The following is a 115,343-nucleotide window of genomic DNA, read 5'->3' on the forward strand; positions in this document are numbered from 1 at the left end:
GCTCATGACAATCAGGAGGTACATTAAATAATATCCAGTGTACCCATAAACCCATTGGCGCGTCTGGATCATCCATGATTAAAACAAAAGATTGAGTATTTTTGGGTATATCGCTCCACACCAAGGGTGGCGAATGATCAGTACCATCACAAGTATATTCTCTGGGAATAAACTCATTATGAACAAATGCAGGGCTTTCAAGTATCATTACACACTCCTTGTAATGGAACATTTAATTGCAATTTAGACTATTTTTGAGCAAAAATACAGGAGTGTGATAGGGAATCATTAAACTAGATCGTTAATTTTCCTCTTAAAATCTGCCAAAACATGACGAAATCACCCATCAGGCTATATAAGGGATAATGAAATGTCGCGGGTTTATTTTTTTCATAAACAAAATGCCCAATCCAGGCAAATCCATAGCCAGCTATAAGCATCAAAATGAGCCAATAACCATGGCCAGTATAAAGAAAAAAAATAAAACTTAAACAAGCTAGAAGAGTGCCTAAAGCATGCAAGCGCCGACACATGCGTGTTTGATGCTCATTGAGATAAAATAAATAGAACTCATCAAAGTTTTTAAATTTCTTATACTTTTTCATACAAATTAAGAAAGTCCTGTTAATTTTTTAAATTATAGTTTAAAAGCGCATTTCAATGTTATTATTAAAATAAGGATGGTTTTTTATTAATCAACGTGGTGACTTATCTAGAATGAATGAGATCAATGTAGAACAATTAAAAAATCTACTGGATGAAGCAACAAAAAGTATTAAATCCTCAGAACGTCTTCTTGATGAATTAAAGAATGCACCTATAGAAGAAGATTCTTCTATGGAAGATACAATTTGTTCCATCCAATTAGTTCTACAATATCGTTTAAGTAATCAAGATACTCTGGCTTTACTTTTAAGCATTGATCAAAACTTGCTTTATCTCTTGGATATTCAGCCGCGAAATTCATCTAAAATGAATATGGATCGTCTTGCCTATGCTTTGGGAAATGAAGATTTAAAACAAGTCATTCATGTGCTTACGTCACTCGTTAATTCTCTACTAAGAATTACCCACCGTTATCAAAAAGATCACTTAAATTTTGAATTAAAAGCACATCAAGGTAGACACATCAAGCAAAACACATTTATTAAAGGAATGCAAAAACTGATTTTCCAACACGATCATTTTTTAAACTTGATGCGTAAACTAGCAGAAAATGTGACCCTCCTTTTAGAGTATCAATCCGTAGGACCACTTTTTGATCATATAGCCGCGCTCAGAGGTCCCATATCCCAATTTTATCAAGCCACATTACATGGTCTTGGGGTAGCGAAAGAGCTTTATGAAAAAATTAATAAGAACGAGTTGTTGAATCAAAAAGTGGAGATTCTCTTAAAACAAGCTGAAGAAGTGCTCAATATTATGCCTTCAATTTATAAACCGCACCCTCATTATACTTTGACCCCTCCAAGTAATACCTTGACTCAACCAAGCAGCACACTAACGCTACCAAGAGCACCATCGCCTGAGCAATTAGAACAGCGTGCCGCAGCCAAACGATTAAGACCTTTTTTCAATTAGAGATGAGGTCTCGTAGCCGACAACGCAACGCTTACCTGAGAGCCCAGGTTTGCTGCGCTTCACCCAGGCTACAAGTTTACGTTGACATCGTCGCGTGAATGGTTACAAATAACAACCAATGCCATCATAACCAATTACATGACATGACTTATAAGCGCTTTGCTCAAGTCGATAACGTACAGAACCATAATTGGCAATAATGGTTCCATTTTTAGTTTGCTCTACCTGAGGTTTTCGATAGTCCTCTGAACGCTCACAGGCAGCATGATCTTGTATCCAAATTCCCCCTTTTGAAACAATACGCGCATTACTTGGGCTCAGTCGGTTATTTCCACAATTTTTAATGACCAAATGCTCTATTTTGGGGGCTGAAAAAATTAGATCATAACCAGCTGCCGCCGCTTTTACTGCGTTTTCAGCATCCAAAATACCATGCCCACAAGGTTTTTTACCCACACAAGATTTATTCGCATCATTACTGACTCCAAAATCATGTGTTGTTGAATACAATAATTGTTCTACTTGTTCTGGACTAAGTACTTTCTCACTTGCAGCAAAAACTAATCCGGCAACTCCGGCAACATGAGGGGTTGCCATACTGGTACCTTGATAAAAATCGAAGCCCGAGCCATTATATCCACCTCCAGGGTTCACTGTGGATAAAATTCCTCCCCAAATGCCATAACGCTTGTCTCCTCCTGGAGCAGCTAAAGTAACACTTGGACCATAGTTTGAAAAATAGGATCTAAGGCCTTCGGGTCCTGTAGAAGCTACTTTAATGGTTCCATTACAAATCGCGGGTGCATTAAAATGCTCCCAAACGTTGTCATTTCCCGCTGCGACAGCCAATACCGCACCTTTTTTGCGTGCAAAAAAGACTGCTTCTTGTAATGCTTGATCACAATAGTCTATTTCATCTTTAGGACCTCTATCGACTCCAAAACTCATGTTCAATATCTTTGCTGGATGAATGTTTGGTGGTATTCCAGGGACGTCGCCACCTACAGCCCAATATATGGCATTAATGACGTAGCTTTCATAAAACATTCCATTAGCTGCAGGAATTTTTAAAGGAAGGATTTTTAAATCCTCACCCATCCCACTCATCACACTGCCATAACCAGCAATCGTCCCAGCAACATGAGTGCCATGGTACGAGCGGGTTTCATCAACCAAATTATTATTATTTCCCGCAAAATTCCAACCCCATAAATTACCTGAACTATCTTTTACTAGGTTATTTATTAAACTGTCATTTAAAGCAATTCCCGTATCTAAGACTGCAACTACTATGGGCTTTTTGGAAAGACCCGTGGTGTAGGCCCAAGCACCATCTCTAAATCCAGGCTTTGACTCCAACATAATTCCTGCGGGTCGAGAAAATTCATCCCACTGACTTTCATGAGATAATATATCACCGGCACCTAAAATCTCAGGATCCGGAACCGGTTTAAAATAACTTACTCTATCTTTAACTGCATATAAAACTTGAGGATTGTTGCGCAAACGTTCTAAAACCAAGGACGTAGGATCTTCATTATCGTTTTGAACCAAAGTACTGTTTGTTGAGTCTAAAATTAGTAAAAAGGCCCCATTGGCCATAGGATTTAATTCTTTAACCGGTAATTGGGTTATCTGTTTTATTTGTGTTTTTAAAGATGAAACACTTGTCATTTGTTCTTTATATTTGATTATTACTCGCACTGTATCTTCACCCGAAGCGGCAAAAATACCTTGTGTAATAATTAAAAGACCTAAACCTAAAATCCCTGATTTAAACATGCCACAATCTCCTTATAAAAATACATCGAAATTCAGTATGCTATAAGAAAAAAAGCAAAACAAGATGAACCATATCCCAAAATTTTACGCTAATGTTCTTAATGTATTATGCTTAAAATAGATTTTGAAATTCTTAATGCACTTTATATACTGCATTCATCCTTCGTTTATTTTAAAAAATGTTTATGAACTTACGAAATCTATTTTATAACATGGCCATTCAATGCATACGAAAAGTGCAATCCTTATTTGGAATCATAACTATGGGGCCACGCGCTATTATTCTAAATCAGGAAAATCAAGTTCTGTTGGTAAAACACACTTATGAACCCTATTGGTTTCTTCCAGGTGGCGGGGTAAAAAAAGGTGAAACGGTAAAAGAAGCCTTAATACGTGAATTAAACGAAGAGGTTGGAATAATCCCAACTGAAGAACCGAAATTATTTGGGATTTATTTTCATATCTACATGGGAGTCCATGACTATCCGATTGTTTTTATCATTAAACATTTTAATTCCATAAAAACTCATTCTTACGAAATTGAACAAATGGCTTGGTTCGATTACCATAATTTGCCTGAATTGGTGAGTCCGGGAACAAAGCGTAGACTGGATGAATATTTTTCTCAAAACGCTCAATCAGACAGATGGTGAATTGTTGCACATCCTGTCTCATTGAGAAAAATTAGACTCGCAGTCTGGGTAAAGGCGCAAGGCGTAGCCCCGGGAAGAAATTAAGAAAAACCCGGGGTCACTCTGCTACGCAGTACAAATCAATAGCGATATTGCTCTGGCTTATAAGGACCATTGATTTCCACGCCTAAATAATCTGCTTGTTCTTTCGTGAGTGGGGTTAATTTTGCTCCAATTCTCTCCAAATGCAAGCGAGCTACTTTTTCATCCAATAACTTGGGAAGAACATAAACTTGTCGATCATATTGAGCAGCATTTTTAAATAATTCGATTTGCGCCAAAATTTGGTTGGAAAAAGATGCTGACATCACGAAACTTGGATGCCCTGTAGCACATCCTAGATTGACCAATCGTCCCTCAGCTAAAAGGATTAATCGCTTACCATCTGGGAATATAATGTGGTCCACTTGGGGCTTTATATTCTCCCATTGATATTTCTTTAAGCTGTGCACATCGATTTCAGAATCAAAATGACCAATATTGCATAAAATAGCCTGATTTCGCATACGTTTCATGTGATCGTGAGTCACTACATGGTAATTACCCGTGGCGGTCACAACGATATCTACCTGTTCAGCAACATCATCCAGAGTTACTACCCGATATCCTTCCATTGCAGCTTGCAGCGCGCAAATGGGATCAATTTCTGCAATTAGAACATTTGCACCTTGACCTCGTAATGCTTGCGCACATCCCTTCCCTACATCTCCATAACCTAAAATTAAAGCGACCTTTCCAGCTATCATTACATCGGTCGCACGTTTTATTCCATCAAGCAAGGACTCACGACAACCGTACATATTATCAAATTTGGATTTAGTTACTGAATCATTCACATTAATCGCTGGGATTTTTAAATCACCCTTTCTAGCCATTTCATATAACCGCGCAACGCCTGTAGTTGTTTCTTCAGAAACCCCTTTAATTCCTGTTAATAGTTCTGGGAATTTTTGGTGAACCATTTGTGTCAAATCGCCACCATCATCAAGCAACAAATTAGGAGACCAATCATTGGGTCCAATGAGAGTTTGCTCCACGCACCACCAATATTCTTCTTCAGTTTCACCTTTCCAGGCAAATACTGGAATACCCTTTGCGGCAATAGCTGCAGCAGCATGGTCTTGGGTAGAAAATATATTACATGAAGACCAACGAACTTCGGCGCCTAACGCAGTCAGCGTTTCAATCAGCACTGCAGTTTGTATTGTCATATGCAAACAACCTGCAACCCGAGCACCCTTTAATGGCTTGGTTGCAGCAAACTCTTCACGCAAAGCCATTAATCCTGGCATTTCAGTCTCGGCAATCGCAATTTCTTTGCGTCCCCACGAAGCCAGTGACATATCAGCTACTTTATAATCTTTCGTCATATTGCTCCCTGCCTCTACCTTATTGACTAGTTCCATTAGCTCTCCTTATAAAGCTTTGCTTAACTCCGTCACCTTGTCCAAACGTTCCCAAGGAAAATTCTCACGTCCATAATGGCCATAAGTTGCGGTTTGCTTGTAGATCGGACGAAGCAAATCATGATATTCGATAATACCTTGTGGTGTTAAATCAAAATGAGAGTGAATTAATTCAATAATTTCATTATCTGATAAACGACCGGTACCGAATGTTTCAACAAAAATTGACGTGGGTTCTGCAACCCCAATCGCGTAAGAAATTTGTAGCTCACATTTATCAGCCAATCCAGCCGCTACAATATTTTTTGCCACATGCCGTGCTGCATAAGCGGCAGAACGATCCACTTTAGAGGGATCCTTACCTGAAAAACATCCTCCGCCATGTCGCGCCATACCACCATAAGTATCAACGATAATTTTACGACCAGTTAATCCACAGTCCCCTAACGGGCCACCAATAACAAAACGACCTGTTGGATTAATGAAATAACGTGTTTTATGAGTCAACCATTCGCTGGGTAATGTAGTTTTAATAATTTCTTCACGCACCGCTTCAACTAAATCATTATATCCAATTTCAGTTGCGTGCTGTGTTGAAAAAACAACGGTATCCACTTCAACGGGTATACCACTTTCATATTTTAGGGTTATTTGACATTTAGCATCGGGTCGCAACCAGGGTAATGCTCCTGATTTACGCAAATGAGCCTGTTTTTCCATCAAACGATGTGCATAAGCGATTGGAGCAGGCATATACACATCGGTTTCACGGCTGGCATAACCAAACATTAAACCTTGATCTCCGGCACCCAGCATTTTAGTTTCTTTATTGTCTACGCCCTGTGCAATATCAGGGGATTGCTTACCTATGGCAGAAAGTACTGCACAAGACTCCCAATCAAAACCCATTTGTGAGCTGTTATAACCTATATCTTTAACGACTTGTCGCGTTACGGCTTCCACATCAACCCATGCTTTAGTAGTAATTTCACCACCAACTAACACCATACCTGTTTTAACGAAGACCTCGCAAGCAACACGGGCAGCAGGATCTTGCGTTAAAATAGCATCTAAAATTGCATCTGAAATCTGATCTGCTATTTTGTCAGGATGTCCTTCAGAAACTGATTCAGAAGTAAAAACGTGACTTTCATTCATTAGTTAATCCTCTAATTATATGTGTATATCCTATTTCATCAATTGTATAAATTCATTAAATATTATTTCTATATCGTGAGGTCCAGGGCTTGCTTCTGGGTGTCCCTGAAAGCCCAATGCTGGCTTTTCCTTATGTCTAATGCCTTGAAGAGTATTATCAAATAATGAACGGTGCGTGACGGAAAGACAGTCAGGTAAGCTCTCTTCATCCACTGCAAAACCATGGTTTTGACTGGTTATAAAAACACGTTTTTTCCCTTCCGTTTCAATGACAGGATGATTGGCGCCGTGGTGGCCAAATTTCATTTTTTTGGTTACTCCACCACAAGCTAAAGCCAAAATTTGAAAACCCAGGCAAATCCCGAATAGAGGAATATTATGCTTTAAAAACTCTTGGGTGGCGCGGATTGCATAATCACATGCCTGTGGATCCCCAGGACCATTTGATAAAAATACACCATCAGGATTCATAGCCAAAACTTCTGCAGCAGAAGTTTTTGCTGGGACTAAAGTTAGATGACACCCTTTATCATGTAAAATACGCAAGATATTGTGCTTTACTCCAAAATCATAAGCAACTACATGAAATTTTTGGGGCTGAGAGTCTGTCCCCCACTCACCTTGACCTTCATGCCACCGTTCTATAGTTTTTCTTGAAACCTCTAGCGCCAAATCCACACCCTGCAATCCAGAGAAGGATTTTGCTTTCGCTAAAACCGCTTCAGGATTCTCTACATCGGTACTGATGCAAGCTCCCACGGCACCGTGTTCTCGTAAACGCAAGGTCAAATCTCGAGTATCAATTCCAGCAATTGCAACCACACCATTTTTTTTGAGCCAATCTGTGAGCGATTGTTCCGCGCGATAATTACTATGGATTATTGAAGAATTCCGGAGAACTAAGCCTGCAGCCCAAACTTTATTTGACTCCATGTCTTCATGCGTACATCCAGTATTCCCCACATGTGCGGTAGTCAAAGTAATGATTTGCCGTGTATAAGAAGGGTCAGTGAGCATTTCCTGATAACCCGTCATAGAAGTATTAAAAACCAACTCTCCGACACAATCGCCTGTTGCCCCTACCGAAATACCTTCATAAACAGTTCCATCGGCTAATACTAAAATTGCTGGTTGGTTCATCATGGTTCTACTCTATTAGTCTGGTTGTCAATGTGCCTCCAGTAGCCTGAGTGAAGCGAACCGTAACCCGGAAGTTTTCTACACCTAACCCGGGTTACAATGTCTCCTTTTGATATGGAGTCATAACGATTACAAATCCCTTAGTCATCAAGCTCAAAAAATGCACATTTAGATAAATGTGAGCATTGTAACTTACTTAGCTTAAAATTTCATGTCTTCAAAGAATTTTTTCACACCTGCAAACCAGGAATTTGAGCGTGGAGAGTGTTTTCCCTTGGCATTTTCCAGTGATTCTTGGAATTTAGTCAATAATTCTTTTTGTTCTCGTGATAAATTCACAGGAGTTTCTACAACTACTTTACATAATAAATCACCCTGCCCATGACCACGAACCGATTTCATTCCCTTACCTCTCAAACGAAACACTTTTCCGGTTTGCGTTTCCTCAGGGATCTTTAAAGTAACCCGACCTTCAAGGGTTGGTACTTCTATGGAACCACCCATTGCAGCGATTATAAAACTTATAGGTACCTCACAATGTAAATCATTTTCATGACGTTCAAATATAGTATGTTTTTTTACGTTGATTTGTACATATAGATCACCTGGGCCACCACCATGCGTTCCGGCTTCCCCTTCTCCACTTAATCGAACCCGATCACCATTATCTACACCAGCGGGAATTTTAACGGTTAGTTTTTTACTTTCACGGACCCGGCCTTGGCCATGACAATCTTGGCAAGGATCTGAAATAATTTTTCCTTCACCATGACAACTAGGGCAAGTTTGTTGAATAGAGAAAAAACCTTGTTGAATTCTAACTTGTCCTATTCCATTACAGGTTTCACACGTTTTAGGTTGGGTTCCTTTTTTAGCACCACTACCGCTACAGGTAGAACACGCCCCATGTCTAGGAACGGTAATTTGCACTTCTTTACCCTGGGCAGCTTCTTCGAGTGTTAACTGCACATTAAATTGCAAATCAGCACCTCGTTGCCCACGAGATTGTCGTCCGGTACCTCGTCCGCCCGAAAAGATATTTTCAAAAATATCTTCAAAGACATCACCAAAACCTCCAAAACCCCCAAAACCTTGACCACCTCGCATGGAAGGATCAACGCCTGCATGTCCAAATTGATCATAGGCGGCCCGTTTTTGCGGATCTGAGAGAATACTGTAAGCGTATTGAATTTCTTTAAATTTTTCTTCTGCAGCAGAATCACCAGCATTGCGATCTGGGTGATACTTCATTGCCAACTTGCGATATGCTTTTTTAATTTCGGCATCACTTGCAGTTCGACTTACTTCTAAAAGTTCATAATAATCCCGCTGTTCCATAACTACTCACAATATTTAAAAATTAACAATAGGCAATTTGGCCTGAGTGCAGCAAAGCGAAACCTGGGATTAATAGATTCTTTTATATCCAGAAATCCCGGGTTTCGCCTTGCTGCACCCAGGCTAATTGCACCTAGGCTATTAAGTCAACGATACTATCAATTATTTCTTATCGTCTTTAACCTCTTCGAACTCAGCATCCACAACTCCTTCATCAGTTTTAGCTGACTCTTGAGTTTGCGCTTGCTCTTGCTGAGGAGCCTCAGCTTGTCCTGGTTGTCCTTCGGATGCCTTTTTAGCATAAACTCGTTCCGCCATTTTAGAAGAAGCATCGTTTAACACTTTTAATTTCTCTTCGATTTGTGCTTTGTCAGTGCCCTGAATCGCTTCTTTTAATTCAGCAATTGCTGTTTCTATACCTTTCTTCTCATCTTCAGCAAGTTCAGCAGCCAAATCTTTCATTGATTTTTCACAGCTATGAATCAAGCTGTCCGCCTGATTACGTAACTCTGCCATTTCCTTAAACTTCTTATCTTCTTCTGCGTGCGATTTGGCATCTTTTATCATTGCCTCGACTTCTTCGTCACTCAATCCACTAGATGCTTTAATAACGATGGATTGTGCCTTACCCGTAGCTTTATCTTTAGCGGAAACATTCAAAATACCGTTCGCATCGATATCAAAAGTGACTTCAATTTGTGGTACACCACGTGGAGCAGGAGGAATATCACCTAAATCGAATCGACCTAAAGATTTATTCGCTGAGGCTTGCTCTCTTTCACCTTGGAGTACATGCACAGTAACTGCTGTTTGATTATCATCCGCTGTAGAGAACACTTGATTGGCTTTAGTTGGAATTGTGGTATTTTTCTCAATGAGTTTTGTCATCACGCCACCCATAGTTTCAATACCTAAAGACAATGGAGTTACGTCAAGCAACAGAATATCTTTTACCTCACCAGATAAAACAGCGGCTTGAATAGCAGCACCTACAGCAACGGCTTCATCGGGGTTAACGTCTTTACGTGGTTCTTTACCAAAAAACTCTTCTACTGTTTTTTGTACTAAAGGCATACGTGTTTGACCACCAACTAAAATGACTTCGTTAATTTGTGATACAGTCAATCCAGCATCTTTCAATGCGATTTTGCAGGGCTCTACTGTTCGCTCGACCAGTTTTTCAACCAAAGACTCCAGTTTAGCCCGAGTTAATTTAATATTTAGATGTTTTGGTCCAGAAGCATCCGCTGTAATATAAGGCAGGTTAACATCTGTTTGTTGTGCTGAAGAAAGTTCAATTTTTGCTTTTTCAGCAGCATCTTTCAATCGTTGTAAGGCCAATGGATCACTGTGTAAATCAATACCTGTATCTTTTTTGAATTCAGAAGCCAGGTACTCAATCAATGCCAAGTCAAAGTCTTCACCACCCAAGAACGTATCACCATTTGTTGCCAGCACTTCGAACTGATGTTCTCCATCCACTTCTGCAATTTCAATGATCGAGATATCAAACGTACCGCCACCCAAGTCATATACAGCAATGATTGAATCACCTCGTTTTTTATCCATACCATAAGCAAGAGCTGCAGCGGTAGGCTCGTTTATAATACGTTTTACTTCAAGACCCGCAATACGGCCTGCATCTTTAGTTGCCTGACGTTGAGAATCATTGAAATAAGCAGGTACTGTAATCACTGCTTCTTTCACTTCTTCACCAAGGTAATCTTCTGCAGTCTTTTTCATTTTACGTAATACTTCAGCAGAAACTTGTGGTGGGGCTTTGTCCTGAGTTTTAACACGGACCCAAGCATCTCCATTGTCTGCTTTAATAATCTTGTAAGGAACCATTTTGATATCTTTTTGAACAACTGCATCATCAAAACGACGACCGATCAATCGTTTAATCGCAAATAAAGTATTATCAGGATTAGTTACTGCCTGACGTTTTGCAGCTTGTCCAACCAATACCTCACCATCATCAGTAAAAGCGACAATCGAAGGCGTTGTGCGGTGACCCTCACTGTTTTCAATTACTTTAGGTTTATCACCTTCCATTACGGCAACACATGAGTTGGTGGTACCTAAGTCTATTCCAATAATTTTAGCCATTCTATTCTTGCTCCAAAGTAGTAGTTTTCTAATGCAATGATTCTTATATGGGGCATAACCTGCCTATTTCAACCCACAGAACTCACATTTTTATTTTTTTGACACGACCACACGAGCTGGTCTAATCACTCGTTCACTTAGTTTGTATCCTTTTTGGAATACTGCTAACACGGTATTGGGTTCAGCATCAGGTACCGCTTGCATCGACATCGCTTCATGAATCTGTGGGTCAAAAGGCATACCCATGGGATCAATTTGCTGAATTTCAAATTTTTTCAATACATCCAAAAACAGTTTCAGAGTTAATTCTAAGCCTTCGCGCATTGCTGTATCTTCTGCTTTATCAGCGAGTAGCAAAGCTTGTTCTAGACTATCAATTACCGGTAATAAATCAGTAATTATCTTCTCAACACCATAGCGATGAGCATTACTTATTTCACGTTCCGCACGACGACGAACATTTTCCAATTCAGCTTGAGCACGAACTGCTTTTTCCCAATTTTCATGAGATTGCTGTTCTGCAAGAGTCAGCTTTTCACTCAACTCTATGTAACTTGGATGAGCTAAAGAGGGTTCTGAGTGTTCTATTTCTTCAGGTAAGTCGACAGCCTCTTCCGCATTTTCAACGTGTTTTGATTCATGTTCTTCTTTAAATTGATGCCAATTTTTATCTTGTTTCTTACTCATGCAATTGCTCCTCTCCACGGCTTAGCTATTGTGAAAACCAGAGATGGGGGCACCTAATAAGATTTCAAGGGTTATTAAATTTTTATTCCAGCAAATTCATGCAAATCACTGTAATAAAAATTAAAAAAAGTATTTTCAACAACACCACTAATTTTACCAATAAATAACTAGGTACTAATAAAGGTGTACTGCTGATTAAGCCCTAATTCCGCCATCAAAAGCTTTTCAATAATGCATTTGATTTTATTACTTTACCCCAAAGTGTAATTTAATAATTCATTAAGGTTAAATATTGTACAATTATAGTATCAAGTATTGAATTTAATTTGGACTGAGTTCCAGCTGTATCAAGGAAACCAAAATGCCAAAAAATCATAAAAATTCCAAAAAAAAACCTGAGTATATTGCACAGGATCAAACGATTGTTTCATTAAAGTCTAAAGATGAACTCTTAACAAAACAAGAAAAAGAAGCACTTAATCAAATTTATAATGAATCCGTAATGAGGCTGGAAAGAACTCTATACTTATTAACTCAACTCCAAGATTATTTAAATAACTGTGATCAAGGGATTAAACATCAGAAAAATATAAATATTAAACAGATGTTCATTGATGATAATGCCCCTCCTAAAGTTTTACATGCTTTAAGAATGTTAAAAAGACATTTTTATGTTCCCATTACTGGGGGGCATTCTATAAATAATATTCTTGATAACATCGAATCAATTAAAAACAACCTACTCAAAACTTATAAAGGATTAAACAGGCAATTAAACATCTCTCTTGAAATCATGGATCACAAGCCCTTGCAGCATGAAATCGCGGCACTCGAAGAAAAGACTTATGTGCTGGTAAGAGCAAATAATCAATGGTATTTATTTTATTTTGAAAATACGAAAGATAACCCGGTAGAACACAATATTGATGAGCTAATTCCTCAAATTAACACGCAATCAACGGTTGAAGGCGCAAAACTGAATTATCATTTATTACTTAGAGACTTAATGCTTTATCATGCCAAAAATGTGGAGTCTAAGCCTAATAAGGTGTATATCAGTAATATCAGAAAGTCTTTATTAAATAATCCTAAGAATACAGTCGTTGGATATGTTTTTGGTCATGAGGTAAAGAGTGATTTGGGAGAGGTATTGTTCGTAAGAGACTATTTTGGTCCAATCCATATTGATTATCGAATGCTTACAAATCATCCTGCCAAGGCTTTAGCAACATTGCTGCATGAGTCTTCACATCGATATGGTTTTGTCAATGATAGAGGATACTACCATGGAAGAAAACCAGTAAAAAACAGTACTGAAGAACGCCCTTATCCGGACGATTTTCGATTGTTACCCAGAACGACTCAAGCAGAATGTTCTAGAGTTACAGCAAGGGCAATTAATAATGCAGATACCTATTCTTTTTTTGTATTAGATAATACTGACTCTCATGAGCTATATGACAGAGATAATTTACCAGATTGGTATGATACCAAAAAAGAAATTACTTTACCTGAAGAGAAAAAACCCTTTTTTTCTAAGAGCTCTTTGATAAAATTCTCCATCTTTGCCGTAGGTACTCTCTTTTTGGGCGGCGTCGCGTATGCGAAACGAGATACAATAGGGTCTATGGTGAAGGATACAATGGAAAGTCTTAGTGATTTTACCCCGAACAAAAGTTAGTAATGACTTCAAGCACCTCATAGCAACAGAGGTTGTCAGGTGCTTTGCTCATTATAAGCAAGCATACCCCTTCTTCTATTTGCCCCCTCAAAGCCCCTAAAGTTTTTATGCGTATAGAGAAGATGGATAAAAGCTTTATCATTTAAGGCCCGGTTCGCTTGCAGTATGTGTTCATTTATTCCATACTTAGACTCAAAAAAGTTACATAGGTTTTTTTATGCAAAAATGGTCGCCTACGTCTTGGCTCCAGTATTCGTATTTACAAGCTGCTACTTATTCTGACGAAGAACAGTTAAATAAAATTGTAAAACAACTGAGCCTTTTACCTCCGCTGGTTACCAGTAGTGAAGTAAAGAATCTAAAAAAAGAAATTGCACGTGCTGGACGTGGTGAAGCCTTTATCCTTCAAGGTGGCGACTGCGCTGAGTCATTTAATGATTGTCGTTCAGAAATTATTAGCAATAAATTAAAAATCATCCTACAAATGAGTTTGATTTTATTACATGGCTTACGAAAACCCATTATTCGTGTGGGTCGGATTGCTGGGCAGTATGCAAAACCTCGATCTTCCGATTATGAAACACTACAGGGTGTTACTTTACCAAGCTATCGAGGGGATCTGGTTAACTCCCCTGAATTTACACAGGAAGCACGCGAACCCAAGCCTAAATTATTATTACAAGCCTACAACTGCTCCGCAATCACTTTAAATTTCATTCGTAGTTTGCTCGACAGTGGTTTTGCGAGTCTTAATCATCCTCAGCAGTGGGATTTGGGTTTTGTTGAACATTCCAAACAAAAAGATGAGTATCAAACTCTGGTTAAATCAATTTCCGATACCTTGGATTTTTTAGAAACTATAGGTGGAATACAATCCAGTAATTTAGCTAAAGTAGATTTTTACACCTCTCATGAAGCCTTGCATTTGCATTATGAACAAGCCTTGACTCGTCAAATGGAAGATGGCTTATGGTATAACCTCTCTACTCACCTACCATGGATTGGTATGCGCACTGCACAAGCTGACAGTGCACATTTGGAGTTTTTACGAGGTGTCGAAAATCCCATCGGCATCAAAATTGGCCCCGGTGCTACTCCCGAATGGTTAGAAGAAGTATTGAATCGTGCAAATCCTCAGCGTGAAGAAGGACGACTTTTATTGTTCACTCGATTGGGAGCGCGGCACATAGATAAACTGCTTCCTCCGCTTATTGAAGCGGTGCGGAAAACAAAAATTCCAGTGACCTGGTCTTGTGATCCTATGCATGGAAATACAGAAACCACAGTGGATGGCATTAAGACTCGTCACTTCGATAACATTCTTTTAGAACTCAAACAAGCTTTGGAAATTCACCGCAATATGGGTAGTTATTTGGGTGGTGTTCATTTTGAACTTACTGGTGATAACGTTACAGAATGTATTGGTGGTGCTCGCGGATTATCCGCAGATGATCTGAAAAAAGCCTATCATAGTCTGGTTGATCCTCGACTCAACTATGAACAGTCAATAGAAATGGCCATTCAATTGAGTAGACAGTTTAGAAATGAATGACGTTAAACTCCCTCAAGTAATACATCAAGATCTAGAGATGAACGTTTGCCAAGGTCCTTCGCATGTTCTGAGAGAAAGGCGTCAGCAGCTTGGCGTCCTTCATCACGTAGCATAAGCAAAAAATCCCATTCAGCATTGAGTTTGGAGGAATAACCCAGCTCAAGCATAATATCGCTGCTTACTCGATGTATCCGCATACCTGCCCATTTTGCTCCTTCAGAATCGCCTGAATGGGCAAGCTGCCGCAGTAAAGCAATCATGCGAAGCTCCTTAAGTAATACCGCATTAAAAGAAACTTCATTCAAACGGTTAAGAATGCTTCTCGCCGACTGGGGAATATCTGGCCGGCTGACAGGATTAATTTGCACTAAAATTGTATCCTTTGATTTACATTCACGAACCAGCGGTGTAATTGTGGGGTTCCCTGAGTATCCTCCATCCCAGTAGTGCTCTCCATTGATCTCCACCGCTTTAAAAAGAGTGGGCAGGCATGCGGATGCAAGAAGAACATTGGGAGTGATTTCTTCATTGCGAAATACTCTTCCCCTGCCCGTACTCACATTGGTTGCAGTAATAAACAATTTGATTGGACTACTTGACAATTTTTTAAAATCAATAGTTTTCACTAAAATAGTGTGGAGTGGATTCACTCCGAACGGATCGAGATCATAGGGTGAAAACAATCGTGACAAGATATCCATGCTGATAAAAAAAGGGGAATAATCCAGCGACCACTGGCCCAATATAATATCAAGAGGACTGCGTTGTAAAGGACTAAACCGTGCCGCTTCCGAGACATTCCTCCAGAACAACTCGAGCATATCGCGTGCTCCCTCAGAGCCACCTTTGGTGTAGCCATCAGCCAGGACTGCTGCATTCATAGCTCCAGCAGATGTTCCTGATATACCATCGATTCGCAGTTTTCTTTCTTCTAATAAACGGTCCAACACGCCCCAGGTAAAAGCTCCATGAGCACCCCCACCTTGTAGCGCTAAGTCAATAAGAACATCATGAGTAATTTTATGAGAGTGCGCCATGGTGTGTAACATCCGTTTTATTGATTCGATAGAGAAGCATCCATACTGTTAACATAGCGGGTAAGTTACTAAAATTCAAATCCAGAGAATTATAGGAACTAAATTTTGCTCATGAGCTCAGACACTTAGCTTGCTTTTTTCAAGTATCGTGCAAAAATCGGCGCCTAATTAATTCAGTATGAAAAATAAGAGGCCCTAATTGATAACGAGCAACCAAAACTTAAATTCGCAAGTTCAATCCCCACTTCTTCAGGAAGAAAGCATATTAAAAATCGATAGTTTATTACAAAAAAATCTAACAATTGGCAAAGAAAGTCATACTGTCCAAGAATGGCTAAACATGCCTAATATTTCTTTGCGTGCCGGTTTTCAAGCCGCAGCCATTGCGTCGTTCATAGAAGATCAATTGTTTTTTTTAGAGCGTTTCAATCAATATCTTATCTATCTAAAAAAATACATTGAATTGAGCAAAGCCAAAGAACAACTACTGGATGCAGATGATGAGCTTCAGAAATTTCTGCACGAAAAATATCAACCCCAAGCAGAACAAACACTTCAACAAGCATTTTCTCTTCTTAATGAGATTTGGACAGAATGCATTAATGAACAAGGCAGTTTTCATTTAAATATATCCTTATCTAGTGTTTGGAACGCAAACTCAGGATTTAAAAGTGCTGCTAAAGAAGGTAAGAAAATGATTGAACAAATTTCTTTAGAACTGCAATTATTAAACAATCTCAAGGTAAGAAAGCGATTAATGGACATCCCTAAAATCTACCTGGAATCGTTGAAACATTCAGAGACCACCCCAGAAAGATTAATGCTGGATACAATAAACAAGGCAAATCTCATTTTAACTAGAATTCTCCCTGGTCTCCTCGGAGATGAGGGGATTCAGCAAGCCAGGACTGGAGAGAAGGCGTTCAATAACGCTGTACTGAAATGGGAGAAGGTAAACTCGCTAACCCCTCCTGAGCCCTGGGGGCCAAGGCAAGCACTTTTAGCAAAGAAAATGGAGAATGTAGGTAAGATTATTTATGAATGGGCCGAAGTACATTCCTCTTCAGGAAAACAAAAGAAATTACAGATCACGAGTTCTATTGATCCATTATTATCGCCTCGTTATCAAAGGGTAGAGCAGCCACAGGGTAACTCTTTATTAACATCATCTTTTAGTATTAATGCCAATGAATCCTTCTCAACCCGGTCAAATAGAAAATCATTAAATCTTACTTCTTTAGTTTCATCTAGCACCCAGGAATCGTGTAAAAAATTAAAAGAGCATCAGACTAGTTCTTCCTCGGAGGATCCTGAACAAAAGTCTGGTGCACTTCAGCCTCGGTCTTCTTTTTCTCTTTTTTCACTGTTTTCTCAAAAGTCGGAAAAATACACTTTCCCATCTCAGGAAGATTTAGAACACGCGGACCGATTAAGAAAATTAACACTTCCTCCAACTCCATCCGATATAGCTTCGTATCATCAACTCATAGAAAAAGTGCATATCCTTAAAGACAAGCGATATCAGAAACTCAAACAAGCAGTAGAAGAAGAATACTCCATTACCTTCCACAAAGAGTCCAATGTGATGATGGAATTGTCAGAAGATTGTGTTCCATCGAGTGTAAGCCAATGTTTGACACAATAAATTTTATCCATATTTAATATTTTTGCTAATTATAGCCTGGGTACCGGGAAACTCAGGCTATATTGGATACTATTGTTGATGATAATTAGGGCTATACTCATGAACAGCCTCAATCATAGCCGCAACATGCTCAGGCGGCACGTCAGGAGTAACTCCATGACCGAGGTTGAAAACATGTCCAGAACCTATACCAAATGAGGCCAACACCTTCTTCACTTCTTCGCGAATACACTGTTCTGAGGTCAACAACACCGATGGATCAAGGTTTCCCTGTAAGGCAACTTGATTGCCAACTCGTCGACGCGCTTCACCTAAATCACAGGTCCAATCAATCCCCAAAGCATCACAACCCGTAATCAGCATTTTTTCCAACCATTGACCACCGCCTTTGGTAAACAAAATAATGGGTATGTTAGGGTAATTCGTTTTAATTTTCTGGACGATGTAATGCATGTACTTCAAGGAATATATCTGATAATTCTCGGGTGTTAAAATTCCTCCCCAGGTATCAAAAAGCATGATTGAATTTACACCAGCCTTGATTTGTTCTATAAGATAATCTGCTACGGATACTGCTAACTTATGCAGCAATATCTGAGCCGCCTCCTTTTCTGTATAAATTAGATGCAGAATACGTTTAAAGTCTCTAGTACTTCTACCTTCAACCATATAACATGCCAACGTCCATGGGCTACCTGCAAAACCAATTAAAGGAAGTTCTTTTGGCATTTCTTGACGGATCAGCCGTACTGCATCCATTACATAAGCTAAAGTACCTGATTCTGGAATTTGCAAATTAGTAATTGCCTGTTTATCGTGCAATGGACGCTGAAAACAAGGCCCTTCACCCTCAGAAAAATACAACCCTAATCCCATTGCATCTGGAATGGTCAAAATATCAGAAAATAAAATAGCAGCATCTAAAGCATATCGACGTAAGGGTTGTAATGTAACCTCACACGCTAGCTCTGGATTTTTACACAGACTTAAAAAATCACCCGCAAGTTCTCTGGTCTTTCGATATTCAGGTAAATAACGCCCCGCTTGACGCATCATCCATACGGGAGTTCGTTCTACAGGTTGTCGTCTTAAAGCACGAAGAAACAAAGATTGATCCAGATCATACATCATATTATCCCAGCATCATCAAATACATTAATGCTAACATATTTATGCAATATCCACTCTCAGTAATACAAGAATTGTTGCTAATTGACTATGAAACAAGATTAGAAACATAATCTGCCTCTATTTTACGATTACAGGGTTTATTATGGGATCAATAAAAAGTTCTTCACAGTCGATAGGAGTAGGATATCCTAAAAACACAGGTAGATTAAAACTTGTGCAGGGAAACTCTACAAAATGTCCCCATAAAATAGCTTTAATGGGCGACTCCACTTTAGATAATGGATATTGGGTCAATAAAAGAAAACCTTATGATCAAAAAAACCAAACCGTAACGCATCAAACTGCAGTCGCTCTCGCCCAAAACGATTCGACAAACTCTTATGAAATAGGTAATTTTGCCGTTGATGGCGCGACCACACAAGATCTACTGACTTATTGTCCCTTAGATAAAGTATTACCCAAAGATAAAGATCATAATGGCTCTTATGTACATCAGCTAAATGCAGTTAAAGAATGGAAGGCTGAGGTTGCAGTCCTAAGCGTTGGGGGTAATAACTATCGAGAAGCTCTGGCAAATACCTTGTTGAAAGAAATGAATTATCCTCAACTCCTCTTAAGAGTTACGCCTGATCATGCAAAACCTGCGATTACCTTAGCATTTAATGAAGTAAAAGCTAAGATACTGAGTGATTATAAAAAAATTATTGATGAGTTAATTGAGAATAATCCTCAACTCAGTCGTATTGTTCTTTTATCCCAATATTATCCCTCGATTACCCAATTAACTCCTTATTTTATTTATACTGGATTTTCTCATTTAGCACGAGCAGAAGGAAAAGGCCGTCCTCCTTTTACTGTGGTTGAAGAAACCATGAATGAACTCTATCGAGAAATCCTTGCCTATGTAGCTACTAAAGAAAAAGAAATTGTTTTTGTGGATACGACTTCTTCGTTAAATCCTTTGGGTGGAAAGCATACGTTACAAATTGAACCTAATGAGCAAGGATCAGTGATTATGGGGCGATTGATTGCTAGTGCAGTGGAATATAATTTTCCTGCCGAACAAGAGCACAACTCCATTACCAGAATTTACCTGGACGCTGATGAAAAGCAAATTCATTCACAAATTTTAAAGAAAGAGGATATAGAGCATTTCAGTGTCAAAAAAATTGGCCAATTTATTAGCGAAAGCCGTTATCGTCATTTAGGTCTATTATTTTCCCCCTCATCCAGCTTGGCTGAGCGTTTTGAAAGCGCTTATCATGCGATTACAGGCAAACAATTTGATGATGAATATACCGGTTTTCCTGCTTTAGGCTTATTAGACCTGACCTTATTGCCCGCCATCGCTACTTACTTATGGCGTGTTGCATTGAATGAAAACGTTCACACTTCGTTTCGCGTATTGGCAGGTAGTGTCGCTGGGCCTATTTTATTAAGTAAAACGATTCTTGGCTTATCTTTGACCTTAGGACTTGCGCTACCCATACTAGGATACGATACAGCAGCAAGTCTTCTTTCGAATACATGCACTCCGACTCCAAATGAGGAAGATGAGCATTCTGAAACTGAGTTAAAGGTATAGAAATAAGGGTAGAATTACCCTGAAAAAGAGTTCCCGGGTTACTTCATACAGCGAAACCCGGGATGAGACAATTTCAAGATCCAGGTTCATTAACTTAAATAACACCCCTCTATACATACGGTTAACTATTTAGATAAAATCACGATAAAATTACTCTTGATAGGCAGAAAAAACGTTGGATACCTTAAATATCAAAGCTCTTAATGTAAGTACTAAAATTGGCGTTTACGCATGGGAACAACGTATTAATCAACAACTAAAGATTGATATCAGTATTGATATGGATTTCAGTGCATGCAAGGAAGATTTGACCAAGACTATAGATTATCAAGCAGTTTGTGAGTGTGTAACCGACTATGTTGAGTCAAAATCTTTTCAACTGATTGAAACCGTTGCTAATGAAGTTGCAGATTTAATCAAAAAGGAATTTCTCGTCACTCAAATTACTGTCGGAATTAGTAAACCTCATGCAATCAAGAATGCTGAAAACATTCAGGTAATAGTTCGTCGTTGAGTAATCCTAAAATGAACAATTAAACCTGAGTTAAATGCTAATGGAGCGCTTATCCACCACTGGTAACCATACCATTCAGACGTTCATTTTTTGCCAAAATCATTTGAGCATTTTGCGCAAGTGCACGATTTGAATAGGGACCAACTACCACTCGGAACCAATTACCTTTTGTAGCATGACTCACAGGAATAATATATACACTAAAACCTTTAAGTATCAATGTTCCTTTCATTTGTTCTGCATCTCGGCGCGCTTTAAAAGAAGCTACTTGCACTAAATATTTCCCTTTATCTGAAGTAGCCGGTTTCGCTACAGGTATCGTGTTAGCAGCCACTTGTACTTTCGCAACATTTGGTTTTATTGTTGCGGCTCCACTGGGGACATTGACCGTTGTCTTAACCGCTGAAGTAGCAGCAATTGGCGTGGTTGTGGCAGCAACGGTTGCTGCAGTAGCATTTGCAGCGGATTGGACGGAAGCAGTAGAGTTAGCATTGGGTTGTGAATTTGGAACTTTTTCATTGGCCAATAACGTATAAAACTCAAATTTTGGTTTAGGAGGAATCGCGGCATGTTGTGCCGCAGGTTGCTTAGTAGATTCCCTTTTTATTTCATTATGGGCTAAAACTTGGGAATTAACCCACTTGGTTACGGTTTCTATATCCAAAAAAGAAGCGGTTAAATACCCAAATAAAAAAGTCAACGTTATCACTAAAAACTGATGCGGTGCAGCGCCACGCGACCGTGAAGAACGCCTATTTCCATATTCTTTTGCCATCACATACTCTCTGGAGCGGTTACGCCCAATAATTCCAAACCATTTTTTAATATTTGACGTACTGCCTCTAACAGACAAAGGCGAGCACATCGTAATTGCTCTTGCTCACACAACAGCGGAACAGCATTATAGTAGCTATGCAAGCCGTTGGCTACTTCGCGTAAATAATAGGCCACTTGGTGAGGTTCACAATGAGCAGCTGCTAATTCCACAATTTCTGGATACCGACTGATTAAAGAAATCAAATGAGTTTCGTGAGATTGCTCCAATAAGTCAATATGTTTTAGACCAATTGCCTTGTCCCACAACAAACCTCGTTCCTTTAATTGTCTCAATACAGAACATATCCTTGCGTGAGCATACTGAATATAATAAATGGGATTATCACTTGATTCTGATTTTGCCAAGTCCAAATCAAAATCCATATGTTGTTCTGACTTACGTGCTACATAAAAGAAACGTGCAGCGTCGTTTCCTACCTCATTACGAAGTTCTCTTAAAGTGACAAAAGAACCACTTCGCGTAGACATTTGTACTCGCTCAGAACCACGATATAAAATGGCAAATTGCACGAGCAATACATCCAGTGCGCTTTCATCATGTCCCAATGCTTTAACCACAGCGCGCAATCGAGTGATATAGCCATGATGATCCGCACCAAAAATATCAATTACCCGATCATAACCCCTATCATATTTATTCCAATGATAGGCAACATCCGAAGCAAAATAAGTAGTATGGCCATTGGCACGTACCAGTACTCGATCTTTTTCGTCACCAAAATCAGTCGCTCTAAACCAAAGGGCCCCTTCTTTTTCAAAGGTATGACCACTATTCTTAAGAGCCTGAATCCCTTTTTGGATCGAACCATCTTCAAACAAGGACTGTTCTGAGAACCAGCTATCGTATTTCACACCAAAATCAGCTAGATCATCTTTGATATCATCAAGCACTGTATTTAATGCATGTTGATGAAATAGGGTAAAAACCTCGATGCTCAAAAGTTGTTTTGCACGCATGACTAAAGCATCGATATAAATTTCTTTGTCTCCGCCATGAGGTTCATCAAGAGGTAACCCTTCAACTACACTAGTCCATGGATGTACATATTCTTTACCATGTTTTGCCCAAAATTCCTGAGCTATTTCAGAAACATACTGACCTTTATAAGCATTAGCAGGAATAACTACTGGTTCCCCAGCGAGTTCGAGATAACGTAACCATACACTGGCAGCAAGAATATTCATTTGCCTGCCAGCGTCATTAACATAATATTCTAAAGTTACATCATAGCCTGCAGCCTTTAGAACATTACCTAAAGTAGCTCCAAAGGCAGCACCACGTCCATGCCCTACATGTAAAGGGCCTGTTGGATTAGCAGAAACAAACTCGATCAAAACTTTTTGATTTTGACCAATAGTACTCCGCCCAAAAAGCTCGCCTTGTTCCAGTATTTCAGCAATAACTTGAGAGCGAGAACTACTGCGGATGAAGAAATTAATAAAGCCTGCCCCAGCGATTTCCACTTTGTCCAAGGAAGGATCAGCCGGTATCGCTTGAACTAAAAGTTCGGCTATTTTACGCGGTGCCTGACGACACGGTTTAGCTAAAACCAAGGCCAAATTACTGGCATAATCACCATGAGCAGAATCTTTTGAGCGATCTACCTTAATATCAACATCCAAATCAGTAGGAACCTCGCCTGACTTTTGTAATGATATTAAAGCGTGTTTTAAAAGCTGCTCTACAGTATGTTTCATGCGACTTAGTTTTCCATCAAAAAATGATACTATTATGCGCTTTTTTGTACCATATGAAAAGGTTTTATATACCTTATGCAACACAATTTGCTCTCTTATTAAAAAACAGCAAATTGTTCCTATATGAACTATGAGTTACACTTAAATACTCACTCTTTTCAACATCATTAATACTGTGTTATCAAACTCGTGTGAATCATTAAGCGGTATCGGACCAACACTTGCAGCAAAACTTGCAAAATGTGGTATCCATTCTGTGTGTGATTTACTGTTCCACTTACCTTATCGTTACCAAGATAGAACCCGAATAACACCCATCCAGGATTTACGCGCTAATGAGTGGAGCGTGATTGCAGGGCGAGTATGTAAAACGGAAATTAAAACCGGCAAACGTGCCATGCTGCATTGTTATGTGGAAGACAAAACCGGAATAATAAAACTGCAGTTTTTTCATTTTAATAAAACTCAAATCAATAATCTAAAGAACAGCACAATGATACATGCCTTTGGAGAAGTTCGTGAGTTCAGCAATATCCTAACCATGACTCATCCGGAGTATCAGTTGCTCGATGATGAAAACGAATGTCAAGTGAATGAAACACTTACTCCAATTTATCCAAGTACCCAAGGCTTAAGCCAATCAAGACTTAGACAGTTGGTCAATGTCGCCATAAATAGTTGCAAAAACGAGCTTCAACAATTGGAATGGATGAGTGAGACACAATTACAGGAAAATGGCTTTTTTCCTTTAGGAGAGGCAATTCAGCTTTTACACAATCCACCCCCAGATATCTCGGTGCAATCTCTAGAAGAAGGCCAGCATCCAGCGTTAAAACGATTAATTTTTGATGAATTGTTAGCGCAGCGCCTAAGTCTGCAATTCGCCCGAGAAGCACGGAACATCTTACATGCTGTTGCCCTGCCTATAGACCAAAATTTGAATCAACGTTTTCTAGATTCTCTCCCCTTTACACTCACGAACGCGCAGCATAGAGTTGCCCAAGAGATTAGCCAGGATCTAACCCAAAATAAACCCATGTTACGCTTAGTACAAGGCGATGTGGGTGCAGGAAAAACCATCATTGCTGCCCTTGCAGCATTACAAGCTATTGCTAATGGACAACAAGTGGCTTTTATGGCTCCAACAGATCTTCTTAGCGAGCAACACGCGAATAATTTGATCCGTTGGCTAGAGCCTTTGGGAATAAAAATTTTAAGACTTAGTGGAAAAATGAAACTCAGTGAACGTCGTACAGCCTTTGCTGCGTTAGCTGATCATAGTTGTCAGCTAATTATTGGCACGCATGCGTTATTTCAAGAAGCAGTCCACTTTGCCCGTTTAGGTCTAGTAATTATTGATGAACAACATCGATTTGGAGTGGAACAAAGATTGCTTTTGCAGCAAAAAGGGCAACAGGAACATCTCATTCCTCATCAATTATTAATGACAGCCACTCCTATTCCAAGAACACTTTCGATGACCCACTTTGCCCATTTGGATATTTCAATTATCGATGAATTACCCCCAGGACGTATGCCGATTTCTACCGCTGTATTAAGTCAGAACAAAAGAGAAGCAGTCATTGAACGATTAGAAGTAGCGATAGCCAGTGGTCGACAAATTTATTGGGTATGTACCCTTATTGAAGAATCTGAAAAATTACAATGTATGGCGGCTACTCAAACCGCCCACGCCTTACAAGAACAACTCCCTGGAGCACGGGTGGGCCTTGTACATGGGCGAATGAAAGCTTTAGAAAAAGAAGCAACCATGGCCGCATTTAAAGAGGGTGAAATTAATTTACTGGTTGCTACCACAGTAATTGAAGTTGGAGTAGATGTCCCAAATGCCAGTCTTATGATTATTGAAAATGCAGAACGTTTGGGTTTATCGCAACTGCATCAATTACGTGGCCGAGTAGGTAGAGGAAGTACCCAATCTCATTGTATTTTGCTTTACCAAGCACCCCTATCACAACAAGGTGCTGAGCGATTAAAAATAATGCGAGCAACTAATGATGGATTTATTATTGCGGAAAAAGATATGGAGCTAAGAGGAGCAGGCGAAGTCCTTGGAACTCGGCAAACTGGTTATCGACAATTTAAAATTGCGGATATCCAACGGGATCGCAATGTACTTCCACTTTTGCCCACTATAGCAAAAACACTTTTAGAGGAGTCACCACAAACTGCCCGCAACATTACCCAACGCTGGTTAGGAAATTTTGAGCAATTTTTGCAGGGGTAAAATATTTTTAGAAAAATATAAGTCAAGACTGTTTTTTATTTTTTTCTTTGTTAAGATAGCGGAGCTAATCCTCTTATTTTTCCAAAACACATATTTGTGGATAACTCTCTCACAATATGGTTTGCTAAAAATCCAAGTTCCTCGTATTTCCTCAAAAAATCCTTATCCCCTAAGACTTATGGCTTATTTGATTTTTCTAATGCCTGAAATCTTTTATCCACAAAATCTGTGGATAATGCTGTGAACATCATGTAAAACCCCATATAAAATCAGCTTGGTTTGCACTTGCTTCAGAACTTTCCAAAGTGCTCCTCAGTGCTTAGGTAAAAATCATCCTCATTACTTTATCAAGTTTGAATAATGAATAAATTTTAACCAAATTCACACATTTCTTAAAGTTAGAAATTTTTTAAAAAAAATACTCAAGTCAAGACTGTTTTTTATTTATTTCTTTGTTAAGATATCCAGGAAAATTCTTCCACCCCACAAAACACAACCTGTGGATAACTTACCTCTTCATTTCATTCGGTAAAAAGCTCTGACCTCTCCATATTTTTTGAAAACCCTTATTGGATAAGGCTTATTGCTTATTTAGCTATTTTATTTTCTAAATTCATTTATCCACAAAATCTGTGGATAATCCTGTGTACATGATGTAAAACACCATATGAAATCAGCTTCATTTGCAGTTGCTTCAGAACTCTCCAAAGTGCTCTCCGAAAAAATTTAGGTTTAAAACTCGATTTTTTTATTTTTTTCATTACCAAGTACAGAGGGATTTTAACCAATCTAAGGGCATTCCTTAAGGTCAAGATTTTTTTAAAAAAAATACTCAAGTCAAGACTGTTTTTTATTTTTTTCTTTGATAAGATATCCAAGAAAAAATTCTTACCCCTAAAAACACATCTGTGGATAACATCTTTCTTCATAGCGCCAAATAAAAAACCAGACTTATTTCCCTCTTCAAGAAATTATTATTCTATAAGGCTTATTCAACATTGGTTCATTATTCAACTAAAAACCATTTATCCACAAAATCTGTGGATAATCCTGTGAATAGTATGCATAACATCATGTGAAATCAATTTATTTAGGTGCACCTCCCCTTACCCAGACTACTCCGGCTCACATCATTGAGTATAAGTTTTAATATAAAAAAATTCATAACCATGTTTAAATAGACCCAATAACAAATAAACAAAATTGAATCTTGAATTTGAATAAAAATCCCATTTCATTTTTAATTAGGTAACATTAACTTCAAAATACATATGGCTCATAACGATAGATATTTACAGGCAAAAAAAGTAACGCTTTTGGGAGCTATTTCAAATGCTCTACTTGGCCTCATTAAACTTATTGGGGGATATTTTTTTCACTCTCATGCACTGGTAGCAGATGGAGTTCATTCTTTGTCTGATCTCATAACAGACGCAATGGTTTTGTTTGCTTCCAAATATGGCAGTCTTGATGCGGATGCCAGTCATCCTTATGGCCATCAACGTATTGAAACAGCTGCGACTTTGTTGTTATCTCTCTTACTTATTTTCGCAGGTATTGGCATTGCATGGGATTCAATATATGACTTACTCCACTCCCATTTCATCACCCCCACCTGGTTTACCCTGCCAATAATTAGCATTTCAATCCTAAGCAATGAAATTTTGTTCCACTATACCCTGTATATAGGAAGATGCATTAATTCCAAATTAATTACAGCAAATGCCTGGCATCATCGCTCAGATGCAGCATCCTCGCTGGTTGTCTTAGTAGGCTTGGTTGGAAGTATTGCCGGTTTTAGTTATCTTGATGCCGTAGCAGCAATTATAGTCGGTCTTATGATTGTAAAAATGGGTTGGGATTATGCTTGGAATAGTGTAAAGGAACTAGTAGATACCGCAGTCAGTCCCGAGTTATTGGCACGCATTGAAGAAGTAATTCAAAATGTGGATGGAGTTGAAAAAATCCATCAATTACGAACTCGATCTATGGGAGAAGATGTATTAATTGATGTACATATTTTAGTTTCACCTAAAATTTCCGTTTCTGAAGGACATTACATAGCCCAACACGTCCACCATGCACTTGCAGACCAAATAGAAAGCGTTAAAGATGTAATTGTGCATGTTGATCCCGAAGATGATGAGCAATGCTGTCCCTCTTTGCATTTACCGAGCAGAAAAGTATTGCACGAATTATTACTTAAGGAAGTGCATATTGATTTCCCTCAAATTCAATTTTGGAATTTACATTATCTGGATGGCAAAATTGGGATAGATATAGTGTGCGATGATACTTTCAGTCAGTGGCAAGAATTACATAAGCGAATAATTCGGGCATTAAAACTGCAATCCGATATTGTAGAAGTTCGTTTATTTAGCTTGCATGAGGCCATGCATCCCCACTAAACTACGGGATTTAATTAAGTCTAGTTGTTTCTAGGTAAACTATGACCTGGGTGAAGCAGCGAAATCCGGGGTTTAAAAAACTTATTTAAGTCCATAAAATTCCCGAGTCTCACTTCAATTCACCTAAGCTGTAGTGCGACTGGATCACTATTTAAACTATAAAATTCTAGAATAAAGAATAGGATAAACAATGGTATCACCTACCAGCTTAAAGATTTTTTTTGCATGTTCCATTTTTATAGTCATTTTAATTGCTGGCTGGTATCCGTTTAGAAAACGAATTAAAGACGATCAGCATATTGATTTTCCTGTGGGAGAAACTTTAGCTACCGGAGTTTTTTTAGGGGCTGGATTGTTGCATATGCTTCCCGATGCGAATTCATTATTTCAAAAAATGGGATATAACTACCCTTTTGCTTACATCATTACCGGTGCCGTATTTCTAATTTTTCTCTGGTTTGAACATTTGGGTAAAGAACTTTATCATCATCATAATACAAAACATCCTGCCTTTGCCCTCTTAGCCTGGGGGATGCTATCTGTTCATTCAATTATGTTGGGCGCAGCATTAGGGTTATCACATTATAACTCCATGATCATTATGATCTTTCTTGCAATAATTACCCATAAATGGGCAGAAAGTTTTGCTGTTGCAGTGCAATTGAATAAAAGTTCTATGAGCATGAATACTAGCCTTGTCTTTTTCATCTTATTCAGCTTGATGACTCCGCTGGGTATTTATTTAGGTTGGTACTTTGGTCATGGAGTAGAAACCGATTCTTTATTTGACCCAATTTTACTTGCTGCTTCAGCCGGGACATTTCTCTATCTAGGAACCTTACATGGCTTAGAACGCTGTGTTATGGTAGAGCGTTGTTGTAATCTTAAAGATTTCAGTTTCGTGATTATAGGCTTCTCACTTATGGCGTTGGTGGCGATTTATGTCTAAATTATTACAACAGAAACCAATTATCCTCGCCTCCAGCTCTCCAATAAGATTAAAATTGATGCAATCTCTTGGTATTGAATTTTCTGTGATTCCTTCTCACTGTGATGAAGATGCAATCAAAGCTTCCTGTCACTCAGAAAGCGCACTGGGTTTAGGGTATGCGCTTGCAGCAAGTAAAGCATTGGCTGTAAGCCAGCAATTCCCGGAACATTATGTTATTGGCGCAGACCAACTTTGTTTGATTGGTAAAACTCTGCTGAACAAACCGTTGGATCATCCTACTGCTATAGACCATTTGCGTTTATTAAGCGGCAAGGAACATCTGCAAATTTCCTGTCTTTGCATTGCAAAAAATAATGAACTCCTATGGCAACATCATGAAACAGCGCATTTAACAATGCATCATTTAAGTGAAAAAACAATTGAAGCTTATTTGCAAAGTGAAAAGCCTTATCATAGTTGTGGGGGCTATCAGTATGAAAGCCAAGGTAAATGGTTATTTAAAGAAGTCCAGGGCACTGAAGATACCATTTTAGGTTTACCTTTACTCCCTTTATCCAACGCACTACTGAAAGTGGGTGCAGTTAGTTTCTGATTCAAAGCTCAGTTATGAATTAACTGGAAAGCAAATGCGCAACCAATGATTCCCAAAAAGATGGTATTTTTCCTCGGTCGGTATACATCAACTCAGACATAAAAAATAAAAAAATCATAAGCTTACGAATTATTGTATTTATTAAGATCATTTTGTTATGATTCTTTATCACTACCTTATGGCATTGAGAGTAATGGAAGGAAAACTTGAAAATCATGTTAGGCAATCACCGGCATTAAGTTTGTTTGAATTTAAAACTAAATTCACCAACTATATGAAAACATGTGCCATTTTTAAAATAACTGCTGAAAAGAGAATTGCCGAGTTAGAGTTAAGAAATGACCATGATGCTCTTATCGAACTGTATGAACAGATGATGGAAACTGTTCAAGAGCAAGCCACAGTTTATGAAGAGCACTTAAAAGCCGCTGAAATCTATACCAACAACACGTGGGAGTTGAATCCACGGATTGCTCGAGAAATTGACCGACAAAAAGAATATAGAGAGAAGTTACAGTTAAAATTGGTTCAAATAAAATCTTTAAAATTTTTATTTTCTTTGGATCCAAGTGGACTTATTGAGGAAGCATTAAAAAATAAATCATCAGCTTTACTCATTATTCAAACTCCGAAACTGATTGCACAAATCCCTAACCATCAATTACCGGATATGACGCGCCAAGACCCGGAGCTCATTAAGTCCCTAGCCCAGGTTTTAGGGGGCCGTGAGTATACGTTTGAGCTATCTAATCTTTTTACACGACTCAAACAGCAGGCACAAAATGAGGTTGATAACGTTTTCATTGTCGAAAAAGAAAATTCTGCGATCCGCGATTTATTACTTAAAATTAATAAATATCTTGATAAAAAAATAGATCAAGCCCTAAACCAAAATTCGCCTCCATGGGCGCTCGGATATTTTGGCTCACGTCATAAAATAAATAGAAACGATAAAAAGGTACCTGTTCCACAAGGGATCTATGAATTAAAAACTCATTTAGAGCAACTCAACCAATTCTCTCCCAGTGAAATCTTGGCAAAGATGCAAAATACACTGCAGATCAAAAACCAAGACAAGCAAGATGAATCCTTGCTTCAACAATTTAAAAGACTTATTAGCTATCTTTTGGGATACTGCCAATCACCAGAAACCTCAGCCGAATATGAATACTTGGATCAAGTAACAGCAGGAAAACTATCTATCTCTTGACAAATTAAGTACAGATCAAAACAATACTTCAATTGAAAAAGCAGACTCAACTGCATTCAGATTGAAAAAAATTTTAATCGTAATCAGGACTCAACATGCAAATTTCTAAAATACAAGCCCGTGAAATTCTAGATTCTCGGGGTAACCCTACTGTTGAAGCAGATGTTATTTTAAAAAATGGAACCCAAGGAAGAGCTAGTGTTCCATCCGGAGCATCCACAGGAAGTCGCGAAGCCTGTGAACTCCGGGATCAGGACCCCAAACGCTATAATGGTAAGGGCGTGCAACACGCTGTAGCTTATGTTAATCATGAAATCAACCAAGCCTTACATCTTTTTTCCATTGAAGATCAAAATGCTTTGGATCATAAACTATGTCAGTTAGACGGTACAGAGAATAAATCACGTCTTGGAGCCAATGCCATTCTCGCAGTTTCTCTTGCAGCTGCAAGAGCGCGAGCAAATGAGCATAAGTTGCCTTTGTATGCTGCTTTAAACCAAGGTGAAAAAATGTGCATGCCCGTGCCTATGATGAATATCTTAAATGGGGGTGCGCATGCGGATAATAATGTTGATATTCAAGAATTCATGATTATGCCTGTGGGTGCTGCAGATTTCCCTACTGCCTTAAGAATGGGTACGGAAATTTTTCATGAATTAAAATCTGTTTTAAAAAAACAAGGTTTAAATACCGCTGTGGGAGATGAAGGAGGTTTCGCACCCAATATAAAATCGAACCGTCAAGCACTAGATCTACTTTGTGAAGCAATTGAAAAAGCAGGATTTAAATTAGGTGATGAGATCGTACTTGCTTTGGATGTCGCTGCGTCCGAACTATATGACCAGGGCATGTATCATATTACTTCGGAAAATCAAAAATTTACCTCCATGCAACTTATTGATTATTATGCTAATCTCGTTGCTAATTATCCTATAGTAAGTATTGAAGATGGCCTGGATGAAAAGGATTGGAGCGGATGGAGTCATTTAACCGCCCAATTGGGTGGAACAATTCAATTGGTAGGTGATGATGTATTTGTGACTAATCCAAAAATTTTACAAGAAGGTATCACTCAAAAAGTGGCCAACGCCATCCTCATTAAAGTAAACCAAATCGGAACCTTGAGTGAAACGCGACAAACCATTCAGTTAGCCCACCAAAATGGCTATCGTTGTGTAATGTCACATCGTTCAGGTGAAACCGAAGATACCTTTATTGCAGATCTTGCCGTTGCTACAGGATGTGGTCAAATTAAAACAGGATCCCTATGCCGCACCGATCGGGTTGCAAAATACAATCAACTGTTACGCATTAATGAAATTGCCGCATTACCTTATGCAGGAAAATCCATATTAAAAAGATAGATTTTTCCATTTTAACTTGTAGCCTGGGCGAAAGCCGTAACCCGGGCTAGCATTTCTTCTGGACCTCAGGTCCACTCCCGCGGCTTCAAAACACTAATCTTCCGAAAAATGAATATTTGTGTTGTATTTGGTGCGATTAAGACAAAAACTGCTTCGAAATACTTTAATATTTGCTTCATTAGCAAATACTTTGCGTGCAAACTCGTTATAGTGAGTCATATCCGCAACATGAATTATTAATAAATAATCAGTCTCTCCTGAAACAAAATAGCATTGTTTAACCTCTTCTTGTTCCGCCATCTTACGTTCAAAATGTGCCAACAAATCCTCTCTTTGCTTTTCTAAGGTAATATTTGCAAAGACTATAAGCCCACGTCCTGCTTTAAAAGGATCGACCAAAGAAACGTCCTTTACAATGATGCCCTCATCACGTAATCGTTTCACACGACGAAAACATGGAGGAGCAGAAATTCCTACCTTTTCAGCAAGGGCCAGATTGGTAATTTGGTTATCTTTTTGCAGTAAATTTAAAATCTTGCGATCAATTTTATCCAAATGGACTTTTTCAACCTTATTTTCTGACATTTTTTCCGCATTTTTTTTCATATATTACCCATAATCTAAAATTTCACATTATAAATTGAAATAAAATGTCATGAAATAAAAAATTTATTTATTTTTATTTCATGTTACATTTTAATTCCGACAAAAGCTCTAAAAGGAAACAATTATGATAAGAAATGCGCGGATTGATGAAATTGATAACTTAAATAAACTCATTGAGCATTCTGCACGTCGGTTGAGCCAAGAAGACTATTCAGAAAAGGAAATTGAAGGAGCAATTCATTTTATTTTTGGAATAGATAAAGAGCTTATCCAAGATCAAACCTATTACGTCATAGAAGATGAAAGAACTGTAGTTGCCTGTGGTGGATGGAGTAAACGCAGCACCTTATTCGGTGGTGATCAATGTAACGCACGAGTAGAAGGTTTTTTAAACCCACAAACAGATTATGCCAAGATCAGGGCTTTCTTTGTGCATCCAAACTACGCTCGGAAAGGTTTGGGAACAATGCTTTTGGAATATTGTGAACGGCAAGCATTGCTTCATGGATTCTCAAAAACGGAAATGATGGCAACCTTACCTGGCGTAAAACTATATCAGGTTTGTGGCTATCAAATTATTGAATCAGAATATTTTTCCCTCCCCGATGGAAACAAGTTTAAAATGGTAAAAATGATAAAACACTTATAATTAAACCTTTTAAAAGGAGAGGTTGAGTGCGGTGAACTATACGAAGTATAGTGGTTTCGCTTCACTGTACTTATCCTCACTCTAATGCTAGTTATTTTTTTTAGAATGATAATCTGGGATTTCTTTAGGATATCGGCCTTTTATTGTTTTAAAAAAATCAAGAATCATAGGGAAGTCTTTATCAATATTACCCGAGGGTTGGAACTTTTTATGAATTCGAAGTTCTTTTGTTGAATAATCTGGACCTACCATAACTATCGGCAACCCTGCTTGGCATGCGATATGGTAAAACCCCTCTTTCCAGCGGGTTACTGCACTACGCGTACCCTCAGGAGTAATCGCAAGCTTAAACTCATCACGGGAACGAAATATTTCTACTACTTCATCTACAGTCTTATTTTTTTTAGAACGGTCTACAGGGGCTCCACCCAAGAACTTCAACAACACACCTAAAGGAAAAAAGAACAATTGATCTTTTGCCAAAAAGTTAATTTTAACACCCAAGGAAAAACGGGCAAACAACCCCACGGCAAAATCCCAATTACTGGTGTGAGGAGCAACGACGACCAAATACTTTTTATCTTCTGGTAATTCGCCGACAACTTTCCATCCAAATAGTTTTAAAATAAAACGACCGAATTTTTTCATAATCAAAATCAATAATTATTTCTTTTTAGTATATACAAATTATCATGTTGATACACCTCTATCTCACCTAGGAATCTAGCCCATTAATCCAACAATGATAAAAAACCAATAATCCACACCACGATGTAATTATTTATACTAAAATGATACATATATATAGGTGGAGCTATGGAGTGCCAAATGAAAAAACAAGATCCTGCACTTGAATTTTCCAACCCGCGTTTACTGGCAAGTGTTTATTATGGATTACTCTCTGTTGTCGGAACGATTCTCATTAATGCTTTTCTCACAACAATTGGTTATGTCGAGCTTGTACCTCTATTTAAAGCCGTTATTCTGGGAATGATTGTAGCTTCTATCACTGGAGCTATATTTGGAGAACGAATCATCCATTGCCCTGAACCTTATAAACTCAAAACATTTATGTTAGGTTTTATCATGGTTCTACTTTCACTACCTTTCTTTGATCTCGGTATATTGCTTTTTATGGACACAACAGAAAACCAGGCATTGAGAGTGAATAGTTTTAGCGATTTTCTATATGCGTATTGTGTGATCCTTGCTTACAGCTATATTCTTTTTGGATTCTTACTCGCCATTGCATCGGGATTAGCCTCAATCTATTTACGCGGCCGATTTGTCCAGCATGTTTTGTATACGGATAAGAGGGAAAGTCATCGCTTACCTCGATATGTAAAGGCAAGAAAAAAAACCAAATCTAAATCAGCACCGAAAACTCGTACTTTGCAGCGCAAAAAAACTTAAGTAAAATCTTCTTTTACTTTGCTTGTCATCGCATTCTTGCCTGAGGGAAAGTTCAAACCTAACCAGGGATCCTATCTGAGATTCCTGGGGTTCCACTTTCGTGCCACCTAGGCTTTAAAGCACCCTGAATATAATTGATTTTGGACTTTTATGCCTACATGTACTTTCACTGATAAAGAGGATCTTTTTCTTCGATTAGCTCAAAACAACACTGTTCTCACCCCAAATAATCGCCTCAGTGAAGCGATACTTCAACAGTATTTCGCGCAATCTAAAAAACAAACTGTTAAAAAACCGCGATGCATGCCTTATAGGGTTGCGCTCGTTAAGGTCTATGAACAGCTCAACTGTATCAATCCCAATAGTTCTCATCCCACTTTGTTGAACAACACTCAATGCCAGTATTTATGGCGAAAAATAATTCAGTCTGAATCTGATATAACCTATAGCGAGGGTCTGCTCGAGTCCATAATGAGTGCTTGGGAACGTTGCCAACTCTGGCAAATTAGCATGGAAGATCCGACTTTTTACTACACTACGCAAACCCAACAATTTCAAAAGTGGTGGCAATTATTTGATAATCAATTAAAAGAACTCCATTTAATTACTGAATATCACTTAATCCCTTATTTACTCAATGCTAATAGTTCTTTTTTTTCCCAAGATATGGTTTGGGTATGTTTTGATGATTTTACTCCTCAGCAAATACTTCTGCAGGAACATCTTGATAAAAAGGGATTTAGGCAATACCAATATGATTTGGAAGAAAAATTATCCACTACTTCAGTATTTGCGGCGAAAGACAGCAAAGAAGAATATCAACAGCTTATGTCCTGGCTTCATTTAAAAATACAAGAAGGAAACCAACGCATCGGAGTCGTGGTACCCAATCTAGAGCGAGAATCTCCTTCACTACAAAGAATGTTGACGCAGCATTTTGAACCTACATCCTTTAACATCTCTTTAGGACAATCTCTAAGCGATTTCCCTTTAGTCGCCCATGCTTTATGCTGGCTTAGATTGGATGCCCATCTCAGTTCACATCAAGCAAACTTGCTTCTTCAATCACCTTATTTAGGTGGCTCTAAAGAAGAATTCATCGCACGCTCTGAGTACTTACAAGAGGGTGGATTATTAGCAAATCATTCGCTCCCTTTAAGTAGTTTGATAAAGGACCTGCATCGAGGCTCCCCACATCTTGCTGATTTATTAGACAATCTTACTCCTTATCCTCCTGAAGCTCCGGTTGAGGAATGGATAAACCTATTTCAAAAACGTCTAAATACTTTGGGATTTCCAGGTGAATATACCCTTAGCTCGGAAAATTATCAGTGTCTAAATCGTTTTATTGCTGTTTTTGATGAACTGAGACAATTTGCTTTACTCAAATCAAGTTTCACACAATCAGAGGCGTTAGAGGCAGTACGGCATCTCACGGACAACACCATTTTTCAGGCACAAAAAACCAATGCCCCCATTCAAATTTCAGGTCTTCTGGAGGCTTCAGGATGTGAGTTTGATAGTTTATGGATCACGGGATTAACCGATCAATGTTTGCCTCAAAAAGTTCAATTATCCGCATTTATTCCACCGCCGTTACAACGTCAATTATGCATGCCTCATAGCTTGCCTGCTCGTGAATTACAGTTTGCTCATCAGATCGTGCAACGATTACAAAGAAGTGCCGACTCTATAGTATTTAGCTATGCTCAGTTAGAGGCGGATACCCCCAATTTACCTTGTTCATTAATTACTCATTTCCCTAAATTTGAACCTCTATCAAAATCTTCTGAGATAAAATTATCTGAATTAATAACTCTAGAAGAACACTTTAACATCCCTGTATTACCCGAAGAGAAAATTCATGGAGGGACAGCAATTCTATCAAATCAAGCCAAATGTCCTTTTAAAGCATTTGCTGAACACCGCCTGCGTGCTAAAACCTTTTTACAAACAAGAGATGGTTTAGACCATAAAGAACGCGGCCAAATCATTCATAAGGTAATGGAGCTGTTATGGCAAAAATTGGAGAGCCACTATAAATTGAGTCATTTAAGCGAAGAGCTGTTGGAACTGCATATTGATGAAGCTATTCATGGGGCTTTAGCCTTATTAAATAACCAGTATGGTGACTCCACGAATCAAATCAGGGAGATAGAATATACCCGTTTAAAACGTTTGGTCCACGCCTGCCTTGAATGGGAAAAAAAGCGTGCTCCTTTTACAGTCGCAGCTCTTGAGCAATCTTATGAAATTAATTTAGCTGGCATTGATTTTCAAGTGCGTGTTGATCGCTTAGATCAAATTGAAGACAAGAAATGGGTTATTGATTATAAAAGCACTCTACCAACCAGTAAACCCTGGAATGAAGAACGACCTAAAGAATCACAATTATTGGTGTATGCATTGCTTGATGAGCAAATAAATACGCTGTTACTCTTACAATTGAAAACCGGGAAAATTAGCTGCTATGGTTTTAGCGAAGAAAAACAAAGTATAAGCGGAATAACCTCTTTAAAGAAAGATGAAACATGGACGGAATATAGGAATATCTGGCAAAAACAACTCACTGATTTAGCACAAGAATTCCAAGAAGGTTACTGCGCGCCGCAACCCTCTCATTTAACTATTTGTCAACAATGTGATTTTCAGAGTTTATGTCGTTTTCAAGTAGAAGAGTAAATATTCAATTTTGACTTTGACATAAAAATAATCTTATTTTGATGTCGCACTTTTGTTAATTATGTTATAAGACTTTTAACCCATTCAAACACAATTGAAGTGGTTTTAATCCCCATGGTTTCCCTATTATTAATAATAACAACGAGATGAATCATGCCTTTTAATCATACGAAATTAGAACGACGTTTAAAAGCTTGTAACAAAAAATTACGCGCTCTGTTTGCTGATGTTGAAGATGTAAAATTACAACACCAAGTAAATGCAGTAAACGATTATTATAACCTTTCTTATACCAAAGCAACTTCTGCGCAAAGGGTTGAACAAATTGCTGCCAGCTATGAATCATTCGTAGATCGCTTAACCAATGTAAAGAATGGAGAACTGAATCCCAAAGAAGCAGCAGAACAAGTTGGAAGTGCTTGTGAGTCCAGAAAAATTGGTGTTTTATTCCATAATCTTGCTAAAGCATGCGAATTTATGTTCTATGCAGCAACAGCATTTTCGCTGTACGCAGGTATCTTTGGTATCGCTCTACCCGTACTCATTGTCCAACCAGTTTTAGGTGTTGCCGTCGGAATAACCATTGTAGGAGCAATGTTGGGAGCAATATACAAAGCCGGTAATTGCCTCACAGAATTAAGATCATTAAGTCGTCATGATACTGAATACACGAATGAGATAAGTTTGGTTTCATTCTTTAAACCAAAGCATCAAGAAAAAGCACTTTACCAAACTGAAAAGGAGGAGTTAGATACTTCTTGTTGTTTTAGTGCAGTATCCAACTAAATTCCGTCGTCTATATTCTATAGAGTAGCCTGGGGGGTAATGCAAAATGAAGTTTCGCTTTTTGCTGACCCAGGCTAAATTTTTTATAACACTTGCTACAATTGCGAAATTTAACCAGATGTTTAATAATGATAAAATCACGGGACAAGGGAGTGAACATGTCACTCAAATTAGCTAAGGTACGAATTCTATATAGTAGTTTACTTGCATGTTTACTGACTAGTTGTTTTCATCCTCCGTATAATAATTTCAAGCCAGTGCACCCCATGCCGAGGAGAGTTGCTACTGGAGCTGTTGTAGGGACTGCGGTGGGCGCAGCAACAACAGGAACTGTAGCCGGAGCCTTAGTAGGTACTGTAGCCGGAGGCACGTTGGGCGCTGCCGTAGGACTTTACAAAGCCAGTAGAGGCAGCATTATTAAAGAATTAAATAAAGAAAATATCGAGTATGTACAATATGGGGATACGATTACCTTAATTGTCCCTGTTGATAAATATTTTATGTTTGAAAGCCCTCGCCTCAATGAGATTTGTTATCCAGGTTTGGAAAATATCATTAGATTATTAAAATTTTATCCCAACAGTCCTGTTTATGTTGCAGGATTTACGGACAATGTAGGTACACGTCACCATAAAAAACTACTATCCCAAGCTCAAGCTGAAACCATGCTTACCTTTTTATGGGCTAATAACATTCCTGCCCAACTTCTTAAAGCAGAGGGTTATGGGGATAAAAATGATGTAGGTGACAATAAATTAATACATGGTAGTGCATTTAATCGTCGCATTGAAATTCAGTGGTTCAATAATTACGGTACTAAGACTTGTGCAACATGTCCAATTCCAGTACCATCGCCCGTAGTATATTCAATGAAGTAAAGGCGAATAATGCAGTCAAGATTTATTGGTGGAATTCTTTTAATTGTTGGTACCTCTATAGGCGGAGGAATGCTCGCCCTACCCGTTGCCAATGCAGCAACGGGTTTTTGGCAGTCTTCGATTGTTCTGTTCCTTTGCTGGGTATTTATGACCTTAGGAGCATTTTTCATTCTTGAAGCAAACCTTTATTTACCTCGCGGAAAACATATGGTTTCCATGGCACAAGCCACTTTGGGTAATTATGGCTTGCTTGCTGCCTGGATAAGCTACCTTTTCCTACTCTATACCCTGCTCTCAGCATACATTTCAGGGGGATCTGATGTATTAAACAGTCTTCTTTTTAAAATAGGATTGCACCTTGCTGATTGGCAAGCAAGTTTGTTGTTCACCCTTCTTTTTGGACTAGTTGTTTACGGTGGAATTCGTTATGTGGACTATGTCAACCGCGGCTTGATGTTTGGTAAATTGGCTGTTTATTTCTTGCTAGTATTATTTATTGCACCACATATTGAATTAGAACATTTACGTCATGGGAACATCCAATATATTGGAGGTGCCATTATGATTTTAATTACCTCTTTCGGATTTGCCATCATTGTTCCCAATCTAAGAGATTATTTTGATGATGATGTAAAACAATTGAAAAAAGTTATTTTTATTGGTTCGTTAATTCCTCTCTTTTGTTATTTGGCTTGGGATGCTGTAATTATAGGCGCACTTCCCTCTGAAGGAAGTCAAAATCTTGAGAGTTTAATGCATAATCCACACACTACCAGTGCTCTAGCAAGCCTACTCTCGAATAAAGTACAAAATACCATGATCAGTGCTTTATTTAATTTCTTCACTTCTATTTGTATGCTAACTGCATTCCTAGGCGTATCCCTTTGCTTGTACAGTTTTCTTGCAGATGGATTAAAGTTACGTGAGCGAGGAAATCATGGCATCGGGTTATTTTTACTCACATTTGCCCCCCCATTACTTATCGTTGTTTATTATCCTGGCGCGTACATTCATGCATTAAGTTACGCCGGTATCTTTTGTATCATTCTCCTACTACTTTTACCTGCATTAATGTGTTATTTTGGCAGAAAAAGTCATCGTTCTGTTTTTATCGTTCCAGGGGGTAAATGGACCCAGGGTGCTGTAATTGTTGTTTCTATCGGATTATTGATACACGAACTTTTGAATTTACTGTAAATAATCAGAATAGATCCTCATCACTCAGGATTTTAGCATGACAGGGATTATGTGATACATTGACTAAAATTGAATAACAAAGTATCATATTGAATTATTTTTAAACAATTTTGGATTATATCTCATGATCAATTCAAAACTAGTAGGTGGAATATTACTTATAGTAGGAACTTCTATAGGTGGTGGGATGCTTGCCCTACCTGTTTCTACAGCAGAAGTGGGATTTAGCAATTCAATTTTTTTCCTATTTTTTTGCTGGTTGATCATGACAGCAGGCGCATTATTAATCTTGGAAGTCAATCTAAGACTTCCAGCAGGAAGCAATATGATTTCCATGGCTAAATCTACATTGGGTTTACCCGGTCAAATCATCGCATGGATCACTTATCTATTTTTGCTTTACACTCTACTCTCAGCTTATATTTCAGGGGGTAGTGATGTATTCAATAGTTTATTACATAAGCTGAATATCGACTTACCTAATAGTGTCACTGCAATTCTGTTTACACTTTTATTTAGTTTAATCGTTTATAAAGGTATTCGCTCAGTAGACTATGTCAATCGCGGTTTAATGTTTGGTAAGCTGGGTATTTATGTTTTATTAATCGCGATAATTAGCCCCCATGCATCAACTTTAGGTTTAACGGATGGTTCGGCACGTGCCTTCACTGGCACTTTAATGATCTTAATTACTTCCTTTGGTTACGCCTCAATAATACCCAGTTTACGCGACTATTTTGGGGACGATATACGAAGCCTAAAACGTGTCATCTTATTAGGTTCACTTATTCCTCTTGCCTGTTATATTGTTTGGGATGCAGTCATTATGGGGGTTGTTTCTCGTGAAGGAGAAAATGGCTTACTGGCGCTAATGAATTCAGAACATGCGACAAGCGGGTTAACCGAAGCTTTAAGCCAATCGGTGCAAAATCAATGGATAAGTGGATTCTTTGGCTTTTTTACTTCCATCTGTATGCTTACTGCATTTTTAGGAGTTTCATTGGGGTTATTTGACTTTTTGGCAGATGGATTAAAACTGAAAAAATCCGGTAACCAAGGAAAATATACTTTAGCTTTAACATTCCTTCCTCCTCTGGCAGTAGTCTTATTAAATCCAGGTATCTATCTACACGCTCTAAGTTATGCGGGTATTTGTTGCGTTATTTTATTATTGTTATTGCCTGCAATCATGGCATGGCGCGGACGCAAATCTTGCTTAGTTACCACAGAAACTCATTTAGTACCCGGGGGTAATTCCAGTTTAGCTTTAATTGGTTTCATTGCAATGGGTTTACTTATCATTGCGATTATGAGCTAAATGACATATGCGTAAATTGTTTTCCTTACTTGATCAAGGCAATAAATTATAGGAAAAAAATACAACCTAAATTCTAGAGCCTCCTTATTTCCCAAGTCAACGCGTTAAATAAGGCAATAAAAAGGAATTAATCTATGAAATTCGGATATACCATTATTTATGTTAATGATGTAAAAGCTTCTCTGGCCTTTTTTTCTGAGGCGTTTAATATTAAAACACGTTTCTTTCATGAGGCCGGCTATGGTGAACTCGAAACTGGGCAAACAACTCTAGCTTTTGCATCGCATAATTTAGGAGCCTACAATCTTCCAAATGGCTATATAGCAGCTGATTCATCCAGCCAACCTTTGGGCATGGAAATTGTTTTAGTTACTGACTCAGTTCCGCTCGCACATGAGCATGCTGTCGCAGCGGGCGCTAAAACAATTCAAGAACCCATGCAAAAACCCTGGGGACAACTTGTGTCTTATCTTCGTTGTCCAGATGGAACTTTAGTTGAGTTATGCTCACCATTGTCTTAAAGTCATCGTTGAATGAATTTCATACAGTCGCATCGAGGAAACTTCCTTGCACAGTCCTGTTTCGCAGTACTACACTTGGCATGCTTTTCTATTCTTTTTACTAAGTTAACGTTAAGGGTCTATAATTGAAATGAATATCTCATTCATGAAAAATGCAAGGAGGTTATCATGTTAGGTTGGGCCCTCACATTTTTTATTATCGCAATCATTGCAGGACTCTTTGGATTCGGAGGCATTGCAGTTGCAGCAGCAGGAATTGCGAAAATATTATTCTTTTTGTTTCTGGTTATCTTTGTCGTATTCCTGGTGATGGGGTTACTTGCTCGTCGACCTCCTCCATAATAACTCATAGTAAACCCGGGTAACGCGAACCGAAGCCCGGGGATTGCCCAACCTGGTCATAAGTTGCTTTCAATTAATTAAAAAGTTTAATTTGAATTTCTTGCGTGGAACTTTTCCAAGCTCTTTTCATGATTTCCGTATTAAAAGAAATCCCAAAATCCCCATTTCTATTAAGAGCTATGATTCCCATTTCTCCATTTAACTTTTTATTTCGTTCATGAATTACGTAATCACATGCCTCTTGTAATGACATATTAAACTCCATCATCATGGATATGGTATGCCCCACCATCTTTCTAATTAAATATTCACCTTCGCCAGTTCCTGAGACTGCGCAGGTGCTATTGTTGGCATAACATCCTGCGCCAATTACACAACTATCACCAATTCGCCCAGGAAGACAATTGCTAACTCCACCGGTTGATGTTCCAGCTGCAAGATTGGCTTGCCGATCTAAAGCCACAGCACCTACAGTTCCTTTCATTTTCTTTTTTTGAATTTCTTCCCTTGTTTCTGTTTGTTTAAGCTTCTGGTAAATCTCATACTGATGTGGGGTGATAAAAAAAGACTCCTCTTCAAGTTCCATACCATATTTATTAGCTAATTCTAAAGCACCATACCCAGAAAGAAAGACATGCCGGGTTTTCTCCATCACTATTCGAGCAAGGCGAATCGGATTTTTTACCGTACGAACCATTGACACTGCACCAGCGTCAAGATCATAACCACTCATAATGGAAGCATCCATCTCTACTTCGCCTAGACAGTTTAATGCGGATCCTCTTCCTGCATTAAACAGGGGGTTATCTTCAAGAAAAGCAACCGCCTCTTCAACTGCATCTAAAGCAGAGCCATTTTTTTCAAGCACTGCATAACCCGTTTCCGTTGCTTTAGCTAAACCCTCTGCAAATTCCTTTTGATGTTCTTGCAAAAAAGCATAATTTTCACTAGCACCACCATGTACTGCGATTGCAATTTTGTTCATAAGGCTCATTCCGTCACTTTGATTGTTTACTTACAGGGATTGCAGGATTTGCCAGCGTGCGATCAGCAATTGAAAATTGGCATCCTTTAACCAGAAGATGGACTATCAGATTTTCAACAAATACGGGCTCTCCTTCTTCAACCTCTGTAATATTCGTTTGATCAATATTTCTCCCATCAATGATAACCACCATGCCTGAACCATAACATTCAGCATTGGATCCATTTCGAATTACCAGGGCAGTATCTTCGCCTAGACCAATACCTAATTGTTCTGGGTTCATAATAATGGCATGCGCAAGACGACTAAATCGTCCTCTTTTGATAAAATGTGTATCAATAACACAAGACTGTAAAATTCCTAAACCTGAAGAAGTGAGTAAATTTCGATATCTTAAAGCCTCTGATAATCCCCCACCAGTAATCATAACGGTTCCCATCACCATTGCCCCGGCACTGGTACCAGCAATTATAAACTCACTGTCCTTCAGATATCTTTCTTTAAGAATATCGACAATAGGGGTTCCACCTAATATCGTGGACAAACGAAATTGGTCCCCTCCCGTAAAAAAAATAGCGCCAGCATCTTTTGCTCTTTTTAAATATTCATCTTGGCGTGCTTCACTTCTTTTTTTTATAGGAAGAAATCCTATATTGTTATAACCCATGTTCTGAAAAACTTTTTGATAGATTTTTTTTACCTCATCCTGAATTTCAGAACCAGTGGTAATAATTTCAATTTTCTTATTCGAGGGCGGCAATAATTCATTGAGGATTTCATACCGAGTAAATTCTTTTTTTTGCTCTAATATATCTAAAGGCTCCTCATCACCCTTGTCCTCCGCTCCTCCAATGATCAATAACTTAGCTTTGGGTGTCATTATAAACCTCGTTCACCAGCATCGCCTGTTTTTCCTTTTTCTTGAGGAAATTAGTTGTTTCAAATACATCCTCAACGGCGCAAAAAATAAACGTATTTGGCTCAGCTATGGCCATCATATGCTCAATTGCCTCAATCTCATCTGAAATAATATTTAATGAGGGTTTGAAATCAGAACGAAGTATGCCTGCAACAAGAAGACGATTCATTTCATGATGTGTTCTTCCTCTTCCGTCCTTATCATGACGAATGACAATCTCATCAAACATAGAAGCGATTTGGTAACCTAATTGTTCAATATCTTCATCGCGCCGATCGCCCACCACTCCGATGATTCCTATTTTTTTAGCACAGTGCAGTGAATGAAGATAATTTTTTAATTCGCAAAATGCTCCTTCGTTATGAGCGTAATCGACCATCACTTGGCAATGAGGAAATTTAAACAGATTCATTCTACCTGGAAGATTTTCAACAGTAGGATAGAAAATTTGGAGCGCTTCTTTTATTTTTTCTATCGAAAAATGACTTACCACTCCAGCTAATGTGGCTGCTAATATATTCATGATCATAGCGGTAGCATTGCCTTGAAAACTAAGAGGTATTGATTTTATATCTGCTAAAACTGTCCGCTCCGATCCCCTTTGTATTACGATACTTCCTTGAGCCATGTACGCGGCCAACCCACCTAAACTACAATGTTTCCTAATTCTTGGATTTTCAAACATACTAAATAAGGCAATGTTGCATGTTAAATCATTCCTTATATCATAGGTTAAATCGTCATCCGCATTTAAAATTGCATAACCTGTATCTTTTGTACTCCGTGCAACAACGGCTTTCACCTCCGCCAATTCTTCAAGAGTATGGATGTCATTTAATCCCAAATGATCCCCGGTGATATTAGTAATCACACTAATATCTGACTCATCAAATCCCAAGCCGGAACGTAAAATCCCGCCTCGCGCACATTCTAAGACTGCGTAATCTACTTCTGGATCATACAAAACTACTTGTGCGCTTGTAGGTCCACTACAATCCCCGCTAAAGATGAGCTTATTATTAATATAAATCCCATCCGTAGTAGTATGTCCTGTGTAATGATTCGCACAACGAGCAAGATGAGCAATGATTCGCACAACAGATGTTTTTCCGTTAGTTCCTGTAACTGCAACTATTGGGATTCGTGAAGTCAAATTAGACGGATAAAGCATATTTATAATAGGTTCTGCAACATTGCGTGGCGTACCCTCATTAGGAGATAAATGCATTCTCAAACCTGGTCCCGCATTTACTTCAATAATCGCTCCATTATTTTCATTGATAGGAGAACAGATGTCCTTTGCGATTACATCGATTCCACAAATATCCAAATTCATAAGTCTCGCAACACGCTCTGCAAGAAAAATATTAAAAGGATGAACGATATCCGTAACATCTTTAGCTGTGCCGCCTGAACTTAAATTGGCAGTTTCTTTTAGATCTAAAATATGATCCTTAGGTAAAATGCTTTCTAAAGTTAGATTATTTTGTTTTAAAATAGAAAAAGTAGCTTCATCAATCTTAATTGTGGTCAGTACATTTTCATGAGATTCACCCCGATTAGGATCTTCATTCGCTTGTTGAATTAATTGGCGAATTGTAAGTCTTCCGTCCCCTTTAACTTGAGCGGGGGTACGTTTTGCAACCGCAACTACTTTATAGTTGACTACTAAAAATCGATAATCCTCTCCAACAGTAAATCGCTCAATTATCAATTCATTAGAGATTTTTTTCGCGAGCTCATAACCGAAAATTGCTTTATTGAGATCAGTAATATTCGTAGTTACACCTTTTCCATGATTTCCGTTGTGGGGCTTTATTACTAATGGGAATCCTAAATATTCTATTGCATCGTGTAGTTCGTCTTCAGAACTAATAATTAATCCTTTTGGCGTAGGGATTAGATTTGAATTAAGAATTTGCTTTGTAAGTTCTTTATCAGAAGCAATATCGACACCAATAGAACTCGTTTTAGAAGACACTGAAGCCCAAATTTTTTTTTGGTTTCGACCATATCCCAGTGTAATTAACGAAGTATTCTCATGACGTTTCCAAGGTATTTTGCGTTTCGTCGCTTCTTCTATCAGCGCCCTAGTACTAGGACCCAAGCCTTTTTGTTTAAAAATTTCTTTTAAATGATTAATTGCCTCATCAAGGGGATATTCTTTACCTTCAGCTAGGGAATGAATGAAATTGACTGCAACCTGTCCCGCATACAAGCCCGCTTCTTCAATTTGGTATGCATATATGACATGATAAACACCATACTCATTAGTTCCATAAGTTCTGCCAAAACCACAGTCCATTCCTGCAAGGCACTGTAACTCCAAGGCAATATGTTCAATCACATGACCCAACCAAGTGCCTTCTTCTATACGTTTTAGAAATCCACCTTCAACGCCTAAAGAACAACGATGCTTGTCTAAACTAGGTAGATTTTGTATCAATCGCTCCTTAAACCCAATTAACCGATTTGTGGGAAGTTCTTCATATTTCCCTAAGTCAAGTTTGATAACTATGAGTTCTTTTCTGTAGTTCGACCAATAATTCGGACCTTTCAAAACTTGGGTTTTTAAAATGTTCATTAGCATTCCTTTGGCATATAATGAATTACTGAAAACTCTTTTTAGCATAGGAAGAATTATTTAATTCTTCAAATCAATTTAAAAAATAATTGATTTGTAAATCAAGGTGAACTAAGGAATACACTTAATTATTTGAAAAACAATAATTTTTAAGAGAAATTACCCGCATTCTTGTAAAGAATGCAGGTAAATTGGACTATTTTTTGATGTCGCATGTGATTTGTGTACAGTCTCTACAATGCTTTTGTGCAAAAGAAAATGATTTAGCAGCAGAACCAGCATGCTCTGACATTCTCTTATCAGCATCTTGATCTGCTTTTTTATCACTAGAGCTTGCATTGGTAGTACAAACCCAATTTGAACTCATTGAAGTTTTAGTTTTAGAATTCGAACTCGTTGCTTCATCATTTGCAAATGAAGCTACAGAGAAACAAACGAGCGTACTAAATAAGAGTCCTGATAAAATTTTCATTGTCTATCTCCAGTATAAAAACCTGATATCGTAGTTTTAAATTCAGCTGCAGAAAAATTGGGCCAATGGTCTTTATCAAAACCTGGGGCTTTCTTCAAACGCTCTTTATCCACATTTAGAACAAAGCAGTCTTCTTTATTATTGTATAAAAATAAATTCCAGGGCACAGCAAAAAACTTGTTTCCAAAGCCTAAAAAGCCTCCAAAATCTAATACCAGATAATTCACTTTTCCGGATTCTTTATCTATAACAACTTCGGCTATTTCACCTAGGTCTTCATGGGCAGAATTCATAACTTTAGCCCCAGTAATCTCTCCGGATTTTACAATTCCTCTGTTCTCCATTTTAAAACTCCTTTTAAATTCCTAACTAACTATTAATGATGAATTTTGTTTTGGAAGTCTTTCACTGCTTTTTTAGCTTCTTCTTCACTATAACCATAATGTTTTCTTAATTTTCCAAAAATTTCTTCTTGGTTGCCTTCAATTTGTTTAAGGTCATCATCAGTGAGTTTGCCCCAAAATTGCTTCATTTGACCTTTAATTTCCATCCATTTACCTTGAAAAATATTCTGGTTCATTTTGTTCTCCTTTATAATTTTTGCTAATAAAAATCTTCTTTATTGCAAACTAAAGGCTAGTAAAGAATTATAAAAAACGCAAAAAAACAAATTTACCAATTTAAGAAACCCGGGTTCTATTAATGCCCATCCTAGGATTACTAAGGGTATATTTGGAAGATCATTAAGGTTTATATTATGATTTCCATTACAGTTACAGGATGTCCTTTGAAGGTGTCTTTACCTATAATGTTCCATCCTAATGATTGGTAATAGCTTGGGATTGTTCGATCAAAAGCAAAGAGATAAAGTACTTCATATCCCATTTTTTTTGCTTGTTCTTTAGTAACATCAATAAGTCGTTGACCTAGTCCTTGTCTTTGATACTCGGGTTTTACAGTTAAAGAGCCTAGCCATGGCATTAAATCTGGGCGTATCCCATCATTTTCACGTAAACTGCACATGCCCACTGCTTTTTCCTCATCAAATGCCACAAAGGTCATTGGCAAGGTTTCATTATTTGCATGCTCAAGAAAACGCTGTTCAACAACGTGGAGGGGCACACCAGGTAACCAAATTTTTCCAAGTCCTTCTTGCCACATTAGAGCAAGTTCAGGGATCGCATTAAGATTATTTTGCAGAAGTTCAATTCTTATCATGTTAATACTCATTAATTTTGCAGTACTTAGTTAATCACAGAAATTAGGATACCTCTTGTATTTCTCTTTTACCACGGGTATCCCAAGTAAATAATAGGAACAGATAAACAGTTAGAAAAAAGGTCGAGAAACTAGTCAAAGGATACCGTCTAAGCAAAGTTACAACTCCTGAATCCTCATCTATACTAAAAATAGTTTTTGGATCAAGCAAAGGAATAATAATGAATACTCGTTCAGGTAGTGGACGCGGCGATTTTCATACTCTGTACCAAGGTCATTCTGTAGATGATCTCATCATTGAATATATGGAAGAAAATAACATTCCTGGAATGTCTTTAGCCATTGTACAAGCGCCTTATATTACTCGGGTGATTGGCTATGGGCTTGCGAATACAGAAAAAAAGCTTCTTGTGTCCCCTCATACTCTCTTTCCTGTTGGACAATTAACGCATGCTTTTACTGCGGTAGCTATAATGCAATTACTTGAAGAAGGAAAACTACATTTAGAGGATCCGATTTCTGCTTCTATATCATCCTTACCTCAAGAATGGCAAGCGGTTACCATTGGACAATTATTAACTCACAGTTCAGGCATACCTGACTATTCAGAATGTGAAGGTTTTTCATATCATAAAGATTATCACCCTGAAGAGATTTTTAATTTAATTAAGGATCCAAATTTATTATTTACTTCAGGCACCAAAATGAAACCCAGTGCCTCAAATTATTATTTACTAGGAATTATTATTGAAAACCTCAGTGGCATGAGTTATGAAGCTTATGTTACCAAAAATCAGATTGAGCGCGTTGGTTTGAAATGCACATCGTTTATCAAAAATACCTCTTCCATAGCCAATGAAGTGAATAATGGAACAACCCCTTTTAAACATAGTGAGTTTTTACATAACCCCTCTTATATAGATCCAATAGAGGTCGCTGTAGGTTATACAGCAGATAATAAGGCGGCTCCAGAGCTTACTTGGACAACTACTTTTGCGCATAGTGGGATCATGGCTTCCGCAGAAAATATCAGCAGATGGGATATCGGTCTGGCGGGAAGTATTTTAATTAAAGAAGCAGAACATAGGGATTTCCTCTATCAGTGTATTACTTTAAATAATAATACAGTGATTCCCGGAAATGCGAGCTGGTTATTCCCGGGCCATCCTGGCTTAATGGAAATAAAAGGCAACGTTCCTGGTTTTTCAACTTTTTTAAGTCGTTTTACCGCACCGGATGAGCTTTTATGTGTCACTCTTTTAGCCAACAAAGAGAATTTATTTGATTTAGATATCTTAGCCCGTAAAATTGCAGCCGCATTTAATATTAAACTGGCAGCTCCAGAAGGGGCAGGTTCACAAACACTGCAAAGCCCCTATTCAGTATCTCAAACTATAGAACGAATCACTGACATGATTACCCAAAAAGGGGGAAAAATATTTGCCCATATTGATCACAGTAGTGAAGCTCAAAGGGTGAATCAAACACTACCACCCACTGAGGTACTGATCATAGGTAATCCTGAGAAAGGAACAGCATTGATGCAAGAAAATGCAGCCGTTGCGCTTGATTTACCCTTGCGAATCATGGTTACAGAAGATAAACGGGGACAGGTTTGGTTAAGCTTCACTGATCCTATTCAATTAGGTAAAAAATATCATTTACAAGATCAACAATTAAAACAAATCGCATCTACGTTACGCATACTTTGTGAAAAAGCCGTATCAGCACAAAGCATCCCTTAATTTATTGACTGAATGAGTTAATAGATCATGGAGAGTAAATCGAGTTGAGGACGAAGTATAATGTTTATTGAAATTGATTTAAAATAAAAAATAAGGATTTTGTAGCCTTTAATTTTAACTGGATTAACCAATGAAATTCTCAACACTATTAAGGCTGATACGATTTTGGCCGCCATTTTGGGGTGCTGGAATTAGTGTAAAAAGTTTTCATTCTGATGGTAGTCAGATTGTCGTCCAGATGAAAATGCGTTTTTGGAACAAGAATTATGTGGGAACGCATTATGGTGGCTCCATGTATTCTATGACTGATCCTTTTTATATGTTGATGTTAATGCATTTATTAGGGAAGGGGTATGTAGTTTGGGATAAATCAGCGTCAATTCGTTATAAAATACCTGCTAAAGGCACCCTTTATGCACAATTTAAACTCTCTCCACAACAGGTTGAAAACATTCGGCATGAAGTCAATGAAGCGAAAAAAATTGATTCAGAATTTATCATTCCTATAACTGATAAAGAAGGAAAAATTGTTGCTGAAGTAAAAAAAACTCTTTCCATTATTAAAAAATAAAGAACAGATAATTTATTGATTATTTCAGTCATGATCTCAGGGAAACAGAACGGTTTATAAGGAAAGAATCATCAACTTCCAAAGGTAAACGTATACACTTTAACTCCAGGCTCGCTAGTAATAATTTGTAAATATCCATTAGTGAATTTTTTTTGCGAAATTAACTCATAAAGGGAGTATTTATCGACAACGATCGTACGTTCTTGTAATTTTTTTCCTGAGGATGGGTCAGTGACTATGACCTTAACCGTGATAGGATTTACGGTATTATTTCCCATAACCGCATAAACTTTCCGGGCATTAAAGTGAATTTTTAACGCAGCGTTTGCTTCTGAAGATATAATGTTTTGGGCGTTAACTTCCCATAGCCCATCCAAACTCCATGCATTAGATGATAATTTATCGGAAAAATGATATTGGCTGGTTTTATCTTTTATGAGCTCTGGACTGTACTCAGGATCAGCTTTTGCATACCCTAAATAGGTTTCTGGTGTTTGGGTAAGGTTAAAAGAAATACCTTTTAAAGATTTTAAAGTGCTGAGATCTTTTACCCCCAATAAAAAGCGGATGTTATTCTCCATAACATCATATTCACCTTCACCAAAATGTCGGTACACCACATAGCCCTTTTCGTTAATTAAATAATGCGCAGGCCAGTAGTGATTTTGATAATTCCTCCAGGTTACAAATTGATTATCAAGTGCTACCGGATAGAGTATTCCATATCGCTTCACCGCCGCTTTGACATTATCTAAGTTTTTTTCAAAATCAAATTCCGGCGTATGAATACCAATAATTACTAAACCTTTATCATGATAACGATTATACCAATCTTTGATGTAAGGTATGGTGCGCAAACAATTGATACATGAATAGGTCCAGAAATCGATTAAAACTACTTTTCCGTGCAAATCATTTAAGCGTAAAGGAGGCGAATTTATCCAGGCACTAATACCTTGGATGGGTGGCGCTGGGTAAGTAAACCATAAGCCATTGATAAGGGAATTTGACGTTTTAATTCCTGTTTGTGGAGTCACTGAAGATGAAACGCCCCCTCCTTCAAAGTAAACCATATACACCAAACTCGCAATAATTATCCCTCCTAAGAATTTACGAAAAAGAGTGGCTCGTGTTTTAAAAAAGGTGAATGTATTAATTAATTTTTTCCCATATAGTGAAATAATAAACATAGGAATTGCAGCTCCAAGAGCAAACGCAATCAACGTAAAGAAACTAATAATTGTCGTGTCCTGTAAAGCTGTTTGCACAATAATGGCAGCCAGAATGGGACCTGCACAAGGAGTCCAAATAATTGCAATGATCCCTCCTAAAAAAAGTCCATTCCAAAATCCACCCTCGGGTTTATTAGCAACCGAAAAAAAGCTACCTATACGGGTAAGCCCTTGTGTTATTTTCCCAAATATTTCAGTTAAATAATTAGAAATCATGATAATGCCTAAAAGAAACAAAATGGCATAACCAATCTCTCGAACTAAATTAAAATCAATATCTAAATAACGCACTAATTGATGAGAAAAGAACACTAATAAAGAAAAAAATAAAGTAAAACCAACAATAATCCCCATAGGTCTTTTTTTGGATCCGGAGAGTGAACCCGCTAAAAAAATAGGGAGAATCGGTAAGATACAAGGAGAAATTATTAAACAAAATCCTTCTATAAACCCTAAAATAATATTAATAAAATTTGTTTCCATTTTCTTTCCGGAACTCACAATTCATTTTATCAATATCTGGTGCGGTCATTGGTTGTTAGTTGAAATCCATGGCTGCATTGTCAATTGGCGTAAAACACATACTAAGACTAGTTACAAACGCACATGAGCTCCACTTTCCTGTAATCGCTTGGCCACTACCAATTGAATATTATCTCGTGCTCGCGCAGGAAAATATTGATAAACTCCCAAAAAATCCTTTGCATTAATCGTAAGAAACTGACAAGCAGTTAGGGTACTAATACGCGCCGTTCTTCGAATATTACGTAAAATTGCAATTTCCCCGAACACATCGCCTGGACCCAAAGTATTAATACGTTTCCACCCCATAGATTGGGTTTTTATAGAAACTTGAACAGTACCTCGAATAATAATATATAGCTTATCCCCTATTTCACCTTGCTCTATAACGAGTTCTTCGGGTCCATAGTTAGCAATAACACATTTATCAGCAAGCATTTTTTGCTCAATAAAGCCGATACCTGTAAAAATAGTGGCTCGAGAAAGAATAGGTATAATTTCTGCTTGCGATAGACTATTACTAGGTTCCATATACTTTCTCCCTATTCAAGATATTATCCTAGAAACGCGGTGCCTTTTTATCATAGTATAGTTGTCTTTTCTAAAAATTTTTTAGAATCAGAATAGTCTCGTAGTTGGTCGCAAAACAATTGTCCTAAAAATAATAATACACTGATTAAATCGGCCACTCCCCCTGGACTAATTCCTAACTTGGAAAAAAGTTGATGTAATTCCAATGCCTTTTTTTGACGTGTCTGCACACATTGAATTGCTAATAATTCTGCGGCCTTCTCTTTTGCATAATCTAAACCCAACTTACCCTTTCTATGAAGAATGTTGGTATCATCCACATGCAGTAGAAGCTTTGAATAAGCAAATAAACAAATTGTATCCAACGATTGAGTCTCAATAAAAAGTGAAATAAAGGTTGGTAGTAATTGAAATATCAGATCATAACCCTGCATCGCCATTTGCTTCGCATCAATCACCTTATATTTCTGACGTACTAATGCACCGTGGCTTTCGGGATGTTCAAGATGGTCCGCCAAATATTTTGGCCAATCTTTTAGTATTTGCTGATGAACCTCCAAAGGAGTGAATTGTTTCTTTTCCTGCGCCAACCTCATCACTGAAATACAGAATATACCCAAAGCAAAAATCGCCCCCCGATGGGTGTTGATTCCCCCCGTTTTTTCCAGCATGCGCTGTTCCGCCTTAATAGCCACTTGTTTTAATTCAGCAAAAGAATTTTTAATTAATCCCTTTTTTGTAAGTTGATAGAAGTAATGCCGTAAGGTAAATAGGCTACGGTAAAAGGTCTCACCATTCATGTCATGATGGGCACCAGGATCCACAAAACTGACTAACCCAGGTTTTGGATAGGCTTTAACTTCAAAATATAGGGCTCGCACCGCCAGTTTGGCAAGTGAGCGTTCACAACATAGGATAGTATTCATAAAGTTCAATTCTTGATAATAATCTAACCCTGTGCAGACTCTTACACAACATCTTTTTTGCAGATAAATTGAGTAACTCTCTGATGGGAATATCACCAAAACCAGGAAAACGTACCTCTCCATCAATCACTCGATTAAATTTGTGGGTTAATGCGTCAATTAACTCGCGGAGGGCAACTAGAGAATATCCTTGGTAATTGAGAAGTATATCTAGGTCTGAATCCGGACTAACAAAAGAATCTTCGGTTAAATATTGAAATAAAAATGAGCCGTACACCGCGATATCAGAAATTAAATACAATTCAAGAATACGATATAACTCCGTGATTCCATAATAGCGGCAAAAAAAATTATCCATCTTGATGAGTTGCGGAAGTGGACTTTGTTGGCGCACAAATGATGGATTAACTCGTAAACCAACTCGATGTTTTTTATTAGCCAACAAAAGAGTTACCCCAAGACTGACGGTTTCTTGAGGAACTAATTGTCTGGTATAAATACAAGGCAAACCTTTTACCAGCCAAAGCCTAACCTGTTCTTCAATCATTTGTTTCTCTTCATGAAATGAAGCAATAGTAAAATCAGCATTAGGTTGAAGATAAATTAAATGATGTCGTTTTGGATTCATAAATGATTGGCTACTTTATTGATAATCGAATAAGCAAGCTTCCTGCCTCCCCGGTTGTACCCCAATAGTGCTCGATCATCCTTATTACTATTTTTTTGAATAACTCCTTCAATTTTTGCAGCAAGTTCAGATGGATTTATGATCTCATGCACTCCCCCAAGTTCGTAAAAATTTTGCACGCCAGGTGCAAAAACAGGTAGGGTCTTACTAAGCTCCTCAAGTGTACTCAATTCTATTTTGGTTACCTTGGCAATGCCCTCCAGCCACATCACAGCCAAGTGGGCATCGGGCAAGGCTAAAATGGTATCTGCCATTAAGCCATAGGCAATAAAAGCGCCACCTAATGCTTGATTATACACAAGTGATATCAAAGTATTTCCTTGGCGACGTAAACACTCCAGACATTCAAGCAAATGGCCAAAATATTGTTGCATCCCCAACCATTCATCCCGCATAGTTAATTCTTGCCCCGCAACATCGACTAAAAGTAAAACAGGAGCTTTTGATTGACTCTCGAGAATATCGATTAGGTGCTGAGCCATAATTAACGCTTGTTCTACACCCAGGAAAGTTGATTCTTTTACACCAAGAAGATGAATCGGTTCATTATTTAGTGTCCCCTGACCGTAAACAACAGATTGATTCTCTGTTAAGTTGATTTCCTGAGAAAATATCTGTTTGAGAAGATCCTTTAATGCAATCATTTTTTTCTTATTCCTTCTGCATGAATCGTACAGCGGAAAACCTCGTCATCCCGAGCGCAGCGAGGGATGATGGGCTACGATTTTATACTTTTTGCTGCATTTAAAAATTCCTCTTCATTCATATCAAAAAGAGTTGCAGCATACTTTGGGGCAACTTTATTAAGGTAAGCTCCTTCTTCCTGGTATCCCTGCGTTTCCTGGACACGTTTTTTTAAGAAGTTATGCTTTTGTTTTATAGAGTTAAGATCCAAAGGAGTACACTTATCAAGACCTGCAATCAGTTCAGAACGTATTGCGACCACATTTGAGCCCACATAACTTTGAGCAATATCCTGCAAATAACGGGTTTTACCTCCATATACACGCCATACCAACGCCCTATCTTGGGAATTGAACGCTTTAATTCCAGCGACCGCTTGAATAACCTCAGGGCCAGAGACTCCAATGCGTCCTACTTCATTAATTACAAGATAATCCAAACACGCAGAAATAATTCCCATACCCCCAAAAGCACCATTTCTTCCACAAACAACACCTATAGTGGTTATCCCATGATGGCGTGCTTCGAACACAGCGCGAATTATTTCTGAAATTGCTAGCTCCCCTGCATTTGCTTCATGCAACCGCACACCCCCGCTATCAATAAGGAGGATCACTGCTTTAGCTTGGGTTGTAATTGCAGCTTTGAATAAACCAGTAAGTTTTGCCCCATGAATTTCCCCAACGGCCCCCCCCATGAAATCTTTTTGCTGGGCAGCAACAACTACTTTATTTTTTTTCAACAATGCCGAACCGATGACAATACCGTCATCGGCTTGTCCTGGCAAATTTAAAGCAGCTAAATGAGGACTGTATTGCTTTTCATCAGTGAGCCATTCAGTAAAGGATCCCTCATCAAAAATAACCTGAATTCGCTCACGGGCATCAAGCTCTTCATAATTAGTACCTATTTTGCAGTTACCCTGAAATTCAGCCAATGCCTGACTTAAACGTAATAAAACAACTGCGGGAGTCGCTCCGTTATCATTAAGAGTAAACTGCAAACCAATGGGTTGATATTGATTGACAAAATCCCCGATGACCATTTTCCACACAGGCTTGTAATGTTCAATTGCTGTCTGAATCGTAAATAGTGTTTCAGAACTCGGACTTTCCTCAATAATGACTTCTAGATTACCCGAGCCAACAACGCCACAAATCGTTTTTTTGCCTCGCAAACGTTCTCCAGAAAGTGCAAACCGAAATTCCATCATTTCCATATTATTGTCCTACCAATTTCTAAATTTTACAGGCGGTTCATATAGCCCCTTGGAACAGTCAACAAGATCACGAATCGATTTCGCTGACAATAAATCTCGAGTGGCATCGGACGTTTTAATTCCTAAATCTTCAGGACGCTTAATGACCCCTCGCTGACGCAATTCATCCACTTTTTTCCTATCCCGCAACATTCCAATCTCAGTATATCCTGCGATGCCACGAATTGCCTGTTCTCGTTCTTCTAGATCTCGACACATAAGGAGATTAGCAATCCCTTCTTCGGTTACTACATGACTAACATCATCTCCATAAATCATCACGGCGGGCAAATCAGCATTCATTGATTTTTGCAAGGCCCAGGCATCCAGCTTTTCTACAAAGGTGGGCTGCGTAGAACTCTGGAATGTTTCTACCATTTGAATTACCAATTTTCTTCCTCGAGGCATTTTTGTTCCCAAAGCGTCACTGCGCTCTTGCCCTGCTTTTAACCAAGCATAGGAGGAGTGACGCCGGCCAGGAGCATCACAACCCATATTTGGAGCCCCTCCAAAACCTGCAATGCGACCTTCAACCGCTGTAGAGCTGTTTCCCTCAAGGTCCATTTGCAATGTTGCGCCGATAAACACATCACAGGCATAATGTCCCGCTAACTGACCTAACATTCGATTCGAACGCAAACATCCTTCTTTACCTGTAAAAAAGATATCGGGTCGAGCAGCCGCATAGCGATTCATACCTACTTCGCCCCCAAACGGGTAAATGGTTTTTACAAATCCTGCTTCAATAGCGGGTATCAAGGTAGGTAAAGGATTTACAACCCAATGCTGGCATATTTTTCCTTTTAGCCCTAGTGATGCCGCATAGGTAGGCAAAAGTAATTCAATGGCACAGGTATTGAAACCCACTCCATGATTTAATCGATTCACTTGATACGGTGCATATATCCCTTTGATCACCATCATCGCCATTAATATTTTCACTTCATCTATTTGTGCAGGATCCCGGGTAAAAAGTGGTTCAATGTAAGAGGGTTCTGGACCTTGAACAATAACATCAACCCAATCTCCAGGAATATCGACTCGCGGTAATTGTTGCACCACTTCATTGACTTGAACAATTACTATGCCGTTTTTAAAGTTAGTAGCTTCGATAAGTGCGGGCGTTTCTTCTGTATTTGCTCCGGTAAATAAATTGCCCTGTTTATCTGCTTTATCAGCCATCAACATACAAACATTGGGGGTTAAATCAGTAACCAACCTACCAAATAGCTCATTATAAGTATGAATATTTCCTATTTTGATTTTTTTATTTTTTACCATATCCGCAAGACGAATTGATTGAGGTCCTGAATAAGCAAAATCAATTCGTTCTGCTATTCCTTTTTCAAAAATATCGAGATGCTCGGCCAAGGCAATAGCGGATTGGATCATATGTAAATGATTTATTTTGGAAGGATTCAATTGAGTCAATGCCGCAGCCAAAAAATTAGCCTGCTTTTGGTTATCTCCTTCGATACATACCCGATCACCTGAGTGAATGAGCTGGGACAATACGTTGATTAGGTCGCATGCTGCAACAAATTTAGTGTCCTTCAGGTACGGCTTAACTTTGGACAGACGTTTTAAATACTCTTTTTTATTCTGCTCCCACATATTATGTCCTATCATTTTTATATAAAAAAGGAGAAGGTATATTGGATAATCCCCAATACCGTTTTTGCTTTTTCAGCCTACCATTCTGATGCGTCTTTTAGTGCAATTTGAGTCGTGGTTTTATTCTGCGACTCAATACATTTGATAGAGTGAGTAAGAACACTCGCCACCAACCATATAAAGAAATTTGATGTTGTTTGTATAGAGATAGATAGAATAAACGGGCTAGCTTACCCTCTATCATCAGACTATTAGTAATTTTACCCATCAAATTTCCCACTACATGGTGGCTCATGGTAACTAAAGAACCATGATCCTGATAATGATAAACAGGAAGGGGTTTCCCCTCTAAATATTTATCGAAGTTTTTATACAAAAATTGTGCTTGCTGATGTGCTGCTTGTGCGCGTGGTGGCACAGTTTTATCCGAGTGAGTTTGTGGACAACTGGCGCAATCACCTAAAACAAAAATAGAATCATCCAGGGTTGTTTGTAAGGTTTGTTTCACTAACAATTGATTGATGTGGTTTACTTCCAAACCGTCCAACTGCCTCAAAAAATCTGGAGCTTTAATACCAGCAGTCCAGACAATAAGATCTGCAGGAATAAATTGTCCTGATTTGGTATGCAAACCTTTTTCTGTAACCTCATTAACTTGTTCGTTAACACAGATTTTTACACCCATATTACTTAACTCAGTAAACACTTTTTCTGAAAGCTGTTCTGGAAGTGCTGTCAATAATCTGCTTGCTGCTTCAATTAGCGTAAAAGAAATAATTTCGGGCTGAATGCCAATGCCATAATTTATAATCTCATGGACTGAACTGTTTAATTCGGCTATTAATTCAATCCCAGTAGCACCTCCCCCGACAACGACAAGATTAAATATTCCCTGTTCTGACTGCTGAGAAAGACGCATGAAGTGATTTAATAATTCACGATGAAAATAAACTGCTTGCGGAATATTATCTAAAAACAAACAATGTTCACGTACACCAGAAATACCAAAATCATTAGCAACACTCCCCACTGCGATGACTAATATATCGTATGAAAGTGCTCGTTTTGGAAGTACTTCTCGGTCATGACTGTAAAAAGGAGATAAATAAATTTCTTTTTTACTTCGGTTTAAACCTTCGAGTGCCCCTAAAACAAAATGAAAATGATGTGTAGCAGCATAAGCAAGATAATCAATTTCATTTTCATTGGTAAACAAGCTTCCAGCAGCTACCTCATGTAGTAAAGGTTTCCAAATATGAGTTGCAGAACAATCCACTAGAGTTATGGTGGCTTTACCCTCTTTTCCATATTTATTACCAAACAGTGCAGCCAGCTCCATTCCTCCTGCACCACCGCCGACAATAATAATGTTTGGTACATGAATTTTATTTGGCATAAAAACTCTTCCGCGGAATAAATTATTATTATAGTAGGATTTGCTTATAATTCCTTCTTAAAGACTATCCGGAGCCGTCTAAGAAATGGTAACAATCCTGCCCTATATTTTCATATTAATGAGTCGTTTAGAATAAGTAAATATGCACATAAAACCAAACGGACAATGCATGTTGTGCACGTGTGCCTGAAGGTGTTTCCGTATTAAGAGTCTCGGTAACACGATTTATTCAAAGTTCAACTTACACTCATGTAAGGGGATTATTTTGGTTCTTTTTATCCATTTATGTCCTAGCCAAAGTATTAAAAAAAGGGGCACACTTAGATAAGAAATGAATAAACCATACCAATCTACAGGTTTACTTATTAACGCCGCATAATTTTGACCGCCGATCACAATGAGGCATACACTAAAAGCAAACAAAGGCCCAAAAGGATATCCTTTTGCCAGATAAGGAAGCTTCGCTGGATCATTTCCTTGGCATAAATAAGCTTTACGAAAACGATAATGGCTAACTGCTATTCCCATCCAAGCAATAAACCCGGAAAGACTTGTTGCATTGAGTAACCAAAAATAAACTGTTCCATTACCAAAAACGGAAGATAAAAATGCCAGCATTGCAACCGCACTGGTTAATGTTAAAGCATACACAGGGATTCCTCTGCGGTTCACCACAGAAAAAATTCGAGGAACATGACCTTCCTTGGCAAGATACCAAAGCATTCTGCTCCCCACATACATACTCGAATTGGCTGTTGAAATAATGGCAACAAGAATTACAGCGTTCATAATCATCGCGGCAAATGTTTTATTAAACTGTTGGAATACTAAGGTAAAGGGGCTCATTACTACATCAGAACTGACTAATTGTGACGCGGTATAAGGAATTAAAAGGCTAATAACAAATAAGGATAAAATGAAAAATATGAGAATCCGCCAAAAAACCATTTTGATTGCCTTAGGAATTGTCTTCTGAGGATGGGAACTCTCTCCTGCAGCTACACCAATTAATTCAGTGCCTTGAAAAGAAAAACCTGCAGCAATAAAAGCCCCCAGAACACCAATCCATCCCCCATGAAAGGGAGCATCACCAATACGCCAATTTTGAAAACCACCTGCTTTATAATCTGCAAAACCAAGAACTAGAAAAAATCCCGTCACAATAAAGAGAATCACCACGGAAATTTTGATAAAAGAAAGCCAGTATTCCACCTCGCCAAATGCTTTAGTCGATATCGCATTAAAACCAATAATCAAAAAGAGAAAAATGGAGCACCAAATAAATGATGGGCTTTCAGGAAACCAGAAATGCATAATTAATGCGGAAGCTGAAATTTCTGAGGCAATATAAATGGCACAGCTATACCAATAATTCCAACCCAGTGCATATCCTAAAGAAGGATCTAAAAAGCGAGCAGCATAAACATAAAATGAACCACTGGTCGGCATAAATGCCGCCATTTCCCCAAGACCACCCATTAGGAAATAGACCATAATTCCCATAATCAAGTAGGCCAGTAGCGTCCCTCCCGGGCCCGCTATAGATAAAGCACTTCCACTTGCTAAGAAAATTCCAGTTCCAATAGAACCACCTAGGGTTATCATTCCCAATATACGCGCATTGAGCTTTCGTTGCAGCGAAGGCTCCTGTGCTAAATCGTGCATCAATCAATCCTTGAATCTAAGAAGAGTAAGGCACTCCCACTATCATTATTATCTCTACGTCCCACAAGGTATTTGGGGGATCTAGAAATTTGTACCCGGCGGATAAATCCGACCCGTAGACAGAAGAGTTTATTTTCTTATAGCAGGGTCACCTAATAATTGACCCCATCCATTTATCTATTAATCATTAAGAAATTCACAAAGTAATCGATGAAAATGATGAGTCCCTTGTTCTTTGGTAGGAGAAAATCGCCCAGTTTCATAAAAACGAGAACGAATTCCTTGTTGGACTGATTCCACAACTGCCTCATCCTCACGCTCTACTTTATCCAAGTCACCGCCTGCTCCTTTGCCTAATTTGGTTTCATCAAGCACATAGGTAAGAAATGAAACTTTAGTTAATGCCGGTCCTAATGGTTTCACTACATTCACAGAGCATCCCCAGGGATAAAAATTAAGCATTGTATTTGGAAAAATCCAGTAATAATAAGCAGCGACTTGTTTGCCATAATCTTGTGAGTCTTTAGGTAAATCAAAATGTTCCTCACCATGGCTCGCAAGCGCCAATTGCAAATTACAATAACGATAAAGCTCTGTAGTATAGGTAGTACAATCAATTACTTTTCTTAATGAATGATGAACAAAAGGGATGTGTAATGCTTCAAGATAGTTTTCGCAATACAATGCCCAGTGTGCCTTAACCACATAATCTCGGGAACGATGAATATCCAGACGCATTCTTTCAATGGGCAGCCAGGAAAGACGTTCCCTTATATCTGCAAATACTTCCCTAAAGGGAACTAATGGTGCGAGTGACGCAAAAAGAAATAGCTTTTCCAAGCAATCAAAAGGGATTTTTGCCAAATTGTCCTTTGACGTTGGAAAATCACACGTTTTTTCAAATTCAGGCATATGGAGAAACTCCCCACAAAGATTGAATCGACGTCCATGATAGGAGCATTTTATTTTTTCTACCGAACAGGGAGCTTCAATCAAAATTTTTCCTCTATGGGTGCATACATTGCTAAGGCAATGAAAACGGTCTTGTTCCTCACGGACAAATAATAAGGGCTCATCGAGCAATCCAGGCAATAAAGTAAAAGGCACCAGCTGCCCTTCTAATCGCAAACTTTCTGTGCTGGTGCAAAACTGCCAAGTTCTCGCAAATATTTTTTCTTTGGCTTGTTCGAAACAATCAACTGACGTATAAAAACGTGAGGGTAATGTAGACGCTTTTGCTATATCGGGATCGACGTAGAAATTATTCATGATCAACTTCCTTATTAATAGTTCCTATCCTGCCTATCGGGCGGGCATTTTTGGCGATATTAAATCACCAAATACCCTTGTTATCCATATGTTTATGATTAGACCGAATCACTACTGACAAAAACTGTCAGTACGCTCGTTTAAACTCAAATCTCCATTCAATTAAAAGGAGACTTTAATGTATCTTGATCCTAATTTAATAATTTTTTATGTTGATAATCCTCAGGTGAGCGAGCAATTTTATGAGCGTTTATTCAACTCTCAGCCTATTCAATCATCACCTACTTTTGTCATGTTCTTATTAAAATCAGGTATGCGGCTCGGCTTATGGTCAAAACACACCGTTGAGCCGCCTGCAGCAGCAAATGGTGGGGGTAGTGAGCTTTCGTTGCAAGTCCAAAATGACCCTTTAGTTGACGAACTTCACACGCTCTGGCAAAAAGAAAACATTCAAATTGCCCAAGCACCAACAATGATGGATTTTGGCTATACCTTTGTGGCGTTGGATCCCGATAACCATCGCCTTCGTATTTTCTCATTGAAACTCGATAATAGTGTCTCTTGATCCGCTCTAAGCCAAGATTCTCGTAATTGTTTCCGCCTACATACTGCGCCCAGGCGCAGTATCCAATCTTGATTAAAAGAATTCAGAATACATGAAGCCTATTACTCGATATACGTATAAGCACGGTAAATACGGGAGTTATAAAAAAATTTATTCTTTTTAGAACGATCAATAGAAGCGAAACCCAGAATCGTACTCCTACATCAACCTTCTGAGTTTCACTTTAGATTTCCTATGAATAGTCTGAATTACTCTTCTACTGTAATATCAATTTTTTTCTCAACTGCCATTTCCTTTTTTGGAATCGATATTTCCAGAACCCCATGTCTGTATTTAGCACTTATTTTTGCGTCATCTACTGTTTGCGGCAAGCTAAAGCGGCGATAAAATTGACCTTGTGAGCGCTCCATTCGTGTGTACTCATTTTTGTTTTCAGTTTTCTCAAAATGGCGTACTCCACGAAGTGTTAAAATATTATGCTCTAATGATATCTGGATGTTATCCTTATCCACACCTGGTACATCCGCTAGAACTAAAAAGCGCTCCTTCTCTTCTTTAATATCGACAGGTGGGGTCCATGTACTCGTATCTACTATAGAAGAGTCTTGTTGCCCTTTGAAAAAACTATCCAAAATCGAACCGATTTCATTGTATACAGGAAAATAATCACGTCTTACAATACTCATAACCCTCTCCTAATGTTGTTTTACATATCTAGGAACATAGAGTCGATTTGTTAAAATTCAAGGGCTACAAATACGATTATTTACATCAGTTTTCTAAGGAAAATAAATTTTTAAAAAAAGTATATGCGTTTTTAAGATTAAGTTATTATCACTGAAGGACGATTTCTAATTAAAAACGGAGTATATCAATGCAATACCTAACAAAAATCTTGGCCTTAACTTTTGGTTTGACATGGGCTATCACAAGCATGGCAAGCGCACCTGCTGCAGAAGTACCTATTTTAGGAAAAACAATAACTCAAGCCAAACAACAAAACATGACACCCAAACAGGCATTACAACGTTTGAAAGATGGAAACCAACGATTTTTAAACAATACCTCCATTCCCAGAGATTATTTAAAACAAGCACACCAATCTTCTTACGGACAGTATCCGTTTGCAGTTGTTCTTAATTGTATGGATTCTCGCAGTGTTCCGGAGTTATTTTTTGACCAAGGCTTAGCTGATTTATTTACCTTGCGCGTTGCGGGAAATGTACTCAATGATGATATTCTAGGCAGCATGGAATTTGCAACTAAAGTAGTGGGTTCTCGACTCATCGTTGTTTTAGCACATACTTCATGCGGTGCTGTAAGCGGTGCATGCAGTGGTGTAGAACTCGGCCATTTGACTGATGTGATAAATAAAATTAAACCTGTGGTACAAATGAGCATGGAAGAGCAAGGAACAAAAAATTGCTCGGATCCCAAATTAATTGATGCTATGGCTAAAGCCAATGCCCTTAGAATCGTCAGAGAGATGCAAGAACGAAGTCCCATTCTTAAAGATTTAATTACTAAAAAACAAGTAGGGATTGTAGCAGGATTACATGATATCAAAACCGGAAAAGTACAATTTTTCGAAGAAGAACGTTCTGTACCCAATTAAAGTTATGTTGCCTGGGTGAAGTTTCGTTGCGCCCAGGCTAACTTCAATCCCTTAGGAAGTCTTTTTTAACGTATCCATCAAGATCGTTTCAAGTTGTTCCTGGTTTACTGCAGTACATACACGGACAATATTCCCCTTTTCATCCACTTTAGTAGTACCTGATTGATCTTCCGGGTTTAATACAACGCTCAATTTTTTATTTATTGACTTAACAATTGAACTATCATGCGCTACTACTGCTGAAAGCACATCCCAAAAATACCACTTATGGTCAAATATCTCAGCTTCATTACGATGAAAAAGCTCATAAAAAAATTTATTACCCAAACTATTTTGATTTTGTTTTAATTTCAGATAAAACTCTTTAGTTACCGGAACTTGATTAGTTACATCCAGACCAATCAAAGTAATAGGAATTCCTGAACGAAATACTTTGTCGGCAGCATGAGGGTCAACGTAAATATTCCATTCTGCAGTGTTATTTCGAATTGAGTGATCTAACTCAATCAGATTCCCCGTACTATCTACGGCACCACCCATAACATAAATCCTTTTAATTTTATTCTTTATCCTGGGCATTTGAGTCACTAACTCACCCAGATTTGTTAGGGGTCCAATAGCTAAAATCTCAACGGGATCTTTTGAATTCTTTAAAGTAGATGTCAACAATTGCATTGCACTTTGTGAGTTGGATACTTCAACTTTGGGCAACAAATTTGCAGCACCTGCTAAATCATCTGCTTGTTTACGAAGCCAATTAGGAAATTGATGGGTACCAACCATGGGTGTATCGCGCCCGCAAGCTAATGGAATGTTTTCATGATGCGTCAATGCTAATAATCCAGCAACATTCCGCAATCCTGCTGGGCAATGTGATTCTCCAGTACCTACCACGGTAATTGCCTTAATTTCGATATCTTTTTGTGCTAACAAATAGAACATCGCTAATTCATCGTCGATTCCTACATCCGTATCAATAATAAAAGGTCTATCAGCATGTGCTAAAGAAAATAATAAAGAGAAAATAAAAACCACCGTTTGTTTTGCAAAATTCATAATCCATCTCCCGATTCCACATATAATTTTTTAATAGTTAATACTGCAACGAAACAAAAAATGGCACTCAAAGTTAGGTAAAAACTGGGAGCAAGATTACTATTTAATGACTGGATTAAATAAGTCGTAATAAACGGGGTTAACCCTCCAAAAAAAGCGAATGCCAGATTATAAGAAATAGCAATCCCGGTATAACGAATCGGCACCGGGAATAACTCAACAAGTATGCTGGGATAAACCATAATAGAGCTACTTAATATAGCAAAAATAAATAAGCTTACTATAAGCAACAAAGTGGTCTGTTGGGATAAAGTAACGAATAAAATATAACTTAACAAAATAAACCCAACCGATCCGATCAAAAGAATCACTTTACGGCCCAACCGATCACCACACCAACAAAAAAACACCAGCAGCAAGGAATAAAAACCTAAATTAATTGTATTGAGTAAGGTTGCTTGTTGTGTGGGATAAGCAAGAACCGTTGAGAGGTAGGTAGGCATATAGAGGAATAATAAATTAATCATTACAGAACCTAGACAGGTTAAACCAATTCCTTGCAAAATATTGCGCCAGTAAAGGGTCATTGCCTCAACAAAAGGAATTCGTGTATTTTCTGATGAATTTTTAAATGCAAGAAATAAGGGACTTTCAGACAATTGTTTGCGAATATAGAAACTGAACACACCAAGTAATCCACCAAAAACAAATGGAATCCGCCAACCATAGCTTAATAATTGAGCATTTGAGAGTTGGTTGGTTAAAATTAAACTAATCACCGCGCCCAGTAAAATACCTAAATTTAGGCAAGCGAAAATAATGCCACAAGCCAGAGCTCTGAAACGAGGATTAACATGCTCGCAAGTGAAGGTTAATGCTCCAGGAATTTCACCACCAATTGATAGTCCTTGCAATAAACGAAGCACAATTAAAAAAACACTCGCAGAAATCCCTATCTGTTGATAAGTGGGTAAACATCCAATAAGCACCGTGGGAAGAGCCATCAAGAGCACTGAAAAAATGAATGTCTTTTTGCGACCGTATTTATCTCCAAAATGACTAAAGACAAGACCACCTAACGGACGAATTAAATATCCAATGGCAAAAACCGCATAAACACTCATCAATGAAGCAAATTTGTCTGTTTCTGGAAAAAAAATCTGACTAATGATTGGTGCGAAAATAACATAAATGACAAAATCATAAAATTCCAACGCCCCACCTAAAGAAGCAAGAAAAATAATTTTCCGTTCATTAGACTTTAATTTCGACTTATGCATTTTGCAGATCCTTGTCACATAAAATTTCTGTAAAATACCATAACTTTACCTCGCTCACATGAATTTTTTAAACCAACTCTCATCTCCTTACGTTTAAATATTTTCTTCAATAGTTCTTTTTTCTGAATTTTAGTAACATCAATAAAATCGATCATTGTTTCAGTCCAAGATGAAAAAACATATTATTTCTGAACAAGTTATTCGGCGAGTAGAATCAGCCGTAACTCAAGAACATATAGAAGCGTACAAAAAAGATGGGGCTGTTTGTATTCGTCAAATTCTTACCCCCATAGAAATAGAATTACTCTGTAATGGTATCGAACTCAATCTGAACTCCCCAAGCCCACGGGTCAAAATTGCGAGTAAAAGTGAGGATCCAGGACGATTTATTGAAGATTTTTGTACCTGGCAAACCAATTCTTATTACCAACAATTCATCTTTGAATCGCCGGTTAGCCTTATTGCAGCCAAACTTATGGAAAGTAAAAAATCACGACTCTACCATGATCATCTTTTAGTTAAAGAGTCTAGCACGCAACAACGAACACCATGGCATCAAGATCAGCCTTATTACAATATTGAAGGAACCCAAAATTGCAGTTTATGGATCCCTGTTGATCCAGTATCTCGTATTTCTACCTTAGAGTTTATTGCAGGCTCTCATTTAGGACCGTGGTTTATGCCTCGATCCTTTATGGATAGCCAGGCAAAATGGTTTCCAGAAGGAAGCCTCGCAGAGCTTCCTGATATTGACTCAAAACGTGAAGACTACCCTATTATCGGGTGGGAAATAACTCCAGGTGATGTAGTTTGCTTTCATATGCTTACTCTTCATGCTGCAGGCGGAGTAGGTTCTCAGAAACGTCGAGTTTTCTCAGTACGTTTTCTCGGTGATGATGCGATCCATGCACCACGAAAATGGGCTACTTCCCCTGATTTTCCGGGGTTAAGCGAGCAACTTCCAGAAGGCGCACAAATGGACCATCCTTTATTTCCTGTCGTTTGGGAGTCCTAAACTCTTTAACTCAGTATAAATTACAGGTCTCGTCTTAGAATTTTATTTAGTTATTACCTTAAAAAGAAACAACAACCAAATTTTTACAATAAAAATTCTGTTTTTTTTCTTAAAAATAAGCAATACTTCTTTCTGAATAAATCGTGGTAAAACCTATGGTTAAAATAAGGCCTTTTCTTAAATGGGCGGGGAGTAAATACAACTGTTTGGAAAAGATTATTCCCTTTCTTCCTCCAGGTAAACGCTTAATTGAGCCTTTTGCCGGCTCGGGCGTCGTTTTTATGAATACAAATTATTCATCCTATTTGTTAGCTGAAAGTAATTTTGATTTAATTTATCTTTTCACAACCTTGCAGCAACAAGGGGATGCGTTCATTAAACAATGCGAAACCTATTTCAGCCCAGAATTCAACCATAAAGAAAAATATTATCAAATAAGATCTGATTTTAATGCCTCTCTTCATTCTGCGCAAAAATCTGCGCTTTTTCTTTACCTAAACCGACACGGTTATAATGGATTATGCCGCTATAATTCGAAAGGAATCTATAACGTTCCTTTTGGGCTTTACAGCAAACCCTATTTTCCACGCAAAGAAATGCAGCTCTTTCACTCAAAAAGCCAACAAACAGAATTCATTCATAATGATTTCAGAAAAACTTTTGAATATGCAGAACGAGGGGATGTAATTTATTGCGACCCTCCTTATGTACTTCTTTCAGAGAAATCACATCACTTACCCTATACTAAAAAGCTGTTTACAACCGAAGATCAAATCGAATTGACCGAATTAGCTAAAGAAACAGCGGCTCGGGGAATTCCAGTGATACTTTCCAATCACGATACTGAATTTACTCGTTACCACTACAGAAAAGCCGAAATTAAAAGTTTTCCCGTGTCACGTTTTATTAATTGCCAAGGATCACTACGGCGTCCAGTAAACGAGTTAATTGCAATATTTAATTAATTTGAAAGCTGAGGAGGAGTAGGTGAAGTGAAACTCGGGATCAGTAACCTTATTAAACCTGGGTTTCGCTTCGCTTCACCCAGGCTTCAGGATTAATTAATTTGATGATCTTTATGATCTTTGATAAAGAATGCAAGAATAGTAACCAGTAATAATGAAAGGGGTAATATAGATAAAGCTACCTGGTAATCTACCACTGTATAAATATGCTCTCCCTCCACAATGCCACTATCACCAAAAGTATCCAGTAATTTACCTACTAAAGGTTGGAAAATAACCCCACCAAGTGTAACGATCATATTGGTGGCTGCAAAGACCGTACCTGATAATTGAGCTCCACTGCATTCCTTAGCCATAATAAATACAATAATTTCCGTGGCACTAAAGACACCATACAAGAACAATAAGACATTTAAACTTAAATAGGATAACCCAGGCAGATAGAGTACAAGACTTATACAAATCAACGCCAAAATTGCACCTAACACTAGAGGTAACAAACGTCTGCCAGTACGATCCGATAAATAACCCGCTATAGGAGCACCCACCGCCCAACCTAAGAAGACTGCAGAGACCGTCCTGGCAGCCTCAACTTTAGTCAAATGGTGCGCTTGTTCCAAGTACGTTTTTCCCCATAACTCACCGAATACAGATAAAGAGGTATACAAACAAGCTCCAACAAAACCGATAACCCAAACTTCTGGAGCCATTAATACTTTAAGAACATTTCTGAAAAATTCAGGTAAAGGATGTTTATTGGGGTGATGTCCTTCGGGACCATCACGTACCACGAGAAACATCAGCACACTCAAACCCGAGCCTACAATGGCAATAAAGAACAACACATGTTCCCAACCAATGCTCTGAGACCACTCGGTAATCTTCACTTCACCATACACAAGACCTAACATCCCTAAAGTAGTCATCAAGCCTGCAACTAAAGAAAAATAACGTCGGGGCAACCAATGTAATGCCAGAGAGAGGACTCCCACAAATGCAAATGAAGAACCAAATCCTACGAGAAAGCGACCTGCCCCAACCAAAAACATAGAGGAGGTCAAGGTAAACATCCAGGAACCCACGGTACAACAGATGCAGGCAAAAGTTAGAAGCCGTCTAGGACCAAATCGATCCATGAGCATTCCTACAGGCATTTGCATCGGCGAGTAAGCGAAATAATATAAAGCAGATATTTGACCAAAAGTAGTCGCTGAAATATGCCCCAACGCAATACTTAGCTCAGTCTGCAAAACACCTGGAATTATGCGTAAGATAAACTCATAGCAATAAAAAATTGCCCCAACGAAGCAGATAAACATGCCAAAGAGCATTTGTTTTCTTGATACAGTATTATTTAGGTGCATGTGCGTGAGTTTCCCTTAAAAAGAAAGTTAATAAAGCAGCAATAAACATACTAAGAGGTATGAAAGCCAGCGCAATGCGATAATCAGTCACGTTATAAAGCTTATTTACGTTTTCAACAACCAACGCTGAAGAAAGGGAGGTTCCACTGCGAACGGAATAGCTGAAATCCAATAAATGTCCTACCAAAGGTTGTAATAACATTCCCCCAAGCATGACAATCATGTTTGTAAATGCCATAGCTGTACCTGCAGCCTCTCCAGGACTCAATTCCCTTCCCACCGCAAATACAATCGCTTGCGCACTATAAAATAAGCCTAAGAAAAACATGAGTATTTGTACATTAGTTTCAGTTAAACCCGGGAAGTACAGAATGACTAGCATAAGAACAGTAGCGATACTTGCACCTAGAAACATAGGTAACTTTCTACGCCCTATGCGGTCAGAAAAATAACCCATTAGTGGGGCGCCTATGGTAAAGCCCAAAAAGAGCAATGAGTTTGCTAAACCAGCGGCATGCGCAGATAAGCCGTGTGCATGTCTTAAATAGGGAATGCCCCATAACTCAGCAAAAACAGTTGTCGGCAAATAAACCATACAACCGTACAATCCATTAATCCATATTTGTTTATTGCTCAATATTATATTTAAATCAATTAAGCCGATTTTAAAATTAGAAACAGTACCACTTTGTCTATACCTACCTTTTTTATCATGGATGCCTAACCATAAAACAAAAGTTAATACGATCCCAAAAAATGCCGTCATATTTAGGGTTTTAATCCATCCCAATTTAGTGACGAAAAGCTCTAAAAAATTATCCCCCAGCATGGCACCGACTGTTCCTAATGCTGAGGTAATTCCAGAGACCATAGCGAGTTTATTCTCAGGCAACCAAATTGTAGCAAGTTTTAATACTCCCACAAAGGCAAAAGCAGAGCCTAATCCTACTAAAAATCGTCCTGAAGCTGCAACCCAAAACGAGGTTGTACCTGTGAATAAAAATGTTCCAACAACACAAATGAAACAGGCTACAGTTAACAATCTTCGAGGACCATAGCGATCCATCATAATCCCTACAGGTAATTGCATAGGGACATATGCATAATAATATATAGATGAAATGTGCCCAAAACCTGTTGCAGACAAATTAAAATGCTCACGTAAAGCAGTTTCCATGACACTAGGTGCTATTCGAAGCAAATATTCGTAACTGTAAAATACCGCTCCAAGACCACAAATAAGCCATCCAATTAATGCGTAATTTCTCCGGTTTTCAGAAAGCAAAGTAATCTCCTTAACTATTTGTTAGGCAAGAACAAGCACTGTTTCAAAATTCAACAGTAAAATTCATACCTACAATTCACCTATTTTTACCCCGAGCGCAAAACAGGAACATCTCACATGGCATACTGCTACACCTTGAGATCCCTCATGCATTCGGGATGCTACTTTTATTCTAAATTACAACTTACTTGATTCGCGCCGCTTGCTATTGCAGCTTCAGCCACAGCAGCAGGGACTCGTTCTCTTAAACGAGGGTCAATAGGCTTGGGAATGATGTAGTTAGGGCCAAAATCCCAATGCGTAACACCTGGGTAATTATCCTTCACTACCTGGGGAACAGGCTCATGCACCAGTTGACGGATAGCTTCAACTGCCGCAATTTGCATCGATTGATTAATACACTTGGCACGCACATCCAACGCACCACGAAAAATATAGGGAAAACACAACACATTATTGACTTGGTTAGGATAGTCACTACGTCCAGTAGCAATAACCAAATCATTACGTACTTGAAATGCTAATTCAGGTCTGATTTCAGGATCAGGGTTAGATAAAGCAAAAATAACAGGCTTAGGTGCCATCAATTTTAATAGATCTGCGTCCAACAAATTCGGTTTGGCAACTCCAATAAATACATCTGCATCTACCAGTGCATCAGCTAGAGTCCGGCATTCAGTCGTACGTGCAAAAGCAAATTTATAAGCATTTAGATCGGCACGACCTGAATGGATAACTCCCTTAGTATCCAAAAGTAACATATTCTCTTTATGGGCGCCCATTGCAACAAGCAATCGCATCGAAGCAATTCCCGCAGCTCCTGCACCAATACATACAATTTTGGCATCAGATAATTTTTTTTGCTGCAATTCAAGGGCATTTAGCAAAGCTGCGGCAACCACTATAGCAGTACCATGCTGGTCATCATGAAATACAGGAATATTCAATTGCTCAATTAACGCCTGCTCAATCTCAAAACATTCCGGAGCTTTAAGATCTTCTAGGTTAATTCCTCCGAAAGTGGGGGCAATACGTTTGGCTGTAGAGATAAATGCTTGAGAATCATGAGCATCAATTTCGATGTCAAATACATCAATACCTGCAAAACGCTTAAATAAAACAGCTTTACCTTCCATAACTGGTTTACTCGCAAGAGGTCCAAGATCCCCCAAACCCAGCACCGCAGTACCATTAGTCATTACAGCAACTAAATTTCCCTTATTAGTGTAACGATAAGCATCTTCGGGGTTTTCTGCTATTGCAATCACCGGGGCAGCCACACCCGGTGTATAAGCTAGAGACAAATCACTCTGAGAGTCAGTTGATTTGGTAATATGAACACCAAGTTTTCCGGGAGTTGGAAACTCATGATAATCCAATGCGCACTGCTTTAAAACGTCATTATCCAAAGTACTCACTCTCTTACACAGAAATAAAACTTAAGTAAGGTCAAAAAATCCTACCAACCATTATTCAATTTATTGTACAACCATTGTGCTACAGGCACACAAACATCTGACTATGAACCCTTAATAAAATATAAGAGAAACAGCCAATGGATGATAAGATGGAGACAATAATTGGACGTCAAGAACCTGCGACACCGAAATTAGCATTGCAGGAACAATCTGTCAATAAGATATACTTCGAATGAAGTATATTTAAATAAGGCGCAAATAACGCGCGCCTTATTTCGTTTCTTCTTTAGCAGCTTGAGTAGAACGCTGGCTATAACGATCACGGAACTTCTGAACACGACCACCAGTATCTACTAATTTTTGTTTACCAGTATAAAAGGGATGACATTGTGAGCATACTTCAATGTTCAAATCTTTACATAAAGTTGAACGGGTTTCAAATTCCTCACCGCAACTGCATATTACTTTAACTTTTTTATATTCTGGATGAATTGATGCCTTCATAATACGACTCTCTATAGTTTAAATGAGTATCGCCACCTGAACCCAACGCCAGGCACCATACTCTGTACAAATGACGCAAAACAATAGCAGAAAAACTGTTGTAAAGCAATTTTTATCAAAAGGAAACCGCGGTTATACCCTCTTGGTCTATTAAATGAAACAATGATCTCAATATTTCAACATCATTGAAACAAAATAGGCACGATTGGTCTACGCTTATAAAAACGAATTAATTTAACAGGAGTTAAAATGAAAAAACTGGAACTCTATAAGCTTGAAACACCAAATGACCTCGATATAAGGGATCGTCGCAAAATTGCTGAGGCGGTTAATCCTCTTTTGGCTGATACATTTGCCTTATTTGTTAAAACCAAAAATTTCCATTGGCATATGACAGGACCTCATTATCGGGATTATCATCTTTTATTAGATGAGCAAAGTGAACAAATTTTTGCGATGATTGATGTTTTAGCCGAACGGGTACGCAAATTAGGAGAACGGACAATTCACTCTATTGGAGAGATTAAACAATTACAAACGCTTCGAGATACCAATGAAACCCTATCTGCAGAGGATATGCTGCAAAATCTACTGGAAGATAATAAAGGGTTCTTAAAAAATTTACGAAAAGTTCATGAGGTATGTAGCAAAAAAAATGATTTCGCTACCACGAGTATCTTGGAAGTTTATATTGATGAAACAGAACGACGAATTTGGTTTCTATTTGAAACCTTGCAAAATAAGTAATGAAAATCTAATGTGCCTGGGTGAAGGCGAAGCCGGAACCCGGGTTCATAAACTCATCTACCCTACCCGATTTCTACTCCGCTACATTTAACTCACATTAAGATCGAGCTCAACCCATACAGGTGCGTGATCGGAAGGCCTTTCTGATTTACGTGGCTCCTTATCAATCACTGCTTGCCTACATAACCCATTAAGTGTTTTACTCAATAAAATATGATCAATACGTAAGCCTCGGTTACGTCTAAATGCCCCCGCACGATAATCCCACCAACTGAATATTTGTTCCTCCTGCATAAAATTTCTAAAACTGTCATGTAAGCCAAGTTGTAATAATTGCATAAAGGCTTCTCGTTCAGCAGGACTAACCAATACAGATCCAATCCATTCAGCAGGATCATGGACATCTCGATCTTCAGGAGCGATATTAAAATCTCCCACTACAGCTAAATTGGGGAAAACACTCATTTGCTGCTGAATAAAAGCAGTAACTTTTTGCAACCAATTTAATTTGTATTGATATTTATCTGAAGTTAATTCAGACCCATTAGGAACATACAAATTGATCAAGCGAATACCTGCGATCGTAACCACCAAAATACGTCGTTGTGGATCAATGAAATCAGGGATATCCGTGAGAACATCAGAAAAAGGATACCGACTTATTACAGCAACGCCGTTGTATGTCTTCTGTCCTGAAAATACAACATGATAGCCTTTTTCTATAAATGGGGTTATAGGGAAATTCTCATCAAGCAATTTTGTTTCTTGGAGCGCAAGAACATCCACACGCGAAGAATCAAACCATTCCAAAACTTGATCCAACCGTATCTTCAAAGAATTCACATTCCAGCTTGCTAATTTAAGCACACCAATCTCCTTTATATTCAATTAACAAAGGAGCGTGATCTGATAAGCGGGGTTCACGAAAAATTCGACTGTCGACTACATGTTCTGTTAACCCAGGAGTAACCACTTGATAATCTATTCTCCACCCAACATTTTTGTCCCATGCACGTCCTCTAAAAGACCACCAAGTATATTGCTCTTCTTGTTGATTATGCACACGAAATGCATCAACAAAACCCATGGCTCCAAACAATTTATCCATCCAAGCCCGTTCTTCAGGTAAAAATCCAGAATTTTTCTGATTGCCTCGCCAGTTTTTTAAATCGATTTGTTTATGGGCAATATTATAATCACCACACACAATCAACTCCCGTCCCTCATTTTTTAATCGAATCAAATGTTCAGCAAATTGTTCGAGAAAACCATACTTGACCGTTTGACGCTCCTCACCACTAGTTCCAGAAGGTAAATAAAGCGAGACAATACTAAATTTTGGATAATCAAATTGAATGTAGCGACCTTCATTATCGCAATAATCAAACCCCATACCTCTTACGATACGATTCGGTTTGTGCCGTGCATAAATTGCCACTCCACTATACCCTTTCTTTTGTGCTGAATAATAATCACAGAAATAATCGCGTGGATAATATAATTCCTCCGGAATTAATTGTTCTGGCTGTGCCTTCGTTTCTTGTATACAAACAAAATCAGCATCTTGCATCGCAAGCCACTCATAAAATCCATTACGCGCTGCTGAACGTATCCCATTGGCATTAAAACTAATTACTTTCATTTTTTTCACTCAATTTATTTATTGCAGCCCGGACAAATCAAGAACGCCCAGATGCTATCATAAAAACTCTTTACTACGCTTTTAATTACCCCAATTAATGCTCCTTATTTTTGCACAATTTAAGAGCAGCTCGTGCCAAACGTTCACCTAAATGGCGGGCTAGATTAATTTCATCCTGACTCAGAGGTCGATCATTTGCAACGCCAGAAACATGCGTCGCACCGTAGGGTGTTCCACCACTCACTGTATCATTCAAAGAGGACTCCGAATAAGGCACACCCAATAAAATCATCCCTTGATGCAATAAAGGTAACATCATACTTAATAATGTAGTTTCCTGGCCTCCATGCATACTTGCAGAAGAAGAGAAAACGCAAGCTGGTTTATCTACTAAATCACCTGCCAGCCACAAAGAGGAAGTACTGTCCAGAAAATATTTCAAAGGAGCAGCCATATTTCCAAAACGGGTCGGGCTACCTAAAGCTAGTCCATGACACTGTCGCAAATCATCTAAAGTTACATAAGGCGCCCCCTCATCTGGAATCGTCTTATCAACTGCTTCACAGGTAGTAGAAACAGGGGGAACCGTTCTTAAACGTGCTTCAATCCCCCCAACACGTTCTACACCACGCGCAAGATATTGTGCTAATTGCGCTACCGAACCGGTGCGCGAATAATATAAAACTAAAACATAAGGATTAGACATCAAACAACTCCATTACCTTAAATCGAGGAAGCAGTTGGGCTTGAACAAATAGTACAGAACCTATCGGGTTTTTACTGATCATAACGGCTCAACTGCTTTTCCCAGGTTAAAATTTAAAATCATACTTTAATTGCGCTTCCAATTTCATTTCAATAAACTTTATTAGCTGATACAAAGCTCCTCCTTTTCTAGGTTTTAATGTTTTCAAATCAGAGACAATATCATCAGCTGAATCATAATAATTATTAACTGCCATATTCGCGATTATTTTACTTACTGCACGAACATGATGTCTATTCCAATATCCTGCAATCATACGTCCAATGAAGGAACCGAATAAACAATTTTCTTTAGTATAATCGATAAGCAATGCTTTGATTCTTCTATGATTGGAATTTCCCTTACTTTTATCCCAAATATTGGTATAAGCCTTGGAATCTAAGGAAAATTTTTGAGAATTAAAAAATGAATATGCTCTTACACCAATACAGGAAGAATGAGATTCATCATTTTCGGAAGAATCATCGGTGCCTTCTTCTAACTCAAGATCTTCACTTCTTATTGTAGCAATAGAACTCGGTTGATGTGACATTTTTTTCTCCTCCGTGAGAACAGCCGTTTTATAGAACTTGCAGTTTCTCTTTAATCACATACCAAAATTACAATTGAATCAAGTCCTGCGAAAATTAAAAAAGGGTACTCGGATAGGCCTAAAATTTTCCTTATATTGACATGCTTATTACAACGCGCATTAAAGGTTATAGCATTGAAGATTTGAAGGGGGGTTGATAGGTCATCAGAGAACTAGCGAAACCCGTGATGGGACAATAGATTTATTGCATAATACGGGTTCGCTATATGAGTCTCAGACTGCTCTATTATAGAATATAACGGGCTAAATCCTCGTCCGCTACCAGCTGTCCGAGATTTTTTTCAACATATGCTTTATCCACATGAACAGATTCACCTGCTTTATCTGTAGCTTCAAACGAAACGACTTCTAATAACCGTTCCATCACGGTATAAAGCCTACGCGCGCCAATATTTTCTGTACGCTCGTTTACTTGCCAAGCTACTTCGGCAATCCTTCTAATTCCTGACTCATCAAAAGTTAGTGTCAATCCTTCAGTAGCCATTAAAGCACTGTATTGCAGTGTTAGTGATGCAGTAGGTTCTGTGAGAATACGCACGAAATCTTCAACAGAAAGGGCAGATAATTCAACTCGGATAGGCAATCTTCCTTGTAATTCAGCAATCAAATCAGACGGCTTAGCAACATGGAATGCCCCAGATGCAATAAATAAAATATGATCCGAACGAATCATACCGTATTTTGTGGTCACTGAAGTTCCTTCAACTAAGGGTAATAAATCTCTTTGTACGCCTTCACGAGAAACATCCCCGCCCCCTGCATTCTCAGTTCGTCGTGCTACTTTATCCAACTCATCGATAAAGACAATCCCATTTTGTTCCACATTTTCTATGGCATGAGTCTTAATATCATCCTCATTAATGAGCTTAGCCGCCTCTTCTTCACGTAAAATCTGCATCGCCTTACCTATAGTCATTTTACGTGTTTTTGTACGGTGAGTGCCCACTTGTTGAAACATGGATTGTAATTGGCTTGTCATTTCTTCCATGCCTGGAGGAGCCATAATTTCAATGCCAATAGGTGTTGCTGAAATTTCTATTTCAATTTCATTCTCATTAAGAATCCCTTCACGCAATTGCTTACGAAAGACTTGTCTGGCTGTACTGTCTTTTTCACTAGGTGTTAAACTGCCGCGGGCGGGCGGAAGCAATACATCCAGAATACGCTCTTCAGCCGCATCTTCAGCCAAGTGCTCTACTTTTTTCATCGCAAATTCACGCTCTTGTTTTACCGCGATATCTGCCAAATCACGCAAAATAGAATCTACATCGCGTCCAACATACCCTACCTCGGTAAATTTTGTTGCTTCAACTTTGATGAAAGGAGCACGTGCTAATTTAGCTAAACGTCGAGCAATTTCCGTTTTACCCACACCAGTGGGCCCAATCATAAGAATATTTTTAGGCATGATTTCATTGCGCAAAGCGGGATCTTTAATATTCATACGTCGCCAACGATTACGTAATGCAATTGCTACTGCCCTTTTCGCATCATCCTGGCCAATAATATATTTATCCAATTCCTGGACAATTTCACGAGGAGTCATCACTTCTCGAATAACCTCACGAGGAGTCATCTTGCTGTTATTTGTCGCCATTATTTAATTCTTCTATAGTTAAATTGTTATTGGTATAAATACAGATATCGCCAGCAATGTTTAATGCTTTACGCACTATCTCTACAGCTGATAATTTTGTATTTTCCATCAATGCGCGTGCAGCTGCTTGCGCAAAAGGACCGCCTGAACCAATTGCAATTAAGCTTTGCTCTGGTTCGATTACGTCGCCATTACCTGTGATAATGAGGGAAGATTTGACGTCCGCAACAGCAAGAACTGCTTCGAGTCGGCGCAATATTCTGTCTGTTCGCCAATCTTTAGCGAGCTCAACTGCGGCACGGACCAAATGACCTTGATGCATTTCCAACTTGCTCTCAAAACGTTCAAAAAGAGTAAACGCATCTGCAGTACCGCCAGCAAAACCAGCAATTACTTGATCTTTATAGAGGCGTCGCACTTTACGCGCATTCCCCTTCATCACGGTATTACCTAGAGTTACCTGGCCATCTCCACCGATAACCACTTGATTTCCGCGTCGTACTGAAAGTATGGTTGTCCCACGAAATTGTTCCAAAATAAAATCCTCAAATCAAACCGGAACCCTATACATGGGGATGATAAACAAAAAAACAAGGGGTCACAAAATGAATAAATTATTACTATTCATGCCGTGACATCAGAATGTAACCTGGGGTGTAACCCAGGGAAATTCCGAATTTATGGTTTTGGATTTCTACTATGACGTTCACCCGTCACAATAATTTAAGTGGGCGCAGGCCGTAAACAACTTTTTTGGCCTACGATTCAGATTAAAAAAGATACTCCATGTGATAAATTCTCTAATCCAAGATGTTGTGCGATACTTTGGCCTACATCAGCAAAGGTATCGCGACGTCCAATGAAACGGCTTTTAATGTTAGGGCCATATGCTAATACAGGAATATGCTCTCTTGTGTGATCAGAACCAGGAAAAGTAGGATCACACCCATGATCGGCTGCAATAACAACTAGATCATCGGGCTTTAATAAAGCATCGAGCTCTGGAAGACGTGCATCAAACGCTTCAAGTGCATGAGCATAACCCGTTACATCACGACGATGGCCAAATGAGGAATCAAAATCTACAAAATTAGTAAAAACTAAACTACCCTCCGGAGCAGTCTTCATTGCAGCCAAAGTAGCATCGAACAAGGCCATGTTGTCATCAGCCTTAATCACTTGGGTTATTCCCTGATGAGCATAAATATCTGCAATTTTTCCTAGGGCAATTACTTCGCGACCGGATTCTTTCATGTAATCAAGTAGGGTTTTTTCGGGAGGTAACGTTGCATAATCTTTACGATGTGGAGTTCGTTTGAATGCCCCTGGTTGGCCAATAAAAGGTCGGGCAATTACCCGTCCAATCTGATATTCATCGACCAAAGTACGTGCAATTTCACAGATATCATACAACCGCTGTAATCCAAAATGTTCTTCATGGGCGGCAATTTGAAATACACTGTCTGCGGAAGTATAAACTATAGGCTTTCCTGTTCTGATGTGTTCTTCACCCAACTCATCAAGAATTGTAGTTCCTGACGCATGTTTCTCACCAAGAACCCCTGGTAACCCAGTTCGTTGAATAAAGGTATCAATTAATTTTTTAGGAAAGCAAAATGGTTGTTCGGGAAAATAACCCCATTCGAACGTCACTGGGACCCCTGCTAACTCCCAATGTCCGCTTGGAGTATCCTTCCCTAAGCTCTGTTCTACTGCATAACCATAATGGCCTACAGGTTCAGAAAAATTAGACAATTCAACAAAACGCAATCCACAACTTGCTAGAGTTGCATGGTAAAGTCCTAGTTTGGCCAAATTAGGCAAAGTTAAAGGGCCTTGGCGAAGTCCCTCTCGATTGCACTCATCACGTTCACATGCTTCATGAATATGAACAAATGTATTAGCACCCGCATCCCCATAACGATGGGCATCTAAACTTGCCCCAATGCCAAAAGAATCCATCAGTAATATACAAACTCTCCCTGTCATCTTAGACCTCAGTATGTTGGCAGCGTGTTTCTTTTAACCCCATCAACATGAGGAAAGCAATTAATAGTCCTACAGGTAAAATAATTGCAGCATATTGATATGCATCAAGTAGATAAACAGGGGTTCCGTTCACCATCTGCATATCCCCATGATTCGTTAATAAATAACTGAACATATTTTGATACACAATATAACCGCCTTGTGTCAATATTGAAATGACACTTACAGCAGTTGCGGTCATTGCAGGAGAACTACTCTCCGCCACTAATGCGTAACTAATCACTTGCGCTGAAGTAAAGAAACCCAGCAAGAAAAACAAAAATGCCATCATGCTATAAGAGACAGGGAGGTAGAGTACTGCGAGCAAAGTTAATAAGGAGGCAATTACCCCAATTCTCATTGGCATAATTCGTAAACCCATTTTATCAGATATCCAACCGACTAAAGGAGAACCTACAATCGACCCCAAAAATAACATTCCATTTACTACCGAGGCTTGCGAAGAACTAATGTCCAGCCGTTGCACTAAATATAAAGTCCCCATCATGGCACCGAATACGGCAATAGCCATATTCATTAGACTGGCATAAAATGCAGCCCGCAAATATTGACTATTCAAATAAGCCTTTTTAGCGGCTGAGAAAACATTAATTGGTTTAACAACTTGCCTTATTGCTTTTTGCGGTCTTTCTTTTATCCAAAAAAACATAACAATCAGCATAGCAAAACCAAGAATTCCTACATCTTGTACTGCCTGACGCCATCCAACCAAAATAACGAGCTTGGTTAACGGATATTGGGCCAACATGCCTCCAGCCATTGCCATCGTGACTATTGCTCCAGTCACCAAAGCCATACGCTTGGGTGGAAACCAATGAGATGCTAAACGTACAGGCCCTAAGAAACAGAACGCACTACCTATGCCTGTGATAAATCGACAAAATAAGGCCATATAAAAAGAATGAGAATAAGCCAATAGAAACGTACTCACCACACATAAAAACATTGCGATTAATAAAGTATTTTTAATGGAGAAGCGATCGAGAACCATCCCCGCGACAAAAAGAAACAATACATTAGAAAGATAGTAAATACTTGAGAGCCATGCCATTTTATCCGCTTGTATCTGATAATCCTGCATGATATTTGCAGCGATGGATGCAAACATATTCCCCTGAATAAACTCATAAAAAAAGAATAAGGTCGCAGCAAAACACACCATCCAGGGTAATAATGACGATTTTATCTCATTATATCCTTGAAACTCATCCACAACTTGCATCTTTACTCCTCAGCTTTATCGCTTGCAATATGTTTCACGGGTTATTAATACGGCAATTAAAGCCGCAACCGTAGTTATTGGGAACATCCACATGGCGTATTGAAAATCAGCCACCGAATAAGTTATTACTGCCGACCCAGCATGATGGGTGATTAACCAACCATAGAGTACTTGGCCTACACCACCTCCCCCCATGATAATTACTGAGGCAATACCTGTAGCAGCCCCGGTGTTTTCAGCAGAATTACTTTCAGCCACTAAAGGATAAGAAATCACTTGTGTACTGGTAAAAAAGCCTAAGGCAAAAAAGATAATACTTAGAGCAAATTGCGATAAAACGATATCTAAGAATAAGGGAATTACAGTAATAAGGGTTGCAATAGCTCCACAGACCATTAAAGGTTTCCGACGCCCTTGAGAATCAGACAACCATCCTGCTAATGGGCAACCAATAACACTTCCCATAAAAATCAAACTGACAACATTGCTGGCAACCATTTCGGGTAAATGATGAACTACTTGCAAGTAACTCGCGCCCCATAAAGCGCATAAAACCATAATGGGTAAATTAAGAAAAGAGGTGTAAAAACCTGCTAACCAATTTTGTGAATTAGATAATGCGTTTATAAATCCCGAAATGACTTGTCCCTGATTGGTACGAATTTTCAGGGGTGACTCGGCGGGTTTATCACTTACCATATAGTAAATCCACAGCAGCAATCCTGCACCAACTGCCCCATCAATTAACAAAGCTTTGCGCCATCCAAATAATTCATAAAGATACGCAAAAGGAGTATGAGCCATCATACCGCCAACAAAAGCCATAGTGACCAAAGACCCGATAACAAGAGCTTGTCTTCTAGGTGGAAACCAATGCGATACCAAGACTACGCAGGATAAAAAACAAAATGCATTACCTATTCCGGAAAGAAAATGACAAAATGAAGCCAAGATAAATGAGTGTGTTAATGCAAAACCTACAGTACCAAGAACACAAATAAACATCGCGCTTAAAATAACTGTACGTGTAGAAAAACGATCCAGAATAATTCCTGCTGGGAGAAGAAATAGAATATCTGCCCACAAATAAGCACTGGACATCCAACTTAATTGAGTTGCATCAATATGAAAATCATCCCGTAAAGGTTGATTGATTACATCAAAAATATTGAGTTGAAAAAATTCATATAAAAAAAAGAGTCCTGCGGAAAGACACACAACCCAGGCCATTAAATCACCACGTGGCACAAAAGCTCTCGAATCCACTGCAACAGATTGCGACACAGTTACTCCTTATGGCTTAAAAATTGCGCCCGATTATACCAAAACTCTAAATAAATTGGTATCTTTATTGAACAAATTTGGAGTGACTACGTGGCTTAAGATATCCCCTTGTTCAAGGTAATAATATTTCCAGTATTCAGCTTCCGCTGTTTTTATGTTTCGACAAGGTATCTGTGCTGAAGGGGGTATACGCATCAATAAAAAACGTTTATCACCCGCATACACACGCTGAATTAGAATCATTTTGGAAAACAACTCAGGTGAAACATCGGGCGTATAATAGGGTTTAATTACTAAATAATTTTCTCGTCCATTGTCCAGCAATCGGCAAAGTTCTTTATTATTCAGAGCAGATCTCACTCGACCTCCTGAGTAAAATTGAGCGGAAAATTCAGTTTTGAAACTCCAATAAATTAGATAGCTTCCAGCTTCAGGATGTTGCTTTAACCAGGAAGCAACTACCAATTTTTCCGTTTTGGATATTGCTTCTGGCATTGCATTAAATAAAAAAGTCGCCCCCAGAAAGAGTACTCCGACCAGTACAGAGAGGCCTGTAATAAGCTGTCTGGCTCTGGTGATGGCACCAACGCGATCCCAATATGTAACAAAAAACACTGAAAAAGCAGGAAGGCTTGGAAAAATATAGGTGTAAATAATGTTTCGAGAAAAAGTAAAAAAGAGTATTGGAACGACGGTGCATAGAAAAAAATAACTCAACCAACCATCGTTATCGACAAATACTTTGCGTGCATTATGTTTGTATTTAATAAACCATGCAGCGCCAAGCACACACCAAGGTAAACTACCAATGACAGCATATACCCAAATCATTCCCCAAGCTTGCTGGTGGGCAAAACCATACTTATCACCGACCCATCCTGGTTTTAAAAATCGATTGAAATTCTCGCCAATAATAAAATAATTTAAAAATCCCGGCGTTCTTATTTCTGCCCAAATGTACCAAGGAAGAGCGATAGCAAGCATGAGTAATATGCCCTTTATCCAAGGCAAGCGCTTCCATAAATTACGCCACTGCTTTCGTAATAAAACCCAAAAAAATATTGGCATGCCTGATAAAACAATCGCAACAGGGCCTTTTGCTAACAAACCTAACCCCAGTCCTACAAAAAAAATATAAGACCAAAGTTTGCTGTCATCCACCACCGCTCGCCAAAACGCGATCTCGACCAAAGTAATGCAAAGAACTAAAGATGGATCAGTCATTACAGTTCCTGCATCAAGGAAAAAATACAATGTTCCCGCAAGTATTATTGTTGTGACCATAGCAATTACATGACCACTATGCCTTTTAACCACATACCAAATAAGCCATATCGTAATCAAAGATAACAATAAACCGGGTAAGCGAACCGCAAACTCATTAACCCCAAAAAGTTTCATCGAAAAAGCTGATAACCAAGTAGACAACGGCGGCTTCGCCCAAAAAGGAACGCCATAATCGTGGAGAGGCGTGACCCAATTCCCGGTTTCCAACATCTTGCGTGCAATTTCTGCATAACGTGCTTCGGAGACATCATTCAAAGGAATAAAACATATAGAAATTATTCGACAGACCAGAAGAAAGACTAATGCAAATTGGGCATTATAAAAAAATTGGTGTTGCAACTGTTTTTCGTTTTCAATATTCAAAACAGATCCTCATTAAAAATCTTCTCTCTTGCATGTAGGCAAAATCTATAAATCTGAAGTTTCGCTGGCTTTATCAAGTTGCATTGATAAAGCATTCAATAAAAAATGACAGAAATATTACCCTTTATTTTAATTAATACAATTTTTTTATGTTCATTAATAAAAAACATCCTCATTTTAATTGTAATTAGCGATATAAGGTAATGAATTTTATATGTTTTTAGTAAAAGACTGAAATTGTATAATGAAAATACATGACGAGCGGTTTACTTTAGTTTACACTGAGGCCTTGTAAGAAGATCTTACATATATCCATTGGACATTTGGAGACTAACATGACGTTTGTATTAAAGGAACTAAGTGAATTAAGAAAACATTTTGATGATACCGTTGATATTTTCTTAAAACGTGAAAATAAAGGAAAAATTGAAGACCTTAATAGCAACCCTCAAAGAAAATATGAACTACAATACCTTTCTGCAATACTTTCTCAAATCGAAGAACAAGCAGAACCCTTTCTAGATACCATAAAAGAATACGAAAAGAAGAAATCAGTAGAAAAAGAAAAGTTCTCTCCATCTACAGAAGACATTCAAAAAAAAGACAAAGCTCTTGAGAATGTAACAAATCTAACAAATGCTTTTTATGGCGCAATGTTAACGACAATCCAAGACATCGAAAACAACCGTAGAAGTATTGACTCACCCGGTTTACTGAGTGCTTGCCTTAAGGATGCAGTTGGAATTAGTGAGGAAGCCAAAGCAGAAGACAAGCCTGACATATATCAAGTTTCTAAATTCTATACCGCGATAAACGGGTTCCTAAATCAGGTTTTTCAAGGGCATGATTCGCGTAATGGATTTACAAAAAACCATATGTTAACAGCTATCCCAACCGAAAGCTTAGACAAATTCATTCAAACATCCTATGAACTTGAAAAAGACGCCCAAAAAGCAATCGTTGCTTCTTTTACTAATGATGCGGAAACAAATGCTGAAATCAGTAGATACAAAGCAATTAAAAAATCGCCTGCCTCTGCAACCGATCGATTTGTTGGTTGGGATAAACTCAATAAAGCTCTTGATGAATTAATCAAAGATGAACTTGCGGACAAAAATGTTTCTAAGATTGAAAAGTTAAAATCATCAGAGCGAATTGCTCAACTTCGCTTTCTGAACGCAATAAGAGAAACATTAAAACATTCAGAAATTAATGAATCTGAAAAAGTAGCTATTTTAGCTGGATCCATGCATCTAGTTCATAAACAAATCCTAAAAGAATATTCCTCTTCATACCTTACGAGCCCAGAACAATCCATTATCTTCAATGGATTAAGTAAAATTCTTGGTGTAGATGAAGTAAAACCCCGAGATGTTGAGACCTTGGTTACCTCTGCAACTCAATTTATGCAATTTATGACAGTAGCTCCGAAAAATAATGGTAAGAAGGCAATTCGTAGCAGCCATATGTTTTCAGCAATTGCAGACTTTAATCTAAAAGGAGCGTTTAATTTACTCATCGATATGATCTTTGAGTGCCGCATGGCCTCCTTGAAAATTGCCGTCGAGGAATTTAAAAAAGAAACCAAAAAAGAAATCAAAAAAGAACCTAAAGAATCTAAAGGATATTTAGGCAGTTTCTCTTCTGCATTCAATAAAACATTCTTTGGAAGTAAAGCCACAGAGGAAGAGGACAGTGATGAGGAACTAGAACATACACCAGCTACGGTAGGTCAGAGCAAAAACGGTTAGTGTTTAATCTTCACGCTTTTTAACCTACTCTTTAGGATAAGATGACTAATTTGGTCATCTTATCTATATTTTTGTAAACAACCCGTCTCTAATAAGCCATTTAGGCTAATTTTTTGTTACAATGTCGGTTTCCCTATTTGTTTGTACCTTGCATCTAATGAAAATTAAATTATTTATTAAAGAAATATCATTTATTCTGTTGTTTTTAATAGCGAGTCAGAGTACCAGTTTTGCATTTGGTCATCGCATTGCTAAGGACTCCGCTAATAATGTGAGTATCTTAGATTCCGAGGATCAATCACAAGAAAATTACGATAAAAATAAAGAGTCCCCTAAAAAATCTTTTTCCCCCAAAAAAATAGTCTCCATCACCATCGATGATTTACCTTTTGTTGGCGAATATCGAAATTTTCATTTAAACATGATGATTGAAACCATGACTAAAGAACAAATTCCTGCGACTGGATTTATTATTGCCAGTGAAGTACGTAAAAATAATTGGGAAATACTGCATAAATTCCGCGATGCTGGGTTTGGTTTAGGTAATCACACCCTGACGCATGCTAATTTAAATAAAATGGATACCCAAGAATACATTGAGGAAATTCGAGGTGCGGACAAGATATTACATCCTGTTTTAACGAAACCTAAATATTTTCGTTATCCTTACTTGGCGATGAGCTCTGGACAAAAAAAAGAAGAAATACTCTGTTATCTTGCCCGAAAGAATTACCAAGTTGCCCCAATTACTATTGATTCCAAAGATTTTGTTTTTAATCAACGCTTGTTATCAGTTCCTGAAGTGAATCGACGCACCTATTTAGATGAGTTGAAGCCTTTTTATCTTGATTTTATTTGGCAACAAACACTTCGTGCTGAGGAACACAATGAATTTCATCAAAATACCGAGCAAGCACAAATTTTATTAATTCATGCAAATTTACTTAATGCTTATGTTTTGCCTGATATTATAAATTTGTATAAACGAAATGGTTATGATTTTGTGAATTTAGAAGATGCATTAAAAACATTTAAAAATCAAATTCAATGCAATAAACCTCATGTTTTTGCGCAGAACAAAAATAGGCATCGGCAATACAAGGTAGCAAGTGCGGAAATCGAGAAATTTATCGAATGGGATTAAAGCAGTCACTATTAGGCTCACTTGTAAAAGGATAGTAATAAGGATGTACAAAGTAAATCCAATGCGAAGAAAAGGATTCACCTTGATTGAATTAATGATGACCCTATTTGTTATAGCCACCCTTTCTGCAATCGCCTACCCTTGCTACCTTCATTTCTTGCTTAAAAGGCATCGTTCCGATGCCATCTCCACACTTATACAAGCTCAATTCACTCTGGAACGATGTTATGCCGAACATTTTTCTTATAATGTTCTTTGCAGCCCATTACTTTCATTTCCGCAAACATCGACTCAAGGCTTTTACCGTATTCGCATAGCTAAGTTAGGAACCACTACTTATACTTTGACAGCAACACCCATAGGTTATCAAACTAAGGATGCGACTTGTGCGAGTTTGAGTATCGATCAATCTAATATAAAAACAGCTGTAGACTCAACAGGAGCCGTACAACCTAGTTGTTGGAATCCAAGCTGATTTAAACTGAACTATCCATAATCTAAATTAAAAGTGTTCTTCATATCTGTACGGCCATAGTAAAAATTTACTTTACAAACAAAACCCTCTTCTCTACTATTCCGTTTAACGGACGGTCCAACTTAAAATGAAATGGAAATTTTTTGCTTTTTCACAGGCATACTTTACCTGTATACGTTCAATCGTACTTTGCCTCTAATTAGCCTACTCTTTTTGTTCCTCAGTCCAAAGTACTCCTTGATTCTCTTTTTTATTCTAGGGGTGTTAGTCGCATACTTGCATCAATTGCTTACTGTACCTAGAGGGATGCCCAATAGTCCAGTAATACCTAAAGTAATAATTCAAGGAACAATTGCATCTATTCCTAACCAAGATTTCTCTAAGACACAATTTCTATTTGCACTTGAGCAATATGATCAGCATCCAGCCCAAGGATTAATTCAATTGGCCTGGTATAACAATGCTCCTGAAATACACGTAGGGCAACGATGGCAGTTTAACGCCAAGTTAAAAAAACCCCGAAATTATCTTAATCCAGGAAGCGCCGATTATGTCGGCACACTAAATACAAGACATATTCATTGGACGGGCTATATTCTCTCTAAGAACAATCACTTACTCTCAAAATCTCCTTCTCATTTTAATTGGCTTCAAGTACGTGAACATCTTGGCAATAAACTCAACCAATTGGCACCGAATCAATTTACTGCAGGAATTTTTGAAGCATTAACTTTAAATTTGACCAACCATATTAGCCCACAAAGTTGGGATCTATTTAGACGTACAGGAACCACCCATTTATTTGGAATTTCAGGAGAACATATTGCATTAATATCTGGAATGATTTATTGGCTGATTCGATGGCTATGGTCTCAAAGCGCCTTCTGCTGTTTGTATATTCCAGCCCCCTATATTGCTAGTGTTAGCGGGCTCCTGGGGGCTTTATTATATGCTTTCTTAGCAGGATTTGCCCCCCCAGTACAAAGAGCACTCATCGGCTGTTTTTTTTATACCTTCTATCGTTTAGGAAAACAGCGTTTTTCAGCCTGGCAAATATGGAGATATGCTCTTTTTGGGGTTTTATGTCTCGAACCACACGCGGTATTCATGCAAGGTTTTTATTTTTCTTTTTTGGCTGTCGCGTGTTTGCTTTTAACTCAACAACGTTGGAGGTTAAAAGGATATAAAGGAAGTTTAGCCTTACAATTAAGCTGCTTAATTGGACTCATGCCGTTAACCCTATACTGGTATTCGTATGGTTCCATTAATGGTTTTATTGCGAATTTATTTGCTATTCCTCTAGTTGGTTTTTTAATCGTACCCATAGCACTAATAACGATGGCTCTCAGTTCATGCAATATTGCCGTCCTCTTAATGAAGCCCTTATCATTTCTGATTGCACTGTTATTCAACGGATTAAGCCTCATCGAACATCTAGAATTTGTTAATATTAATTATTCGGTCCATAGCATTGAATGGGTCATTCTCTTGATGGGCGCTTTACTGATGTGGATTTTATTACCCACTAAACGCCTCCAATGGCTTGCGTTACTCTGGGCGCTCCTTCCATTTTTTCCATTCCGAACTGTATTATCTCCAGGAGAAGCAGTAATTGATATTTTGGATGTAGGTCAAGGTTTGGCCGTTGCGATAAGAAGCCAACATCATGTGTTGATCTATGATACTGGAGATCTGTTTTTTCAAGGCAATGATCTAGGGAATATGGTGATCTTACCTTACCTTAAAACCTTAGGGATAAAAAAAATTGATGCCGTGGTCATTAGTCATCCAGATAAAGATCACCGTGGAGGACTCAAATCTCTTGAAAAAGGAATGCACATAGAGCAACTATTAGTCAATGAACCTCGTTATTACGGTCATGGTGAATCATGCCATGATTATCCACAGTGGACGTGGGATGGTATTCATTTTATTTTTTTTCCAATCAACCATCATTTTAAGAATAAAAACAATAATTCATGTATCCTGCAAGTAAGCACTAAAGCGGGAAAGATATTGTTAACCGGTGATATTGAAAAAGAAGCCGAAGATTATTTAATAAAAACATACCAAGAACAACTGGCTTCTGATGTGTTAATTGTTCCTCATCACGGTAGTAAAACCTCGTCTTCTTATCGATTCTTGCTCGAAGTTACCCCCCGCTATGCTATAGCCTCATTAGGTTTTGATAATCGTTTTCACTTTCCTCATGCTAAAACTTTGGCCACTATGGACTCATTAAAAATTCCTTTTTATAGAACAGATCAGTGCGGTATGACCCGAGTAAATTTACCATCTCAGGGAAAAATAGAAAAACCTGTGTGTTTTAGCGGCAATAGTTTGTAGGTCTATCAAGGAACAGGTGTTTCACTAAACTAAACACAAGCTATAATAGTGGTGGCGTTATGTATAACCGCAATGAGGAATTCCTCAAGACTTAGCATGAGTAACAAATAATGAGATTTTCATCCTAAATTTCTGAAAATTGAATGGTCGTGGATAATTGATAAATTCTGTCTTAAATTCGATGCCTGAATTTCGGTCGCACATTTTTTAAAAAAAGCTATAGTAACTATTGAAACAACTGATTTGAGCATTACATGTTAACTGATACAGAAAAAAAAGAATATTACCAGGCCTTACTTACTAAAAACTCCAAATATGAAGGTCAATTTTATGTTGGAGTAAAATCAACTGGAATATTTTGTCGGCCTACTTGTCCTGCAAAAAAACCAAAATTTGAAAACTGTGAATTTTTTCGCACAATTCAAGAAGCACTTCTAGCTTCATATAGACCGTGTATGCGTTGCCAGCCACTGTCCTATCCTAATCAGGCTTCACATTTAATTCAAAAATTGGTTGCTGCTGTAGAAGCCAATCCTGAAAAGAGATGGAAAGACAGCGATTTTGCCGCGTTAGGAGTTGATACATCAACTGCACGCAGGCAATTTAAAAAACGCTTCGGCATGACTTTTGTTGCTTACGCACGTGCAAGAAGAATGGGTATAGCCATGAAACAAATTCGTGCGGGTACAGTGGTGATTGAAACACAACTAAATGTTGGATATGAATCCAGTAGTGGTTTTCGCGATGCTTTTTCTAAAATCATGGGAGCGGCACCTTCGCAGTTAGCAAAACATCTCAGTGTTTTAAAGGCCTCCTGGTTCGATTCACCTCTTGGACCAATGATTGGAGTAGCTGATGATGAAGCTTTATATCTTTTGGAGTTCGTAGATAGAAGAGGCTTAGAGCGTGAGGTAGAACGACTAAGAAATAAAATGAAGGCAGCTATTATTCCCGGAGATACAGCGCCACTTCGATCGATTGAAAAAGAACTCAAAGCTTATTTTTCAGGAACGCTAAAAAAATTTAACACTCCAATCCAAATGCAAGGTACACCTTTTCAAAAAATGGCTTGGCATGCTTTAACACTAATTCCTTATGGGGAAACGAGAAGTTATGCGGAACAAGCCCAAACCTTAGGTAAACCCACTGCCTACAGAGCAGTTGCTAATGCTAATGGTGCAAATTCGCTTTCAATTATTATTCCTTGTCATCGTATCATTAATACCAGTGGAAACCTGGGTGGGTATGGTGGAGGGACTTTACGCAAACAATGGCTCCTTGAGCACGAACAGAAAAATAAATGATTGCTCAAAAGAATATTATCCTGGGTGAAGGATAACGAAACCTGGGTTTAATATTTTTCAAATTAACCGATTTGTTAAACTTCACCCACAATTAGAACTTTCTTCTATATGCATGCTTTGAACAGAAGTACTTCCCATATATACTCAATTTATTCCTAAATTTAGGCATATTTCCACTTAATCATTTTCTGATGATGAAAATAACTAGAGTAAAAATGTCATTGATCTCTTTAGACATTTGTAACTATTATTTACATTTCCTTAACCATTCATCGTCTATTAATATAGATTCGCGAATCAGAGTTAAGTGTCCCTCTCTTTATTTCAAAAATCCGATATAAGTTCAAGGGTAATAATAACGCATGCAGAACAAAAATCGGATAAAGAGTACTACCAAGTGCATACATAATAAAGGCTACATTGGAGCAAATTGCGATGAGACGTAATGTCAAAATCCTTTTGACATAGAACGTCGCCAACACCAAGCAACAGGCAATATAGCCAACAATTTCGATCGTTGATTCCATTTCAACTCCCACTTCCAATCCATTCATATTCAACATACACCTAGTATGCCAGACTCGCAAGTGGTCTTAATATTGTAATTTAGCTAAAACAAAACGAAACCTGTTTAAAAAGTTAGCAAGAGAACAATTGATTTTGATTTCGTTTTTGTCTTTATCTTCAACTAGAGAGGTAATGATGTCGCAGAGGAAGGAAGTGTTGGTATGTAAATTCGATCGTTAACAAAACTAATTGCTTCTCGTTCAAAAGTTATTTTAATTGCAGAGAGCACTTCATCACGCACTGTAGCTAAATCGCTTTTTGACCAATACAACACTTTAAGTTCAACACCGCCTCTATCAATCATCTGAGATAACAAAATTTGAGGTTTAGGTGTGGGTAAAATATGACTGCATTCCTCACAAATTTTATGGAGTAAGGACTTAATATTATTGACATCATGTACCGCATCAATTCTTAGTATGATCTCATCTCGTTTTTGAGGAAATATACTCAAGTTGGTAATTTCTGATTTAATTAACCCCTCGTTGGGAATTCGAATTAATCGATTGTCATTGGTTTTGATTTTAGTGGATAACCAGTCAATAGTTTCTACTGTTCCTTTAGTCTCTTTAATGGAGATCACGTCCCCTACTTTAAATGGGCGTTCAAATAACAGAAACACGCCACTAATAAGATTGGATGCGGCCGTTTGGGAAGCAAAGCTTAAAGCTACCGTAAATAAACCCGCAGTACCTAGTAATAAAGTTAATTTAAATCCCATCTCATGCAATGCTGAAATCGAAAACAGCAAAAAAAAGCCGTAATAAATCACCCGACTTGATAACATTGCGAGGTGTTTTGAAAATCGATTTTCAATTATTTTTTCCACCCAGTGGCTGATTTTTTTTGCAACAAAATAACCAAAAAAGAGTAAAAACGTAGCAAAAGCAATATGTTCCCAATTTAGATGCTTCAAATATTCTATTGTGTTATTCATAAGAAACTCATGTTAAATGGAAAACAATCAAAAATAGTACCAATTTTTACCAATAGATACTATCCTTTTATCAATTTGCGGCGTCTATATACGACTAAAAACTTTGTATGTTTTTTAAAATAAAAAAACCCACATGACTTATTGTGGGTTAAATTAATAGTTTATAGTTTTAATAGCACGATTCTTGTAACCAACAATGTCCATATTGATTACATACGCGAACGGTTTGACATGAAGGATAGTAATAATCGTTATAGTAAGGAACCCCAATAACAACGCCAGTACCCCAGCCGCCATAACCACCGTTCCAACCATTATGGTAGTAACCACCGTGCCAACCTCCTCCGTGCCAGCCTCCTCCGTGCCAGCCTCCTCCGTGCCAGCCGCCTCCACCGCCATGCCAGCCTCCACCGTGCCACCCACCACCAGCAGAACTCATTCCAGCAGCAAATAAGCCTAGAGCAAAAATCCCAATGCATATGATTTTACTCATAATAGTTCTGCTCATAATCATTCCCCGTTTCTCAACTCCATAAGTTTAATTATAGCTCAAGTACGCTTTAATAATAGTATCTCTGTCGATTTTTTGGCGACTTGAAATTGCATTTGAAATACATCTAATAAAAAGAAATAATAAGCTCTTATTTACAATTTAGGGTGTTGAATGCAACTCACTCAATTTACTGATTACTCGCTACGTGCTTTAATTTATATCGCACTCAAACAAAATACATGCACCATTAATGACATCGCCTCGGCTTATGCCATTTCACATAACCATTTAATAAAAATAATTCATAATTTATCAAAAATGGGAATTATTAAAACAATTAGAGGGAAAAATGGCGGGATTATTATGGCTGAAAATCCTGCAGAGATTAATTTAAAAACTCTTGTTTTAAAACTAGAGCCACACTTTGATTTAGTCCCATGTTTTAATCAAGATAAAGCAAATTGTTGCATTGCACCTACATGTAAATTACGAAAAATTCTTCTGGAAGCACAAAAAGCTTTTTTTGAAGTTTTAGAACAATTTAGTTTAGAAGATATTATTCAAAATAAAATTGAGCTCTACCCATTACTCAAGCTTCCCCCTCAAGAAGAAAGGCATGATGCATGAAATAAAGATCAAAAGAATTTATGAAGAACCTGATTCATCAGATGGATACAGAATATTGGTTGATAGATTATGGCCTCGCGGAGTAAACAAAGAGAAGGCTGCTATAGACTTATGGTTAAAAGAAATTGCCCCAAGTAACGAGCTACGTCAATGGTTTCACCATCAACCTGAAAAATGGCAAGAATTTAAAAAACGCTACACGGGTGAGCTGGCTGAAAAGCAAGAGCAACTTACCAAGATCACGAGGGAAGCAGAACACCAAACTGTAACTTTGTTATACAGCTCTAAAAACGAAAAGTTTAATAATGCAATCGCTTTACTTGAGTTAATTAATAAAATAAAGAAATAATAAAATTTGGTACTAATTTAAAGTTGTATTTAAAATGAAACTTAAGTATCATTATCCCAATTTATATCAGCAGATAGTGACATGACTGAGCTGAATAAAACCCATATTGAAAAGCTTGTGACCCATTTTTACCAAAAAGTGCAAAAAGATGAGGTCCTTGGCCCCATCTTTAATGATGTGGCACACGTTGATTGGGATGAACACATTACCCTACTGTGTCAATTTTGGAATAGCATCATGTTGAAAACCAATGAGTATCATGGCAATGCCTATCAAAAACATGTCCTATTAAAACAAGTCACTCCTATTACAGAAGCACATTTTGTTCGTTGGCTGGATTTATTCCAGAAAGAAGCGGCACACCATTTGCCCAGGGAAAAGGCAGAAGAACTTGTTCACAAAGCTTCATTAATCGCAGAATCTTTAAAATTTGGAATACTGAGTCAAGAAACGAGGGTTAAAGAACATGCTTAAGCCCTTGACTCGTGATATTCTTATCACCGTGATTATTAAATTTAGTCTATTGATTTTATTATGGTTAATTTGCTTTAAAAACGTGGAAAAACCACATCAAAGCAATGAACAATGGCTATTAGGAACAATTCAAGCAAAAGAATATCTTCCTTATGAAAAAAAATAAATTAGGGAATTCCTTAGCATTTTATAAGACAAAATAGGGAATCTAAAGATTTTATCAATAAGTACATGACATGTGAGGTGAGTAATGATTCCTGGTAGTGATCTGGTCGATCTATCCCGTTTACAGTTTGCTCTAACAGCACTTTATCATTTTCTTTTTGTTCCACTCACACTGGGGTTGTCGTTACTTTTAGCCATTATGGAAACTATTTTTGTAATGACTGGTCGTGATATTTGGCGACAAATGGTCAAATATTGGGGGATTCTCTTCGGTATCAATTTTGTACTGGGTGTAGCTACCGGATTGACTATGGAATTTCAGTTTGGAACAAATTGGGCCTACTATTCCCATTATGTGGGCGATGTGTTCGGTGCTCCACTGGCGATTGAAGGTCTAATGGCTTTCTTTTTAGAAGCCACTTTTGTCGGTTTGTTCTTTTTCGGCTGGGATAGGTTAAGTCGATTCCAACATATGTTTTGTACCTGGTTACTTGCTTTAGGGACAAATCTTTCAGCATTATGGATTTTGATTGCTAATGGCTGGATGCAAAACCCTGTGGGAGCGGAATTTAATTTCCATACCATGCGCATGGAAGTCACCGATTTTGTTGCTGTAATGTTTAATCCGGTTGCCCAAGCCAAATTTGTTCATACTATCAGTGCTGGCTACGTTACAGGCTCCATTTTTGTATTATCCATCAGTGCATATTTCCTATTACGAGGCAGAAATATAAACTTTGCCAAACGTTCAATCACTGTAGCTGCAAGTTTTGGACTTGCATCCGCTTTAGCAGTAGTTGTGTTAGGCGATGAAAGCGGTTATCTGGATAATCAAAACCAAAAAATGAAATTCGCAACCATCGAAGCCATGTGGCATACGGAAAAGGCCCCAGCTGGTCTTACGGTTTTTGGTATTCCTAATGAAGAAACAATGACCACTGATTACGCAATAACCATCCCTTATGCATTAGGATTAATCGCAACACGAACCTTCTCGGAACCCCTGGAAGGTATTTCAGAATTGATTGAACAAGGAAAAGAACGGATCAAAGAAGGAATGCTTGCTTATGAAGCATTAACTCGATTACAAAAAAATCCTAATGACGAACAAGCAAAAGCAGATTTTACCGCACACAATAAATATTTAGGCTATGGTCTGCTCTTGAAAAAATATACGGAACAAGTTGTTGACGCAACTGAAGATCAAATTAATCAAGCCGCACATGATCTGAAGCCGCGAGTCGCTCCTTTATTTTTCTCCTTCCGTATTATGGTCGCCTGTGGATTCTTTTTCATTCTTTTATTTGCAGTAGGCTTCTACTTATCTATGAGACGTAAATTACATACTACCCGTTGGTATTTACGTATGGCATTTTATTCCTTGCCATTACCTTGGATTGCAGCAGAGCTAGGTTGGGTCGTTGCGGAATACGGACGGCAACCTTGGGCAGTCCAGGATATATTACCTACTGCTATGGGTACATCTACATTAAGTAATGCTCAAGTATTGACCTCAATAACTGGTTTTATTCTCTTTTATTCAATTCTTGCCGTCGTTGAAATTTTCTTGATGGTTAAGTACATCCGTCTTGGCCCTGATAATATGGCTCACTAGGAGATTCAATTATGCCTTTGGATTATGAAACATTACGAATCATATGGTGGATTTTGCTCGGTTTATTACTGATTGGTTTTGCAGTCATGGATGGTTTTGACCTGGGTGTGGCAATGTGGCTACCCTGGATTGCAAAAACAGATACTGAGCGACGTATTTTAATTAACAGCATCGGTGCGACTTGGGAAGGAAATCAAGTCTGGTTTATTTTAGGGGGTGGTGCGATATTCGCTGCCTGGCCAATCTTATATGCACTCTCTTTCTCAGGTTTTTATTTGGCGATGCTGTTGGTATTATTGGCCCTTATCTTGCGTCCAGTTGGCTTTAAGTACCGTTCAAAATTAACTAATCCTCAATGGCGTTCATTCTGGGACTATGCTTTGTTTGTCGGTGGTTTTGTCCCTGCATTGATCTTTGGGGTTGCTGTGGGCAATGTTTTGCAAGGCGTTCCTTTTTATTTTGATGAATCTTTACGACCATTTTATACCGGTAGTTTCTTTGGTTTATTGAATCCTTTTGCTCTATTATGTGGAGTACTCTCTGTACTGATGCTTGCCATGCATGGTGCTTTTTTTCTCAACCTAAGAACAGAGGGATATTTACAACAGCGAGCTCGAAATGCAGGGAAAATATCTGCTCTATTGTCCTTCTTAATCTTTATTGGTGCAGGAATTTGGCTTCATTATGGTATTGATGGTTATAGTTTGACCAGCGCTTTAGCTCATGATGGTCCCTCAAACCCACATTACAAAACAGTTATCCGAGAAGCTGATGCATGGTTTTCTAATTATCGTAGTTTTCCCATAACCTTACTCGCTCCAGGAGTTGGAGTTATTGCAGCTTTATTAACATTTATTGCCGCAAAACATGTTAAAACGGCTTTTATTTGCAGTGCTCTTTCTGTTGTAGGAATTATCACCACGGTAGGTGTAAGTATGTTTCCATTCATACTCCCCTCTTCCTCAAATCCCGGACAAAGTTTGTTAGTTTGGGATAGTTCTTCCAGTCAATTAACTCTGTTTATTATGTTAGCAGCTACGGTTATTTTCCTACCCATTATTTTGCTTTATACCGCTTGGGTTTATCGTGTATTACGTGGAAAAATAACAGAGCAAACACTTATTAAAAATGCGGATACGGCTTATTAGGAGGTATATTATGTGGTATTTTTCCTGGATTTTAGGTACTGGTCTTGCTTGTTGTTTCGCCATTTTAAACGCTATGTGGCTTGAACTTGATGATTCAACTAATGAGCTCATGTAGTATAATCTATGACCCGAGAATTTTTTATTCTCGGGCTATACTCAGCTAGTTATAACTATAATCCCACCCACCGGATAAATTCATTATTCGCATGTAAATTAACGGTTGAACTTCCCTCAAAATAAACGGTGAAGCTATTTGCAAGTTCGTTTTCTTTGGATAAACCCCCATTAATTCTAACTTCTTTGATTTTACCTAAATTGACGATTTGCATTTGTGTTTCATAATAACCGCCTCGGACTATTTTTAGCACCGGAATAACAAAATGGATGGCATTTAAACTCTCACTTTGACCTGTTGCACTATCGGCCTTATTATTGGCCAAATAATAAAGTTCTGTTGCATTCAAAGCTATGTATTCTGCATTGTTAATTTGACGTCTTAACATTCGGGTTAATGGCGCAGTAGTATGAAATACCCGTTCATAAGTATCTGCTGAAATAACCGCTACAGGTTTACTTTCAGCGTTCTTACTGCCTTTATATCCACTTCCTACAAATAAAATCGCATCGCGATGTTCATTAGGAGCAGAAGCAGGTACTTGTATCGTTGAATCATTCGTATGCTGAGATGCAGCCGTTTTATCACAATTTAAAAATTTTGATTTGGCAAACCATGCATCACTCGGATAGTAAATAACCAATAATGATTTATCTTTTATCGTATTAATAATTCCATTAGATATCGCTAAAGGAAGTGCAGGACACCCCCAACTTCGTCCAGGTCGTCCGTATCTTTTAATAAACCCTTCTTCTACATACCAACCAGAATGCATTACAACAGACCGACCTGATGCATTATCATTAAAACTACGATCCAACCCATCCAACCGTAATGAGAGACCATCACGACCATAATAAGCTTGTTGAGTTTGATAAACCCCAATACTGCTTGCTTTGCTGTTAAATTTATTTGAAAAGAAATTGGTCAATAATGAGCCTGATTTGATACCATGGGATACATAAGTATAATACAATAACTTTCTTGCTTTTAAATCAAACACCCAGAAACGCTTCTCATTGGAAGGCAATGAATAATCAATAATGGTTAAAATATTATTGTGCACCACATTATATGAGGTAGCACACTTAAGGGTAGTGAGGACTTTGTTAACCACTAAGGGATTTAAATTAGGCGCTTCACGAGTTAACAATGATTTAATATCATTTAAGTAGAGATCGTTAATTTGCTCGATACCTGGAAACGGTGCTATTTCACTAATGAAACGGGCATCATCCTTCATAGTACGTATCTGAGGAAGCTCCAAAGGAAGTTGCGGAAAATAGCTTATAGTTACTGCTAAAAATAATAGCAGAAGAGCGCTCATGATTTGTCCTTATTGTTATTTGTTCAAATCCTGTATTTTAATATAGCTCAAATTTTTCATTTCAACTGATATTAATGAACGTTAAGTGATTTGTTCTTATACAATTTGAATTCATTGATGAGGTTGAGCATTCCAGCTCAACCTAAATAGATTACATGGCTTTATTAGGTGTTGCGGAAGTGTTTTCTTCATGGGGCTCATATTTGTAACAAATACTTGTCACTGCGTTGGTCGCATGCAATAAAACATTTCCTACAGTAACGGGAAGCGAATTTGCAGTGCAACCTGATGTAGCTCCTGCATAAGCGGTACCCAAACCTGTAAAATTAAGAGCAGCATTACCTATGCTGGACAACGGATTATCATTGCTACTGAAAGTAACTACATTAATCGCCAGCATTACCATCTGAAAACCATTTTCCCAAGCTGTGTCAGGATTGGACAATAAATTATAAGCAGCCACCGATAAACCAATTACATTTGCAGCTTGCATGGCGGCTCGCCATTTATTTTCCTTATTAAAAAAACCGAACATTTAATCCTCCTTAATGCAGTTAATTCTGATCGAACTTTAAACATTAAGTTTTTAAAAATCAAGCACCTTATAAAACAGGTTGTCAGAGAAATTGGTCAGGAACGTCATAGTTAAAAAATTAGTCGTTTAATTCTCAGAAATTTCATTCTCCTAAATCAATTGATCCTTTAGTGCATATGCATTATGTTTGTCTTTTTTTTAACATTATTGATACTTCAATGACTACCTCTTCCAAAACCGAACCCTCTTACTTCAAAAAATCCCTACATTTTTTGCCAGATTATTTTTTAAATTCCAATGATAAGTGGAAGGCATGGGCTCTATTTGGGGGTTGTGCTTTGAGCACTTTAACAATAATTGGTCTGAGCTTTGTTTTAGGATGGTGGTGTTTTCCCTATATTTTTGCCGCATTTATAGTTAAAGATACAGCTCTTTTGTTAATGGGCGTAGGAGCTTGTCTTTTAATTTCGGGTGCAATGGCGGGGTTAAATTATTTAACTAATTTTTTAAAAAATGAATTGTACGTAAATTGGCGCTCCTGGTTAACAAAAAAAATAATAGATCAGTACTTAAATAATAAGACAAACTACCTAGAAATTTCACGAATTTATAGTGACATTGATAATCCGGAACAACGTATCCAAGAGGACATTGATAAAGTGGTGGACTCCTTTCTAAACTTGTCATTAGGCTTTATCGATAACTTTTTTAATCTCGTTATTTATACTGTACTTTTGAGTTTGGCAGGAGGCTCATTATCCTTTATGCTTTTTGGAGGAACTATAATAATCCCAGGATTTTTAGTCTTAGTGGCATTAGGAGTAGGGATTGCAACCTCGCTCATGGGCTATTTTATAAATCGATCATTACGCGAGTCCACCAACGAAGAGACTATTGCTCAATCCAATTTACGCTCAGATTTGCAACATATTAAAATCTTCTCTGAAGAAATCGCAATTGAACACGCGGAGAAATACTACCAAAACCGATTGGAAAAAGAGGTAGATGAATTAAATACTAAAACTAGAAGACGATTATCCATTCAAAATGAAACCTCCTCATTTAATTTATTTAATGGGATACTCCAAGCAATTATTCCAGTCCTGGCGGCCGCACCTTTATATTTCACAGATCTAATTACCTTGGATGTATTTTATTCTGCAGGATATTATTTTTCTATGATAACGCGCTCTTTAAACTGGTTTATTAACTCATTTGAAATGATTAATAAATTCCAAACGAGTTTAGCCCGGATTATAACATTACAAGAAACTTTGGAGAAAAATAATGAAAGTGAATCCACTAAGAACATAATTCGCTCGATAGGCCATCACAATAAGAATCTTATCGTACAAAACTTAAATCTTCATTTACACGGCAGTAATGAATTAATCGTTAAAGGTCTTAACTTACAATTTAAACCGGGAATTCATACGCTGATTCAGGCTCCGTCAGGAACAGGAAAAAGCAGTCTGTTTAAAGCAATAGCGGGAACTTGGTTATCTGGAGAAGGAGAAATTTTAATCCCTAATAGCTTAGAATCTATTTATTTCTTACCGCAAAAACCCACTCTCCCGAATGACACCCTGAGAGCGGTACTCGCTTATCCTGATGCACATTGTGTGTATTCTGATAGTGAGTTGATTTCAGCTTTAAATGCCGTAAATTTGGAAATGCTTTCTGACAAATTAGATCAACACGTTGGTTTTAAATCATTAGGTGAGCAGCAGCGAATTGCCTTTGCACGTGTTTTACTAAGAAAGCCCGACTGGATATTTCTGGACGAGGCTACAGCTTCGTTAGATGAAAATGTGGAAGAACATGTATATTGTCGGCTCAAAGAGCTTCTGCCCAAAACAACAATTATTAGTATCGCACATCGCTCTACGGTGAGACATCATCATGATAATGTTTTATTCTTTAATGTGAACAATAAGAGAGAAGTCCATGTTGAAGAACGACATGCGACCCTGGGGGCTCTATAGTATCCCTATGTCTATTACAACCCTCAGGGTATGCATGAATGGGACGCTATCCTTATTGTGGCGCAAAAGAACCATAATTATACCCAGCCGCTAAATCCTGATACAGATTAACAATAGTCATTAATTGTTCGAGTTTGTGTTGGTTTACTTCAATAGCGAGTTGATCTAATTTAACTTTTTCTTCAATCAATATCAGATGGCTGATAATACCTCTTTCATATAAAGTCTTATTTAATTGATAAGCGCTTCTCAGTTCGCGCTCTGCCCTCATTATATCATTAAGACGTTCTGTATATAGTTCATGCGCGGATAAATCGTTGGTCACATCTCTAAGTACTTTACGTAAGGTATCCGTATAACGATAATAGGATGCTTTATTTAATCCTTTAGCTTTTTGTAGTTGCCCTAAAGCAGATGCCCTTAAAAAAGGAACCTCGAGAATGGCCTGATTAAAATGAACCGCCTGGCCTAATTGGCCTCCATTGGCCACTTTAGCAATTTCTCCACGTGCCATAGCTAAATTGATTGTAGGTAAGAAATGAGAAAAAGCGATGCCAATTCCCGCATTAGCAGCACAAAATTCTTGCTTTGCTTGCATCATATCAGGTCGGTTTTCAATAATGGTTAATGGAAGAGCACCAATGATCATTTGTTGACTATTTAAGTCCCTAAAATGGCGTTTCAGGGGTAATTCTCCTGGATTTTCATCCAGTAAATAATGTAAGGCATTTTCGCTAACCACGATGTTTTGTTGCACAACTCGTTCTTTCGAGCGGATTAATGAGAGTTCCGTTTTAGCAAGCTCTAATTGGGTTCGTGCAAATAACCCACGCTGATACATAGCCTGAGAGATAGTGATTAATTTAGAAAGATCAGTTGCTAAGGAATGCAACAAAAATAATTGTTCCATTTGGCTTTGATGATTAAAATAATTGCTGGCAATCTGATTTATTACAGCAAGTCGAACGCCATAATACATTGCTTTTGTGGCTTTTAATTCATACTTGGCTTTCTGTTGTTCTTTAATCTGTTTGAAGATATTAATGGTATAAGAGGGAACTACCGTCAGGAGTACTCCCGGGAAACCTAGATAAGGAAACGAAGAATAACCAGCATTTCCCGTTACTTCAGGAATCCAATTCAGTTGGACGCGTTTTAATTCTCCTTGAGCTGCTTCAATATGAGCTACAGCGACTTTCACATCGTTATTATTAACCAGGCCTTTGTCAATCAGCATATTTAAATTAGGATCTTTAAATTGCTTCCACCATGGAAAACAAGGCAGATGTTCATCGGTATTTATGAATTTAGAATCGTTAACGGGCCATTGATTTGGAATAAGTAAAGGCTTAGAGGGATGATGAGTACAAGAGCTCAACAGGAAACCCAAAATCAGTAAGCCAATTATCCTAATCAATTTATTCTCCAATATATTTAACTCTTTGGCTTTGATTTATTCGAGTAAGTTGTTCCAATATACTTCGAGTCTCAATTTTGAGTACCTCATTTTTATGGGCTCCTAAAACAAAAAGCCTGCGAATATTATGATAGGCTTGTTGAACTACAGAGCCAAAAGCATCTAATTCATTTGCAAAGTTAACATCTAAATCAGATTCATACTTGGCTGAATCAACAAAAGCATATAAATCCAACATACTGGTGTTCAGCACCACACTTTCTTTTAAATAAACACTATCTCGTAATGGTTTTTGGGTTACTATATCAAACAGTTTATGCAAATGAGTAATAATTCTTTTTTGTAAATCTATATAAAATTTTCTCGATAATTGGCTGTTGCGAAATACCCACGTTTCAAATATAAAACAAAGCAAGAATGCTACAATTGTCGATAATAAATAATCAAAAAAGAAATTAGGAACGGCATAGTTATTTCTCCCATAATAATCTGTTCCTAATGAGGTTAGAGTGACTGTGAAAATAGTAGGAAATGCATAACGCTTTCCCAAAGAAAAGTAGGCCATAAAGACGATAATAGGAATAATAATGAGGATAAAACGAAAATCTATTTGTCCAATAAACCATAGTATATAAGACAACAGTAACCCCAAAACTGCCCCCCAAAAACGATGAGTAGTTCGCTGCAAACTGGCGCCTCGATCAAAGCCTGCATAAATCATCATTACTGCAAAACCAATCCATCCGGCATGTGAGTATCCTAAAAGACTTTGAACTGCCAAAGCAGTTGAGAAAACGAGGCAAATTTGTAATGCTCTGGTTTTTCGATAATCTACAATTTTAAACATAGATAATTCCAAGAAGAGATAAGTTTATTTAAAATGCTCCATGGCGTTTCAGCTAATTTACAGGGTTGTTCCTTTTCAATTGCCTCTTTTAAAGTATTAAGTTGTTTAATGAATAAATTAATTTTTTCACTTTCCAGAATAATTGTTTCTGATTCAATAACGCAAACCACTAAATGCAAGTGATTAATCAGTAAATTAATTCTCCAAATGGAACGAAGGGGAAATGTTTGAGGCAACATCGAAGCATAACGAATTAGATGGTTTGTATGGCCTCTGACTGGATTAAAAATGATGTTTTTACGTTCCACCATCAAGGATAAATGCTCGATAATTTGGGCGATGAGTAATAGCAAAGCCCTTAACCATAACCGATAATAATAACTCCTCGGAAAAAAAGCTAAAGCAGCAAAAACTATTGCCATTGCGATGAAGGTATTCAAACAATTATTGATAATTGCATAAAAACTGGTATTTATCTCTTTATACAGCAGGGAGTATGCCCCCAAACTTAAGGCTACTGGCGCAATTATGATCGTATGCATCCGGCTTTTAATGGCAACCATATATAAAAAAAACGAGTAGAAGAATGCAAAAATGGGAAAAAAAGCACTAATTGATAAAATATCAAAAAGAAATGCACTTATAACAGACCACCATATGCAATAAAAAAGTAACAAATTTTTTCTTTTTATCGTATCCCCTACTACTTCTGCTGCCATAGCTGTAATTGGAATGTAAAAATAATAAAAATAGGGATTAGGAATGGAAAAAATAAAATTAACTGCAAAAAGAATAAGCAACACATAAGTGACTTTTACTCCATTAACACGATGATTTCCGTAGGGATCATAGTCCTCAATGATGCGTATTAGTTTCGATATAAACATAAGCACTCGCACCAGGATGTAATGGGAAATTAGGATCGGGATCAAGAATCTCTATCTGAAGTGGAAAACGTTGTGGCTCTAATAACCATTGATTATTGCTGCTAACCATCTGCTGTTGTGTGCGTGGATCAGTAATTTGTCGACCTGCTGCCCATAAGGTATTGACTACCCTGCCATGGAAGATTTTATTGAAATAATACATTCGGAGCATGATATAAACTTTATCGCCGGGTCTTACTCTGCGTAAATCGGTTTCATAAAAATTAGCCTGTATCCACCATCTTGACGTATTAATAAAGGAAAATAATGGTTGGTGTATTTTCACAGGAGTCCCTGGACCAATATAGAGATTATCGACTACACCATCAGTAGGTGCTTTAACAATAGTTAGGTCAAGATTTACTTTCGCTTTATATTTTTCTGCTTTGAGCGCTTTAATCAATTTTTTTTGTTGAATTATTTGCTGATCTTCGATTGCAATTTGTTTATTAAGTGAATCCATTTTGTTTTTAACTGAAAGTAAATCATAATCTAGCTTTCGTACTTCAAGTTTTGATAAAGCTTCGCTTACACTAGGTGCTTTTTTTAATTGATATTCAAAGCGAGATTTTTGATACTCATACTTAGCTGCATCCAATAATGTTTTTGTTTTTTGTGTTTGCCGCTCAATTACTTTAATACGCTCTTTTGCTTCTTCATATCTCGCCTTTGCCGAATCAAAAGCTAAACGATAAGGTTTTCGATAAACTTCAAATAGAGGTTGATTTTTTTTTACAGGACTTCCATTTTGAACATAGATTTTTGTTATAAAACCAGAAACATCTGCTGCAATCGGAGTAACGTTAGTAACTACAAAAGCATGACTTGTAAAAGGAATTAAATAAGAAAGAATATGGTAGATACCAATTAAGATACTCAATACAATGACGATAACAGGTAAATTAATCTCCCTTTTTGAGACTTTAAATATCCTTTTCATGAGTACCTTTAATAATCGATTAAATTGGTTTTCCTAGATTAATTCTTATGACTGCCCCTACAAGGAATTGAAATTTCCAAAATTGTAGAAAAAGAATCAATAGGTACAGTGTATCGAACTCTTTCTTCATCTTTCAACAGATTTAGTAATATTAGGGCGGAGTTTAGGATATTAATATTTCCTAGGATGCCATATGATAATAATATTCAACTTGAGAAGTATTAGGGAGAGTCAAGAGTGAACGAGAAGCTAGATATTGCAACAGTCGAAGTTACAGTGGTACGAATCTATACTTTAGAACGAGCCGAGAATGTACCTATTATTTTAAATTACTTACAAAACGAGGCTAAAATTCGAGGAATTAGTGTTTTTCGTGCAATAAGTGGCTTTAGTGGCGAAACAGGTATACACCATGATTCCTTTTTGGACGTATCTTTTTCTCTTCCTCTCATTATCGAGTTTTTTGATCATCCCGAAAAAGTTACTGTAGCTTTAGAATATTTAATAACGATAATAAAAAAAGAACATTTAATCTTCTTTCCCGCCCGAGCAAACGCTTAAGATCGCAAATTTATTCGTGCCAATTTATTATTTCTATGGGCTTACGCAGAATGAAATGATGTGGAACCATCTTCTTTAACTCGGGTAGCAGAGCGTCAATTCCATCAACATTATCAATAAATTGCACGACAAGAGATAATTTTTTATTTCGATGAAAAAGAGAAGGTTTGGCACTTTCTCCCCAAGGAAATCCCGTTACCCCTCGAAATATTATCCCCTCTAATACACTCTGCTTTTTTAGCATATCGAGAAGTTCCAGATACAAAGGTCTATTCTGCCATTGCTCTGCTTCATTAATATATATCGAAACTTTCTCGTAATTCATATAGGTGCGCCAAGTAACATGTAACTATTTAGGGTATGGCAAAAAGGATTTGATTACAATAAACCAATAGTTGGCCCATTAGGTATTGGGATTATTAGATTTAGTCCTGTCCATAAAAAATTTATAATCATCGTTATTGCCATTGATTAGGTCTTGAGCGTTAAGAAACTTTAGACGGTGCGATTAAAACCAGCTCTTCTTTACCCTGTTCATTTTTGTTCTTTTCTTTTCTACAGGGCTGCGGTTTTGTAGCGAACAACTTCGATAAGCTTTGCATTAATAAACGAACTGTACGTTTATTAGGCCGCATGTAATTTTGCTTTTCTTGAGAAATCTCGAATTCTTCAGCTTTAAATTGATTTTTTATATGCGTTTTAATACGTTCATCTAAAGAGGGTATATGGTCAATTTGGCCTATTCCCTTAGTTACAACCCCTCGGTATTCTTTTGCAAGTCCGTCGACTTTAATTTTCAAATGAGCCGCATCATCTATCATCCTTGCGGTTTTAGTTTTAAAGCAAGTAAAGTATTGAGCGAGAAGATTGCTAATTTTCACAAAAAAACCGTCATGAAGTTTAATAAACTCACCTAAGGTTTGGCTTTTTTGTTGCAGATCATACAGAAACAATGAATTTGCTTTTACAGTCGCGAGTAACTTAGAGCACGCTTGCACCGCTTCGCTCATTTCCTTGTTTGCTTGTTGAAGCACAGCAAGTCGTTCCAAGGTTTCAGTTGCGATTAACGATTTTAACTCTTCATCTTGATTAAAAAAACGATTATTTATAATAGCAACTTGCTTTTCTTTTTTCTTTAATTTAGTTTCTAAATCCAATAAACATACTTTTGCCATTTCTTTAAATTCAGTCTTACACAAACTGTCTAACGTAGCGGGAAATGAAGATTCAATGATATTTTGTAGCTTCTGTGGCGTAGCTGTTCGAAAAACAACAGTTATAGGTGTAGCCATCCAACTTACGCCTTGTATTACCTCTGAAGACAAATCTGGAGACTCCCCCATATTTTTTAATTGCTTGATTTTTTCAACTAAACCCTGTTTTCGAGTTTCCTCTGAATGTTCTAAAAGTATTTGGATTGACTGTTCTTTTTCTTCAATAAAATCTAAAAAATATTTTCTTCCAGTGATTTTCAGATCATTTTCTTCGGCAGCTAAAAGCAATCCCCTCACTACCTCTATAGTTTTTTCAAGCTCTAATTTTTTAGTTCTTAGATCGATCAAACTAAAAATACCCAAATGAACTTTCTCCATATCTGTTTCAAGCGCAGAAAGACTCTCTAGGATGCTTCGTGCTGGCGGACGTGGTTGAGGAGTTGCTGGAGCAATTCGTATTAAGCTATATGGGGCAGTTATTCTTTGTGTTTTTCCATTCCTTACAGGAACTCCTATGACCTTTAGATAACGCTTAGCCAAAAGCTCTTTCACTGGTTTTAGAGGATCTGTAGCGATATTTTGAACTTGCAAGTGTGCGGGCTGTGTTAATTGCGCCATTCTTTCTTCTATTTTTTGCAAAAAAAGATCAATCTTAGGCTTTATTTGTTTCAGATCTATGAAAGCAAGCAGTATTTGCGCTTTCCAATCACTTTCAATTTCAGCAATGCCGAGTTTGATAATATGGAATAACATAGCAGCAGAGAGTAAAAACTTTTTATACTGATTTTTATCCTCGAAAGGTACACTGTTTAAAGCCAATAATTTTTCAATATTTCCAATTAAAGTGAAAATATTTCCCATCGTATTTTTTTTCCAATTTTCATATAAAGCGGCCACAACCTCACTCGATTGAGTCAGAAGGACTCTTTCTTTTTCCGCTGTTTTTGGTAAATGCGCAATTGCTTCATCGATAAATAGCTTGGCGAAAACTGCAGTTCCCCAGGAGCGTTTCTTATATTGATCAAACTCATAATATTTTACCTGCGCATTCGTTGCGATGTCGTCAAGATTCCTTACAGAGTCAATATAATGAATCATAATCAAGGCTGATTCCAGGATATCCTGCTCTGCTTCTGATTTGTTCCCACGCCATTCTTTAAAACGTTCGATTTTACTCAGCATAGCGACTCAATGAGTTAGTTAATCAATTACTTAAAATTCATTCTACAAAAACGCAGATCAAAATAAAACCATAATATCTATCAATTGTTCTAATAAACATACCCAAAGAAGTATCTAACGAAATAATGAAAGTTTATTTAAAATCGACTATCCTAAATTCATAGGCTTATGGAGAAAAAAATGCCCTCAAAAAAAGGAATCTATCTCTTCACCTTAATTGGCTTAATCCTTGGATTTGCACTAGATGGATTAGTCCGCAATGAAGTTACTAAGGTATTTGATTATGCGTTGATCGTCCTTTTTGCCCTTTTATATGCCCTGGCTTTTAATGAAAAAAACTGCGTTCGTTTAATTGCCAGCAGCTTCATCATCGCTCTGTTTTTATCTTTACCCTTACTTCCCTTAGAGGCACAATTTACATTCAGACATCTTGAACATTGGTTTACTTTTCTTCGCGCCTTTCCACTTTTTCTCTATGTGGGTCACTCGTTCCATTATGCATACCATCAGGATAATACCTGGCGTATAAGTTATAACAGTCTATTTGCTGCAGTATGGAACACGATTCCTTTGCTTTTTGTCGCCTCTTTGTTTTCCGCTTTAGCCAATCTGCTCATTCTATTGGGCGCATTTATTTTCAAAACAGTAGGTAGTGATTGGTTATGGAGTTTATATACTAATAATTTCCATTTTCAGTTGATTTCCAATTCTACTTTGTTCTTTATAGGATTAGGGGTCGGTCAGCAAAATATTAAAATCATCTATAGCTTACGCTTATTACTTTTAAGAATGATGTACTATTTATTCCCATTCTTAGCACTGATAAGTATGGTTTATTTTGTTCTTTATTTGACCCATGCTGCAGGTGGTAGTGAAGAACACATCAATCCTTTAATTATTTTAGTCCCCTTATCCACATTAGGAATTATATTTTTTAATGCCTATTTCCAAGATGGGAGTGTAGAATCCGGAACTCCATTCTGGCTTAAATTATTGTTACGTATTTATAGAGTGATTTTATTCCTCTTAATTTTAATGATGACTCATAAAATTTTCCAATCTTATTCTGTGGACGTTAATGTGGTAATTTGCATCATTACTGCAATTTTATTCAGTTTCACTTATGCGATTACGGCCTGGTTTCCTGAGCCTATGGAGCAAAAATGGGTGCGGATAGGTAACATTAGTTCTGCATTATTTTTTATAATGGTACTCTTCTTGTTTAACCTTCCCTACATGCCTATAGTATTTCAGGTAGGCGCTCAACCCAGCCTCTTTACCTTGATCACTCCATAAAAAATTAATCTAGCCATTTTTTATTGTATATCCGGTGTGGGCCTGATATTACCAAATCGGCTATTTTCCTCTACCATCTGATTAACAAACGTATTCCCATAACCGATCCAACATCCCTTTTTAATTGTCGTTCCCGGACCAATTGTGGTTGCCATGCCTATAAATACATCATCTTCAATAAGAACGGGAGCAAGAAAAAGTAAGTTCCCCACATCGGAATGACAACTTATTGACACTCCACTCGCAAGAGTGACATTTTTTCCTATGGTGATTAATGGACAATCGACAAAATCAATATCAAAAGAATTTACAATGTGAAAAGAAACTTTGGCACCCAGCGCCCGCCAATAAAAAAATTTGGTGATGTTGAACGTTTGCAACAAAGGAATCAAACCAACCACTTTAGCGGAACGGGCTAGCGCAAAATGACAAAACCATGCAACGGTCATTCGATTCATTTCACGCTTGTATCGTCCAGGCTTTAAGCGCGGCAAACACAATCTAATCGCAGCAATAATAGTAATAAAGGAAGCAAATAAAACAAAAGGGGCTATAGGAAAAACCAACCAGGTATAATTATAACCATGATAAATAAATAAACCGGTTAAACTAAATGCAGCTACCGCTGGCATCAAACTAAATAAGATTGAAACGATATCACTAATGATGAGCATAGGTGTGGTCAATTCAGTCTTTTTGGGGGTCTTTTTTTTTGCCTTGGTTTTATTCTTCTCAGTCATAATATGATGTTCCTCTTTAATAGCTGCCGGCTCGAGAGCCAAACGATAACACAATTATTGAGAGTGATGCAGAAAACTGGTACTCATCTTTCAGTAATTACTTGCTGAGAAATAAGTTTTGGTTTGGTCTGCGCATGATTATCTACTAATAACTGCTCTTTGGGCAATTGGAATAAACTCATGGGCAGCACCTCTTTAGTCATCACACCATGGGCGTAGGGTTCATTGATTTGCATTAAACGCTCGTGCATTTTTGATAATATGGAGTCTGTTATTTGAATTGAATCATCAGTAACCAAAACAACCCTGTTCCCTAAACTATTACGAGCAAAATACCAGTATGGTGCCATCTCAAAAGAAATATAATGCAACATTTCTTGCAACTCGTGACCTGAAATCGAACAGCTTTCTAATTTTAACATTTGTGTTTTATAACAAAATTCAAGCCTTGGTGCTTTATTTAAAAAGCCGGTACATTTCACTACGTCCTTTAACTGATAGCGAACAAAACCCATCGCTGTAGTTAAAAATACCTCATAATTTTTGCCCTGTTCTAATTCCCAAGATTGCACAAGATTTTCCTTTTCAATTCGTTTGCCCTCTTCGATAAACTCAACAATATGAGCACTAGGATGTAAGATTCCTCCTGGTTGGTTGTCTAACGGAACAGTAATCCACCCTTCTGTAGCAGAAAAGGTGCCATCAACCATCTCAACCCCTGGTCCTAACAATTTTTGCAATTGATGTGCGGGGTATTCACAAAGACTAGAAATCCAACATCCAACTACATTCAATGAGGGCCAAAACTCTTTGAATGATTTGGGATCTTGTTGTGCTAATTGACGTAAATATTCTTGACGCTTTTTTGTAATTTGAATCGGCGGCAAAAAGTCAGGCAGTACTTTTTCATCTAATAAATAAGGTAAAAACTGCTTAAAGCTTTTAAGACAACGCTCGAAGCATGCATCGATCACCATAGGAGTTACTGCAAATATTGCGCTAAGATCCGATGCTAAAGCATACAAAGCAGACCATTGTGTATAGACTTCTGTATTATCAAATACTTCATCAGGTAGAGCATAAAAACGTTTAATAAAAGAAGGTAAATTACGATAATTGAAATTGCTAATCCAACCTGAAGGAATGCCTGCTGGAGATGTTCGATGAGCATCCACTGCAACCAGATACATTATTTTTTCTTGAAATAATCCAGAAAATCGCTGTGTCAAGTTATAGATATAAGGCGGCATCGTACGTTGAAACTGGGTCTGGAACGAAGTAGTTATTGGGAAATATTTTCGAACACCTGCTGTTCCTGATGTCTCTGACCAAAAAATTAAATTTTCACCATTAAAGGGCTGAATAAGGCTATATTGTGCGGCCAAGAGGTCTTCTTCATAATCTTCATAGGTAGTAATTGGAAAATCATCCAAGTTTAAAGTGTGGATGCTTTTCAATGCAGCACTCCAATAAGAAGATTTTTTTAATAAAGGTATAATCTCTTGTTGCCACAATTTTTCGCGCGAACGCTCAGGGTATTTCGTATCTTTAATAAAAGCCTGATACTTTTTTCTAGTGATTGCTGCGATTAATAATCTTTTCCAATTCATTCTTTTGACTAACCTACATGAATACAATAAACAATAATAACTGCAAAACCTGAATCTAGCGAGGCACTTTAACCAGGTATTTTTATGGGGATCACAGAGAACATTTTATTTTGTTCAGAAAATAAAGCTAAATACTCCGCCATAGACTCCTGCAGTTTATTATCAACACTTGAATGGGCATTTAATTTATTAAGAATGAATTGAATTGCTGAATTGATCCAAACAACCCCCCCGAGTTCCTCAGTCATTAGTTTTTGATTATAATGCCAAAAATGAATGCAACAACTGGCTGCAAAAATCCAACAATACTGCTCTGCCAGCCGAAAAGCGGCCAAGCTGCGCGGATCGAATTGTTTTTGTTCTTGTAAGGCAATTACATGCCGATCCAATCGTTTGAGTTCAATACGAACTGCTTTAATTAATGAATCGATTTGCGGTGATTGTAATCGGAATAAACCAGCCAAAATATCGTCTTCAGTATGGGTAAAAAGACCTAAACCATCCATAGAGAATTCTGGACAAATACAGTCGAGATTAAAGATAGGTTCCAACCGTTGTGTCTGGCTTGAAGAAGAACTTCCTCTCATTCCGGCTTGTGGTAATAAACTACCTGCAATCACGGATAAATTAACCTGGCTACTTCCATCAAATAAACCGATCACTGGAACATCACGCCTGATTTTTTGAAACATGGCCCACTTTGTGGTACGCAAATAAGCACGAGCACCCATCACTGTACCGCATTGTTCGACGAGTTCTTCGGTTATTTTGGGAATAAGAAATTTAATGATGGCAGACCAAAACGATAATTTCTCAGGAATGATGGAGGAAGCCCGGGCGACTGCTAAAGCAGTACAATCAGCAATAAGTAACTGAGTAAATTGCTCTCCCAGACGTTGTTTTACAACAGGAATTTCATAGGCCGTTTTACCATATAATTGGCGTTGCTGAGTAAAAGAAAGTGCCAATCGCAAAGCGGTATCTGCAGCACCCACAGAAAAAGATGCACATAAAGTGCGGGAAACCTGTAAGGTTTTATAGATGATTTCTAATCCGCGTTTCTCATCCCCAACTAATGTCTCTGGAGGCAAAAAAACCTTATCCAAAGAAAAGCCACTGATGTCTAAACCTCTGACCCCAAGTGTAGGAAGTTTAGGCGTAGGTACAAACCCAGATTGAATTTTCGATTTGTCTATAAAAAAAACCGAGAAACCTAACGGCCCTCCTCGAGGATGGGTCCGACAAAGAAGGGTCACATTATGCCCTAAAGTAGCAAAATTAATACACCACTTTTTCCCGGATAATATCCATCCATTACTAGAAGAATGAGCAAATACTTCATTTGCCATAATATCAGAGCCATGCGCTTCTTCAGTTAAAGCGCAGGCAGTGATTTCCCCGCGTCGAAGAGAGGCAACTAAATTTTTTTTCTGGTCCTCACTTCCTGCGATCCAAAGAGGTAGCGCCCCCAAAAGTGGTAAGCCTAAGGCAATACCGGTGGTCACATCTCGTCTACAAATGGATTTTGCCAAAAAATATGCCACGTCTAGTGAAACAAACTGGCCTCCAAGACATTGCGGGATCAGATATTCCATATAACCCCATTGTTGGATCAATTT

The 115,343-nt window shown here is 37.9% G+C and carries 107 protein-coding genes (2 of these 107 running past the window's edge); 44 read left to right on the plus strand and 63 right to left on the minus strand.

Annotation, left to right across the window (positions count from 1 at the left end; translation table 11 throughout):
* A protein-coding gene (locus ACWTE2_RS21630; protein ID WP_182391280.1) for a YbhB/YbcL family Raf kinase inhibitor-like protein crosses the window boundary here: on the minus strand, positions 1–208 show its start. 239 nt of this gene lie to the left of the window's left edge; the window shows 208 of its 447 coding nt (coding positions 1–208); the start codon lies at positions 206–208; the stop codon falls past the left edge of the window.
* Between the two features lie 85 nt (positions 209–293).
* A complete protein-coding gene (locus ACWTE2_RS21635; RefSeq protein WP_454784315.1) occupies positions 294–605 on the minus strand; it encodes an Mpo1-like protein in 312 nt (103 codons plus the stop codon).
* 112 nt (positions 606–717) lie between these two features.
* Between ACWTE2_RS21635 and ACWTE2_RS21640 the strand changes: the two genes are divergently transcribed.
* A complete protein-coding gene (locus ACWTE2_RS21640; protein ID WP_182391282.1) occupies positions 718–1,581 on the plus strand; it encodes a hypothetical protein in 864 nt (287 codons plus the stop codon).
* A gap of 102 nt (positions 1,582–1,683) precedes the next feature.
* Here the strand turns inward: ACWTE2_RS21640 and ACWTE2_RS21645 are convergent, their stop codons facing one another.
* Positions 1,684–3,363 carry a S8 family serine peptidase gene (locus ACWTE2_RS21645; RefSeq protein ID WP_454784316.1) on the minus strand — a complete coding sequence of 560 codons (1,680 nt, stop codon included), beginning with the start codon at positions 3,361–3,363 and terminating at the stop codon, positions 1,684–1,686.
* A 263-nt stretch (positions 3,364–3,626) separates the two neighbouring features.
* Between ACWTE2_RS21645 and ACWTE2_RS21650 the strand changes: the two genes are divergently transcribed.
* Complete coding sequence (locus tag ACWTE2_RS21650; protein WP_454784317.1) at positions 3,627–4,016, plus strand: NUDIX domain-containing protein; 390 nt, start codon at positions 3,627–3,629, stop codon at positions 4,014–4,016.
* A gap of 119 nt (positions 4,017–4,135) precedes the next feature.
* On the opposite strand, the gene ahcY is transcribed toward ACWTE2_RS21650, so the two are convergent.
* From ahcY to grpE, 6 genes are all read right to left on the minus strand, one after another.
* On the minus strand, positions 4,136–5,461 hold the full coding sequence (gene ahcY, locus ACWTE2_RS21655) for an adenosylhomocysteinase (protein WP_454784318.1): 1,326 nt from the start codon (positions 5,459–5,461) through the stop codon (positions 4,136–4,138).
* Between the two features lie 9 nt (positions 5,462–5,470).
* Positions 5,471–6,619 carry a methionine adenosyltransferase gene (gene metK, locus ACWTE2_RS21660; RefSeq protein WP_182391286.1) on the minus strand — a complete coding sequence of 383 codons (1,149 nt, stop codon included), beginning with the start codon at positions 6,617–6,619 and terminating at the stop codon, positions 5,471–5,473.
* Between the two features lie 30 nt (positions 6,620–6,649).
* Positions 6,650–7,762: a glutamine-hydrolyzing carbamoyl-phosphate synthase small subunit gene (carA, locus tag ACWTE2_RS21665; protein WP_454784319.1), complete on the minus strand. Its 1,113-nt coding sequence runs from the start codon at positions 7,760–7,762 to the stop codon at positions 6,650–6,652.
* A 198-nt stretch (positions 7,763–7,960) separates the two neighbouring features.
* On the minus strand, positions 7,961–9,097 hold the full coding sequence (dnaJ, locus tag ACWTE2_RS21670) for a molecular chaperone DnaJ (protein ID WP_182391288.1): 1,137 nt from the start codon (positions 9,095–9,097) through the stop codon (positions 7,961–7,963).
* Between the two features lie 162 nt (positions 9,098–9,259).
* Positions 9,260–11,206 carry a molecular chaperone DnaK gene (gene dnaK, locus ACWTE2_RS21675; RefSeq protein WP_454784320.1) on the minus strand — a complete coding sequence of 649 codons (1,947 nt, stop codon included), beginning with the start codon at positions 11,204–11,206 and terminating at the stop codon, positions 9,260–9,262.
* Between the two features lie 90 nt (positions 11,207–11,296).
* Positions 11,297–11,893 carry a nucleotide exchange factor GrpE gene (grpE, locus tag ACWTE2_RS21680; protein WP_454784321.1) on the minus strand — a complete coding sequence of 199 codons (597 nt, stop codon included), beginning with the start codon at positions 11,891–11,893 and terminating at the stop codon, positions 11,297–11,299.
* Between the two features lie 361 nt (positions 11,894–12,254).
* On the opposite strand from grpE, the gene ACWTE2_RS21685 reads away from it, so the two are divergent.
* Positions 12,255–13,574, plus strand: coding sequence for a hypothetical protein (locus tag ACWTE2_RS21685; protein ID WP_454784322.1), 1,320 nt, complete (start codon positions 12,255–12,257; stop codon positions 13,572–13,574).
* A 217-nt stretch (positions 13,575–13,791) separates the two neighbouring features.
* Positions 13,792–15,126: a 3-deoxy-7-phosphoheptulonate synthase class II gene (locus ACWTE2_RS21690; protein WP_454784323.1), complete on the plus strand. Its 1,335-nt coding sequence runs from the start codon at positions 13,792–13,794 to the stop codon at positions 15,124–15,126.
* A gap of 2 nt (positions 15,127–15,128) precedes the next feature.
* Here ACWTE2_RS21690 and ACWTE2_RS21695 read toward each other — a convergent pair whose 3' ends face one another.
* The gene (locus tag ACWTE2_RS21695; RefSeq protein ID WP_454784324.1) at positions 15,129–16,163 is read right to left on the minus strand and encodes a patatin-like phospholipase family protein; all 1,035 of its coding nucleotides are present in this window, start codon (positions 16,161–16,163) and stop codon (positions 15,129–15,131) included.
* A 199-nt stretch (positions 16,164–16,362) separates the two neighbouring features.
* On the opposite strand from ACWTE2_RS21695, the gene ACWTE2_RS21700 reads away from it, so the two are divergent.
* Entirely contained in the window at positions 16,363–17,808 is a 1,446-nt protein-coding gene (locus ACWTE2_RS21700) for a hypothetical protein (RefSeq protein ID WP_454784325.1), read from the plus strand.
* 69 nt (positions 17,809–17,877) lie between these two features.
* On the opposite strand, the gene hemE is transcribed toward ACWTE2_RS21700, so the two are convergent.
* The gene (gene hemE / locus ACWTE2_RS21705) at positions 17,878–18,936 is read right to left on the minus strand and encodes a uroporphyrinogen decarboxylase (RefSeq protein WP_454784442.1); all 1,059 of its coding nucleotides are present in this window, start codon (positions 18,934–18,936) and stop codon (positions 17,878–17,880) included.
* Between the two features lie 145 nt (positions 18,937–19,081).
* On the opposite strand from hemE, the gene ACWTE2_RS21710 reads away from it, so the two are divergent.
* Both ACWTE2_RS21710 and folB read left to right on the plus strand, forming a co-directional pair.
* Positions 19,082–20,524, plus strand: a complete 1,443-nt coding sequence (locus tag ACWTE2_RS21710) for an SGNH/GDSL hydrolase family protein (protein ID WP_454784326.1) — start codon at positions 19,082–19,084, stop codon at positions 20,522–20,524.
* Positions 20,525–20,699: 175 nt separating this feature from the next.
* Complete coding sequence (gene folB, locus ACWTE2_RS21715; RefSeq protein WP_454784327.1) at positions 20,700–21,038, plus strand: dihydroneopterin aldolase; 339 nt, start codon at positions 20,700–20,702, stop codon at positions 21,036–21,038.
* 49 nt (positions 21,039–21,087) lie between these two features.
* Here folB and ACWTE2_RS21720 read toward each other — a convergent pair whose 3' ends face one another.
* On the minus strand, positions 21,088–21,813 hold the full coding sequence (locus tag ACWTE2_RS21720; RefSeq protein ID WP_454784328.1) for an SPOR domain-containing protein: 726 nt from the start codon (positions 21,811–21,813) through the stop codon (positions 21,088–21,090).
* Positions 21,813–23,573 carry an arginine--tRNA ligase gene (gene argS, locus ACWTE2_RS21725; RefSeq protein WP_454784329.1) on the minus strand — a complete coding sequence of 587 codons (1,761 nt, stop codon included), beginning with the start codon at positions 23,571–23,573 and terminating at the stop codon, positions 21,813–21,815. The genes ACWTE2_RS21720 and argS overlap by 1 nt, the downstream gene beginning before the upstream one ends.
* A gap of 175 nt (positions 23,574–23,748) precedes the next feature.
* On the opposite strand from argS, the gene recG reads away from it, so the two are divergent.
* From recG to eno, 6 genes are all read left to right on the plus strand, one after another.
* A complete protein-coding gene (gene recG, locus ACWTE2_RS21730) occupies positions 23,749–25,821 on the plus strand; it encodes an ATP-dependent DNA helicase RecG (RefSeq protein WP_454784330.1) in 2,073 nt (690 codons plus the stop codon).
* 1,271 nt (positions 25,822–27,092) lie between these two features.
* A complete protein-coding gene (locus ACWTE2_RS21735; protein ID WP_454784331.1) occupies positions 27,093–28,229 on the plus strand; it encodes a cation diffusion facilitator family transporter in 1,137 nt (378 codons plus the stop codon).
* A gap of 190 nt (positions 28,230–28,419) precedes the next feature.
* Positions 28,420–29,178 carry a ZIP family metal transporter gene (locus tag ACWTE2_RS21740; RefSeq protein ID WP_182391302.1) on the plus strand — a complete coding sequence of 253 codons (759 nt, stop codon included), beginning with the start codon at positions 28,420–28,422 and terminating at the stop codon, positions 29,176–29,178.
* Entirely contained in the window at positions 29,171–29,773 is a 603-nt protein-coding gene (locus ACWTE2_RS21745; RefSeq protein ID WP_454784332.1) for a Maf family protein, read from the plus strand. The genes ACWTE2_RS21740 and ACWTE2_RS21745 overlap by 8 nt, the downstream gene beginning before the upstream one ends.
* A 193-nt stretch (positions 29,774–29,966) precedes the next feature.
* On the plus strand, positions 29,967–30,983 hold the full coding sequence (locus ACWTE2_RS21750) for a hypothetical protein (protein ID WP_454784333.1): 1,017 nt from the start codon (positions 29,967–29,969) through the stop codon (positions 30,981–30,983).
* Positions 30,984–31,078: 95 nt separating this feature from the next.
* Entirely contained in the window at positions 31,079–32,347 is a 1,269-nt protein-coding gene (eno, locus tag ACWTE2_RS21755) for a phosphopyruvate hydratase (protein ID WP_454784334.1), read from the plus strand.
* A 93-nt stretch (positions 32,348–32,440) separates the two neighbouring features.
* Here eno and ACWTE2_RS21760 read toward each other — a convergent pair whose 3' ends face one another.
* Complete coding sequence (locus tag ACWTE2_RS21760) at positions 32,441–32,953, minus strand: Lrp/AsnC family transcriptional regulator (protein WP_454784335.1); 513 nt, start codon at positions 32,951–32,953, stop codon at positions 32,441–32,443.
* A 124-nt stretch (positions 32,954–33,077) separates the two neighbouring features.
* Here ACWTE2_RS21760 and ACWTE2_RS21765 point away from each other — a divergent pair, with 124 nt between their 5' ends.
* Entirely contained in the window at positions 33,078–33,602 is a 525-nt protein-coding gene (locus ACWTE2_RS21765) for a GNAT family N-acetyltransferase (protein WP_454784336.1), read from the plus strand.
* 87 nt (positions 33,603–33,689) lie between these two features.
* On the opposite strand, the gene ACWTE2_RS21770 is transcribed toward ACWTE2_RS21765, so the two are convergent.
* Entirely contained in the window at positions 33,690–34,250 is a 561-nt protein-coding gene (locus ACWTE2_RS21770; RefSeq protein WP_454784337.1) for a lysophospholipid acyltransferase family protein, read from the minus strand.
* Positions 34,251–34,430: 180 nt separating this feature from the next.
* Here ACWTE2_RS21770 and ACWTE2_RS21775 point away from each other — a divergent pair, with 180 nt between their 5' ends.
* From ACWTE2_RS21775 to ACWTE2_RS21810, 8 genes are all read left to right on the plus strand, one after another.
* On the plus strand, positions 34,431–35,015 hold the full coding sequence (locus tag ACWTE2_RS21775; protein ID WP_454784338.1) for a hypothetical protein: 585 nt from the start codon (positions 34,431–34,433) through the stop codon (positions 35,013–35,015).
* 150 nt (positions 35,016–35,165) lie between these two features.
* On the plus strand, positions 35,166–37,697 hold the full coding sequence (locus tag ACWTE2_RS21780) for a PD-(D/E)XK nuclease family protein (protein WP_454784339.1): 2,532 nt from the start codon (positions 35,166–35,168) through the stop codon (positions 37,695–37,697).
* Positions 37,698–37,850: 153 nt separating this feature from the next.
* On the plus strand, positions 37,851–38,483 hold the full coding sequence (locus tag ACWTE2_RS21785; RefSeq protein WP_454784340.1) for a DUF5638 domain-containing protein: 633 nt from the start codon (positions 37,851–37,853) through the stop codon (positions 38,481–38,483).
* A 158-nt stretch (positions 38,484–38,641) separates the two neighbouring features.
* Positions 38,642–39,361: a C-OmpA-like family protein CmpA gene (gene cmpA, locus ACWTE2_RS21790; protein WP_454784341.1), complete on the plus strand. Its 720-nt coding sequence runs from the start codon at positions 38,642–38,644 to the stop codon at positions 39,359–39,361.
* Between the two features lie 9 nt (positions 39,362–39,370).
* Positions 39,371–40,558: an amino acid permease gene (locus ACWTE2_RS21795; protein WP_454784342.1), complete on the plus strand. Its 1,188-nt coding sequence runs from the start codon at positions 39,371–39,373 to the stop codon at positions 40,556–40,558.
* Positions 40,559–40,682: 124 nt separating this feature from the next.
* The gene (locus tag ACWTE2_RS21800) at positions 40,683–41,876 is read left to right on the plus strand and encodes an amino acid permease (RefSeq protein WP_182391314.1); all 1,194 of its coding nucleotides are present in this window, start codon (positions 40,683–40,685) and stop codon (positions 41,874–41,876) included.
* A 134-nt stretch (positions 41,877–42,010) separates the two neighbouring features.
* Complete coding sequence (locus ACWTE2_RS21805; protein ID WP_182391315.1) at positions 42,011–42,397, plus strand: VOC family protein; 387 nt, start codon at positions 42,011–42,013, stop codon at positions 42,395–42,397.
* Between the two features lie 168 nt (positions 42,398–42,565).
* On the plus strand, positions 42,566–42,739 hold the full coding sequence (locus ACWTE2_RS21810; protein WP_182391316.1) for a DUF1328 domain-containing protein: 174 nt from the start codon (positions 42,566–42,568) through the stop codon (positions 42,737–42,739).
* A 73-nt stretch (positions 42,740–42,812) separates the two neighbouring features.
* Here the strand turns inward: ACWTE2_RS21810 and ACWTE2_RS21815 are convergent, their stop codons facing one another.
* The 7 genes from ACWTE2_RS21815 to ACWTE2_RS21845 form a co-directional block, all read right to left on the minus strand.
* Positions 42,813–43,724, minus strand: coding sequence for an isoaspartyl peptidase/L-asparaginase family protein (locus ACWTE2_RS21815; RefSeq protein WP_454784343.1), 912 nt, complete (start codon positions 43,722–43,724; stop codon positions 42,813–42,815).
* 13 nt (positions 43,725–43,737) lie between these two features.
* Positions 43,738–44,604, minus strand: coding sequence for a cyanophycinase (locus ACWTE2_RS21820; RefSeq protein ID WP_182391318.1), 867 nt, complete (start codon positions 44,602–44,604; stop codon positions 43,738–43,740).
* A complete protein-coding gene (cphA, locus tag ACWTE2_RS21825) occupies positions 44,588–47,227 on the minus strand; it encodes a cyanophycin synthetase (RefSeq protein ID WP_454784344.1) in 2,640 nt (879 codons plus the stop codon). The genes ACWTE2_RS21820 and cphA overlap by 17 nt, the downstream gene beginning before the upstream one ends.
* 196 nt (positions 47,228–47,423) lie before the next feature.
* Positions 47,424–47,699, minus strand: a complete 276-nt coding sequence (locus ACWTE2_RS21830; protein ID WP_454784345.1) for a hypothetical protein — start codon at positions 47,697–47,699, stop codon at positions 47,424–47,426.
* The gene (locus ACWTE2_RS21835; RefSeq protein WP_182391321.1) at positions 47,696–48,043 is read right to left on the minus strand and encodes a PRC-barrel domain-containing protein; all 348 of its coding nucleotides are present in this window, start codon (positions 48,041–48,043) and stop codon (positions 47,696–47,698) included. The genes ACWTE2_RS21830 and ACWTE2_RS21835 overlap by 4 nt, the downstream gene beginning before the upstream one ends.
* Before the next feature lie 32 nt (positions 48,044–48,075).
* Complete coding sequence (locus tag ACWTE2_RS21840) at positions 48,076–48,279, minus strand: CsbD family protein (protein ID WP_182391322.1); 204 nt, start codon at positions 48,277–48,279, stop codon at positions 48,076–48,078.
* Between the two features lie 170 nt (positions 48,280–48,449).
* Complete coding sequence (locus ACWTE2_RS21845) at positions 48,450–48,917, minus strand: GNAT family N-acetyltransferase (RefSeq protein ID WP_454784346.1); 468 nt, start codon at positions 48,915–48,917, stop codon at positions 48,450–48,452.
* A gap of 221 nt (positions 48,918–49,138) precedes the next feature.
* Between ACWTE2_RS21845 and ACWTE2_RS21850 the strand changes: the two genes are divergently transcribed.
* On the plus strand, positions 49,139–50,662 hold the full coding sequence (locus tag ACWTE2_RS21850) for a serine hydrolase (protein ID WP_454784347.1): 1,524 nt from the start codon (positions 49,139–49,141) through the stop codon (positions 50,660–50,662).
* 130 nt (positions 50,663–50,792) lie between these two features.
* Positions 50,793–51,233 carry a DUF4442 domain-containing protein gene (locus ACWTE2_RS21855; protein WP_182391325.1) on the plus strand — a complete coding sequence of 147 codons (441 nt, stop codon included), beginning with the start codon at positions 50,793–50,795 and terminating at the stop codon, positions 51,231–51,233.
* A 71-nt stretch (positions 51,234–51,304) separates the two neighbouring features.
* On the opposite strand, the gene ACWTE2_RS21860 is transcribed toward ACWTE2_RS21855, so the two are convergent.
* From ACWTE2_RS21860 to ACWTE2_RS21905, 10 genes are all read right to left on the minus strand, one after another.
* Positions 51,305–52,948, minus strand: coding sequence for a cytochrome c biogenesis protein DipZ (locus ACWTE2_RS21860; protein WP_454784348.1), 1,644 nt, complete (start codon positions 52,946–52,948; stop codon positions 51,305–51,307).
* Positions 52,949–53,059: 111 nt separating this feature from the next.
* Positions 53,060–53,518, minus strand: a complete 459-nt coding sequence (locus ACWTE2_RS21865) for a cyclic nucleotide-binding domain-containing protein (RefSeq protein WP_182391327.1) — start codon at positions 53,516–53,518, stop codon at positions 53,060–53,062.
* 50 nt (positions 53,519–53,568) lie between these two features.
* Positions 53,569–54,444 (minus strand): triphosphoribosyl-dephospho-CoA synthase, encoded by an 876-nt coding sequence (locus tag ACWTE2_RS21870; RefSeq protein WP_454784349.1) that lies wholly within the window; start codon positions 54,442–54,444, stop codon positions 53,569–53,571.
* Positions 54,422–55,072: a phosphoribosyl-dephospho-CoA transferase MdcG domain-containing protein gene (locus ACWTE2_RS21875; RefSeq protein WP_454784350.1), complete on the minus strand. Its 651-nt coding sequence runs from the start codon at positions 55,070–55,072 to the stop codon at positions 54,422–54,424. Before ACWTE2_RS21875 ends, ACWTE2_RS21870 begins: the two co-directional genes overlap by 23 nt.
* Positions 55,069–55,776, minus strand: a complete 708-nt coding sequence (locus ACWTE2_RS21880) for a biotin-independent malonate decarboxylase subunit gamma (protein WP_454784351.1) — start codon at positions 55,774–55,776, stop codon at positions 55,069–55,071. The genes ACWTE2_RS21875 and ACWTE2_RS21880 overlap by 4 nt, the downstream gene beginning before the upstream one ends.
* Before the next feature lie 74 nt (positions 55,777–55,850).
* The gene (locus ACWTE2_RS21885; protein ID WP_454784352.1) at positions 55,851–57,035 is read right to left on the minus strand and encodes a biotin-independent malonate decarboxylase subunit beta; all 1,185 of its coding nucleotides are present in this window, start codon (positions 57,033–57,035) and stop codon (positions 55,851–55,853) included.
* A gap of 9 nt (positions 57,036–57,044) precedes the next feature.
* On the minus strand, positions 57,045–58,688 hold the full coding sequence (mdcA, locus tag ACWTE2_RS21890) for a malonate decarboxylase subunit alpha (protein WP_454784353.1): 1,644 nt from the start codon (positions 58,686–58,688) through the stop codon (positions 57,045–57,047).
* A gap of 97 nt (positions 58,689–58,785) precedes the next feature.
* Complete coding sequence (locus ACWTE2_RS21895) at positions 58,786–60,084, minus strand: NAD(P)/FAD-dependent oxidoreductase (RefSeq protein ID WP_454784354.1); 1,299 nt, start codon at positions 60,082–60,084, stop codon at positions 58,786–58,788.
* Between the two features lie 225 nt (positions 60,085–60,309).
* On the minus strand, positions 60,310–61,749 hold the full coding sequence (locus ACWTE2_RS21900; protein ID WP_454784355.1) for an amino acid permease: 1,440 nt from the start codon (positions 61,747–61,749) through the stop codon (positions 60,310–60,312).
* A 180-nt stretch (positions 61,750–61,929) separates the two neighbouring features.
* Positions 61,930–63,018: an SRPBCC family protein gene (locus ACWTE2_RS21905; RefSeq protein ID WP_454784356.1), complete on the minus strand. Its 1,089-nt coding sequence runs from the start codon at positions 63,016–63,018 to the stop codon at positions 61,930–61,932.
* Between the two features lie 178 nt (positions 63,019–63,196).
* On the opposite strand from ACWTE2_RS21905, the gene ACWTE2_RS21910 reads away from it, so the two are divergent.
* The gene (locus tag ACWTE2_RS21910) at positions 63,197–63,583 is read left to right on the plus strand and encodes a VOC family protein (RefSeq protein ID WP_454784357.1); all 387 of its coding nucleotides are present in this window, start codon (positions 63,197–63,199) and stop codon (positions 63,581–63,583) included.
* 248 nt (positions 63,584–63,831) lie between these two features.
* Here ACWTE2_RS21910 and ACWTE2_RS21915 read toward each other — a convergent pair whose 3' ends face one another.
* Positions 63,832–64,269, minus strand: a complete 438-nt coding sequence (locus tag ACWTE2_RS21915; RefSeq protein WP_182391338.1) for an Hsp20/alpha crystallin family protein — start codon at positions 64,267–64,269, stop codon at positions 63,832–63,834.
* A gap of 188 nt (positions 64,270–64,457) precedes the next feature.
* On the opposite strand from ACWTE2_RS21915, the gene ACWTE2_RS21920 reads away from it, so the two are divergent.
* A complete protein-coding gene (locus tag ACWTE2_RS21920) occupies positions 64,458–65,198 on the plus strand; it encodes a carbonic anhydrase family protein (RefSeq protein ID WP_454784358.1) in 741 nt (246 codons plus the stop codon).
* A 51-nt stretch (positions 65,199–65,249) separates the two neighbouring features.
* Here the strand turns inward: ACWTE2_RS21920 and ACWTE2_RS21925 are convergent, their stop codons facing one another.
* Positions 65,250–66,254 (minus strand): nucleoside hydrolase, encoded by a 1,005-nt coding sequence (locus tag ACWTE2_RS21925; RefSeq protein WP_454784359.1) that lies wholly within the window; start codon positions 66,252–66,254, stop codon positions 65,250–65,252.
* Positions 66,251–67,534: an MFS transporter gene (locus tag ACWTE2_RS21930; RefSeq protein WP_454784360.1), complete on the minus strand. Its 1,284-nt coding sequence runs from the start codon at positions 67,532–67,534 to the stop codon at positions 66,251–66,253. The genes ACWTE2_RS21925 and ACWTE2_RS21930 overlap by 4 nt, the downstream gene beginning before the upstream one ends.
* A gap of 169 nt (positions 67,535–67,703) precedes the next feature.
* On the opposite strand from ACWTE2_RS21930, the gene ACWTE2_RS21935 reads away from it, so the two are divergent.
* Both ACWTE2_RS21935 and ACWTE2_RS21940 read left to right on the plus strand, forming a co-directional pair.
* Positions 67,704–68,549 carry a phytanoyl-CoA dioxygenase family protein gene (locus tag ACWTE2_RS21935; RefSeq protein WP_454784361.1) on the plus strand — a complete coding sequence of 282 codons (846 nt, stop codon included), beginning with the start codon at positions 67,704–67,706 and terminating at the stop codon, positions 68,547–68,549.
* A 155-nt stretch (positions 68,550–68,704) separates the two neighbouring features.
* Entirely contained in the window at positions 68,705–69,514 is an 810-nt protein-coding gene (locus ACWTE2_RS21940; protein WP_182391343.1) for a DNA adenine methylase, read from the plus strand.
* 92 nt (positions 69,515–69,606) lie between these two features.
* Here ACWTE2_RS21940 and ACWTE2_RS21945 read toward each other — a convergent pair whose 3' ends face one another.
* The 4 genes from ACWTE2_RS21945 to rpmE form a co-directional block, all read right to left on the minus strand.
* Positions 69,607–70,878, minus strand: coding sequence for an MFS transporter (locus ACWTE2_RS21945; protein WP_182391344.1), 1,272 nt, complete (start codon positions 70,876–70,878; stop codon positions 69,607–69,609).
* On the minus strand, positions 70,865–72,163 hold the full coding sequence (locus ACWTE2_RS21950) for an MFS transporter (protein WP_182391345.1): 1,299 nt from the start codon (positions 72,161–72,163) through the stop codon (positions 70,865–70,867). The genes ACWTE2_RS21945 and ACWTE2_RS21950 overlap by 14 nt, the downstream gene beginning before the upstream one ends.
* A 167-nt stretch (positions 72,164–72,330) precedes the next feature.
* The gene (locus tag ACWTE2_RS21955) at positions 72,331–73,572 is read right to left on the minus strand and encodes a malic enzyme-like NAD(P)-binding protein (RefSeq protein ID WP_182391346.1); all 1,242 of its coding nucleotides are present in this window, start codon (positions 73,570–73,572) and stop codon (positions 72,331–72,333) included.
* 279 nt (positions 73,573–73,851) lie between these two features.
* Positions 73,852–74,085 carry a 50S ribosomal protein L31 gene (rpmE, locus tag ACWTE2_RS21960; RefSeq protein WP_182391347.1) on the minus strand — a complete coding sequence of 78 codons (234 nt, stop codon included), beginning with the start codon at positions 74,083–74,085 and terminating at the stop codon, positions 73,852–73,854.
* A gap of 249 nt (positions 74,086–74,334) precedes the next feature.
* Between rpmE and ACWTE2_RS21965 the strand changes: the two genes are divergently transcribed.
* Positions 74,335–74,832: a Dps family protein gene (locus ACWTE2_RS21965; protein WP_182391348.1), complete on the plus strand. Its 498-nt coding sequence runs from the start codon at positions 74,335–74,337 to the stop codon at positions 74,830–74,832.
* A gap of 87 nt (positions 74,833–74,919) precedes the next feature.
* Here ACWTE2_RS21965 and xth read toward each other — a convergent pair whose 3' ends face one another.
* The 10 genes from xth to ACWTE2_RS22015 all read right to left on the minus strand — a co-directional run bounded on the left by xth (position 74,920) and on the right by ACWTE2_RS22015 (position 85,634).
* Complete coding sequence (gene xth / locus ACWTE2_RS21970; RefSeq protein WP_454784362.1) at positions 74,920–75,699, minus strand: exodeoxyribonuclease III; 780 nt, start codon at positions 75,697–75,699, stop codon at positions 74,920–74,922.
* Positions 75,692–76,474 carry an exodeoxyribonuclease III gene (locus tag ACWTE2_RS21975; protein WP_182391350.1) on the minus strand — a complete coding sequence of 261 codons (783 nt, stop codon included), beginning with the start codon at positions 76,472–76,474 and terminating at the stop codon, positions 75,692–75,694. The genes xth and ACWTE2_RS21975 overlap by 8 nt, the downstream gene beginning before the upstream one ends.
* A 94-nt stretch (positions 76,475–76,568) precedes the next feature.
* Positions 76,569–77,180, minus strand: a complete 612-nt coding sequence (gene wrbA, locus ACWTE2_RS21980; RefSeq protein ID WP_454784363.1) for an NAD(P)H:quinone oxidoreductase — start codon at positions 77,178–77,180, stop codon at positions 76,569–76,571.
* 106 nt (positions 77,181–77,286) lie between these two features.
* On the minus strand, positions 77,287–77,772 hold the full coding sequence (locus ACWTE2_RS21985; protein WP_454784364.1) for a DUF5617 domain-containing protein: 486 nt from the start codon (positions 77,770–77,772) through the stop codon (positions 77,287–77,289).
* Positions 77,773–78,058: 286 nt separating this feature from the next.
* Positions 78,059–79,429, minus strand: coding sequence for an ATP-dependent protease ATPase subunit HslU (gene hslU, locus ACWTE2_RS21990; RefSeq protein WP_454784365.1), 1,371 nt, complete (start codon positions 79,427–79,429; stop codon positions 78,059–78,061).
* Entirely contained in the window at positions 79,416–79,964 is a 549-nt protein-coding gene (gene hslV, locus ACWTE2_RS21995) for an ATP-dependent protease subunit HslV (protein WP_182391354.1), read from the minus strand. The genes hslU and hslV overlap by 14 nt, the downstream gene beginning before the upstream one ends.
* A gap of 230 nt (positions 79,965–80,194) precedes the next feature.
* On the minus strand, positions 80,195–81,418 hold the full coding sequence (locus ACWTE2_RS22000) for a phosphopentomutase (protein WP_454784366.1): 1,224 nt from the start codon (positions 81,416–81,418) through the stop codon (positions 80,195–80,197).
* Position 81,419: 1 nt separating this feature from the next.
* Positions 81,420–82,700, minus strand: coding sequence for an MFS transporter (locus ACWTE2_RS22005; protein WP_454784367.1), 1,281 nt, complete (start codon positions 82,698–82,700; stop codon positions 81,420–81,422).
* Between the two features lie 15 nt (positions 82,701–82,715).
* Positions 82,716–83,984, minus strand: coding sequence for an MFS transporter (locus tag ACWTE2_RS22010; protein ID WP_454784368.1), 1,269 nt, complete (start codon positions 83,982–83,984; stop codon positions 82,716–82,718).
* A 33-nt stretch (positions 83,985–84,017) separates the two neighbouring features.
* Positions 84,018–85,634, minus strand: coding sequence for an ArnT family glycosyltransferase (locus tag ACWTE2_RS22015; RefSeq protein WP_454784369.1), 1,617 nt, complete (start codon positions 85,632–85,634; stop codon positions 84,018–84,020).
* Between the two features lie 335 nt (positions 85,635–85,969).
* On the opposite strand from ACWTE2_RS22015, the gene ACWTE2_RS22020 reads away from it, so the two are divergent.
* From ACWTE2_RS22020 to ACWTE2_RS22040, 5 genes are all read left to right on the plus strand, one after another.
* The gene (locus ACWTE2_RS22020; RefSeq protein ID WP_454784370.1) at positions 85,970–87,385 is read left to right on the plus strand and encodes a hypothetical protein; all 1,416 of its coding nucleotides are present in this window, start codon (positions 85,970–85,972) and stop codon (positions 87,383–87,385) included.
* A gap of 157 nt (positions 87,386–87,542) precedes the next feature.
* Positions 87,543–88,529 carry a polysaccharide deacetylase family protein gene (locus tag ACWTE2_RS22025; protein WP_454784371.1) on the plus strand — a complete coding sequence of 329 codons (987 nt, stop codon included), beginning with the start codon at positions 87,543–87,545 and terminating at the stop codon, positions 88,527–88,529.
* A 43-nt stretch (positions 88,530–88,572) separates the two neighbouring features.
* A complete protein-coding gene (locus tag ACWTE2_RS22030; RefSeq protein ID WP_454784372.1) occupies positions 88,573–89,004 on the plus strand; it encodes a type IV pilin protein in 432 nt (143 codons plus the stop codon).
* A 132-nt stretch (positions 89,005–89,136) separates the two neighbouring features.
* Complete coding sequence (locus tag ACWTE2_RS22035; RefSeq protein ID WP_454784373.1) at positions 89,137–91,350, plus strand: DNA internalization-related competence protein ComEC/Rec2; 2,214 nt, start codon at positions 89,137–89,139, stop codon at positions 91,348–91,350.
* 254 nt (positions 91,351–91,604) lie between these two features.
* Complete coding sequence (locus tag ACWTE2_RS22040; RefSeq protein ID WP_454784374.1) at positions 91,605–92,654, plus strand: bifunctional transcriptional activator/DNA repair enzyme AdaA; 1,050 nt, start codon at positions 91,605–91,607, stop codon at positions 92,652–92,654.
* 269 nt (positions 92,655–92,923) lie between these two features.
* On the opposite strand, the gene ACWTE2_RS22045 is transcribed toward ACWTE2_RS22040, so the two are convergent.
* The 3 genes from ACWTE2_RS22045 to ACWTE2_RS22055 all read right to left on the minus strand — a co-directional run bounded on the left by ACWTE2_RS22045 (position 92,924) and on the right by ACWTE2_RS22055 (position 94,666).
* On the minus strand, positions 92,924–93,181 hold the full coding sequence (locus tag ACWTE2_RS22045; protein WP_182391362.1) for a hypothetical protein: 258 nt from the start codon (positions 93,179–93,181) through the stop codon (positions 92,924–92,926).
* 161 nt (positions 93,182–93,342) lie between these two features.
* Positions 93,343–94,158: a mechanosensitive ion channel family protein gene (locus tag ACWTE2_RS22050; RefSeq protein ID WP_454784375.1), complete on the minus strand. Its 816-nt coding sequence runs from the start codon at positions 94,156–94,158 to the stop codon at positions 93,343–93,345.
* A 169-nt stretch (positions 94,159–94,327) separates the two neighbouring features.
* Entirely contained in the window at positions 94,328–94,666 is a 339-nt protein-coding gene (locus ACWTE2_RS22055) for a hypothetical protein (protein WP_454784376.1), read from the minus strand.
* A 156-nt stretch (positions 94,667–94,822) separates the two neighbouring features.
* Here ACWTE2_RS22055 and ACWTE2_RS22060 point away from each other — a divergent pair, with 156 nt between their 5' ends.
* The 7 genes from ACWTE2_RS22060 to cydX all read left to right on the plus strand — a co-directional run bounded on the left by ACWTE2_RS22060 (position 94,823) and on the right by cydX (position 99,144).
* Positions 94,823–95,278: an Rrf2 family transcriptional regulator gene (locus ACWTE2_RS22060; protein WP_454784377.1), complete on the plus strand. Its 456-nt coding sequence runs from the start codon at positions 94,823–94,825 to the stop codon at positions 95,276–95,278.
* Entirely contained in the window at positions 95,268–95,627 is a 360-nt protein-coding gene (locus ACWTE2_RS22065) for a DUF488 domain-containing protein (protein WP_454784378.1), read from the plus strand. The genes ACWTE2_RS22060 and ACWTE2_RS22065 overlap by 11 nt, the downstream gene beginning before the upstream one ends.
* Before the next feature lie 81 nt (positions 95,628–95,708).
* Positions 95,709–96,101, plus strand: coding sequence for a group III truncated hemoglobin (locus ACWTE2_RS22070; protein WP_454784379.1), 393 nt, complete (start codon positions 95,709–95,711; stop codon positions 96,099–96,101).
* Positions 96,094–96,267 (plus strand): cytochrome oxidase putative small subunit CydP, encoded by a 174-nt coding sequence (gene cydP / locus ACWTE2_RS22075; RefSeq protein WP_182391367.1) that lies wholly within the window; start codon positions 96,094–96,096, stop codon positions 96,265–96,267. Before ACWTE2_RS22070 ends, cydP begins: the two co-directional genes overlap by 8 nt.
* An 84-nt stretch (positions 96,268–96,351) precedes the next feature.
* Positions 96,352–97,881: a cytochrome ubiquinol oxidase subunit I gene (locus ACWTE2_RS22080; RefSeq protein ID WP_182391368.1), complete on the plus strand. Its 1,530-nt coding sequence runs from the start codon at positions 96,352–96,354 to the stop codon at positions 97,879–97,881.
* 11 nt (positions 97,882–97,892) lie between these two features.
* Positions 97,893–99,029, plus strand: a complete 1,137-nt coding sequence (gene cydB / locus ACWTE2_RS22085) for a cytochrome d ubiquinol oxidase subunit II (RefSeq protein WP_454784380.1) — start codon at positions 97,893–97,895, stop codon at positions 99,027–99,029.
* Between the two features lie 7 nt (positions 99,030–99,036).
* Positions 99,037–99,144 (plus strand): cytochrome bd-I oxidase subunit CydX, encoded by a 108-nt coding sequence (gene cydX, locus ACWTE2_RS22090; RefSeq protein ID WP_454782069.1) that lies wholly within the window; start codon positions 99,037–99,039, stop codon positions 99,142–99,144.
* Between the two features lie 55 nt (positions 99,145–99,199).
* Here the strand turns inward: cydX and ACWTE2_RS22095 are convergent, their stop codons facing one another.
* Both ACWTE2_RS22095 and ACWTE2_RS22100 read right to left on the minus strand, forming a co-directional pair.
* Complete coding sequence (locus ACWTE2_RS22095; RefSeq protein ID WP_454784381.1) at positions 99,200–100,471, minus strand: murein L,D-transpeptidase catalytic domain family protein; 1,272 nt, start codon at positions 100,469–100,471, stop codon at positions 99,200–99,202.
* A 151-nt stretch (positions 100,472–100,622) separates the two neighbouring features.
* On the minus strand, positions 100,623–101,006 hold the full coding sequence (locus ACWTE2_RS22100; protein WP_454784382.1) for a hypothetical protein: 384 nt from the start codon (positions 101,004–101,006) through the stop codon (positions 100,623–100,625).
* Between the two features lie 218 nt (positions 101,007–101,224).
* On the opposite strand from ACWTE2_RS22100, the gene ACWTE2_RS22105 reads away from it, so the two are divergent.
* Complete coding sequence (locus ACWTE2_RS22105) at positions 101,225–102,991, plus strand: ABC transporter ATP-binding protein/permease (RefSeq protein WP_454784383.1); 1,767 nt, start codon at positions 101,225–101,227, stop codon at positions 102,989–102,991.
* Between the two features lie 52 nt (positions 102,992–103,043).
* Here ACWTE2_RS22105 and ACWTE2_RS22110 read toward each other — a convergent pair whose 3' ends face one another.
* From ACWTE2_RS22110 to ACWTE2_RS22125, 4 genes are read right to left on the minus strand one after another with little or no spacing between them, the layout of a single operon-like run.
* Positions 103,044–104,408: a TolC family protein gene (locus ACWTE2_RS22110; RefSeq protein WP_454784384.1), complete on the minus strand. Its 1,365-nt coding sequence runs from the start codon at positions 104,406–104,408 to the stop codon at positions 103,044–103,046.
* A gap of 1 nt (position 104,409) precedes the next feature.
* Complete coding sequence (locus tag ACWTE2_RS22115) at positions 104,410–105,255, minus strand: FUSC family protein (RefSeq protein WP_454784385.1); 846 nt, start codon at positions 105,253–105,255, stop codon at positions 104,410–104,412.
* Positions 105,240–106,142 (minus strand): hypothetical protein, encoded by a 903-nt coding sequence (locus ACWTE2_RS22120; RefSeq protein ID WP_454784386.1) that lies wholly within the window; start codon positions 106,140–106,142, stop codon positions 105,240–105,242. Before ACWTE2_RS22120 ends, ACWTE2_RS22115 begins: the two co-directional genes overlap by 16 nt.
* Positions 106,111–107,121, minus strand: coding sequence for an HlyD family secretion protein (locus ACWTE2_RS22125; protein WP_454784387.1), 1,011 nt, complete (start codon positions 107,119–107,121; stop codon positions 106,111–106,113). Before ACWTE2_RS22125 ends, ACWTE2_RS22120 begins: the two co-directional genes overlap by 32 nt.
* 237 nt (positions 107,122–107,358) lie before the next feature.
* Here ACWTE2_RS22125 and ACWTE2_RS22130 point away from each other — a divergent pair, with 237 nt between their 5' ends.
* Positions 107,359–107,682: a DUF190 domain-containing protein gene (locus ACWTE2_RS22130; RefSeq protein ID WP_454784388.1), complete on the plus strand. Its 324-nt coding sequence runs from the start codon at positions 107,359–107,361 to the stop codon at positions 107,680–107,682.
* Positions 107,683–107,692: 10 nt separating this feature from the next.
* On the opposite strand, the gene ACWTE2_RS22135 is transcribed toward ACWTE2_RS22130, so the two are convergent.
* Together ACWTE2_RS22135 and ACWTE2_RS22140 are read right to left on the minus strand one after the other, a co-directional pair.
* Positions 107,693–108,007 carry a DUF190 domain-containing protein gene (locus tag ACWTE2_RS22135; protein ID WP_454784389.1) on the minus strand — a complete coding sequence of 105 codons (315 nt, stop codon included), beginning with the start codon at positions 108,005–108,007 and terminating at the stop codon, positions 107,693–107,695.
* Between the two features lie 160 nt (positions 108,008–108,167).
* The gene (locus ACWTE2_RS22140; protein WP_454784390.1) at positions 108,168–110,078 is read right to left on the minus strand and encodes a hypothetical protein; all 1,911 of its coding nucleotides are present in this window, start codon (positions 110,076–110,078) and stop codon (positions 108,168–108,170) included.
* A gap of 180 nt (positions 110,079–110,258) precedes the next feature.
* On the opposite strand from ACWTE2_RS22140, the gene ACWTE2_RS22145 reads away from it, so the two are divergent.
* Entirely contained in the window at positions 110,259–111,374 is a 1,116-nt protein-coding gene (locus ACWTE2_RS22145; RefSeq protein ID WP_454784391.1) for a hypothetical protein, read from the plus strand.
* 20 nt (positions 111,375–111,394) lie between these two features.
* Here ACWTE2_RS22145 and ACWTE2_RS22150 read toward each other — a convergent pair whose 3' ends face one another.
* From ACWTE2_RS22150 to ACWTE2_RS22160, 3 genes are all read right to left on the minus strand, one after another.
* A complete protein-coding gene (locus ACWTE2_RS22150; protein ID WP_454784392.1) occupies positions 111,395–112,114 on the minus strand; it encodes a DapH/DapD/GlmU-related protein in 720 nt (239 codons plus the stop codon).
* An 83-nt stretch (positions 112,115–112,197) separates the two neighbouring features.
* A complete protein-coding gene (locus tag ACWTE2_RS22155; RefSeq protein WP_454784393.1) occupies positions 112,198–113,724 on the minus strand; it encodes a GH3 family acyl-acid amido synthetase in 1,527 nt (508 codons plus the stop codon).
* A 68-nt stretch (positions 113,725–113,792) separates the two neighbouring features.
* On the minus strand, positions 113,793–115,343 hold the 3' portion of the coding sequence (locus tag ACWTE2_RS22160; RefSeq protein ID WP_454784443.1) for an acyl-CoA dehydrogenase family protein. Its footprint extends 141 nt past the window's final position; 1,551 of the gene's 1,692 nt are visible here — the last part of the coding sequence; the start codon falls outside the window, past its right edge; it ends in the stop codon at positions 113,793–113,795.

This window comes from Legionella nigrisilvae, assembly GCF_977063395.2.

Coding starts and splice junctions, on each gene's coding strand:
- ACWTE2_RS21775 (WP_454784338.1), top strand. CDS start 34,431: ATGAAAAAACAAGATCCTGCACTTGAATTTTCCAACCCGCGTTTACTG.
- ACWTE2_RS21650 (WP_454784317.1), top strand. CDS start 3,627: ATGGGGCCACGCGCTATTATTCTAAATCAGGAAAATCAAGTTCTGTTG.
- ACWTE2_RS22025 (WP_454784371.1), top strand. CDS start 87,543: ATGAAAATTAAATTATTTATTAAAGAAATATCATTTATTCTGTTGTTT.
- ACWTE2_RS21635 (WP_454784315.1), bottom strand. CDS start 605: ATGAAAAAGTATAAGAAATTTAAAAACTTTGATGAGTTCTATTTATTT.
- ACWTE2_RS21640 (WP_182391282.1), top strand. CDS start 718: ATGAATGAGATCAATGTAGAACAATTAAAAAATCTACTGGATGAAGCA.
- ACWTE2_RS22135 (WP_454784389.1), bottom strand. CDS start 108,007: ATGAATTACGAGAAAGTTTCGATATATATTAATGAAGCAGAGCAATGG.
- ACWTE2_RS21710 (WP_454784326.1), top strand. CDS start 19,082: ATGGGATCAATAAAAAGTTCTTCACAGTCGATAGGAGTAGGATATCCT.
- ACWTE2_RS22065 (WP_454784378.1), top strand. CDS start 95,268: ATGATGCATGAAATAAAGATCAAAAGAATTTATGAAGAACCTGATTCA.
- ACWTE2_RS21735 (WP_454784331.1), top strand. CDS start 27,093: ATGGCTCATAACGATAGATATTTACAGGCAAAAAAAGTAACGCTTTTG.
- ACWTE2_RS22050 (WP_454784375.1), bottom strand. CDS start 94,158: ATGAATAACACAATAGAATATTTGAAGCATCTAAATTGGGAACATATT.
- ACWTE2_RS21940 (WP_182391343.1), top strand. CDS start 68,705: ATGGTTAAAATAAGGCCTTTTCTTAAATGGGCGGGGAGTAAATACAAC.
- ACWTE2_RS21975 (WP_182391350.1), bottom strand. CDS start 76,474: ATGAAAGTAATTAGTTTTAATGCCAATGGGATACGTTCAGCAGCGCGT.
- carA (WP_454784319.1), bottom strand. CDS start 7,762: ATGATGAACCAACCAGCAATTTTAGTATTAGCCGATGGAACTGTTTAT.
- ACWTE2_RS21750 (WP_454784333.1), top strand. CDS start 29,967: ATGGAAGGAAAACTTGAAAATCATGTTAGGCAATCACCGGCATTAAGT.
- ACWTE2_RS21930 (WP_454784360.1), bottom strand. CDS start 67,534: ATGCATAAGTCGAAATTAAAGTCTAATGAACGGAAAATTATTTTTCTT.
- hemE (WP_454784442.1), bottom strand. CDS start 18,936: ATGTATGATCTGGATCAATCTTTGTTTCTTCGTGCTTTAAGACGACAA.
- ACWTE2_RS21880 (WP_454784351.1), bottom strand. CDS start 55,776: ATGATTGCATTAAAGGATCTTCTCAAACAGATATTTTCTCAGGAAATC.
- dnaK (WP_454784320.1), bottom strand. CDS start 11,206: ATGGCTAAAATTATTGGAATAGACTTAGGTACCACCAACTCATGTGTT.
- ACWTE2_RS21985 (WP_454784364.1), bottom strand. CDS start 77,772: ATGTCACATCAACCGAGTTCTATTGCTACAATAAGAAGTGAAGATCTT.
- ACWTE2_RS21865 (WP_182391327.1), bottom strand. CDS start 53,518: ATGGAACCTAGTAATAGTCTATCGCAAGCAGAAATTATACCTATTCTT.
- ACWTE2_RS21895 (WP_454784354.1), bottom strand. CDS start 60,084: ATGCCAAATAAAATTCATGTACCAAACATTATTATTGTCGGCGGTGGT.
- ACWTE2_RS22070 (WP_454784379.1), top strand. CDS start 95,709: ATGACTGAGCTGAATAAAACCCATATTGAAAAGCTTGTGACCCATTTT.
- cmpA (WP_454784341.1), top strand. CDS start 38,642: ATGTCACTCAAATTAGCTAAGGTACGAATTCTATATAGTAGTTTACTT.
- cydB (WP_454784380.1), top strand. CDS start 97,893: ATGCCTTTGGATTATGAAACATTACGAATCATATGGTGGATTTTGCTC.
- ACWTE2_RS22120 (WP_454784386.1), bottom strand. CDS start 106,142: ATGTTTATATCGAAACTAATACGCATCATTGAGGACTATGATCCCTAC.
- ACWTE2_RS21845 (WP_454784346.1), bottom strand. CDS start 48,917: ATGATAAGAATTGAACTTCTGCAAAATAATCTTAATGCGATCCCTGAA.
- ACWTE2_RS21805 (WP_182391315.1), top strand. CDS start 42,011: ATGAAATTCGGATATACCATTATTTATGTTAATGATGTAAAAGCTTCT.
- ACWTE2_RS22155 (WP_454784393.1), bottom strand. CDS start 113,724: ATGAATTGGAAAAGATTATTAATCGCAGCAATCACTAGAAAAAAGTAT.
- ACWTE2_RS21860 (WP_454784348.1), bottom strand. CDS start 52,948: ATGGAAACAAATTTTATTAATATTATTTTAGGGTTTATAGAAGGATTT.
- ACWTE2_RS21645 (WP_454784316.1), bottom strand. CDS start 3,363: ATGTTTAAATCAGGGATTTTAGGTTTAGGTCTTTTAATTATTACACAA.
- ACWTE2_RS21765 (WP_454784336.1), top strand. CDS start 33,078: ATGATAAGAAATGCGCGGATTGATGAAATTGATAACTTAAATAAACTC.
- ACWTE2_RS22095 (WP_454784381.1), bottom strand. CDS start 100,471: ATGAGCGCTCTTCTGCTATTATTTTTAGCAGTAACTATAAGCTATTTT.
- ACWTE2_RS21685 (WP_454784322.1), top strand. CDS start 12,255: ATGCCAAAAAATCATAAAAATTCCAAAAAAAAACCTGAGTATATTGCA.
- ACWTE2_RS22060 (WP_454784377.1), top strand. CDS start 94,823: ATGCAACTCACTCAATTTACTGATTACTCGCTACGTGCTTTAATTTAT.
- eno (WP_454784334.1), top strand. CDS start 31,079: ATGCAAATTTCTAAAATACAAGCCCGTGAAATTCTAGATTCTCGGGGT.
- ACWTE2_RS22140 (WP_454784390.1), bottom strand. CDS start 110,078: ATGCTGAGTAAAATCGAACGTTTTAAAGAATGGCGTGGGAACAAATCA.
- ACWTE2_RS22115 (WP_454784385.1), bottom strand. CDS start 105,255: ATGTTTAAAATTGTAGATTATCGAAAAACCAGAGCATTACAAATTTGC.
- ACWTE2_RS22020 (WP_454784370.1), top strand. CDS start 85,970: ATGACGTTTGTATTAAAGGAACTAAGTGAATTAAGAAAACATTTTGAT.
- ACWTE2_RS21835 (WP_182391321.1), bottom strand. CDS start 48,043: ATGGAGAACAGAGGAATTGTAAAATCCGGAGAGATTACTGGGGCTAAA.
- ACWTE2_RS21945 (WP_182391344.1), bottom strand. CDS start 70,878: ATGCACCTAAATAATACTGTATCAAGAAAACAAATGCTCTTTGGCATG.
- ACWTE2_RS21770 (WP_454784337.1), bottom strand. CDS start 34,250: ATGAAAAAATTCGGTCGTTTTATTTTAAAACTATTTGGATGGAAAGTT.
- ACWTE2_RS22030 (WP_454784372.1), top strand. CDS start 88,573: ATGTACAAAGTAAATCCAATGCGAAGAAAAGGATTCACCTTGATTGAA.
- ACWTE2_RS21830 (WP_454784345.1), bottom strand. CDS start 47,699: ATGAAAATTTTATCAGGACTCTTATTTAGTACGCTCGTTTGTTTCTCT.
- ACWTE2_RS21840 (WP_182391322.1), bottom strand. CDS start 48,279: ATGAACCAGAATATTTTTCAAGGTAAATGGATGGAAATTAAAGGTCAA.
- ACWTE2_RS21925 (WP_454784359.1), bottom strand. CDS start 66,254: ATGAATTTTGCAAAACAAACGGTGGTTTTTATTTTCTCTTTATTATTT.
- ACWTE2_RS21965 (WP_182391348.1), top strand. CDS start 74,335: ATGAAAAAACTGGAACTCTATAAGCTTGAAACACCAAATGACCTCGAT.
- rpmE (WP_182391347.1), bottom strand. CDS start 74,085: ATGAAGGCATCAATTCATCCAGAATATAAAAAAGTTAAAGTAATATGC.
- cydP (WP_182391367.1), top strand. CDS start 96,094: ATGCTTAAGCCCTTGACTCGTGATATTCTTATCACCGTGATTATTAAA.
- ACWTE2_RS22000 (WP_454784366.1), bottom strand. CDS start 81,418: ATGACAGGGAGAGTTTGTATATTACTGATGGATTCTTTTGGCATTGGG.
- ACWTE2_RS21740 (WP_182391302.1), top strand. CDS start 28,420: ATGGTATCACCTACCAGCTTAAAGATTTTTTTTGCATGTTCCATTTTT.
- ACWTE2_RS22105 (WP_454784383.1), top strand. CDS start 101,225: ATGACTACCTCTTCCAAAACCGAACCCTCTTACTTCAAAAAATCCCTA.
- dnaJ (WP_182391288.1), bottom strand. CDS start 9,097: ATGGAACAGCGGGATTATTATGAACTTTTAGAAGTAAGTCGAACTGCA.
- ACWTE2_RS21795 (WP_454784342.1), top strand. CDS start 39,371: ATGCAGTCAAGATTTATTGGTGGAATTCTTTTAATTGTTGGTACCTCT.
- ACWTE2_RS21900 (WP_454784355.1), bottom strand. CDS start 61,749: ATGCACGATTTAGCACAGGAGCCTTCGCTGCAACGAAAGCTCAATGCG.
- ACWTE2_RS22005 (WP_454784367.1), bottom strand. CDS start 82,700: ATGCAAGTTGTGGATGAGTTTCAAGGATATAATGAGATAAAATCGTCA.
- ACWTE2_RS21800 (WP_182391314.1), top strand. CDS start 40,683: ATGATCAATTCAAAACTAGTAGGTGGAATATTACTTATAGTAGGAACT.
- ACWTE2_RS21810 (WP_182391316.1), top strand. CDS start 42,566: ATGTTAGGTTGGGCCCTCACATTTTTTATTATCGCAATCATTGCAGGA.
- ACWTE2_RS21720 (WP_454784328.1), bottom strand. CDS start 21,813: ATGGCAAAAGAATATGGAAATAGGCGTTCTTCACGGTCGCGTGGCGCT.
- argS (WP_454784329.1), bottom strand. CDS start 23,573: ATGAAACATACTGTAGAGCAGCTTTTAAAACACGCTTTAATATCATTA.
- ACWTE2_RS21850 (WP_454784347.1), top strand. CDS start 49,139: ATGAATACTCGTTCAGGTAGTGGACGCGGCGATTTTCATACTCTGTAC.
- ACWTE2_RS22035 (WP_454784373.1), top strand. CDS start 89,137: ATGGAAATTTTTTGCTTTTTCACAGGCATACTTTACCTGTATACGTTC.
- hslU (WP_454784365.1), bottom strand. CDS start 79,429: ATGGCGACAAATAACAGCAAGATGACTCCTCGTGAGGTTATTCGAGAA.
- grpE (WP_454784321.1), bottom strand. CDS start 11,893: ATGAGTAAGAAACAAGATAAAAATTGGCATCAATTTAAAGAAGAACAT.
- ACWTE2_RS21815 (WP_454784343.1), bottom strand. CDS start 43,724: ATGAACAAAATTGCAATCGCAGTACATGGTGGTGCTAGTGAAAATTAT.
- mdcA (WP_454784353.1), bottom strand. CDS start 58,688: ATGTGGGAGCAGAATAAAAAAGAGTATTTAAAACGTCTGTCCAAAGTT.
- ACWTE2_RS22055 (WP_454784376.1), bottom strand. CDS start 94,666: ATGAGCAGAACTATTATGAGTAAAATCATATGCATTGGGATTTTTGCT.
- ACWTE2_RS21920 (WP_454784358.1), top strand. CDS start 64,458: ATGCAATACCTAACAAAAATCTTGGCCTTAACTTTTGGTTTGACATGG.
- ACWTE2_RS21690 (WP_454784323.1), top strand. CDS start 13,792: ATGCAAAAATGGTCGCCTACGTCTTGGCTCCAGTATTCGTATTTACAA.
- ACWTE2_RS22150 (WP_454784392.1), bottom strand. CDS start 112,114: ATGACTGAGAAGAATAAAACCAAGGCAAAAAAAAAGACCCCCAAAAAG.
- ACWTE2_RS22125 (WP_454784387.1), bottom strand. CDS start 107,121: ATGAAAAGGATATTTAAAGTCTCAAAAAGGGAGATTAATTTACCTGTT.
- metK (WP_182391286.1), bottom strand. CDS start 6,619: ATGAATGAAAGTCACGTTTTTACTTCTGAATCAGTTTCTGAAGGACAT.
- ACWTE2_RS21745 (WP_454784332.1), top strand. CDS start 29,171: ATGTCTAAATTATTACAACAGAAACCAATTATCCTCGCCTCCAGCTCT.
- ACWTE2_RS21785 (WP_454784340.1), top strand. CDS start 37,851: ATGCCTTTTAATCATACGAAATTAGAACGACGTTTAAAAGCTTGTAAC.
- ACWTE2_RS21910 (WP_454784357.1), top strand. CDS start 63,197: ATGTATCTTGATCCTAATTTAATAATTTTTTATGTTGATAATCCTCAG.
- ACWTE2_RS21875 (WP_454784350.1), bottom strand. CDS start 55,072: ATGAATCCAAAACGACATCATTTAATTTATCTTCAACCTAATGCTGAT.
- ahcY (WP_454784318.1), bottom strand. CDS start 5,461: ATGGAACTAGTCAATAAGGTAGAGGCAGGGAGCAATATGACGAAAGAT.
- ACWTE2_RS22080 (WP_182391368.1), top strand. CDS start 96,352: ATGATTCCTGGTAGTGATCTGGTCGATCTATCCCGTTTACAGTTTGCT.
- wrbA (WP_454784363.1), bottom strand. CDS start 77,180: ATGTCTAATCCTTATGTTTTAGTTTTATATTATTCGCGCACCGGTTCG.
- ACWTE2_RS22145 (WP_454784391.1), top strand. CDS start 110,259: ATGCCCTCAAAAAAAGGAATCTATCTCTTCACCTTAATTGGCTTAATC.
- ACWTE2_RS21905 (WP_454784356.1), bottom strand. CDS start 63,018: ATGAATAATTTCTACGTCGATCCCGATATAGCAAAAGCGTCTACATTA.
- ACWTE2_RS21885 (WP_454784352.1), bottom strand. CDS start 57,035: ATGGAAATGATGGAATTTCGGTTTGCACTTTCTGGAGAACGTTTGCGA.
- ACWTE2_RS21780 (WP_454784339.1), top strand. CDS start 35,166: ATGCCTACATGTACTTTCACTGATAAAGAGGATCTTTTTCTTCGATTA.
- ACWTE2_RS22040 (WP_454784374.1), top strand. CDS start 91,605: ATGTTAACTGATACAGAAAAAAAAGAATATTACCAGGCCTTACTTACT.
- ACWTE2_RS21855 (WP_182391325.1), top strand. CDS start 50,793: ATGAAATTCTCAACACTATTAAGGCTGATACGATTTTGGCCGCCATTT.
- cphA (WP_454784344.1), bottom strand. CDS start 47,227: ATGAACATTTTAAAAACCCAAGTTTTGAAAGGTCCGAATTATTGGTCG.
- ACWTE2_RS21820 (WP_182391318.1), bottom strand. CDS start 44,604: ATGACACCCAAAGCTAAGTTATTGATCATTGGAGGAGCGGAGGACAAG.
- ACWTE2_RS22100 (WP_454784382.1), bottom strand. CDS start 101,006: ATGTTCGGTTTTTTTAATAAGGAAAATAAATGGCGAGCCGCCATGCAA.
- ACWTE2_RS21870 (WP_454784349.1), bottom strand. CDS start 54,444: ATGAATACTATCCTATGTTGTGAACGCTCACTTGCCAAACTGGCGGTG.
- ACWTE2_RS21695 (WP_454784324.1), bottom strand. CDS start 16,163: ATGGCGCACTCTCATAAAATTACTCATGATGTTCTTATTGACTTAGCG.
- ACWTE2_RS22045 (WP_182391362.1), bottom strand. CDS start 93,181: ATGGAATCAACGATCGAAATTGTTGGCTATATTGCCTGTTGCTTGGTG.
- ACWTE2_RS21760 (WP_454784335.1), bottom strand. CDS start 32,953: ATGAAAAAAAATGCGGAAAAAATGTCAGAAAATAAGGTTGAAAAAGTC.
- ACWTE2_RS21935 (WP_454784361.1), top strand. CDS start 67,704: ATGAAAAAACATATTATTTCTGAACAAGTTATTCGGCGAGTAGAATCA.
- ACWTE2_RS21915 (WP_182391338.1), bottom strand. CDS start 64,269: ATGAGTATTGTAAGACGTGATTATTTTCCTGTATACAATGAAATCGGT.